This window comes from Corynebacterium sp. (assembly GCF_022712195.1).
Lineage (GTDB): Bacteria > Actinomycetota > Actinomycetes > Mycobacteriales > Mycobacteriaceae > Corynebacterium.
The window spans coordinates 1-88,080 of record NZ_JALAGY010000037.1; the positions used below are offsets into that span (position 1 = coordinate 1).

The window sequence follows — 88,080 nt, forward strand, 5'->3', positions numbered from 1 at the left end:
ATCACCAGCAGGCCGACGGCACCGGACCGGGCCGCGTTCAGCAGGGGGCGCCGGTGGTCGGACATGTCCCCGTCCGACTCGTTGATGTCGGGGAGCTCGTTCGTCTGCTTGCTGTTCTGCTCAGTCACGGGCTACAGCCTAGCTGTCCCCCTCGCCCACGACCTACCCGGTCGCCGCAGTGGCCCCGCGACTCCCGCGCCCGTCCCGCCCGCGCCACAACGGGACCGCGGTGAACGCCGTAGCCAGGAGGATGACCGTGCCGAACACTATGGCCGCCACGGGCAGCGGGAGCACCGTGGACCCCACTGCCCCGGTCGCCACCACCCCGACCCAGCTGTAGAGCACGAGGACCACCTGCTTCTGCGAGTGCCCCAGGCGGAGCAGCCGGTGGTGCAGGTGCTGCTTGTCGGGGGCGAAGGGGCTCTTGCCCGCCCTCAGCCGGCGCACCACTGCCATGAGCAGGTCCAGCATGGGGATGAACAGTGCCGCGACCACGACGAGCACCGGTGTCATCAGCGCCAGGAAGTCTGCGGGCCCGTACAGCGCCATGTTGATCCGCCCGGAGGCCGAGACACTGGCCGCGGCCAGGAGCAGACCTATCAGCATGGAGCCGGAGTCGCCCATGAATATCCGGGCGGGGGAGAAATTGTGCGGCAGGAACCCCAGGCACACCCCGAGCAGCCCGGCCGAGATCATCGCCGGCGGATAGGCGCTGACGGTGCCGCCCTGGTCGTGCAGGATCGTCAGGGAGTAGACCAGCAGAGTGGTGGCCGCGATCGCCCCGAGGCCGGCGGCCAGGCCGTCGAGGCCGTCCACGAAGTTCATCGCGTTGATGATCGCCACAGTCAACAGCGAGGTCAAGACCGTGGACTGGACCTGGTCCAGAACCAGCGTGGTCCCGCCGCCGAAGGGCGAGTAGATCAGATACCACGACAGCCCCGCCAGACTCATCACCACGGCCCCCGCCACCTGACCACCGAGCTTGAGCACCCACGAGATGTCGAAGAGGTCGTCGACCACACCCACGATCACGATGACGAAGGCGGCCGCGACGATGGCGACCATGTCGGGCGTCACCGGCGGGAACCCCCGGTTCAACGCGGGCAGCTGGTTCGCCACCAGGACGGCGACGACGAAGCCCGTGAACATCGCCACCCCGCCCAGACGCGGGGTCGGGACGGTGTGGACGTCCCGTGAACGCGGCGCCGCCAGTCGACCGAACCTGAGCATCAGCATCCGGATGATGCCGGTGGTCAGGTAGGTGGTGACCAGGCCGACGAGGAGGATCAGCGCCAGTTCACGGAACGGCACCCCCACCCCGGACCAGGTCGCCGCGGACAGACTCATCCTCAGCGCCCCCGCGCCGAGTCGACGTCGAGCAGTGTTTCGGCGGACATGCCGAGCACCTCACCGACCCGTTCGGCACCCACCGCGCCGTCGCGCAGGATGCACGGACGGTACCCCGACAGGTCGACGATCGTCGAGGCGGTCCCGATGGACGCCTCACCTGCGTCGAGGTACACCGACACGGAGTCGCCGAGCTGGTCCCGGGCCTCCTGGGCGGTGAGCGCGGCGGGTCGACCGGAGATGTTTGCGCTGGACACCGCCATCGGCCCGGTCTGCTGCAGCAGCTCGATCGCCAGCGGATGCAGTGGCATGCGCAGGGCGACCGTCCCCCGGGTGTCCCCGAGGTTCCACGGAAGGCTGGGGGCCTGGTGGGTGACGACGGTCAGGCCACCGGGCCAGAAGGCCTCGGTGAGCAACCTCAGTGGTTCGCTGTGGTCACGGACCAGACCGGCCACCGTGTCCCAGGACCCGATGAGCACCGGCACAGGCATGTCGGGGCCGCGGTGCTTGGCCCGGAGCAGTGCCGCCACGGCGTCGTTGTCGAATGCGTCGGCGCCGATGCCGTAGACGGTGTCCGTCGGCGTGACGACCAGACGTCCCGCCTTCACCGCGGCGAGCGCCGCCGCGACGCCGCTCTCCCGCCCCTCGTCCTCAGAACAGTCGTAGGTCTGTGCCATCGTCTGCGCCGTCCGTCCCTTCGTGTGGTCGTCTCAATCTACCCTGACTCGTACACTCTAGTCCCGCACCGGACGATGTCCGGGATCGCGGTGCACCTGTCCGGTGACGAACCTGTCCCGTCCCGCCATGTCCCGGTGCTGCACCAGGCCGGTGACGCCGACGTCGGCCAGCAGGCGGTGCACCGCCTGTCCTGTCGAGTCGTCGTGCTCCACTGCGATCCCCGCGCTCGTGGACGCGACCAGGTCGATCACGCCCGCCAGAGGCCGCATCAGCGCCAGCCCGTCGTCCCCGGAGAACACCGCGGCCCGGGGATCCCGGGCGACCTCCGGTGACACCTCGGTGGACTCCGGGACATACGGGGGGTTGGAGGCGACGATGTCGGCGGAGTTCACCAGCCCGAGGGCGATCACGTCCTCCCTGCCGGAGACGTCGGCGCTGTGGAACTCCACACCGATCCGTGGATCGACGTGCCCCTGCTCAACCCACGAGCGGGCGTTGGCGCGGGCCAGCTCCACCCCCTCACCGGTGATCTCGAGTCCGACCACACGCACCGACACCTTGTCCGGGACCCCTCTGAGCGTGAGCTCGTGGGCGACACCGAGGGCGATCGTGCCCGGCCCGCTGCACAGGTCGACCACGGTGAGTGACGGTTCCAGCAGCCGGGAGAACAACCCGTGCTCCCGCCGCGCCACCCGTCGCTCCGCCTCCCCCGCGACCCAGTCGATGAGCAGGTCCGTCTCCGGGCGGGGGATGAACACCCCCGGTGCCACGGCGAGGTCGACGCCGGTGACAGGGGCACGGCCGAGGATCCACTGCAGCGGTTCACGGTCGATCCGGCGCTCCAGCAGACCGGCGAACGCCGCCGGAGCGGCGTCAGCGCCATGCATGACCAGGTCCAGGGGAGTCACCGTGGAGCCCCTCTCGGCTTCCAGGGCCGCGGCCATGAGGACCCGGGCGTCGTGCGCCGCGGATTCCACCCCCGCCCGCACCAGGGCGGGAACCGCTTCGCGGAGCGCCGCGGACACCGTGACGCGGCGGTGACCGCCGTCCCCGCCACCGGGCGCGGGAGTCGCGGGAGAAGACACTGCGGGGCCTACTCCCCTGCTTCCAGCCTGGACTGGCGTTCGGCGTCGCTGAGCGCACCGAACAGCGCGTCCAGGTCGCCGTCGAGCACGGCGTCGAGGTTGTTGGCCTTGTAGCCGATGCGGTGGTCCGAGACCCGGGACTCCGGGAAATTGTACGTCCGGATGCGCTCGGAGCGGTCCATCGTGCGGATCTGCGCCGCGCGACCCTCAGCCGCGGCGGCGTCCGCCTCCTCCTCCTTCATCTGCTGTAGTCGGGCTGCGAGCACCTGCATGGCACGTGCGCGGTTCTGGATCTGCGAGCGTTCCTTCTGGCAGGTGACCACGATACCGGTGGGCAGGTGGGTGATACGCACGGCCGAGTCGGTCGTGTTCACACCCTGTCCACCCTTACCGGAGGAACGGTAGACGTCGACACGGATGTCCTTGTCGTCGATCTCGACGTCCTCGACCTCGTCGGGCTCCGGGTAGACCAGCACGCCGGCTGCCGAGGTCTGGATACGCCCCTGTGACTCCGTCACGGGGATGCGCTGGACGCGGTGGACACCGCCCTCGTACTTGAAGACGCTCCACGCGCCGTCCCTGCTCGGCTGCTTCGAGCGCACGGACATGGTCATGTCCTTCACCCCGCCGAGGTCGGTCTCGTTGACGTCGAGGATCTCGAAGGTGAACCCGTGGCGCTCACCGTAGCGCTGGTACATGCGGGCGAGTTCCCCGGCGAACAGGGCCGCCTCCTCACCACCGGCACCCGACTTGATCTCCATGACCACGTCGTCCGCGTCGTGCGGGTCACGGGGCGCCAGCAGGTCGGTGAGCTTCTCCTCGAGGCCCGGCAGTTCCGCGGCGAGACGGTCGGCCTCCTCGGCGAACTCCGCGTCCTCGGACGCCATCTCCCTGGCCGCCTCGTAGTCCTCGCGGGTCTCGACGAGCCTGTTGTAGGTCTGGATGACCGGCTGGAGCTCGCTGAACCGCTTGGCGACCCGACGGGCCGCCGCCGCGTCGTTGTGCAGTTCGGGGTCGGCGAGCTGCATCTCGAGACCCTGGTACTCGGAGAGGATGTCGTCGACCTTCGAAGGTGATCCTGCGAAGTCACTCATCCTCGTCATCTCCCGCCAACGGTGCGGACGAGGCGATCTGCAGCATGAAGTCGCGGTTCGTCTTGGACTTGCGCAGCTGCTTGATCAGCAGGTCGATCGCCGCCTGGGGGTCCAGGGCGGAGAGGATGCGGCGCAGCTTGTGCAGCAGACGCGCCTCCTCCGGGCCGAGGAGGAGCTCGTCCTTGCGCGTACCGGACGGGTTGACGTCCACCGCGGGGAACATCCGACGCTCGGCGATCTTGCGGTCAAGCTTCAGCTCCGCGTTGCCGGTGCCCTTGAACTCCTCGAAGATCACGGTGTCTCCGGCCGAACCGGTCTCCACCATGGCGGTGGCGATGATCGTCAGGGAGCCGCCGTCCTCGATGTTGCGCGCCGCGCCCAGGAAGCGCTTCGGCGGGTACAGGGCGTTGGAGTCGACACCGCCGGAGAGGATGCGTCCGGACGCCGGAGAGGAGTTGTTGTACGCGCGGCCCAGGCGGGTGATCGAGTCGAGCAGCACCACGACGTCCTTGCCCTGCTCCACCAGTCGCTTGGCCCGTTCGATGGCCAGTTCAGCGACCGCGGTGTGCTCGTTCGGCGGGCGGTCGAAGGTCGAGGAGATGACCTCGCCCCGCACCGAACGCTGCATGTCGGTGACCTCCTCCGGACGCTCGTCGACGAGGACGACCATGAGGTAGCACTCGGGGTTGTTGACGGTGATGGCGTTGGCGATGTCCTGGAGGATCGTCGTCTTACCGGCCTTGGGCGGGGAGACGATCAGCGCGCGCTGACCCTTGCCGATCGGCATGATCAGGTCGATGATGCGGGTGGTCAGGATCTTCGGTTCGGTCTCCAGGCGAAGACGCTGGTTCGGGTACAGCGGGGTGAGGTTGTTGAACTTCGGTCGCTGGGCAGCCTGTTCCGGAGCCAGTCCGTTGACGGTCTCCACGGCATGCAGCGGGGTGTACTTCTGCCGGTTGCGGCCACGTCCGCCGCCACCGGCCTGCTGTGCCTTGGCACCGGGACGGATGGTGCCGGTGACCGCGTCACCCTGGCGCATCCCGTACCTGCGCACCATCTGGATCGGCACGTACACGTCGGTGGGGCCGGCGTGGTAGCCCGTGGTGCGGATGAAGGCGGTGTTGGCGTCGGCGAAGTCGAGGATGCCGGCGACAGGGGTCGGCGGCTCGTTGTTCTGACCCCCCTGATTGCCGCCCTGGTTTCCACCCTGGTCCCCCTTGTTGTTTCCCTGGTTACCGCCACGGTCGCCACGGTTGTTCCGGTTGCCACGGTCGTTGCGGTCGTTGCGGTTACGGCCGCCGCGGTCGTCGGGGTTCTGCTGGTTGCCCCCCTGGTTACCCTGGTTGCCGCCCTGGTCCCCCTTGCCACGGTTCCGGCGGTTACGACGGTTGCGCCGCCCCCGGCGACCGCCCTCCTCGTCCCCGTTGTCCTGACGGTCGTTCCGGTCGTTCCGGTCGCGGCGCTCCTGACGGTCACCGCGCCCCTGGTCCTCTGCCCTGTCCCCTGACTGCCCCGCCTGGTCTGCCTGGCCGGTGGACTCATCCTGGGCGGGCCGGGAGCCCTGCTCCCGAGGTTCCGGTGCAGCGTCGGCGGGAGCGGGCTTCTGGCCGCCCTGTGGCCGGCCGCCGCCGATCCCCGCGCTCGCGATGGCGGAGACGAGCTCCCCCTTTCTCATTCCGGAGATCCCCCGCAGGCCCTGCGATGTGGCAATCTGCTTGAGTTCCGCCAGTTTCAGGGAGGCAAGCCCGTCGTTCTGTGCCCGGGAGACGATGTCCGGCAAAGTCACAGGTGTCCTTTCGGTTCACCTCCCCCTGACTGTCGACCGACGGTCGTGACCGACGGGCGATCCCCGTCTGCTCGGGCGCCGACGCCTGACAGGCGCCCACGGTCCCTCACTGCGGCGGAACAACGGAAGGTGACGTGCTCTCGTGAGTCGTCGATGTGTGGAACGGATGACACGGTGTGCGCAGGGAGCGGGACCGACGCCCTGTGTGGCGACGACCGTCGTGGAGCCCCGGTACCGGTACAGACGTTCACGTCCGGTGGATGATGCTGTCGGGGCGTTCCTCCCGCGTGGATTCCCGTGAATCCGGATGACCGTCCACCGTCTCGGACCGGTACTCGGCCCTGACAGTTCAGGGACGACGGGATGGCGGTGGTCGGTTCTCGTCGACGATGTTATCACCCCGTCGGCCGCGAAGCCCTAATTCGTCCCCTATCCTTGGTGTCATGGACGGCACCCACCACACAGGGCACGGTCACACCACCGCCCCTGCCCCCAGCACCGCACCCCTGACCTCGTCGACGATGGGGGAATACCCGTTGACGATGTCCTCGGTCCTCGAGTACGGGCGGGTCGTCCACGGATCAACGACCGTACGCACCTACTACGGCGACACCCCCGAGGACACGACGTTCAGCGAGGTCGGGGCCCGCAGCGCCGCGCTGGCGCACGCGCTCTCCGAGATCGCAGGGGTCTCCCCCGGAGACCGGGTCGCCACCTTCATGCCGAACATCACCGAGCACCTGGAGTCACTGTTCGCCGTCACCGCGATGGGGGCGGTGGTCCAGCCGCTGAACTCGAACCTCGTCGCCGACCAGCTGGTGCACATCATCAACCACGCGGGCGACCGGGTGATCATCGGCTCGCCGCGCCTGTCACGCCGCCTGGCGCCGGTGATGCCCGACTGCCCGGAGGTCCACACGGTCATCGTCACCGGCACCGGCGGCGCAGAGGCACGCGACGACCTCCACGCACTGCTCACCGAGGCAGGACGCGGAGACATCCGCGTGCTCAGCTACGAGGAGATCCTCGACGGCAGGCCCACGTCGTACCCGTGGCCGGAACTGCCCGAGACCGCACCGTCGGCCCTGCTCTACTCGACCGGCACCTCCGGCGCCCCCAAGGGCGTGGTCTACTCGCACCGTTCACTGTGGCTGCACGCGATGAACCTGCGCACCCCCGACTCCTTCGGGATCCGCAACGGCCACAGCTTCCTGTGCGCCGTCCCGATCTTCCACGTGCTCAGCTGGGGTGTGCCCGTCGCCGCGTTCATGGCGGGCACCCCGCTGGTGTTCCCCGGCGGAGTCGCCGGCCCCGACCATCTGGCACACGTCATCGCCGACTCCATGCCTCGCATGGCGCACGGCGCCCCCAGTGTCTGGATGCAGCTGGTCGTCCACTACCAGCACACCCCGCCGGAGAAGATGAGCCTGCAGGAGATCATCTCCGGCGGCGCCCCGGTACCACCGGCCCTGATCGACGCCTGGGAGGAACGCTACGGCGTCGACATGGTCCACGCGTGGGGTATGACGGAAACGGGACCGGTGGGCACGGTGGCCCGGACGCCGGTGGGTGTCGGCGGTGCCGCTCGCCGGCGCTACCGCGACAGCCAGGGGCGATTCCCGGTCGGAATGGAGTTCCGCGTCGTCGCCGACGACGGCACCCCGCTGCAGCCCAACGACCGCTCCAGTGGTGAGATCCAGGTGCGGGGAAACTGGGTGACCACCGACTACCACCACTCCCCGGCGGCTGCGGAAGGGGGTCCGGCACGCACCTTCCGCGGTTCGGACGTCGACGACTCAGACGACGCTGCCGAGCGCTTCACACCGGACGGATGGCTGCGCACCGGGGACATCGGCACGATCACCCGCGACGGCTTCCTCACCGTGCACGACCGCCAGGCCGACACGATCCGCTCCGGGGGCGAGTGGATCTACTCCGCGATCCTGGAGAACATCGTCATGGAGTCCGAGATGGTCGCCGAGGCCGCTGTCATCGGGGTACCGGACGAACGATGGGGTCAGCGTCCTCTCGCGGTGGTGGTGACGATCGCCGGCGTCGAACGCGACCGGGAGACGGCGGAGAAGCTCTCCGCGGCGGTCGCCGCGAAGGTCCCCCGCTGGATGGCGCCGGAGTACTGGGCGTTCGTCGACAGGATCGACAAGACCTCGGTGGGCAAGTTCGACAAGAAGGACCTGCGCGCGCACCTCGCCGCCGGGGAGTTCGACGTGATCAAGCTCCGTAGTCCCGGTGAGCCCAGAGACGGGGACGTCCCCGACGGCACGCCGTGACGGCGGTGCCACCGGGGACGTCCTCGGGGAGGGTCAGTGGACCTCGACGGTGGCCCGCCTGCCCACCCCGGTCTCCAGGACGGCGATGTCTCGGCCCCGGGCCTCGTTCAGCAGGGCGGCGTCCACGCTGGAGGTCGACAGCACCATCACCGTGGGTCCGGCGCCCGACAGGAACGCCGGGAAGCCCAGGTTACGCAGCCGGTTGACCCACTCGGTGGTCACCGGCAGAACCTCGGCACGGTAGGGCTGGTGCAGGCGGTCCCGTGTCGCCTCCCACAGCAGTTCCGGGTAGGAGCTCAACGCCAACGGCAGCAGCGCCGCCCGGGAGACGTTGAACCGGGCGTCCTGGTGGGAGACGTCACTGGGGAGCACCCTGCGCACGGCCTCGGTGGAGGCGTGGAAGTCAGGGATCAGTGCCGTCGCGGAGATGTCCGGGTGCACCGGCACCGCGACGGCGTGGTACTCCGGGGCACTGCGGCCGTCGACCGGGATGTTCGTCCAGGAGACCACTCCCCCGCCCAGGACGCACGCCGCGGCGTTGTCCGGGTGCCCCTCGAAAGCGGAGGACAACTGGATCAGCGTGTCGTCGTCGAGGGCGCCGGTGGGGTGCTCACCGCCGGCCAGTCCGCTGGCCGCCGCCACCCCGGCGACCGCCGCCGCGGCAGAGGAACCCAGACCACGGGAGTGCGGGATGCTGTTGTGGCACACGACCCGCAGACCACCGACGCTGACACCGGCCTCATGGAGTCCCGCCCGCAGGGCCCTGACGACCAGGTGCCTCTCGTCGAGCGGCACCTCCCCCTCGCCTTCCCCGTGCACGGAGATGTCCAGACCGGCGTCGGTCGACTCGACCTCGACGGTGTCGTACAGGCCGACGGCCAGTCCGAGGGTGTCGAATCCCGGTCCCAGGTTCGCCGTGGACGCGGGCACCGTGACAGTGACCCGGCGGCCGGGGGCGATCGTCCGGGCCACGGCCGCCTGTCCGTCGGTGCCCGCTGTCGAACCGGACATCATGCGAGGTCCAGTGCCTCGGCGACCGCGTTGGTGTCCACGTCGATCGGGGTCGGCTCCGGCATCTCGCTCAGCGCGGTGGTCGGGTCCTTCAGCCCGTGACCGGTGACGGTGCAGACAACGCGCTGCCCCGGGGCCACGGAACCCTCGGCGTGGGCGGCGAGCAGACCCGCCACCGACGAGGCCGACGCCGGCTCGACGAAGACGCCCTCACGGGCGGCGATGAGGCGGTAGGCCTCGAGGATCTTCTCGTCCGTGGCTGCGCGGAAGGAACCGCCGGACTCGTCCCTGGCCGCGACCGCCTGGTGCCAGGAGGCCGGGTTGCCGATCCTGATGGCCGTGGCGACGGTCTCGGGCTCGAGCACCGGTTCCCCGCTGACCAGCGGTGCGGCGCCGGCCGCCTGGACACCGAGCATCACCGGACGCTTCGTGGAGATCCCGGCCTCGGCGTACTCCGAGTAGCCCTTCCAGTAGGCGGTGATGTTGCCGGCGTTGCCGACCGGCAGGGCGTGGATGTCGGGGGCGTCACCGAGCGCGTCGACGATCTCGAAGGCAGCCGTCTTCTGCCCCTCGATACGCATCGGGTTGACCGAGTTGACCAGGGCGATCTCCGGGAAGTCCGTGGTGGTCTTGCGCACCAGCTCCAGGCAGTCGTCGAAGTTCCCGCGCACCTGGATGATCCGCGCACCGTGCATCACGGCCTGCGACAGCTTGCCCTGGGCGATCTTGCCCTCCGGGATCAGCACCGCGGAGGCGATTCCGGCCCGTGCTGCGTAGGCGGCCGCGGAGGCGGAGGTGTTGCCGGTGGAGGCGCACATCAGCACCTTCTTCCCGGCGTGGACGGCGTCGGTCACGGCCACGGTCATCCCGCGGTCCTTGAACGACCCGGTGGGGTTGGCGCCCTCGACCTTCAGCCAGACGTCACACCCGGTGAGCTCGGAGATGTGGTTCGCCCGGATCAGCGGGGTCCCGCCCTCGTTGAGGGTCACCGGCTCCCAGTCCGCGGCGAACGGCATCCACGCACGGTACTCGTTGATCAGGCCGGTCCAGTGGTGGAGCACCGGGGTGCGCTTGTCGGTCATCAGTTGCCTTCCATTCGGATCACGCTGTTGACGGCCTTCACGGCGTCAATGTTCTTGAGGTTGTCCACCGTGGACTCCAGGTCGCTCTCCGCGGCGTGGTGGGTGATGACGACGAGGCGCGCCCCGGCGTCGCCGGCGTCCTCCTGGCGGACGGTCTTGAGGGACACCCCGTGCCCGGAGAACGTCGACGCGACCTCCGCCAGCACGCCAGGCCGGTCATCGACGACCATGTCGACGTGGTAGCGGGTACGTACGGAACCGAAGTCGCCGACGGGCAGGTTGGCGTAGGTGGACATCCCGGGCGCCCGGCCGCCGTGGACGATGTTGCGGGCGGCGGCGACGACGTCACCGAGCACCGCGGAGGCCGTCGGGTTGCCGCCGGCACCGTTGCCGTAGAACATGAGACGGCCGGCGTACTCCGCCACGACGAAGATCGCGTTGAACGACTCGCTGACGCTGGACAGCGGGTGGTCCAGGGGGATCAGGGCCGGGTAGACGCGTGCCGAGACGGACTCCGCACCCTCGTCGTCCACGAGCCGCTCACAGATCGCCAGCAGCTTGATAGTGCAACCCGCGGCCTTCGCTGCCTCGATGTCGGCCTTGCTGATCGACCGGATGCCCTCGACGTGGACGTCCGAACTGCCGACCTGGGAGTGGAAGGCCAGGGACGCCAGGATGGCGGCCTTGGAGGCGGCGTCGTACCCGTCGACGTCCGCCGAGGGGTCCGCCTCTGCGTAGCCCAGGGCCGTGGCCTCGGCGAGCATCTCGTCGTAGGACGCGCCGCGCTTGTACATCGCGTCGAGGATGAAGTTCGTGGTGCCGTTGACGATGCCCATGACCTGGTTGACACGGTCACCGGCCAGCGAGCGGCGCAGGGGCCCGACCACCGGGATGGCCGCGGCGACCGCCGCCTCGAAGAAGAGGTCGGCCCCCGAGGAGTCGGCGGCCTCGGACAGCTCCTCGGCGTGCGCCGCGACCAGGGCCTTGTTGGCGGTGACCACCGACTTGCCGGCCCGCAGCGCGGACAGCACCACGGTACGCGGGTAGTCGATTCCACCGATCACCTCGATGACCAGGTCGATGTCGTCGCGGTTGACCAGACCCACGGCGTCGTCGGTGAGCAGGTCCGCCGGCACACCCGGGCGGGGCTTGGTCAGGTCGGACACGGCGATACCGCGGACCTCGATGGGGCCGCCGGTACGGGCGGTGAAGTCCCGTGCGTCCTCCTGGAGGATCCGCAGGACCTCGGTGCCCACGGTCCCCATACCCAGCAGCGCTACGCCTACGGTGGGCGCGCCAGCGTTGTTGTCAGCCTGATCAGCCATTACTCTCCCGAAGTTGTCTCGTGTGGGGTGTCTCGTGTGAAAGTTCGTTTTCCCGATGATAAACCATCAGAAGTTCTCCAGCGCCAGCACGTCCTCGACCGTCTCCCGACGGATCATCACCCTGGAGGTGCCGTCCTGCACGACGACCACCGGCGGACGCGTCATCATGTTGTACCTGGAGGACATCATGTAGCAGTACGCGCCGGTCGCCGGGATGACGAGCAGGTCGCCGGGGGCGATGTCGTCAGGCATCAACGCGTCGTTGACGAGGATGTCCCCCGACTCGCAGTGGCTGCCCACCACACGGGTGGAGACCAGGGCACCGGTGGCCAGCCGGTTCGCCAGCCGGCAGTCGTACTCCGCCTGGTACAGCGCCGGACGGATGTTGTCGCTCATCCCGCCGTCCACGGAGATGTAGCGGCGTACGGTGTCGTCGGAGGTGTGGACGTCCTTGACCGTGCCGACCCGGTAGACCGTCACCGCGGACGGCCCCACGACGGCACGGCCCGGTTCGACGTTGACCACCGGGGCTGCGACCCCGTAGGACGCCGCCTTCGCCGCCACGCGGGACAGCAGGTCACCGGCGACCTCCTCGACGTCGAGCGCCTCCTGGTCCGGGGTGTAGGCGATTCCGTAGCCGCCGCCGAGGTCCAGGATGTCCAGCGCAGCCAGGTCGGCAGCTCCGGTGTCGCCGGTGTCTCCGCTGACCAGACGGGCCCACAGCCCCAGCAGACGGTCCGCGGCCAGGGCGAAGCCGTCGGCCTCGAAGACCTGTGAGCCGACGTGGCAGTGCAGGCCACGCAATCGGAGGCCCACGGTGGACAGGCAGGTCAGGCAGGCGTTCTCAGCCGATCCGGAGGCCAGGGAGAACCCGAACTTCTGGTCCTCGTGGCTGGTGGCGATGAACTCGTGGGTGTCGGCGTGGACGCCCGGCTTCACCCGCACCAGGACGTCCTGGACGCGCCCCAGCTCCCGGGCGACCCCGGCCACCCGGTCGATCTCGTCGAGCGAGTCTATGACGATCAGCTCCACACCGGCCTGCACGGCGGCGGTGATGAACCCGTGGTTCTTGTTGTTCCCGTGCACGGTGATGCGCTCCGGGGGGAACCCCGCGGCCAGTGCCACGGCGAGCTCACCGTGGCTGGCCACGTCGAGGGCCAGCCCCTCCTCCTCGACCCACCGGCACACGGTGCGCGACAGGAAGGCCTTGGAGGCGTAGTGGACCCGCTCCCCTCCGCCGAAGGCCTCGGCCAGGCGGCGGCACCGGGCACGGAAGTCGGCCTCGTCCATCACGAACAGAGCCGTGCCGTACCTGTCCGCCAGGTCGGTCACGCGGTTGCCGGCGATCACCAGCTCACCGTCTTCGGTGCGTCCGGAGGACGCGGGGAAGACATGCGCCGGGATCTTGTTGAAGTCCTCCAGGGTCTCGGTGCGCTTGCGCAGCGGAACCTGGGGCAGGTGGACGTTGGGGTCCATGGTGGCGGTCACATCCTCTCTGGTGCGGAGACGCCGAGCAGCCCGAGGGCGTTGGCGAGCACGCGGCGGGTGGCGTCGGCCAGCGCCAGGCGGGCCAGGAACACCGGGGCGGTCTCCCCGCCGGCGGGTTCACCGGACTTGGGCAGCACCTGGCAGGAGTCGTAGAAACGGTGGAAGGTCCCCGCCAGCTGCTCCGCGTACCGGGCGATGCGATGCGGCTCGCGCAGTTCCGCGGCGGTGGCGACGACGCCGGGGAACTCACCGAGGGTGCGGATGAGGTCACCCTCACGGTCATGGTCGAGGAGCGAGAAGTCCAGGGTGGACAGGTCCTCGGGGATGCTGACCCCGATGTCGGCGGCCTTGCGCTGCAGCGAGCACAGGCGGGCGTGGCCGTACTGGACGTAGTAGACCGGGTTGTCGCTGGTCTCGCTTGCCCACAGTCCCATGTCGATGTCCAGGGAGGAGTCGACGGAGGTCCGGATGAGTGCATAGCGGGCGGCGTCGACGCCGATCGCCTCGACGAGGTCGTCGAGGGTGATCACCGTGCCGGCACGCTTGGACATGCGCACGGCCTTGCCGTCACGCACCAGGTTGACCATCTGGCCGATGAGGACCTCGACCTGGTCGGCGTCGTAGCCGAGCGCGGAGGCGGCCGCCTTCAGCCGGGCGATGTAGCCGTGGTGGTCGGCACCGAGCATGTAGATGCACAGGTTGTGGCCGCGGTCGATCTTGTCGGCGATGTAGGCGATGTCGCCGGCGATGTAGGCGGCGTTGCCGTCGGACTTGATGACGACCCTGTCCTTGTCGTCGCCGAACTCCGAGGACCTCAGCCACCAGGCGCCGTCCGCCTCGTAGAGGTTGCCGTTGTCCTTCAGGGTGGCGATTGCCCGGTCCACGGCACCCGAGTCGAACAGCGCGTTCTCGTGGAAGTAGACGTCGAACTCCGTGCCGAACTCCGCGAGCGTGCGCTTGATGTGCGCGAACATCAGCTCCACGCCCTGGGAGCGGAAGATCTCCTGGATCGTGGCGTCGTCGTTGTCCGCCCAGTCCGGGGTCGCCTCGATGACCTGGTCGGCGATGTCGGAGATGTACTCGCCGCCGTAGCCGTCCTCCGGTGCGGGCTCGTTCTTCGCCGAGGCGACCAGGGAACGGGCGAAACGGTCGATCTGGGTGCCGTGGTCGTTGAAGTAGTACTCACGGGTCACAGCGGCGCCGCGGGCGGTGAGGATCCGGCCGAGGGAGTCACCGACGGCCGCCCACCGGGTGCCTCCGAGGTGGATGGGTCCCGTGGGGTTGGCGGAGACGAACTCGAGGTTGATGCGCTGGTCGGAGTAGTCGTCCCCGGTACCGTAGGAGTCGCCGGCCTCGATGATCTCGGCGACGAGCCGGCCCTGCGCGTCGGCGGCCAGGCGGATGTTGATGAAGCCGGGTCCGGCGACGGAGGCCTCGTCGATCCCCTCCACGCGGCCCAGTTCCCCGGCCAGCCAGGTGGCGAGGTCGCGGGGGTTCGTCCCGGCCTTCTTCGCGGTCTGCAGCGCGATGTTCGTGGCGTAGTCGCCGTGTTCCGGGTTGCGGGGCCGTTCCACGGTGGCCAGGTCGGGCGCGACGGCGGGGTCGAGATCATGCGCGGTCAGGACGCGACGGGTGGTCTCGGTGATGATGGAGGCGAGTTCAGCTGGAGTCACAACCCACGAGAGTAACAAGGAGGGGTGAACACTCCACGAATCGCGTCCCGTGCGGGGGTTTTGCGGTGCCGCGGACCCTCGGTGCTATAGTAACCGCATTGCCTCCGTAGCTCAGGGGATAGAGCACTGGTTTCCGGTACCAGCGGTCGGACGTTCGAATCGTCTCGGGGGCACCCCTGCGCGGCCCGACCACCATCATCGATGGTGGTCGGGCCGCTTTTCGTCGTCCCGGTCTCAGCTCTGCAGTTCAGCCATCGACCTCACCGTCGCCCCGGGGACGCTGTCGAACCGGGCGGGGTCACAGGTGAGCACGATGACCTGGTTCGTCTTCGCCAACTGGGACAGCACCACGTTCATCCGGTGGATCCGTGAGGTGTCCGAGAAACCGAGGGCGTCGTCGATGACGACGGGCACCCCCTCCCCTCGCCCGACGATGTCGGCCACGGCGAGGCGGGACAGTATCGCCAGTTGTTCCCTGGCACCACCCGACAGCTGCGCAGCGTCCAGTGCGGTGGCGTCGAGGACACGGCGGGAGATCCTGAGGTCCTCGTCGAACTCGATGCTGACAGCACGCCCGTAGAGGGTTCTGGCCAGGCTCTCCACGGAGTCCCGGTACGGGGCTTCGTAGCGGCGGCGCGCATCGTCCCGGGCCGCCTGTACCGCACGGTACAGGGTGTCCACCGCCCGGGCCTGACGGGTGACCCGTTCCTCCACCCGTCTGGCCCGCTGCAGGCGTGAGGTGGCGGTCTCGAGCCGCTCGGCGACCCCGCTGTGCTCCCCCAGTGCCCCGTTGGCCCGGGAGATCTCGTGACCGATCCGGTCGGCCCGGTCGCGCAGCCGGTGCACCCGGGACTCGGCACCGGCGAGCAGCCCTTCCAAGGTGTCGAGGTCGCCGGTACCAGGGTCGATCTCGGCGGTGGTTCTCTCGAGTTCACCGGCCGCCTCCTCGACCTCACGTCGTGCCTCGGCGACCCGGGTGTTCAGTTCGTCGTCGCCGGTCTCCTCCCGCATGGCCTCCACGGCAGCGGAGAGTTCCGTCACCCGGTCGGCCGCCCGCTTCTGTTCCTCGACCCTGCTGCCCAGGACCGCCGCCGCGCCCGTGCGGGCCAACGTGTCGAGTTCCTCCCGGATCTTCTCCGCCCGGGCCTCGTGCTCCTCGATCCGGCGGAGAAGAGCGTCGCGGTCCGGTGCTTCCTCCGGGTCAGCTTCCGGAAGGTCGACCTCCCTCTCCGGATCCTCCGTCGCGAGCTGGTCCGCGGCGTTGGTCAGCGCCGACTCCGCCCTCCGGAGTTCACGGCCGCACTCGTCGAGCGACTGGTCGAACTCCTCCATGCCGAGTCCGCCGGTGGCCTGGCTGACCGTGATCCGCAGCTCGGCGAGCTCCTCCCCGAGACGGCGTCGCTGTTCGGCCTTCCGGGTCACCTCACCGACACTCCCGGAACCGGCGTCGGCGAGTGCGGACTCCAGACCTGCCCGGGCACGGTCGACGGCCTCGGAGAGGTCGTCCCCGTGTGCACCCGACTCCGTGCCCTGGGCCGGGGTGACGGTGAGCGTGAAGTCGCCGAGCTGCAGGGTCCTCCGCGACGTGACGCGGAGGTGCTGTGGCGCGTCGTCGAGCTCCTGTTCCTCACCGTCGACGGTGAACCGCCCTCCCGGGAGCCCACTGAGTTCGATGAGGGTCGCCGAGGCGTCCCGGACACCCACGGCCCTGGTGAGTTCGGCGTCGGCACCTTGGACCGCCGCGGCGACCTCCGCGGTGACCGGGTTGTCGTCGATGCGCTCCCGGACGGCCGTGATCTCCTCGGCGATGCGTGCTGCCTCGGCCCGCTGCTCCTGCAGGGTACGCAGCCTCTGTGCCAGGGTGTCCCGGTGCCGGACGGCGTCGAGGTAGCGGACGTAGGCCGCGGTCGTCCGGGCGCGGCGACGGCTACGCGCCAGCTCCGTGCGCAGCCGGGCCTCCTCCTGTCTGGCACCCTCGGCGGCCTCGGCGGCCGCCGTGGCCTCGGCGGTGGCCCGTTCACCGGCCTCCACTGCGGCGGAGAGTTCGGCGATACGGTCCTGCCTGACCTGCTGACGCTGTTCGGCCAGTTCGAGCTTCTGGCGGGCACCGGTCAGCGCCGCGGCCCGCTCGTCCAGGAGGCGTTGACGCTCCCGTCCCTTCTCCACCTCGACGGCGGCGGCCTTCGCCTCCTCGCGGGCCAGGGGTTCCTGCTTGGCGACGGTCTCCTTCTCCGCACGCAGGCGTTCCAGGTCGATGATCAACGACTGCGCCTGGTCGTAGGCCTTCTCCGCCCCGGCGTGCTCCTCCGATGCGGCGGTGTACTCGTCGAGTGCGGCCTTCAGTTCCTTGGTCGGTTTGCCGCCCGGGGTGAAGTACCGGGCGCGTTCCGCGGTGATCCGTTCCACCAGCGCTGCAGCGCCACCGGCACCACCGGCGTCCCGGTGGTCGGCGACGGTACCCGGTGCACCGCCTTCGGCGGCGGTACCGTCGCCGCCGTCACCCGGTTGCCCGTTGAGTGCCCGCTCCAGTGGCCCGAGGCCTGCGACGGCGAGCTGGTCGAGACTCGCCCCCTGCTCCACGGTCAGGGCGTCCAGCAGGTCGGTGTCGACTTCCGCGCGCATGATCTCGGCGAACCGGTCCGACGCCTCCCTGCCGGTCAGACTCTCGGCGCGGGGTGCGGTGACCCGGAGTTCACACCGGCCGGTCCCCTTGTTGTAGGCCTTCATCAGCTGCAGTTCAACGTCCCCCACCACCAGTTCGGCCGAGATCGTCGTCGGCTCGTCGACGCTGACGTCCTTGAGCGCCTTGACCTCACGTTTCCGCGAACCGGTGGGGGTGTCGTCGAGGAGCAGACGGATCGCACGCAGCAGCGTCGACTTCCCGACCTCGTTGGGCCCGTGCACCACAAGTACCCCGCTCTCGGGAAACTCCAGATGGGCGTGGGTGACCCCTGCCACGTGGGACAGAGTGAGCGACCTGAAGTTCAGCATGTTCGTCCTATTTCCCCTTCTGTGCGCTGAGGCGGTACAGCAACCGGAGAGCATCGCGCGCCTCGGCGTCCTCGTGGGCCGCCCGGTCCGCCAACTCCCGCGCGGCGACCCCCACGACCCCCGGCCAGTCGGCGTCCGCAAGTTCCTCGACCCCGGGCACGACGTGCAGGTCCATCAACCGTTGACGGGGGTACAGTGCCGCGAAGGCCGGTGTGATGCGCTCAAGTTCCTCGTCGAGGACGGCGGCGGTGGCCAGGTCCACTGACCCGGTCAACGCGTACTTCACCACGGTGGTGCGTTTGTCGGGGATCTCCTCGAGCCTGCTGATCCACTCCCCGACGTCCTCCGGCCCGTTGACGTGGCCGGACAACGCCAGAAAGCTCCACCGTCCGGTCCGGACCTCCTCGACGGAGACCTGTGCTGCACCGCCACCCCCCGCGGCGGCCGGGGTGACGTCGACGACCAGGGCGTAGCCCGAGCGCGCCTCTCCGCCGCCGTCCTCCTCCCGGAAGTCGGTCACCTCCGGGCTACCGGAGTACCAGACCGTTCCGTCGGGGTGCAGCGGGGTGACCGAGTGGGTGTCACCCAGGGCTACCATGTCGACGACCCCGTCCCGGCAGGCCCTGGCGGCGGCGTCGACGTCGATGACCGCCGGGTCGTCCCCGGACGTCCGTGATTCAGTGGCGCCGTGCCCTACGAGGACACGGACGGGCCGGCCCCCGGTGGTCCCGGTGACCCCGGCGAGGGCTGCGGCGACCGGGTCGGTGCTCATGTACTTCGACAGCAGCGGAGCTCCGATGATCTCGGCCGGCGGAACGCCCTCCGCCGTCCCGGGCACGGACCTGGGACGGCTGTCGTTGAGCACCACCACCCCCGGCGCGAGGTCGTCGAACTCCCTGGACCGGTAGACACTGGCGGCGTCGTAGGGGTCGTGGTTGCCGGGCAGGAGGAACACCGGCACCGGACTGCGCCTGAGGATGTCAACGGTGCGACGCCAGGTGACCGGGTCCACCAGGTTGTCGTCGAAGACGTCGCCGGCGACGACGACGGCAGCGCAACGCCGGTCCCGGGCCACCTCCAGCAACCGTTCCACCGCCGCCAGGCGTGCCTCGCGGTACCGGGGTCCCGCCTCCTCGCCGAGGAACCAGCGGTCCATCCCCAGTTGCCAGTCCGAGGTGTGGAGGAACCGGAACACACCGGCGCCGGGCGTGGTCGGGAGTTGCAGCGGGGAGTCATTCATGGTGCCCACTTCTATCATCCGGACCGGACAGCCACGGTTCGCGTTCGAACACCGGCCGGTCGCCTGCATCGGGTGCGCTGTCGTCGTCGAGGACGGTGAGTGCCTCGAAACACCGGGTGAGGGTGTCCGTCACACGCAGCTGGTCGGCGTTGTTCCAGCTGAACTTCCGGACAGCGGCGTCGCGGGCGACGATGTCGCCGAGGTTGATCCCGTACTCGACCTCCAGGGGTCCCCACGTTGGCAGAGCCTCCGGGTCCCCCCAGAAGGCGGCCGGGCTGTACGTCTCAGGGTCGTCCCCCGACCCTTCTCCGGGGCCGTCCACCGGCAGCTCCACGAGGTCCCCCGACGCGGGCGCCCCGGGCCCCGTCCTCTCCAGGAGCTGGTCGATGTCGATACCCCGCCAGGCCAGGAAGGCTGCGGGGTCGCCCGTGAACTCCGCGGCGAGTGCGTAGGCGACGCACACCCGGTGTTTGCAGAACGACGCGGGATCCGGGCAGGAGCAGGATGAGTCCATGTAGTGCTCGACGCCGAACAGCACCGAGGCGATCGAGGACTGCGGGCGGCGACCCGCCAGGAGGTTGCGGACGCTGTCCGGGTGGTCCCCGCATTCGCCGACCACGAAGTCGATCTGGCGTCGCGTGAGGGGCCGCCACCGGATCTGCACGTCGAAGGGTTCGAGTTGGGTACCGCTGACCAGGCCGTTCACAGTTCCCAGTTCATGCTCGACACGTAGCACGTTGCCACCGCGGAAGTAGGTGCGTCCGCGCGAGAGCCGTCCCGCGTCCGCCAGCGCGGTGGCGGTACGCATCACCTGACCGGCGGCCCAGCTCTCCGAGGTCGAGACCCGTTCCTCGCGTTCCGGCGCAGGCGGCTGCGCCCTGCCCTTGCCCTGGCCTTTTCCCTGTCCCTCGCCTTGACCGGCGCTCAGGCCGCTTCCGGGGGACAGACGTGGTCCATCGGCTGTCCCGGCCCGGTCTCGTCCGCGCGTGAAGTCCGCCGAGACCACGTTGTCGCCCCACGCCGGCTGCGGGATACCCACCCGCTTCCGGCCGGTGCCCCTGCCCCGACTCCTGTCATCGACCATCATCGTCACCCTTCTGCTCTCCGGTGTGCGCCACGGGGTCGGCCCTGTCCCGGCCGGCGGACTCCCTGGCGACCGAGGACCGGTTGAGCTGCCACAGTTCGGACAGGTCCTCGTTGTTGAGGCTGGCGATCCACCCTTCGCCGCTCGTGACGATGCCACCGGCCAGTTCCCGCTTCGAACTGAGGATGTCGTTGATCCGCTCGTCCAGCGTACCGGTGGTGACGAGCTTGTGGACGGTCACGTCCCGCCCCTGTCCGATACGGTACGCGCGGTCGGTGGCCTGGTCCTCGACGGCGGGGTTCCACCACCGGTCGACGTGCACCACCACGCTGGCGCGGGTGAGCGTGATCCCGGTTCCTCCCGCCCTGGTGGACAGGATCATGACCTTGGGGCCGTCGTCGGACTGGAAGTCGTCGACCATGGCCGAGCGCGCCGTCCTGCTGAGCCCTCCGTGCAGCACGGGGACCCCGTCGGCCAGCTCCCCGAACTGACGTCGCAGTTCCGGGACGAGCATCTCCCCGAAGGAGGGGAACTGCGTGAACACCAGGACCCTGCGGTCGGTCTCCAGCGCCTCGGCGATGATCGCGAACAGCCGCTCGACCTTCTTCGAGCGGTGACGACCGTTCTTCAGCAGTCCTGACCCGTCGCCTGAGAAGTGTGCCGGATGGTTGCAGATCTGCTTGATGCGGACCAGTGCCCCGAGGATGATTCCGCTTCGGCCACGGCCCTCCGCCTCGGCGATGCGTTCCTCCAGGCTCCTCGTGTACGCCTCGTAGAGGGCCGCCTGTTCCTCGGTCAGGGGCACACTGTCGATCACCTCCCGCTTCTCCGGGAGGCCCAGGCCCATCGATTCGTCGTGCTTGAGGCGACGGAGGATGAAGGGTTCCACCAGCCGACGGAGCCGGTCCGTGGCGTCAGGGTCCTCGTAGCGCTCGACGGGGATGGCCAGCCGGTTCTGGAAGGCCTGTGCACTGCCGAGGATCCCGGGGTTGCAGAAGTCGAGGATCGAGTGCAGTTCGGCGAGACGGTTCTCCACCGGTGTCCCCGTCAACGCCAGGTGGTGTCCGGCCCTGACGGCGCGCACGGCCCTGCTCTGGGCGGTGCCGGGGTTCTTGATGTTCTGCGCCTCGTCGGCGACGACCCGACCCCAGTACAGGGACGTGTAGCGCTCCGGGTTCCGGCCCACCGTCCCGTAGGTCGTCAGCACGATGTCGGCGTCCTTCACCTTCTCCCCGAACTGACCTTCCGCCACCTTCCTGGCGCCGTGGTCCACGAGCACCCTCAGGGACGGGACGTGGCGTGCCACCTCGTTGCTCCAGGTGTCCAGCACAGAGGTCGGGGCGACGACCAGAGTCGGTCCGTCGCAGTCGTCGGCCTCCCGTTCCCAGGCGAGCAGGCTGAGGACCTGGAGGGTCTTGCCCAAGCCCATGTCGTCGGCGAGGACGGCACCGATCCGGTGGCGGTACATCCACACCAGCCAGTTCAGTCCCCTGCGCTGGTGGTGGCGGAGAGGGGTCTCGACGGCGGCGGGCACCTCGATGATCTCAGGCGGGGCGATCGTGGGACGCTGGTCCTCCTCCCCCGGCGCGGGGAAGAACGACCGGACCATCCGCTCCAGCCAGCCGTCGGCCTCGAGGGTGATGTCGCCCGGCCCGGCCTTCGGGGACCCGTCCGCGACGGAGGCCAACTCAGCTTCCACGAGGTCGGCGACGGTGAGCTGCGGGGAGCCGTAATGCTCTCCCTCCGCGGTGTCCCCGGAGCCGGCGTCACGGAGTTTCGCGAAGTAGCTGCGGGCCACGCTGAGGGAATGCGGGTCGAGCCGGACGTAGCGGCCCTGGATCTCGACCACCGACGACGCGGAGGTCATCAGCGCCGACATCGCCGCACCGCTGAGCGGTTCCCCGTCCACGGAGACCGACCAGTCGAAGGACAGGACCTGCTCCAGGCCCATCTTCCCGGATCCCGGGCCCTGGCCCACCGGGGTGACCTTCACCTTCACCTCGGGTCGCACGACAGACCAGGCCCGGGGCACCAGCACCTCGGTGCCGCCTGCCGCCAGGGCCCGGACCCCGTCGTCCAGCAGCCTCTCGACCTGGTCGGTGGTCAAGGCCAGGTAGACCACACGGTCCTTGTCCGGACGCCCTGTCAGGCTGCTCGCCGGCGGGAACCACACATTCGTGCGGAGCCAGGCCTCCACGGCCGACGAATAGGACCTGAGCTGCGGCCAGGCGTGGTAGGCCCGGTCCAGTCCCTCCCGGAGGGACCGTTTCCGTGACTGTGTGGCCTCGGCGGCGGAGATCGGCTCGGCGGCCCCGTCATCGGCGGACATCCTGATCTCCAGCCGCCACCGGGGATCGTCACCGCCGGCGTCGGCGGCACGGGGCTGTCCGGAGACCGTCCCCGCCAGGGAGTCCGGTTCCTCCAGGGACAGCACCATGCGCGTGGACGCCTCGCGTGCCGAGGCCCGCCAGGTGTTGAGGAGCTCGGCGGTCAGGGGGTTGGCCCGCGAGTCGGCGTCGCCGGTGAACAGCGACGAGACGAAGTGGTTCTCCGGGACACCGCCGACCAGCTGGACCCTGTCCTGGAGCAACCGGATGCACATCCAGTGCACGAGCTCGTCCGCAGCCCGGTAGAGGACGTCCGGACCTCCGTTGAGGGTGAGCACCGCAGGGGCCGTCGCCTGCAGTTCGCGGACGACCCGGTTGTGGGTCCCGCTGCTGGACAGGCACCAGCTCGGGTACCACTGGCCGTCGGTGAACTGCATCTTCATCATCACCCGGCCCGCGTGGACGGCGTCGAGCAGGAGATCGTAGAGCCGGATGAGCCAGAGCGCCTCAGGCCCCAGGCCCGGAACTCCCCCGGCCGGGGTGTCCGGGTGCTGACCCGACCTGAGAAAGTGTGACATTGTGCCGAGTACCGACAGTGCCTGGTCAGGCGTGTACGCCTGGGTGGGGAGGTCCAGGGACAGCAGCCGCCCTCGGGGGGTGGCGACGCGGATGCCCTCCCGTCGGCGCAGCGGCCGTGACATCATGACGGTACGCAGGGGTTCCGGAAGTCCCCCTTCCGGGATGTCCGAGGCGTCGAGGACGGCCGTGTGCCCTTCAGTCCGTTCGGCCCAGACGTGGAGCCCGCTGCCGGTCAGCCACAGCAGATGTACCTGGTGATCAGTCACTCCCCTTGTGTACCACGCGGCACGGACGTGGAACGACACCGGCGACTTCATCACAAGCTTACTGTTTCAGTAGAGATGATTAACAGTACCTACAGTTGGTAGGTACTGCGCATTTTCTGGTCTATGCTCATACGTCCGCATACTGAAGGATGTGAAACGATGAGCGAGACGACGGCGGCAGACGCCCGCCTCACTGAAGACGACATCCACGTCGTGGACCAGGACGAAATGAAGAAGGCCCTGCGGGCGACACTTCTCGGCAACTTCATGGAATGGTTCGACATCGGCGTGTTCGCCTATGTGATGACCTACATCACCGTCAACTTCTTTCCACTCCCTGATCCTTGGGGTGGCCTGGCGAGTTTCGCGACCCTCGCGGTCACTTTCCTCGTGCGCCCGCTGGGAGGACTCATACTCGGCCCGCTGGGCGACCGGATCGGACGACGGAAGATCCTGGCCTTCACCATCGTGATGATGTCACTGGGGACCGCACTCATCGGCGTCCTGCCGACCTACGCCCAGATCGGAATCGCCGCCCCGGTACTCCTTGTTCTGCTGAAGTTCATCCAGGGCTTCTCCACGGGCGGTGAGTACGCCGGTGCGGCCACCTTCATCGCCGAGTACTCCTCGGACCGTCGACGCGGATTCTGGGGCTCCTTCCTCGACCTGGGGTCCTACCTCGGATTCGCCGCCGCGGCCCTGCTCGTGACCGTCATCGAGATCATCACCGACGACGCGCAGATGGAGAGCTGGGGCTGGCGGATCCCGTTCCTGCTCGCGCTGCCCCTGGGCCTGGTCGGTGTCTACATGCGCTCCCGCATCAAGGAGTCCCACACCTTCGAGGCGTCCCAGGACGCCTCCCAGCAGCAGGCGGAGGCCGCCATCGCCGCCGGTGTCCCCGCACCGAGCCAGGGCATGATCGCCCAGATCCGGTACCTCCTGCGTCGCTTCTGGCCCCAGATGCTCATCGGCTCGGCGATGGTGATGTGCGCCCAGGTCGTGGGCTACGCCCTGACCACCTACATGCCGACCTACCTCACCGAGTCCCTGGGTTACGACACCCTGCACGGCAACGCCCTGCTGGTACCGGTCCTGCTGATCGTCTCACTGTGCCTGCCGTTGTTCGGGATGATCTCTGACCGCATCGGTCGCCGTCCCGTCATGCTCGCGGGATGCGTGCTCGGCGTCGTCACGGCGATCCCCGCGTTCCTCCTGATGATGATGGGCCACGTGTGGTCCACACTCGCCGGGCTGATGATCGTGGGTGTCATCATGATGTTCCAGGTCTCCATCCAGGCGTCCGCACTGCCGTCGCTGTTCCCCACCGAGAGCCGTTACACGGCGATGGGTCTGATGTTCAACATCGCCGTCGCGCTCTTCGGCGGAACGACGGGCTTCGTCATCAGCGCCCTCCAGTCGGCGATCGGATCCGACCTCGCCGGCGCCTACTACATCATGTTCGCCTGCCTGGTCGGCGGGATCGGCGTCTACTGCATGAAGGAGTCAGCCGGACGCAATCTGCTGGGCTCCATGCCCACGGTGGACCACGAGGACGAGGTCCACGACGTTCTCAGGACAATGGACGGCAACGACAAATACGATCTCAGCACCATGCCGGTGCAGAATCCCTCCCGCTGACAGGCCTCCCCGCGGTCGGGAGTCACACCGGAATAATTGGAGAAACCTGGCAGGAATGTGGGTGTAGTTCGCCATTCGGCTGGTAATCAGGCCGAGGACATGGAAACCTTGCAGTGTCGCCGTCTCTTTACCGGAGACGGCCCTAACTGATTGTTGACCAAGCGACCACGACAACCCCACAAGGAGGCCCACGGTGAGTGAACAGACTTGGTTCATTATCGCCATGGTGATCTATCTGGCTGTGATGCTCGGCATCGGCATCTGGAGTTTCACCAAGACCGACAAGTACGAGGACTACATGGTCGGAGGCCGCGGTCTCCACCCGTTCGTCGCCGCCCTCTCCGCCGGCGCGTCCGACATGTCCGGCTGGCTGCTCATGGGTCTGCCCGGTGCACTGTTCATGTCCGGATTCTCGGAGATCTGGATGGCGGTTGGCCTGCTGGTCGGCTGCTGGCTGAACTGGAAACTGGTGGCACCGCGCCTGCGCAGCTACACGGAGGTCTCGAACAACTCCATCACGGTCCCCTCGTTCTTCGAGAACCGCCTGCGCGACCACAGCCACACGCTGCGCGTCGTCGCCGGCATCATCATCCTGGTGTTCTTCACCTTCTACGTCTCCTCCGGCATGGTCGCCGGCGGCCGCTACTTCGAGTCCAGCTTCAACGGTGACTACGTCACCGGCCTGCTGATCATCGGTGCGGTCACGGTGGTCTACACCTTCGTCGGCGGTTTCCTCGCCGTGTCCTACACCGACGTCGTGCAGGGCTCCATGATGTTCCTGGCCCTGATCCTGGTGCCCGTCTTCGCGATCACCTCACTGGACAACCCGGGCGACATCTTCACCTTCCAGCTGGACAACGACTACGGCTCGATGGCCGACAACGCGGCGAACGCCGTCGGCGCGAACTCGAACTTCTACAACCTGTTCCAGTTCAACGACACCACCGCCCTGGCGGCGTTTGTCATCATCATCTCCAACCTCGCCTGGGGCCTCGGCTACTTCGGCCAGCCGCACATCATCGTGCGCTTCATGGCCATGCGTAAGCCGGCCGACGCCGTCGCCGGCCGTCGCTACGGCGTCACCTGGATGTTCCTGTGCCTGATCGGCGCAGTCTTCATCGCCATCAGTGCCCCGGCGTTCTTCGCCGAGACCCCCGAAGCGACCTTCTCTGACGTCACCAACTACGAGACCAACTTCCTCGACATGTCGAAGGTGCTCTTCCACCCGCTGGTCGCGGGCCTGATCCTCACCGCCGTGCTGGCGGCGATCATGTCCACCGTCTCCTCCCAGCTCCTCGTGGTCGCCTCCGCACTGGTCGAGGACATCTACGCGGGCATGATCAACCGGAACGCCTCGGACACGCTGCTGAAGAACCTGTCGCGCGTCATGGTCATCCTCGTCGCCGTCATCGCCGCACTCATCGCCCTGGATCCGGACTCCGCGATCCTCGGCCTCGTCGAGTTCGCCTGGGCCGGCTTCGGCGCCGCCTTCGGCCCGGTCGTCCTGGCCGCCCTGTACTGGAAGCGGCTCAACGCACAGGGAGCTGCGGCCGGCATGATCGGTGGCGCTCTCGTCGCCTTCATCTGGGGCGGGCTGCCCCAGTTCGGTGTCATCGACAAGCCCTTCGGCCTCTACGAGATGATCCCGGGTGTCGCGGTCAACGTGCTCCTGATGGTCATCGTCACGCTCGCCACCAAGGCTCCGTCCAAGGAGATCACGGACGAGTTCGACGAAGCCGTCCGCTTCGCCCAGCTCACCGTCGATGACGGAGACGTCGATCTCGACGCCGCCCGTGCCAAGGTCGAGGCCGAGGCCGACCAGGGCAAGATCTGACCCCGGTCACCCGGAACTGAACTTCTGACCGGGAGGGGAACCTCCGCACCGGCCGGGAGAGTCTCTCTCATCATGAGACTCTCCCGGCCGGTGTCATTGTCGGTGGCGCCCTCCTCCGCCGCCCCGTCCACGGCCCTACCGCTCCTGTCGCCCACCACCGTGGCGCTGGCACTGTACGTCCTCTCCCTGCTCCTCCTTCCCCCGGGAGGCGGCCCGGACACTCCGGGGGCCACAGACCGTGACACGGTGTCGACGTCCCTGGAGCGGCTCTCCACGGTCCCCCGACGCACCCACGTCCTCGGCTACTCCCGCGACCACTTCGGCGGGTGGGCGGACCAGTGGTGGGCGGAGGGGACGGGCACCGTGAGCACAGAGAGCGGATCCGGGCCCGCCGGTACCCGGTGCAGTACCCGGCACATCGTCATGCTGCAGACCTTCGAGAGCCGCTCCCCCGGCGACGACGGTTCCTGCCCCTCTCCCCGGGGCCGGATCACCGACGTCTACACCGGTGACATGATCGCCCCGTCCGACGTGGAGATCGACCACGTCGTCCCGCTGTCGGCCGCGTGGGACCACGGCGCGTGGGACTGGCCCCGGGAGTCGCGGGTGCGTTTCGCCAACGACGACGAACTGAACCTCCTCGCCGTGGCGGGGACGGTCAACCGGGACAAGAGTGACGGGAGTCTGGCCGAGTGGCTCCCTCCCACGGCAAAAGCCGGCTCCCTGTCGGAAGCCGGCTGTGCCTATGCCGCACGGTATCTCGCGGTGTGTCTGCGCTACGGGCTCAGCGTCAGCGACGCCGACGCCACGACGGCGCGGCAGGTGTGCGGACTGTGACCGCCCAGCCGCACCGGGGCTCAGTCCCGGCGGGCACCGCGGTTGCCCCGGAAGCTGCCGCGACCACCACGGTCGCCACGGTCCCGGTCACTGCGGTCACGGTCGAAGCGACCGCCACGGTCACCCCGGTCGTTGCGGCCACGGCCGCCACGGTCGTTCCGGTCGCCCCGGTCACCACGGTCGTTACGCGGACGTCCGCCACCACGGTGACCGCCACGGTCACCGTCCTGACGGGTCCGTGCCGGGCGACCCGCCGGTGCCCCGGGATCGGGCTCGATGTTGATCAGCTTGCCGGAGATGCGGGTCTGGTCCAGGGACTCGAAGACCTCCTTCGGCAGGTCCGACGGCAGCTCCACCAGGGAGTGCTCGGAGAAGATGCTGATCCTACCGAAGTCGCGGGAGTTCATGTTCCCCTCGTTGGCCAAGGCGCCGACGATGGCACCCGGACGCACCCGCTGACGGTGGCCCACACCGATGCGGTACACCGACAGGGACTTCCCGTTGCGGTCGGTGACCGTGGGTGCCTGCCTGTTGAAGCGCTCCTTGAAGGGACGGTGCACACCGGACTGGCCGTCAGGGCCGTCCCGGCGGTCACCACGGTCGTTGCGGTCTCGCCGCTCCCGCCGCGGGGGCTCCTGGATCTCCTCCATGTAGAAGGGTTCCTTGCCCTGGAGCTTCGCCGCGAGTGCCGCGGCGATCTCCGTGGGGTCGACACCGTTCTCCTCGGCGTAGGTGGAGATCAGCTCGCGGAAGGTGTCGACCTGCCTGCCCTTGCGGGCCTCGGTGATCGAGGCGTGGAACTTGGCCTTGCGGGCCTCGTTGACCTTGTCGACACCGGGCAGCTCGATCTCGTTGAGCTTCGACTTCGTCGCACGCTCGATGTTCTTGAGCAGACGTCCCTCGCGCGGGGTGACGAAGAGGATCGCCCGTCCGTGGCGTCCGGCACGACCGGTACGGCCGATACGGTGGACGTAGGACTCCGTGTCACGCGGGATGTCGTAGTTGAACACGTGGGTGATGCGTTCCACGTCGAGACCGCGGGCGGCGACGTCGGTGGCGACCAGGATGTCCAGCCGACCGTCCTTGAGCTGGTCCACGGTACGCTCACGCTGGTTCTGCGGGATGTCGCCGTTGATCGCGGCCGCGTCGAACCCACGCTCGCGCAGCTTCTCGGCGATCTCCTCGGTGTCGTTCTTGGTACGGACGAAGAGGATCATCGCCTCGAAGTCGGTGACCTCGAGGATGCGGGTCAGCGCGTTGAGCTTGTTGCGGTAGGTGACGTACAGGTAGTCCTGCTCGATGTTCTCCGCGGTACGCTGCGTGGACTTCACCGTGATCTCGGCGGCGTCGTTGAGGTACTGCTTCGACAGACGTCGGATCGCCGACGGCATGGTGGCCGAGAACAGCGCGACCTGACGGTTGTCAGGGGTGTCGGACAGGATGCGCTCGACATCGTCCTGGAAGCCCATGTTGAGCATCTCGTCAGCCTCGTCGAGGACGAGGAAACGCAGGCCGGACAGGTCCAGGCTGCCCTTCTCCAGGTGGTCGATCACACGGCCGGGGGTACCGACCACGACGTGGGCGCCACGACGCAGGCCGGACAGCTGTGCGCCGTAGGGGGCACCGCCGTAGATCGGCAGCACGCTGATGCCGCCGAGCTTGTTGGCGAAGGACTCGAAGGAGTCAGCGACCTGCAGTGCCAGCTCTCGCGTGGGGGCGAGAACCAGGACCTGCGGAGTGCGCTGGTCAGGATCGAGGCGCGACAGTGCGGGCAGCGCGAAGGCGGCCGTCTTGCCGGTACCGGTCTGCGCCAGACCGACGACGTCCCGTCCCTCCATGAGGGTGGGGATGGTGGAGGCCTGGATCGGCGACGGCGTAGTGAACCCGACGCTCGCGACGGCCTCGAGGATCTTCGGCGGCAGGCCGAGGGAGTCGAAGCCGTCGGTGTCGGCCTTCTCCTCGGACTCCACGGACGCGGTGTCCTCGTCGGTCTTCTTGTTCTCTGTGTGGATGTTCTTCTCGGTGACGTCCCCGTCCACAGTGCTCTCGGGAATCTCTGCGCCCACTACGTCACCGAGGTCCAGCGACCCCGTGACCGGGGAGGCGGCATCCTCGTGCAGATTCTCCTGAGGTACTGACGACTGGGATGTTTCCGGCATTTTCTCGTCGCCGGTCACGTTCTCAGTTTCAGACATTGACTTCACCGTACGTTGCCGGGGCTCTAAAAGCCATTCGACGGCCCTACGCTGTGATATAGGACTCTTCGATGGTTAGTATGTGAGTCCGTGACTGACACAAGCACCCCCGCACGGCAGCCGAGACAGCTCCGCCGCACCCTGACCCACCGGCACATCCACTTCATCGCGCTGGGGTCCGCCATCGGCACGGGCCTGTTCTACGGGTCGTCCGGTGCCATCGGAGCGGCCGGCCCCGGTGTCGTCTTCGTGTACCTTCTCGGCGGCGCCGTTGTCTACTTCATGCTCCGCGCACTCGGCGAGATGGCCGTCGCCGACCCCGCCCCCGGCTCCTTCGCCGAGTTCTGCCGCCGCTACCTCGGCGGCTGGGCCGGTTACATCACCGGGTGGATGTACGCCTTCGAGATGATCATCGTCTGCCTCGCGGACCTCACCGCCATCACGGTGTACATGACGTTCTGGTTCCCGGACACGCCCGGCTGGGTGTGGGTGGCCGTGGCACTCCTGATCGTCGGCGCCGCGAACCTGGCCAGTGCCCGCTGGTACGGCGAGCTGGAGTTCTGGTTCACCTCGATCAAGGTCACCGCGGTGGTCGCCATGATCCTGGGTGGTGCGGCGATCCTGGTGTTCAACGTGGACACCGGCGGCTCCGCCGGGTTCGGCAACCTCTGGAACGACGGCGGCCTGTTCCCCAACGGTGTCGCCGGGGTCTTCAGCGCACTCATCCTCGTACTCTTCGCCTTCGGCGGGACGGAGATCATCGGCGTGACCGCCGGGGAGGCCGCCGACCACGAGAAGACCATCCCCAGGGCCGTCAACACGGTGCCGATGCGCATCCTCCTGTTCTACGTCCTGGCGATCCTGGTGATCGTCGCGGTGATCCCGTGGCGCGAGATCACCGGTGACGAGTCCCCCTTCGTCCAGATCTTCAGTGACCTCGGCATCGGGTGGGCCGCAGCGGCACTGAACATCGTCGTAGTCTCCGCCGCCCTCTCCGCGATCAACTCGGACCTCTACGGCGCCGGCCGTGTGGTCTTCGGTATGGCGCACCAGGGACTGTCACCGCGGATGTTCGCCCGCCTCAACCACCGGGGCGTCCCGGTGACGACGATCGGGGTGATGCTGCTGGTGCTTCTGGTCGGCGTCGGCCTGCAGCTGGCCAGCGACACCGCCGCCGACATGTTCCAGAACATCGCGGCGCTGGCGACCTTCGCCACCGTCTTCGTGTGGCTGATGATCCTGCTGGCCCACCTGGGCAGCCGCCGCCGGACACCCGACGGGGGTGCCGTCCAGGACGGCCCGCGCGCCTTCCCCGTCCCCCTGTGGCCCGTCGGCCAGTACTTCGCCGTCGCCGTCATCCTCGTCACCTTCGGCACCATGGTCTGGATGGACCAGTACCACTCCGCCCTCTGGGCCGGGGTGATCTTCCTGGTGGTGATGTCCGCGCTCTACCCGTTGGCACGCCGACGCGCCGCCGCCATCCGTGCGACTACCTCACACCGGGGGGACGAAACGGCGGCCGAGTAGGTGTCCGACGGCCCGTTAACCTACCTTTGTAGTGTCCTTTTTACCCCCTTACCGGGGATGCACACCCCGTTACAGCCCATCACCCCAAGGAGCTTCCCTGCCCATGAGTGCACCGGCCCACGATTCACAGAGTGACTGGAACTCCCGCATTCTGCTCGCCGAACAGATCCTCCCCCTGCTGTCGCGTCTGCACCGCGAGCACAATGTCGTGACCTCCGTCTTCGGTCGCCTGCTCATCAACGTCACCAGTGTGGACGTGATCAAGTCGCACCGCTACGCCCGCCTGGTCACCGACCGGGAGCTCCCGCTGAGCTCGACCCTGCCGATCCTGCAGGAACTGGTGGACATGAACCTGGGCACCGCCTCGATCGACCTGGGGCGCCTGGCGACCGGGTACGAGGCAGAACGTGAGTCCGCCGGCGGATCCGCGGTAAGTCTCCGCAGCTACCTCGAGCGCGAGCTCGCCGAGGTCGTCGGTGCACACACCGAGCAGAGGCCCACCGACGTGGTGCTCTACGGCTTCGGGCGCATCGGCCGCCTGCTGGCACGCATCCTCATCGCCCGCGAGGCCGCCTACGGAGGTGTGCGACTGCGGGCGATCGTGGTGCGGCGCAACGGCGACGAGGACCTGGAGAAGCGGGCCAGCCTGCTGCGCCGGGACTCCGTCCACGGGGCCTTCGACGGGACGATCACCGTCGACGGCGAAAACGAGGTCATCTGGGCCAACGGGACCCCGATCCAGGTGATCTACTCCAACGACCCCGCCCAGGTCGACTACACCGCCTACGGGATCAACGACGCCGTGCTCGTCGACAACACCGGACGCTGGCGCGACCGCGAGGGGCTGTCCCGGCACCTCGCCGCGACAGGCATCCGCAAGGTGCTGCTCACCGCCCCGGGCAAGGGCGACGTCCGCAACCTGGTGTACGGGATCAACCACGGCGACATCACCGACGACGCGTCCGACGACATCCTCTCGGCCGCGTCCTGCACCACCAACGCGATCACCCCGGTCCTCAAGGTCCTCCACGACCGCTACGGCATCAACCACGGTCACGTCGAGACGGTCCACTCCTTCACCAACGACCAGAACCTCATCGACAACTTCCACAAGGGTGACCGGCGTGGCCGCGCCGCGGGCCTGAACATGGTCCTCACGGAGACCGGCGCCGCCAAGGCCGTCGCCAAGGCACTCCCCGAACTCGAGGGCAGGCTCACCGGCAACGCCATCCGCGTCCCCACGCCGGACGTCTCCATGGCGGTCCTCAACCTCACCCTGGACTCGCCGACCAGCCGCGACGAGGTCAACGACTACCTCCACAAGGTCGCCCTGCACTCGAACCTGCGCCAGCAGATCGACTACATCAAGTCACCCGAGGTGGTCTCGACCGACTTCGTCGGGTCGACGCATGCGGGCATCGTCGACGGTCTCGCCACCATCGCCGACGGCAACAACCTTGTCGTGTACGTCTGGTACGACAACGAGTACGGCTACTCCAACCAGGTGATCCGTATCGTCGAGGAGATCGCCGGAGCCCGGCCGCGGGTCTTCCCGCGCCGCGTGGCCCCTGCGGAACTGTTCTAACACCGGACACCTCCATCGAACGGGTGTTCGATGGAGGTGTCCGGTCCCGTCCCGGTGTCCGTCGCTCCCCGTAGCGTGCTGAGCCATGGACAACCACACCACACCCACCGCACCCACCGGGCCCACAGTGTCCCTGCGCTCCCTGATGCGCCGGCCGCTCAGCGCCCTGAGGCCGTCCCCCTCCGTCGTCCGTGCCGCCGACCGCTGTGCGGGGGTCCTGCGCCATCCCCGGAGCAGGATCCAGGTGACCCCGGGATGGCGGGCACCGTCCCTCCAGGTGCCCCTGCCTTCCGGTCCTGTCGAGGTATTCCTGTCACACCACCGCGTATCGCCGGCGATGTGGCGCAGACTCACCGGCGCCGGCGCCGACGAAGACCCACCTGCCGCCGAGCTTCATCTCGTCACCACCACCGCACTCGCGCCGTCCCACGCCTCCGGCGGCGGGGTGAGGAACATGACGGCAGACGTCCACTCCCTGTTCCGGAGGATCCTCCTCGCCCAGGACAGCTCCCCTTCTTCCCGCCACGACGGTGCCGACGGTGCCGGCGCAGCCCTGGGCGACGGCGTCCCCTGGTATTCACCGGCAGCCTGCGGCAGGCCCACACCGGACGGTGAACGCCTGGAATGGACCTGGCACGCACTGACCGTCGGCCGCCCCGGACGCCCCGCCACCCACGACCGGGCGGAGGGCACCGCAGCCTGACAGCGCAGGTCAGGTCATCTACCCCTGGAACTACCCGGAGACATCCTCCGGGAACCCGTCGTCCTCCGTGTCCGCCGCACCGTCCACGTCGTCCTCCCACAGTGTCTCGAGCGGGACAAGGAGCGACTCCCAGTGGGCCGCCTGCTCCTGCGCCAACGCCAGTACGTCGAAGAGCCGGTCGAAGTCGGTGTACTCCCCGAGGTCGAGGACCTCCTCCGACATGTCGGCCACATTGGCGACCAGGCCGCGGAACATCGCCTGCCGTTCCATCTCCGAGTACTCCTCGGCGAGGGACTCGTCGTCCCACACCTCCGAGATCGCCTGGTCCATCAGCTCCTCGAACCCCTCCCCGAGGGAGATGAACTCGACATGGGCGGTCGGCTCCACGGACTCGCCGTCGAGGGTGACCACCAGCTCCGAACTCTCCCCGATCTCGGCGGAGACCCGGAGAGCGTCGCTGGCGTCCTGCTCGAACTGCAGGTCCACGATCCTCGCGTCGGTACCGTCGATCAGGTCCCGGATCACCCCGACCACCAGGTCGGTGGCCACGTGGCGCGCGACTGTCGCGACGGCGTCCTCGACCGAGAACACCACCCCGACGAGAGCCGCCTCGAAGTCCTCGTCGTCCTCCGCCACATCGGCCATCGCGAGGAAGACATTCGCGGCGGACATGCCGGCGGGCACGCCGTCCTCGATCTCCACGAACTGGATTTCCAGGTCAGTGGAGACCGGGACGAAAAGGGTACCGTCGTTGACCCTGGACTCGATCCCCTCCGAATCCAGGGACTCTGCAACATCCTCATAGAACCCCATGGCGGGTGCCTCCTAGGTACCTAGTCCATACGTTGTGCAGCACGCGCAGGTTTCACGCGGCACGCCTGCCGGAACTCCACCATGCTAGCCCAGTTCCGGCGTCTCGGCGGAGCCGCTGAAGACTCATTTTGCCGACCGAACAGGACCCCGGTCACACTGCAGCGCGAAAGTTACTGAAAACATACCCTCATCTGCCGGTTTCGGCCGCAACCCCGACGAGTTCACCGACCGCGGTGTTGTAGTAGGGTGGAGCGTCGAGATTGACCACATCATGAAATGAGGCGAGGACCTGCTGTGAACAGCACCAATTTCGGCCAAAATGAATGGCTGGTCGACCAGATGTACCAGCAGTTCAAGGAAGACCCCCAGTCCGTCGATCCGGAGTGGCGGGAACTCTTCAACAAGCGGCCGGACACGGTTGACCACACCCCGGGGACATCATCCCCGAGCTCCACGACCTCCGGGAACGGCGGTAACGCCGCCGCAGACAAGGCCGCGACGGCGCCGTCCGCCGCCAAGGTGAACAAGGGCACCGGCGACGCCGGCGGGAAGAAGACCACGACGGCACCGAAGGCTGCACCGGTCGCCCCGAAGAAGTCGCTTTCTGCATCGGTCAACCCGATTCCGGAACGCGTCGCTCCGCCGGCACCGAAGGGACCTGCCGAGGCACCCACCCCCGGTGAGCACCCGCTCAAGGGGGCGCAGAAGTCCATCGCGAAGAACATGGACATCTCGCTGGAGATCCCCACCGCCACCACCGTGCGGGACATGCCGGCCAAGCTGATGTTCGAGAACCGGGCGATGGTCAACGACCACCTGCTCTCGCGCGGTAAGGGCAAGATCAGCTTCACCCACATCATCGGCTGGGCCATGGTCAAGGCCGTCCAGGCCCACCCCTCGATGAACAACAGCTACAAGGTCGTCGACGGCAAGCCCGTCCTCGTGACCCCCGAGCACATCAATCTCGGTCTGGCCATCGACATGGTCAGCAAGAACGGTGCCCGTAACCTCGTCGTCGCCGCCATCCGTGAGTGTGAGACCCTCAGCTTCGACGAGTTCGTCGACGCCTACGAGGACATCGTCAAGCGTGCCCGCGTCGGCAAGCTGACGATGGACGACTTCAGCGGTGTGACCATCCAGCTGACCAACCCCGGCGGCATCGGCACCCGTCACTCCGTGCCCCGCCTCACCCGCGGCCAGGGCACCATCGTCGGTGTCGGTGCCATGGACTACCCGGCGGAGTTCGCCGGTGCCTCCGAGGACCGTCTCGCTGAGATGGGTGTCGGCAAGCTCGTCACCATGACCTCGACCTACGACCACCGCATCATCCAGGGTGCGGAGTCCGGCGAGTTCCTCCGCGACATCAGCCGCCTGCTGATCAACGACGAGTTCTGGGACGACCTGTTCGCCGCGATGTCGGTGCCCTACGCCCCGGTGCGCTGGAGCCAGGACCTGCCGAACATCGGGGTGGACAAGTCCACCCGCGTGATGCAGCTCATCGAGGCCTACCGCAGCCGCGGTCACCTCATCGCCGACATCGACCCGCTGCAGTGGACCCAGCCCGGCCTGCCGGTCCCCGACCACTCCGACCTGGAAATCGAGACCCACGGCCTGACCCTGTGGGACTACGACCGCAGCTTCAACGTCGGTGGCTTCGCCGGCCGCGAGAAGATGACGCTGCGCGAGGTCCTCGCGACCCTGCGCCGTGCCTACACCCTCAAGGTCGGTTCCGAGTACACCCACATCCTCGACCACGACGAACGTCAGTGGCTCGAGGAGCAGATCGAGGCCGGTCAGCCGAAGCTGTCGAACCCCGAGCAGAAGTACCTGCTGCAGACCCTGAACTCCGCCGAGGCGTTCGAGAACTTCCTGCAGACCAAGTACATCGGTCAGAAGCGCTTCTCGCTGGAGGGCGCCGAGTCGCTCATCCCGCTGCTGGACGCCGCCGTGGACTCCGCCGCCGAGCAGGGTCTCGAGGAGGTCGTCATCGGCATGCCCCACCGCGGGCGCCTGAACGTGCTGGCCAACATCGTCGGTAAGCCCTACTCGAAGGTCTTCACCGAGTTCGAGGGCAACATCGAGCCCACCGTCGCCGGCGGTTCCGGTGACGTGAAGTACCACCTGGGCCAGACGGGCCAGTACACCCAGATGTTCGGCGACAACGACATCAACATCACCCTGACGGCCAACCCGTCGCACCTCGAGGCCGTCAACCCGGTCATGGAGGGTATCTCCCGGGCGCACCAGGACATCTCCCCCAACGCCGACGAGTACCCGATCATGCCGATCCTGATGCACGGCGACGCGGCGTTCACCGGTCTGGGCGTGGTCCAGGAGACCATCAACCTCGCGAAGCTCGACGGCTACACCGTGGGCGGCACCGTCCACGTCGTGGTCAACAACCAGATCGGTTTCACCACCACCCCGGACGCCGGCCGTTCCACCCACTACGTCACCGACCTCGCCAAGGGCTTCGACGCCCCGATCTTCCACGTCAACGGCGACGACCCGGAAGCTGTCGTGTGGGTGGCCCGTCTCGCCGTCGAGTACCGCCGCCGTTTCGGCAAGGACGTCTTCATCGACCTCGTCTGCTACCGCCGTCGCGGACACAACGAGTCCGACGACCCGTCGATGACCCAGCCGGAGATGTACGACCGCATCCAGGACCGCGCCACCGTGCGTGCCCTCTACCACGACACCCTCGTGGGCCGTGGTGAGCTGTCCGAGGAGGACGCCCAGCGTGCCGCGGACGACTTCCAGGGTCAGCTGGAGACCGTGTTCAACCAGGTCCGTCAGGCCGAGAAGGACGCCACCCCCGCAGAGCAGACCGGTATCGCCGGTTCCCAGGCGCTGACCCGGGGCCTGGACACCTCCATCTCCCGTGAGGTCCTCGAGGCCGTCGGCGACGCCTTCGCGGACGTCCCGGAGGGCTTCAACGTGCACCAGCGCGTCAAGCCGGTGGTCAAGCGTCGTCAGGAGATGACCCGTAAGGGCGGCATCGACTGGGCCTTCGGCGAGCTCCTGGCCTTCTCCACGCTCGCCCAGGACGGCCGGCTCGTACGACTCGCCGGTGAGGATTCCCTGCGCGGTACCTTCACCCAGCGCCACGCCGTGCTCTTCGACTCCGAGACCACCGAGCCCTACAGCCCGCTGGAGAAGCTCGCCGAGGAGTCCGGCAACGGCGGCTCCTTCCGCGCCTACAACTCCCCGCTGACCGAGTTCGCCGGTCTCGGCTTCGAGTACGGCTACTCCGTGGGCAACATCGACGCCGTGGTGGCCTGGGAGGCGCAGTTCGGTGACTTCGCCAACGGCGCCCAGACCATCATCGACCAGTACGTCGCCTCCGGCGAGGCCAAGTGGGGTCAGCTCTCGAGCGTGATCCTGCTGCTGCCCCACGGTTACGAGGGCCAGGGCCCGGACCACTCCAGCGCCCGCATCGAGCGGTTCCTGCAGATGGCCGCCGAAGGGTCGATGACCATCGCCCAGCCGTCCACCCCTGCGAACCACTTCCACCTGCTGCGTCGCCACGCCATGGGCACGATGCGTCGTCCGCTGGTGGTCTTCACCCCGAAGTCGATGCTGCGCAACAAGGCCGCGACGTCCTCGGTCGAGGACTTCACCGAGGTCACGAGCTTCCGCTCCGTGCTCGACGATCCGCGGCTGCGGGACACCGAGGGTAAGCACGAGGACATCACGACGGTCCTTCTCTGCTCGGGCAAGATCTACTACGACCTCGAGAAGAAGCGCCAGGAGGACGGCCGCGACGACGTCGCCATCGCCCGCGTGGAGATGCTGCACCCGCTGCCGCACAACCGCATCCGGGAGGTCCTCGACCGCTACCCGAACGCGGAGTTCCGCTGGGTGCAGGACGAGCCCGCCAACCAGGGTCCCTGGCCGTTCATCGCCCTGAACCTGCCGGAGCGCATCGAGGGACTGAAGCTCAAGCGGGTGTCCCGCCGGGCCCAGTCCTCCACGGCGACCGGACTGGCGAAGGTCCACAAGCTCGAGCAGGAACAGCTGCTCAACGAGGCTTTCGCGAAGTAGTACCCGCGCAAGGAAGCCCCGGTGGGAAGTGACACGGTTCGTGTCCCTCCCCACCGGGGCTTCTGCTGTCCCCGCCTCCGGAAGTCGGGGAGCCGCACCTAGCCTGCGTTCTCCTCTGCCAGGTCGTCGCTGGAGACCCCGCCGGCCACGTTGTTCAACGCTCGGCGGTCCGAGCGTTCCAGTGCCGTCTTGCGGTACACCGCGACCGTGTTCTGCGGCAGCGAGTCGTCACCGCAGCCCACCGCCTCCCCCGGGTCACTCGCCTGCAGGTCGGTCGGCAGTGCCGAGAACATCGTGGTGTGGGTGATGTCCCGCCACTGGCCGGGGTCCGCGCCCTCGTCGAGTGCGTCCGCGTACAGGCCACGCAGTTCGTCGCCCTTCGCCGGGTCCAGGACGTCCAGCAGTTCGCCGACGCAGCCGAGGACCACGTTGACGTCCCCTGCACGGAGCTGTTCCAGCCGGTCGGCACTGTCGATGTCCCGGAACTCCACCGGTCGTCCCGTCGCGGCGAAGGCGTCCTCGTACTTGCCGGACAGCCGTTGCTGGACGGGGTCGTCGGTGAGTCCCAGGCGGATCGGGCCGGCGGTCTCCTCGTCCATCCGCAGCTGCGCCGGGCCGGTCACCCCCGCCGCCGTGCAGCCGGTCAGCCCGACCGCAGCGGCCGCGCAGAGCGCCGTGGCCGCCCTCCGGAATCCGCTCACACCCATCTCCCGTCCGTCCTGTCTCGTCCGTCACCGTGGCCTGTCCCCACCATCATGTCACCACCACGCCACGGCGTAGACAACCACCAGCGCGAGCCACGGCACCACACCCCACAGCCGCGCTCGGTCCGAGAGCAGGGCTCCGGCCGTCGCCACGACTCCACCCACCGCATGGGGAATCCACAACGGGCTGCCCAGCAACGCCAGAATCACCGCGACCCCGCACAGACCGCCGGCGATCAGTCGTGACATCGTTTCCTCCCGTGGGTGCACCAGTACCTCGCCATCCGCCTAAGGATACCCCCACCTCTCACCCGGGAAGAAGCGCCGGCGGTGCTGGACCGCAGGTTCACAGCGCGCCCACGGGATACTGTGCCGTAATCTCTAGTTCCATGAACACCACACGGGTTTTCGCCGGACGTCTGGCCGGCATGCTCCTGCTCGGCGCGGACGGCGAGTCGCTGGGGCGCGTCAGGGACGTCGTCCTGACGATCCGGTCGACACGTGCCGTCGCACTGGGGCTGGTCGCCGAGGTCGCCGGTAAACGCAGGATCTTCCTGCCCATGGGGCGGGTCACCTCCATCGACCCCAAGGAGGTCACGCTCAACACCAGTTCGGTGAACCTGCGGCCGTTCCGTTCCCGCGCCGGCGAGCTCACGGTGATGGAGGACCTCATCGGGGCGAAGGTGCACACCGACGACCCCGAGTTCAGCCACCTGGCTGGCCGCGCCGTGGAGATCTCCGATGTCGAGCTTGAACGTACCCGCAGCCGCGAGTGGGAGCTGAGCCGGGTCGCGGTGATCACCCGGGGCAGGCTCGGACGTCGCTCCACCCCCGCGGTGATCCCTTTCATGCACGTCCACGGCCTGTCGGCCTCCGGCGCAGGTCCCCGCGACATGGACGCCGAACTCATCGCCGAGTTCACCACCATGCGCAACGCCGACATCGCCCACGCACTGCGGGACATGTCCGCCGAGCGTCGGATCCGCATCGCATCGGAACTGGACGACGAACGTCTCGCCGACGTCATCGCCGAGCTGCCCGACGACGAGCAGACGGAGATCGTCGAGGAACTCAACATCGAACGCGCCGCCACGGTCCTGGAGGAGATGGACCCCGACGACGCCGCCGACCTCCTCGGCGAGCTCCCCGGCGACAAAGCCGACGTCCTGCTGGAGCTGATGGACCCCGAGGAGTCTGAACCGGTGCGTCGCCTGATGAGCTTCACCCCCGACACCGTCGGCGCCCTGATGACCTCGGAAGCCATCATCCTGACCCCACAGGCGACGGTGGCGGAGGCCCTGGCACACGCCCGCAACCCCGAGGTGCCGCTCTCCCTGAGCTCGCTGATCTTCGTGGTGCGCCCTCCCCAGGCCACCCCGACCGGGCGCTACCTGGGATGCGTGCACCTGCAGAAGCTGCTGCGCGAGCCTCCGTCGTCCCTCGTCGGCGGCATCCTGGACCTCGAACTGCCCGCGCTGCACCCCGAGGACACCGAGGAGACCGCCGCCCGGTACTTCGCCACCTACAATCTCGTCTCGGCGCCGGTGCTCGACGAGGACGGCCACCTTCTCGGCGTCGTCGGCGTCGACGACCTCCTCGACCACCTGCTGCCGGAGAACTGGCGCGACGAGGACTGGCGGAGCAACCGGACCACCGTGAACGGACCATCCACCCCGACCACCGGACGAGAGTGAGAGCACCATGCCCGACAACTTCTCCAGGACCGAACTGGACACTCCCTCCACCGGTCCCCGACGCCGGCTCATCGCCTACAACGACGACGCCGTCGGAGTGGGCGCGGAGAAGGTCGCCCGCTTCCTCGGCACCGGGCGCTACCTCATGTGGCAGTCGGTCATCGTGGTGGTCTGGATCTGCCTCAACGTGGGCGGGTTCTGGTGGAACTGGGACCCTTACCCCTTCATCCTGCTCAACCTGGCCTTCTCCACCCAGGCGGCCTACGCCGCCCCGTTGATCCTGCTGGCCCAGAACCGCCAGGACGACCGGGACAGGGTCTCACTCAACGAGGACCGCCGACGTGCCGAGGAGACCAAGGCCGACACCGAGTTCCTCGCCCGCGAACTCGCCGGCCTGCGTATCGCCGTCGGTGAGAACGTGACCCGCGACTACCTCCGCCGCGAACTCGACGACCTCGGCGACATGCTCCGTCGCATCGAGGACAAGCTGGAGGACCAGCGCAACGACGACCGCACCGACGGAGGGGTCCCTGACCGTCCCTGACCGCCCCTGACCGGCCCTTGCCGTGGCCCGCACATTGGCCCTGAACTGGGGTGGGCGTATCATCGGGGGCAATGTCTACTGTCACTGAATCAGCGGTTCGCAGTGCCCTGGCCACTGTCGAGGACCCGGAACTCAACAAGCCCATCACCGAACTGGGCATGGTCAAGTCGATCGACGTCGACGGCGACCACGTCGCGGTGGAGATCTACCTCACCATCGCCGGCTGCCCCATGAAGTCGACCCTGACGACCCGCACCCGTGAGGCCGCCGAAGGCGTGGAGGGCGTCGCGCGTGCCACGGTGACCACCGACGTGATGAGCGACGAACAACGCCGGGAACTGCGCACCAGACTGCGTGGCAGTGCCGCGGAGCCGGTCATCCCCTTCGCCCAGCCGGAGTCGACGACGCGTGTCTTCGCCGTGGCCTCCGGTAAGGGCGGCGTCGGCAAGTCCTCGGTGACGGTCAACCTCGCCACCGCACTGGCCAAACGCGGCCTGCAGGTCGGTGTGGTCGACGCGGACATCTACGGCCATTCGGTGCCGCACATGATGGGTTCGGACCACCGTCCCCACCAGGTGGACGACATGATCATCCCGCCGCAGGCCCACGGTGTGAAGATCATGTCCATCGGCCACTTCCTCGAGGGCAACTCACCGGTCGTGTGGCGTGGACCGATGCTGCACCGGGCGATCCAGCAGTTCCTCGCCGACGTGTTCTGGGGTGATCTGGACATCCTGCTGCTCGACCTTCCCCCGGGAACCGGCGATGTGGCGATCTCGGTCGCCCAGCTGGTCCCGAACGCCGAGCTTCTCATCGTGACCACCCCGCAGGCCGCGGCCGCGGAGGTCGCCGAACGTGCCGGCAGCATCTCCCAGCAGACCCGGCAGCGCATCGGCGGGGTCATCGAGAACATGAGCTGGATGGACATGCCGGACGGCACCCGCATGGAGATCTTCGGTGCCGGTGGCGGTCAGGTCGTGGCCGACCACCTCAGTGAGCTCACCGGTGCCGAGGTGCCCCTGATGGGGCAGATCCCACTGGACCCGAACCTGCGCATCGGCGGGGACCTCGGCAACCCGATCGCCATGTCTGAACCGGACTCCCCGGCCGGCAAGGCACTGGGGGAGATCGCGGAGAAGCTGGCCACCCGGCGTCAGTCGCTGGCAGGTCGCCCGCTGAATCTCGGCGTCGCCGGGCAGTAGACCGCCCCGGCCCCTCTCTACCGCCGCGCCCTACAGGGTGTCGTCGAGGTTGCCGGGGGAGCTCCAGTCCCGCGACTGGCCGACCTCGTCCTGCTGGGGAAGTTCGACCCGCTCCTCCCCCGTGGCATGGCCCTCCGCGCCGGCGGTGGCACCGTCCGATGTCGAGGGCACCTCGCTCGGCCGGGGCGGGTTCTTCGGCGCCGACCCGGAGATCTGTGCGGTGGTCCCACGGACAGCGCCGGTGACGTCCTTCGCCGTGGACTCCAGGTCGGTGAGGAAGCTGTCGTCGTCGTCCAGCAGGGTCTTCGTGATGAATCCGCGGGCGCCCATCTGACGCACGCTGTTGAGCTGCGACAGTGGCTTACGGAACTCCTCGAAGTCCTCGCCGAAGTCCTGGTCCAGTTCCTGGCGGGCGTTGGCGATGGCGTTCCGTGCCGCGAGGAGCAGTGCCTTGAGGTCGGTGATCAACCGGGGCAGCCGTTCAGGTCCGACGACGATAATGCCCACGACAATCAGGACGAGGACCTCGCCCCACCCGACGCTGGAGAACACCAGTCACGCCTTTCTCTCGACACTGCCGACGGGACTGATTCTAACCCTCACGGTCCGGGCGCGACGATTTCGCCTGTGGCTTCGCCACCTTCGTCCCCCTGGTGGTCCGTCGCTGCACCTTGCGCGCCACCGCGGCCATCCGTCCGGTGATGCTGTCGGGGCGACGGCACCCGTCGATCCCCACGGAGTCGTGCTGCGGGTCAGGGCTCTCCCCGGTAGCGCAGGCGTCTGGAATCTGGACCAGTCGGCTCAGCAGACGGCCGGAGGCGTGGACCTGGTCCATCGGGATACTGCCGCGCAGCAGTTCGGACGCCTGGCGCTGTTCCCGGACCTCGTCCCGGCACTCCTCGCAGTGCACCAGGTGGATCCTCGCCCGGTGCTCCGCCCCGCGGGTCAGTTCCCCGTCGACCAGTGCTGCGACGACCTCAGGAGTCAGATGTCCCACATCCGACAGTTTCCCGACTTCCGACATGACTGGACCTCCTTGACGACTCGCACGCCGCGCGTCTCATCTACCGTCGATGATAGCGCTAGGACTGTGGAACGTAGCTGAGCTCACCGGCGGACCGGGCGAGACTGGCCCGGAGCTGCGTGCGTGCGCGGTGGATACGCGAGCGTACCGTACCCATCTTCAGGCCGAGGGTGTCGGCGATCTCCTCGTAGGTCATGTCGAGCCCGTCGCACAGGATCACGGCGACCCGGAACTCCGGGCTGAGGTCGTCGAGGGCGCGCTCCAGGGCCGGGTCGAGGTTGTTCATCTCGAAGGCGCCCTCCGGGCCGACCCGGGTGCCCTCGACCCGGTCGTAGTCCTCCGGCAGCGCCTCCATGCGGATGGTCCCGCGGTGCCGCACCATGTCGAGGAAGAGGTTGGTGGTGATGCGGTGCAACCACCCTGAGAAGGTGCCCGGCCGGTAGGACTTCAGCGACCGGAACGCCCGCATGAACGTGTCCTGGGTGAGGTCCTCGGCGTCCTGCCGGTCACCGCTGAGCCGGTAGGCCAGCCGGTAGACGCTGTCCGCATGCTCCTCGACGAGTTCACTCCAGGACGGCATCGCGCCTTCGCCCCGGTCGAAGGCGCCGGTCACCCCGTCCGTTCCGGGGGCTGCTGCGGTGTTCATGGTTACCATCCTGACGCACGTCCATTACCTTTGTGTGCCCGGGCGCTTCGGGTTCGCTGTGAGTACCCGGCAGCAGAGGCTTTCGTCCTCAAAATATACCCGGCCGGCCCGCCGTGTGTAAAGGTGTCACTCACGCCACATCAAGCACAGTTTTCCCACGTGGGACGGCAAAAGTGCGCTGTCCTCCCGACTCGCCGGGGGCGGTCACCACATCAACTGCTCAGCACACCTACAGTTACACCCGTGAACGCAGAATCCCGCTCCGCCCTCGACGCCGTCCGCGACTACGTCAACAGCACAGCCGCCTCCGACGAGTCCCTCGACGCTGCCCGCGATTCAGCTGCTGAGTACGGGCTGCTCACCCCCGACGCCATGACCGGTGAGTTCCTCACCTTTCTGGCGGCGCAGATCACCACCCCGTCCCCCACGGCGGTGGTGATGTCCCCGGCCTTCGGGGTGATCGGCCTGCACCTCTTCGCCGGGTTCCCCGACAACGGACACGTCACCTGCATCGACCCGGAGGTCCAGCACCAGGCACTGGCGCGCAACGCCTTCTCCCTGGCCGGCATCCGGTCGAACGCCTACCGCTTCCTGCCGTCGGCCCCGCTGGTCGGCGTCTCACGCCTGGCCACCGACGCCTACGACATCATCGTCTCGCAGTCGATGACCGAGCACCTCACCGCCACGATCGACGCCGCCCTGCCCGTCCTCCGCCCCGGCGGCGTTCTGGTCCTGCTGGACTCACTGCTCGACGGCACCCTGGCCGACCCTGACCACACCGACCGGCAGACCCGCGCCGCCGGCGACGCCGAGGAGCACCTGCGTTCCCTCGACGGCGTCACCGTGGCCCGCCTGCCGCTGGGTGCCGGATGCACGGTCATCACCAAGCACGGCGCCTGACGGCCGGGAAATCACCGGAAGTCACCGGAAGTCACTGGAATTCACTGCCGACCGGCGGCGCCGGGGTCCGTGACGGTGGTATACAGGGATGACGTGAACCGCTACAGACCTGAACTACACGTCACCGCGGAAGTCGGCGTCCTCGAGGCACCTGCCGGAGCCCTGGGCCGGGGGGATTCCCTCCATGTCTTCCACCAGTTCCGGCCTCGACCCGATGCAGGGGCCCGCTGGGCCCACCAGGTCGCGTCGAGCATCCCCTACGGGTGGGACGTGTGCGACGACGTCCTCGTCCCACGGGACGACGAGATCGACTGTCTGGCGGGGTCGGCCGTGCCTCTGGGCGACGGAGTCGAACTGTTCTTCGTCACCACCACCCCCGTGGGCGACGTCGACCCCTCTGCCCTGCGGTCCAACGCGCTGCCCCACGGTCACCGTGGCGAGAGGTCCTTCAGCGTCCAGCGTGCGCGCATCGCCGACCTCGGGTCCGCCGTCGCCGAGGTCTCCGACGACCCCAGCGTGGTGTCCCCCTTCGTCGAACGCCTCGGCCCGGTGGACATCGACGACTCCGCCCACCCCGTGCACGACCTGGCCACGCCGTCGGTCGTCCGACGCGGCGAGGAGTGGATCATGGTCGCCCTGGACCTGGTCGACGACGTCGACGCCCGCATCGTGGTGCTGGAGTCAGCCGACCGGCAGTCCTGGACTGTCCGCGGGGCCCTGGAGTTCACCGGTGAATCCGTTCCCCGGGGTCGGCCGTACGCCCCCCGTCTGACCCGGATGACCGACCTGGGCACCGGCGAGGAGCAGGACGTCCTGTTCATCACCTTCCCCGACGACGGCAGCGCCGGCGACAGTCACGCCGGCGACGACGCCACGTCACCCCGGGACCGGGAGACCACCGGCTACATCGTCGGCCAGCTCGAGGGGAGCACGTTCCGGACCTCGACGAGTTTCCAGTTGCTCGACCACGGCCACGACTTCACCCGGCCACGGCTGGTCCACGGCAGCCGCCCGGTCCTCTCCGGGCTCGTCGGCGCCTACCCCCACAGCGACTCCACGGACGAGCCTGCCACCTGGGCCAACTGCCTGTCGGTGCCGAGGTTCCTCAGCCTGAGGGACGGCCACCTGTACCAGGACGTCATCGGTCTTCCCACCGCCGTGCGGTCCTACACCGACCGTGCCGCGGTCTACACCGCCCAGCTCGACGTCGAGACAGGGACCGCCACAGTCGACCTGCTGGACAGGGACGGCGGTGTACTCGTCAGCGTCGCACACTCCGGCGGCGAGGTGTCGGTGACCAGGGACGGTGACACCCGGGTCGCACCGCTCACCGACGGGGACAGTGACACGCTGACCATCTTCGTCGACGGCCCGGTCTGCGAGGTCTTCGCCGACGGCGGCCTGGTGTCGCTGACCACGGCCCTCACCGGCCCACGCGCCTTCGACAGGTTCTCGGTGCGGGCCACCGGCGGGGCCCGGGTCCTGTCGGCGATGGAGTCGCTGGGGCGTCAGCTCCAGCGCCAGCTCGCCCACCTTGACGACCCCGCCGAGCAGGAGAAGCTCATCCGGGAGGCGGTCCTGGCCGACCGGGACCTCGCCGCGGGCATCGACCCCGGCGAGTGACCCCCTGCGGGTGGCCCCGGCCGGTGGCCCCGGCCGGTGGGCCCGGGCCGGTCCTGCCCCCCTCAGCCCAGGCCGGGATCTCGACGCAGGCGGGTGATCGCCGCCCTGGCGGTGACCGTCATCGTCTCCGGCAGCGCGGCGATCCGCTCCGCCAGCACGGTCGGGTGAATGTGACGCGCGGAGGGGCTCATGCCGATCTGGGCGGCGATCGAGGCCTGGTCCAGCGTCATCTCGAACTCCACGCTCTCCGGCTCCCCCACCGGCACCAGGTGGCCCGACGCCTGGGCGATCATCCGCTCCACCTTGCCCTCCTCGACATCGATGATGCCCAGAGGTTCACGGAGTTCCGCCAGGTGGCCCGCGTCCGCGGTGAGCACGACGACCTGTCCCTCCGGGGACAGCACCCGGGCGAACTCGGCGGCGTTACGGGGGGCGAAGATCACCGTCACCGCGTCGACCACCCCGTCGCGCAGCGGAAGACGCGACCATGCGTCGGCGACGACCGCCCCGATGTTGCGGTGGCACGAGGCCAGCCGCTTCGCCGCGGGCACGGACACGTCGATGCCCACGCCACGGGAGTTCTCGATCGAGTCGAGGGTGTGGGAGAGGTAGTAGCCGGTACCGGCCCCGATCTCCACGATCGCCGGGCGTGCGTCGTCCTCCACACCGGCGTCGTCGAGGGCCCTGCCCACGTGGTCGGTGATCGCCTCGACGAAGCGGGCGAAGTGCCCACCGGAGAGGAAGGTCTCCCGCGCCTGGATCATTTCGGCGTCGTCACCGGTGTAGCGCAGGCCTGCACCACCGGCGAGGGTGACGTAGCCCTGACGCGCCACGTCGTAGTTGTGACCGGATTCGGACACCAGGGTCTTCCACGCGTCGTCACCGGCGCGCAACGGGGTGCCGTCCACCGGGTCGGCGAGAAGGTCGATGACATCAGAGAGCACGGGTGCGGGGTCTCCCCTCGGTAGTGGAACGAAGAAGAGCCGGGACGGCTACTTCCGGAACCACTCTACAAGAGTGCGGGCCGCGAAACCCGTGCTGCCCCGGCCCATGTCACCGTGCACGGAGTCCGACCACGACGGCCCCGTCGTGTCCAGGACCGTGCAGGGTACGCCGTCGGCGAAACGGCGAAGGTACATCGCCGCGGTCAGTGCACCGGGCCCCTCCGGGGCGACCGTGAGGTCGGCGTCCCGGGCACTGACGTTCTTCTCCAGGTACGACGGTGCGGGCAGCGGCCACCACCGCTCCCCGACCTTCGCCCCGCGCAACGTCACGCGCCGGACAGCCTGCTCGTCACCGCTGACCGCTCCGGTCAGTTCACCGAGCGCGGTCTTCGAGGCCGTGGACACCGGCCCCACCACCACGACCCGTCGGGGCCGGTGACGCTGGACGCCCCAGGCCACGGCGTCCGCCAGCGCCAGTCGGCGGCAGATCTCCGCCCGTGCGACAGCGCTGCCCACCGCCGGCACCTGGGAGGTGGTCCCGTCGACGTGCTCGACGACCGCCCGGGCCCGCCCCGGCACGGACACGGGTGGACTGTAACCGTGCACCGGCACCAGTCCGACGACCTTGCGGGGCCCCTTCAGCTCCGCCAGGGCCCGGATCACCGCCGGCACCGGCGCCCCGCCGACCAACAGGACGTCCGGCCTGTCGTCGGTGAGGTCACCCTCGGCGGCGGCCGGGTCCCAGAACATCTCGACAAAACCGACCTCGTCCTCGCCGGCGGGGTCGTTGACCCCGGCTCCCGCGGTGGCGGTGGCCAGGATGCCGCCGAAGCCCTTGCGCTGCAGCCATCCCCGGCCGTGGGTCTTGACCCGGGTCCCCGGCACGTCACCGAGGACCGCCTTGGCCTTGCGCCGCCACCACACCGACGTCGCCGTCGGGACGGGGACGGCGTTGATGTCCCTGGCCAGCACGGTGGCAGCCCCCAGGACACGGCCCCGGTGCACGGCGTCGTCCGCGCGCTGGACCACGGCGTCATCGGTCAGGTCACTGAGGTCGAGGTGGACCGAGCGCACGTCGGTGGCGGGGTCCTTCCTGCTGACCACCAGGTGCCGACCACCCAGGACGACGCCCTGGCAGAGGTTGCGCAGGTTGTGCACGGTGGTGCCCTCCGGCACCCGGATCTGCACGGTGTGCCGCTTAGACCGTACCGGGTGGCCGTCGACGAGTGCGCCGAGCCGGCGGACCAGTACCGCCGCGGCCGCCCGCCAACCGTCCTCGGCGAGCCGGGGCTCCTCGGCGAGCTCCGCCAGGTCCGTCAACGGGGACGCCGTGTCCGGGACCCGGACCTCCCACACCCCGTCGTCGGCCAGGTCCGCGCGGGGTTCGGCGGCCGTGTCGCCGGCCGATGCACGGACGACCCTGCAGTCGATGACGTCACTGCCGGTCACGGTGTCTCCCACCGTGATCTCGGGTACCGGACGGGGTAGATTCGGGATCTTCTTCACTGTGCCCTCTCCTGCTGTTCACGGTGCCCACCGGTGACCCCGTCCTGTGGCTCGTCCTGTGGCTCGTCCGACATCTCGCCCTCACCCCGTGCCGCGCCCCGCCGAGCCCCGCGGGTGCGCCCCGGCGCCGGCGGCTCACGGTCGAAGACCGTCAGCACCAGGTAGACCAGGACGAGGCCCACCAGCAGTGACGCGATGACGGTGATGAGCAGATACATGGGTGCCGAGAATACCCGAACTACCGGTTGCCGGCGCCGTCAGCGGGCACGTCAGCGGTGCCGGGGCCGTCACCGCCCGACATCCGTCCCGCCTGCTTCTCCAGGTTCTCCAGCTCCCGGAGGAGCTGGCTGCGCCGCTCCTCGAGCTCCTCGACCTGCCCCTGGTGGGCTGCCACACAGTACGCGACGGCCTCCTCCGGGGAATCGGTGAGCAGGAACAGGTCCGGGTCCCCCTCGGAGACCATCCCCTCCTCGACCAGACGCGTGGTGATCCAGTCGACCAGGCCACGCCAGAAGTCGCAGCCCAGCAGGACGATCGGGAACTGCCGGACCTTGCCGGTCTGCACCATCACCAGGGCCTCGAAGAGCTCGTCGAGCGTGCCGTACCCCCCGGGCAGGCAGATGAAGGCCTGCGCGTACTTCAGGAACATCGTCTTGCGGACGAAGAAGTAGCGGAAGTTCAGGCCGAGGTTCACCCACGAGTTCAGGCCCTGCTCGTGGGGCAGTTCGATGCCCAGCCCCACGGACAGTCCGCCGCTCTCGGCGGCGCCCCGGTTCGGTGCCTCCATCAGCCCGGGGCCGCCCCCGGTGATCACCGCGTACCCGGCCTCCTTGAGCCGCTGGCCGAGCTCCCGACCCATCTCGTAGTAGGGGTGGTCCTCCTTCACCCGGGCGGACCCCCACACGGTGACGGCCTTGGGCAGTTCAGCCAAGGCACCGAACCCCTCGACGAACTCCGACTGGATGCGCATCACCCGCCACGGGTCGGCGTGCAGCCAGTCGGTGTTGGGCTGCTCGTCCAGCAGCCGCTGGTCCGTGGTGGACCGCGGGTAAGGGGTGCCCGGGTACACGCCGTCGATGCCGCGTCTCATCACCGGCCCCTGGTAGGTGAAGGGTCGGGGGTCATTGTCAGCCATTGCACGTCACCGCGCCTTCCGTGTCAGGTAGTCGGTCAACTGGGCACTCACGGTCTCGATCATCTCCACCGGGCAGTTCTCCTGCGGGGTGTGGCACAGACCCGGGTCCCCGGGCCCGAAGTTCACCGCCGGGATCCCCAGGGAGGAGAAACGGGAGACGTCCGTCCAACCGAACTTGGCGCGGACGTTACCCCCGGTGGCCTCCACCAGTGCCGCCGCGGCAGGCTGATGGAGACCCGGCAGTGCTCCGGGGGCGAGGTCGTCGACCTCGACGCTGAAGCCCTCGACCGGGTCGTCGGGTATGCCGACCCCCAGGACCCCGAGGGTGTGGTCGAGGGCCTCCTCGGCCGTGCGGTCCGGGGCGAACCGGAAGTTCACGAACATCCAGGCCTCGTCCGGGACGGTGTTCGTCGCCACCCCCGCCTCCAGGTGGACCACGTTGAGCCCCTCCCGGTAGAGGCAGCCGTCGATGTCGACGTCGCGGGGACGGTAGGCACCCACCCTGGCGATCACCGGGGAGAGCCGGTGGACAGCGTTGTCGCCGAGCCAGGCCCGGGCAGAGTGGGCACGGGTGCCGTGGGCGGTCACCCGCACCCGCAGCGTCCCCTGGCAGCCCGCCTCGATCACGGCACCGGAGGGTTCCCCCAGCAGAGCCACGTCGCCGGTGAGCCAGTCCGGGTGTGACTCCACCAGGTGGCCGAGACCGTTGTACCGGGTCGCCACCTCCTCACCCTCGTAGAGCACCAGGGTGAGGTCGTGGGCGAGTCGGGGGTCGCCGGCCAGGGTCGCGAAGGCGTGGATGTACACGGCGTCCCCGGACTTCATGTCCACCGACCCGAGACCGTGGATGCTGTCGCGGCCCGCCTCGTCCGGCCGCCGCGACGACGGCAGGTTCCCGGCAGGCGGGACGGTGTCGATGTGACCAGCGAGGATCACCCGCGTGGGCAGGCCACGGTGGGTCCGTGCCACCAGGGTGTTGCCGTGACGGTCGACGGTGACGTGCGGGTGGTCCGCGCGCAGTCCCTCGAGCGCGGTGTGGAGAGCGTCGGCGATGGCCTCCTCCTCATGCGACCGGCTCGGGACGTCGACCAGTGTGCGGGTCAGCTCCACCGGGTCCGCCGAGAGGTCGGCGGTGGTCAGTGGCACGGTCGGCGCGGCGGTGGTCTCCGGAGCAGTGCCGGACGACGGGGAGGACGGGGAGGACGGGGTGGAGGACGCGGGATTCATCATCGTGGCACTCACTCTAGTGGGCTATGGACTCGGCCGCCGGACGAGTGTGCGAGAATCCCGGAGTATGAGCACTCAGCACAGCGACACCCCCGCAGGTTCCCGGGGTGCGGCACCGACCGAGGCCGGTAACCGGGATCTCGGACACAGCCTCAAGGTCCGGCACCTGACGATGATGGGGCTGGGTTCCGCCATCGGCGCGGGTCTCTTCCTCGGTACCGGTGTGGGCATCAGGGCCGCGGGGCCGGCGGTCCTGCTGTCCTACGTCGTCGCCGGTGTGATCGTCGTCTTCGTCATGCGCATGCTCGGCGAACTCGCCGCGGCACGACCGGCGTCGGGCACCTTCGCGACCTACGCGAAGATGGCGCTGGGCCCCTGGGCCGGATTCGCCACAGGCTGGCTGTACTGGTTCATGCTGATCATGGTGATGGGTGCGGAGATCACCGGGGCCGGCGCCATCATGGGCAACTGGTTCGGGGTCGAGGGGTGGATCCCGGGCCTGCTCTGCGTGATCCTGTTCACCGTGGTGAACCTGTTCGCGGTCCGCGGCTTCGGCGAGTTCGAGTACTGGTTCTCCTTCGTCAAGGTCGCCGTCATCATCTTCTTCCTCGTCGTGGGTGCGCTGCTGATCTTCGGGCTGCTGCCCGGCCACGAGCCGGTCGGCGCGGACAACTTCTCCCCGTTCGCCCCGAACGGTGTCTCGGGCATTGCCGCGGGACTGCTGGCCGTGGCCTTCGCCTTCGGCGGCATCGAGATCGTCACCATCGCCGCCGCCGAGTCCGAGAAGCCCAGCGAGGCGATCACCGCGGCGGTGCGTGCGGTGGTCTGGCGTATCTCGCTGTTCTACCTCGGCTCGGTGCTGGTGATCACCGCCCTGCTGAACTTCACCACCCTCGACGACGCGCAGGGCGCCGCCGACTCCCCCTTCACCCGGGTGCTGGCGATGGCCGACATCCCCGGCGTGGTCGGGTTCATGGAGGTCATCATCGTCCTGGCGCTGCTCTCTGCGTTCAACGCGCAGATCTACGCGACCTCCCGCCTGACCTTCTCCTTCTCCCACCAGGGCAACGCGCCCCGGATCTTCCGGAGGGTCTCCTCCCAGAAGGTCCCGACCGCCGCGGTGATCTGCTCACTGGTCTTCGCCTTCATCTCGGTGGGTCTGCAGGTGTGGGGCCCGGACAACCTGATCAACATCCTCTTCAACGCCGTCGGCGGCTGCCTGCTGGTGATCTGGTTCATCATCGTGCTCAGCGAGCTGAAGCTCCGTCCGCAGCTCGAGGCCGAGGGCAGCCTCAAGGTGCGCATGTGGGCCTGGCCCACCTTGCCGATCGTCACACTGGTGGCGCTGGTGGGCCTGGCCGTGCTCATGCTGTTCGACGAGACCGCCCGTGACCAGGTGGTCACCGTGGCCGTGGCGTTCACCGCGATGAGCCTGCTGGGGCTGTACGTCACCCGCCACCACGCACGCACGGTGGCGGCGGAGGGCAACGGGAACCACGGCTAGGCCGGACCGCCACGTCCCCCGTGGCACTCCGGTGTGCGGCAGGTAGACTGGCTCACCATGACTGCCGCGTATGGAACCGGAATTGCGACCCTGACCGCCGACGACACCGTCCTCGACGTGTGGTACCCCGAGTTCGGACTCGGGGAGGCCCCGTCCTCCCCCACGGACCTGTCCCACCTCGAGGGTGAGGACGCCGACCGCGGTGTGCGTCTCGCCGTGGTGCACACCGTCATCACCGACCTGGACGACGCCCCCGTCGACACCGCCGACGTCTACCTGCGTCTCCACCTGATCTCCGGTCGCGAGCTCCGCCCCCACGGATGCAACCTGGACGGCATCTTCGGCAAGCTGGCCAATGTCGTCTGGACGAACTTCGGCCCCTGTGCCGTCGAGGGTTTCGAGGCCACGCGCGCCCGGCTGAGCCGACGTGGCCGGGTGACGGTCCTCTCCGTCGACAAGTTCCCCCGGATGGTCGACTACGTCGTCCCCACCGGCGTGCGCATCGGTGACGCTGACCGGGTCCGTCTAGGGGCCCACCTCGCCGAGGGCACCACCGTGATGCACGAGGGCTTCGTGAACTTCAACGCCGGCACTCTGGGGTCCTCGATGGTCGAGGGCCGGATCTCCGGCGGCGTCGTCGTCGGTGACGGTTCCGACGTCGGCGGCGGCGCCTCGATCATGGGTACCCTGTCCGGTGGCGGCAAGGCCGTGATCTCCGTCGGCCGGCGTTGCCTGCTCGGCGCGAACTCCGGGCTGGGCATCTCCCTCGGCGACGACTGCGTCGTCGAGGCCGGCCTGTACGTCACTTTCGGCACCAAGGCCGTGGTCTCCGGCGCCGTCGCCGAGGCGGTCGGCGCCCGCGACGGTGACACGGTGAAGGCCTCCGAACTCTCCGGGGTCTCCAACGTGCTGTTCCGCCGCAACTCGGTCACCGGTGCCGTCGAGGCCGTCGCCCGCACCACGGGCACGGTGGAGCTGAACGAGGACCTCCACAAGAACTGACCGGTCCGCCGGCCTCGGCCTCCCCTCTCCGCTCTCCCTCTCTCCTCTCCTTCTCTCCCCCAGAAAGCTCTCCTCCCATGGGACACCCCGCAGCCTCACCTGCCCACCCCGTCCACACCCCGCCCGCCGCACGATGAGCCGGGCGGCACGGACGCTCCTGCGCCTGAGTCTCCGCGGTCTCCGGGCCCACCGGGCCCGGCTGGTCCTCACGATCCTCGCGGTGGCCCTGTCCACCGCCTTCATCGCCGGGACCGCCCTGCTCTCCTCGGCGCTCAGCGAGTCCGTCGACAGGCTCACCGCTTCCGACTACAGTCACGCCGACGTGGTCGTCCGCCCCGCCGACGGCCACCGCGTGATCCCCGACCGGGTCCGGGACCGGATCGTCGACCATCCACTGGTCGACCGTGTCACCGTCGACGACCGCCGCAGCGTGGTCCTCAGCCGTGGCCCGTCCGCTGACGGACTGACGGTGGACACCGGCGGCATGCCCGTACGTCCGACACCCTTCTACGACGCCGACCACGCCCTGGACCCGGGGACCCGGCTGGTCGCCGGGTCCCCGCCGTCCCCCGGCGAGGTCGTGCTCACCGCCTCCGCCGCCGAGAGCACCGGACTCTCCGTCGGAGACACGGTGACCGTCACCGGACCGGCCGAGGGGCTGACCCTCACCGTCAGCGGCCTGTCCGCCGGCAGCGATGACGGCACCGGGGCGATCGGACTGTCACTGGACACCGGCGACTACCGGGAGACCTTCGCCCCCGACGGCCCACCCGGGCTGGCGCTGCGCACCACACCCGGCACCGCCGCCGAGACAGCGGCGACGGCCCTGGAGGAGGAGCTCTCCGGCACACCCGACCACCCCGCACTGTCGGTGCGCACCGCCGCCGAGGTGGAGGAGGCCGACTCGGCCGTCCTGGACACCGGTGTCGGGTACCTGCGCTACATCCTCGGCGCCTTCGGTGTGATCGCCCTGGTCGTGGCGATGTTCATCATCGCCAACACCTTCGCCATGACCGTGGGTCAGCGCCTCCGCGACTACGCCCTGCTGCGGGCGTTGGGGATGTCCGCCCGTCAGGTCTCGACCTCGGTGCTGTGTGAGGCGCTGGTCACCGGTGGCTTCGGTTCGGCGTTGGGTGTCGCCGCCGGTCTCGGGCTGGTGACCGCAGGTACGCGGCTCGTGCCCGACACCGGTCCCCTCACAGCGGAGGTTCCCGCCGGCGACCCCACCCTGCTGGCCACCGCGGTCCTGCTGCCCTGGATCGTCGGCACGGTGACGACGGTCCTCGCCGCATGGGGACCGGCCGGTCGGGCCGCATCCGTTCCACCGGCCGGGACCGCCCCCGCGGCCGCCACGGGGACAGGGTCCGCACTACGTCGCCGGAGTCTGTCCGGGGCGGTGACCGGCCTCACCGGTGCCGCTGCCGCTACTGCTGCGGCACTGGACCCCGGATGGGGCACCCCTGCCAGGGCCGCCGCCTGCGGCGCCGGGGTCCTCCTGGCACTGACCGGGGTGTACCTCGTCTCCCCCGCCGTCTCCCGGGTCGTGCTGCCGCCGCTGGGACGACTGTTCAGCCTCCCCCTGGGGCGTTCCTTCCGTACCGCCGGGGCGCTGGCGGTACGCACCACACGCCGCGCACCGCGTCGGACGGCCGGCACGGCGTTCGCACTTACCCTAGGGATGTGCCTGGTCACCGTGACCGGCATGGCCGGTGCGTCGACGGTGGCCTCACTGCGTCAGGCCGTCGACACCGAGGTCTCCGCGGACCTGGTCGTCGCCGCCCCCGGCGGCGCCGTCGACGTACCTGTCCCCGGCAGCACCGTCGACGAGGTCCGTGAGGAGCCCGGGGTCGGCGCCACCTTCACCCTCGGCAAGGCCCTCGCCGTCGTCGGCGACGACCCGCAGCAGGGCCTGCCCCTGGTGACCGTCAGCAACGGGGACCCGTCGGACGTCCTGGACGTCGGCGAGAAGCGTGGCGACCTGGACATCGGCACCGACGACGGGATCACCATGTCGTCCTCCTACGCCGCCGCACACGGCTGGGAGATCGGCGATCCGGTCCCTGTCGCAGCACAGGGACAGGGGCGGGCGGTCGAGCTGCCCCTGACCGGTACCTACGGCCACTCCAGGATCCTCGGCGACGTCGTCATCGGCGCCAGCGCCTTCTGGCGGCTGGCCCCTGGGGCCCAGGGCGGCACCGGTCACCGGGTGATGGCGCTGCTCGTCGACGGTGACGGCACCCGGTCACAGGAACAGCTCGCCGAAGGGTTGGACGGTCTGCTCGGCGACAGTGCGGAGGTCACGGTCCAGACTCCTGCGGAGTTCGCCGGGGAGCAGTCGGTGCTCGTGGAGAGGATCGTCCTGGCGCTCTACGCACTGACCGCCCTGGCCGTGCTCGTGGCGGTGATGGGGGTGGTCAACACCCTCGCACTGTCGGTGGTGGAACGCCGCCGCGAGATCGGCATGCTCCGGGCGGTCGGCATGGGCCGGGCCCAGGTGCGCCGCATGGTCGTGGTGGAGTCGCTGCAGACCACGGTCTACGGCGCGGCACTCGGCACTCTCCTGGGACTCGGGGCGGGGTGGGCGCTCCTGGGAGTCCTGTCGGACGTGGGCCTCTCCACCCTGGCCGTGCCATGGGGGCTGGTGGCGGGGGTTCTGGTGGCCTCGGTTCCTCTCGGCGTCCTCGCCGCGCTGGCACCGGCAGTGCGGGCGGCCCGGATCCCCCCGCTCCAGGCGTCCCAGCCGTAGTGCCGGGAACTGTGGGCTGGACCTAGTCCAGCCCGCCGGCGAGCCGTCTGGCGGCGGTGACGATCTGCATGTCCGTGGCCGTCAGCCCGATGCGCACATGCTCGGCGCCGGACGGGCCGTAGAAGTCGCCGGGTGCGACGAGGATGCCCAGTCGCGCGAGCCGGTCGACGGTCTCACGGCAGGACCGTCCCTCCGACGCCCACAGGTAGAGCCCGCCCTCGGAGTCGTCGATGCGCAGGCCGGCGGCCTCCACGGCGGCGGACAGCACTTCACGACGCCTACGGTAGCTCTCCTTCTGCAGGGTCTCCTGGTCGTCGTCGTCGAGGGCGGCCACACTGGCCGCCTGGATCGGGCCCGGCATCATCAGGCCGGCGTTCTTGCGCACGCTGAGCAGCTCGGCGATCAGCGCCGGATCTCCGGCGAGGAAACCGGACCGGTAGGACGCCAGGTTCGAGGTCTTCGACAGGGAGTGCACCGCGACGAGGTTGGTGTGGTCCCCGTCGCAGACCCGGGGGTCCAGGACCGACACCGGGGACTCCCCGTCTGACCATCCCAGGCCGAGGTAGCACTCGTCGGAGACGACCACGACGTCACGGTCCCGCGCATAGGCGACGACCTTGCGGAGGTGGTCGACCCCCAGGACCCTGCCGTGCGGGTTCGCCGGGGAGTTGATGAAGATCAGTGACGGTGTGTCCGGACCCAGCTTCACCAGCGAGTCACTGCGCACGGCCGTCGCCCCGGCGAGACGGGCACCCACCTCGTAGGTCGGGTAGGCCAGCTCCGGGATCACCACGGTCTGCCCCGGCGTCACACCGAGCAGGAACGGCAGCCAGGCGATCGCCTCCTTGGTGCCCACCACCGGCAGGACGGCGTCCTCCGCCACCCCGGTGACGCCGAAGCGTCGACCCAGTGCGGCGACGATCGCCCGACGCAGCTCGGGCGTGCCCGCGGTCTGCGGGTAGCCCGGTGCCGCGGCGTTCTCGGCGAGCGCCAGCTGAACCGACGGGGCGACCTCGTCGACCGGGGTGCCCACCGACAGGTCCACGATCCCCTCCGGGTGCTCCGACGCCACCTTCTTCGCACCGGACAGCGAGTCCCACGGGAAATCGGGGAGTTCAGTGGACAGGGTGCGACGGGTATGGCGGGGCATGGGGTTCATCCTCAACAACGGTAGCGCCGGCACAGGGCCGGGAGTGGGGCCGGACGGGATCTCAGTCCTGGTTCTGCGGCGGGAGGTTCCGGATCCCCTCCACGTCGAAGTCCTGCGGGCCGAGCTTCGCCGCTCCACCCGGGTCGCCGAGCTCGTCGAAGAAGGCGACGTTGTAGTCGAAGTAGTCCTCCCACTCGTCGGGGAGGTCGTCCTCGTAGAAGATCGCCTCGACCGGGCAGACCGGCTCACAGGCGCCGCAGTCCACGCATTCGTCCGGGTGAATGTACAGCGCCCGCTTGCCCTCGTAGATGCAGTCGACGGGGCATTCTTCCACGCACGCCCGGTCCATCACGTCCACACACGGCTGCGCGATCACGTAGGTCATCTGGTTGTCACCTTCTGGAGTTCGTCACTGTCTGGGTTCTCAAGTTGTCCACCGTCCGCCCCGTGGTCACCGGGGCGGCCGGTCACTGTGCAGTCCACCTGCACCGCAGTTGCCGCCGGTCAACGGTCGTCAACGGTCGTCACCGCCCGTCACCTTCCGTCGCCGCTGTGATCTTCTCACTTCAACCGCAGTAATGCCCAACCGCCGCCGGCCGCCCCCAGCGGGAGGAGCAGCAGGGCCCACACCGTCCCGGGGAGGACCGTGTCTCCCCCGAGCCCGGGGAGCACCGGCCAGAACAGCAGCAGCGCGTATCCGGCCAGCCACACCCACAACGGGGCGGCGGCGATCCGCCGGTCGTCGGTCCACAGCAGGGCCGTCTTCACCAGCACGTGGTTGAACCACGGGGCGGCGAGTACCGGCCACGGGAAGGGTACGGAGACATCACCGACGGTGATCCTCGAGCCCAGGTACAGGGCCGACAGCAGAATCGCCACCAGCGCCCCGACGCAGAGCCAGATGATGCCGGCGACGCGCTCCGCACGCGAGGTGTCCCGACGGACCTGCGAACGTTCCGGGTCACCCCAGTGCGGCTCGGCACCGGGATCCACGGCAGTCGTCTCGTCAGATGACATCAGGTCACCTCCCTTCGGCAAACAGACAGTCTAGTCTGTCCGCCGTCTCCGGCGACAACCCGCCCTGCCCGGGGAACTCCCGACCCAGCGTGTAGCTCTCCGAGTCGAGCAGGGGCTGCGCGATGAGGTTGGACAGGCAGAAGGCCACACGCCCGGCCGAGTAGCGGGGCCGGTCATTCACGTCGGATACCGAGCCGTCCGCGACCCACAACTGCGTCGCGTGGGCTGCCATGGCACGGCGCTTGGCGTCGACGTCGCGGTCGTCGCCCTCGACACGGGCGTCCACCACCCCGGCGGGCACCGTCGCCAATTCGCCGGGCTCCGGGAAACGCCATCCCTCCGGCGGCCCGCCGGCGGCGGCGAGCTCCTCCAGCCCGGCCACCACACGCTCGCGTTCCTGTGCGGTCCAGTAGATCCGTGCCGGCGCCCACCGGCCCTCCGCCACCGCCCGCGTGGCGGCACGGTGGGTGATCTCGTGGGCACGGATGTGGTCGGGGTGCCCGTACCCGCCGTCAGGCCCGTAGGTGACCACGACATGGGGTCGCAGCTCGTCGAAGAGTGCGCCGAGCTGGTCCACGGCGGTGTCACCCGAGTTCACGAAGGCCCGGGGATGCTCCGCCGCCGGGGTCCCCGCCATGCCGGAGTCACGCCACCTGCCCGCCCCGCCGAGGAACACCGGGCGCCCGGCACCCAGTTCGGTGAGCGCACGCTGCAGTTCAGCGATACGGTAGCCGCCGAGCATGTCCCTCTCCGCGGCGACCAGGCTGGCGTACTTGTCGCCGATGACCTCGCCCTCCTCACCGAGGGTGCAGGTCACCACGGTCGCCTCGGCGCCGCGGCGGATCCAGTTGGCCAGCGCCAGCCCACCCCAGATCGACTCGTCGTCGGGGTGCGCGTGGACCGCGACGATCCGCAGTCTCGAGAGGTCGCCGTGCCCGTACTTGTCATTCATCGTCGTTCTCCCCGGTCGTGTCGGTCTCGGTACCTCCGTCGGCGTCCCGGTCACCGACGCGGTACCATTCCGCGACGGTGACGAAGGGACCCGACCTCTCCCCCACGGGCCAGGAGGCGATCCGCCCGGAAGGGCCGGCCAGCGCGGCCGAGCGGCCCACCACGACCCGGTCACCGATCAGCGGCAGGGACAGCGCCTGCCCGGAGAGGTAGTCGCTGATCTCACTGTCTGAACCGCCGAGCAGGAGCTCGTCCAGGTCCGGGTCGCAGAAACCGGAGATGTTGGACGCCCGGGCGTTCGGCGCCGCAGGTTCCCCGTCCGTCGCCGTGTCAGACGCCGCGTCCGATTCCGTGCCCGAGGCCGTCGTGTCCGGCTCCGTGTCCGTCGCGGTGTCCGTCTCGGTGTCCGTCTCGATGTCCGGGCCGCTCTCCGCTTCCGTGGACACCTCCGACTCGGTCGGGAGCTGCTGGGACGGGGAGCGCTGCGGACGGTCCGCCTCGTCGCAGGAGAAACCGCTGCGCAGGTCGGTCCGGGTACGCTCCCGGTCCTGCCACGCCACCACCGCGTCGACGTCGCCCCGGGGCAGGAACGCCGAGTACAGGTCGGAGGCCGTCGGTGTGACCACCGTCGCGGGGACCCCAGCGGAGACCAGCTGGTCGACGACTCGACGGGCGGCCTCGACGGCCTCGTCGTCCAGCGTGTCGGCGGCGATCCGCAGGGGATTGGACCGTGTCGCACCGATGATGCCGGAGGCACCGTCGGACTCCCCGCTCCCCCGGAACGCGCCGGCCCCGCCCTCAGGCGCGACGGCGTCCGGGTCCCCGGAGACCAGTCGTGCCACCTTGTCGGCGTCGACGGTGGACAACAGGGCCCTGCGGGCCTCGGCCGACGCCAGGCGTCCGGCGGCGACGTTCGGGACCAGGTCCAGCCGGGTGTCCAGGTCCACCGTGGTGGAACCGACGGCCGGAAGGCTGCCCACGGCCTCGGCGGTGACGGCACCACTGCGTGTCGTGAGCATCTGGAACTGCCCGGCCCGCAGCATCTGGGTCGAGGTGTCCACGTCCCCGGACTCCGAGAAGACCACCCGGTCGGTCCGGGCCGGCGAGGAGCCCCAGTACCTGGTGTTGCGCTCCAGGACGAGGTTCCCCCGCCCCGGGTCGAACTGGCGCACGGTGTAGACACCGCCGGAGGCCGCGGGCAGGGCGCCCAGGGCCGTGGTGAAGTTGCGGCCCTCGGACCCGTAGATGTGACTGGGCAACAGGTGCGCGAAGAGGTCCCGCCAGTCCTGCTGGGGGCGGGAGAACGTGACCGTGACCGTGGTTCCCCCGGCGGACACCGCAAGATCGCCGATGTCGGCGTAACCGGCGTTGTCCGTGGTGCCGGGCATGGTCATCACCTGCTGCCACAGGTAGTGGAAGTCTGAGCCGCTGATCGGTGAGCCGTCCGACCACTGGGCCTCGTGGGCGAGCGTGTAGCGGACCTTGGTGGGCGCGTCTTCCTCACCGGCCAGCACGTCGACGGAGTCCAGCAGGTCGGAGTTCAGCTCGGTCCGGCGTCCGTCCTCGCCGAGGGTGAACGCACTGGGCATGGTCAGGTCGGCCACAGTGGAGGTCAGCATGGACCGCGAGCCCACCAGATGGGGGTTGAGGTCCGCCGGTATCCGGTCGACCCCGACCGAGATCGTGCGCAGTTCCTCGGGAACACCCGCGGAGCCGTTGTCCCCGTGGCCGCCGGAGCTGCCCCGCTGCTCCTCGCCCGCCTCCTCGGCGTCGTCGACGGTGGGGGCGTCGCCCGGATCAGCCTGACACGCCGACAGCACCAGGCCGCAGGCAGTGGCGACCGAGGCGACCGCGATGGCGGACGACGGACACCGCCGGAACCTGTTGAACTGCTTCACCTGGCGACGGCTCCTCATGATCCGGGCTGCTGGAGGGTTCGACCTACTTGTTGCGGGCCTTCATGCGCGACAGCGCACGTGCACGCTCCGTGGCGCTGAGGATCACCTTGCGCACCCGGATGTTCTCCGGGGTGACCTCGACGCACTCGTCCTGGCCACAGAACTCCATGGCCTCGTCGAGCGTCAGGTTACGGGCCTTGGCGAGAGTCACCGTGGCGTCGGCGGTGGCCGAGCGCATGTTGGTGAGCTTCTTCTCCTTGGTGATGTTGATGTCCATGTCCTCGTCGCGGTTGTTCTGGCCGACGACCATGCCCTCGTAGGTCTGGGTGCCGGGCTCGACGAAGAAGTCACCGCGGTCCGCCAACTGGGTCAGCGCGTAGGCGGTGATCTGACCGGTGCGGTCGGAGACCAGCGAACCGTTGGGACGGCCCTTGATCTCGCCGGCCCACTCCTCGTAACCGGCCGAGTAGTGGTTGGCGATACCGGTCCCGCGGGTCTCGGTCATGAAGATGGTGCGGAAGCCGATGAGGCCGCGGGACGGGACCGTGAAGTTCATCCGGATCCAGCCGGTGCCGGTGTTGTCCATGCCCTCCATGCGGCCCTTGCGGGCGGCCATGAGCTGGGTGACGGCACCGAGGTGCTCCTCCGGCACGTCGATGATCATGTGCTCGTAGGGCTCCTGGAGCTTGCCGTCGACGGTACGGGTGACGACCTGCGGCTTACCGACGGTCAGCTCGAAGCCTTCACGGCGCATCGTCTCCACCAGCACGGACAGCGCCATCTCGCCACGGCCCTGGACCTCCCAGGCGTCCGGACGCTCGGTGGGCAGGACGCGGATCGAGACGTTGCCGATCAGCTCCTGGTCCAGGCGCGCCTTGACGACACGGGCGGTGAGCTTGTCGCCGCCGCCACGGCCCGCCATCGGCGAGGTGTTCACACCGATGGTCATCGAGATGGCGGGCTCGTCGACGGTGATACGCGGCAGGGCGACGGGGTGCTCGGGGTCGGCGAGGGTGTCGCCGATCATGATGTCCTCGATACCCGAGACCGCGGCGATGTCACCGGCGATGACCTCGTCGGCCGGGACGCGGGAGACACCGACGGTACGCAGCAGCTCGGCGATCTTGGCGGTCTTGGTGTGCTCGACCCCGTCGGAGTCGTAGTGGATCCAGGAGACCTGCTGGCCCTTGCGGATCGTGCCGGCGAAGACGCGGATCAGACCGATACGGCCCAGGAATGAGCTGGAGTCCAGGTTGGTCACGTGGGCCTGCAGCGGCGCGTCGATGTCGGCGGAGGGCTCGGGCAGCACGTCGTAGAGGACGTCGAACAGCGCCTGGAGGTCCTCGGCGTCCGGCACGTTGCCGTTGCCCGGGTTCTCGGTCGAGGCCTTGCCTGCACGGCCGGAGGCGTAGAGCACGGGCAGGTCCAGCAGTGTCTCGGCGGCGGCCGCGGCCTCCTCGTCGTCGAGGGCCGAGGCGAGCTCGAGCAGCAGGTCCTGTGCCTCGGTGACGACCTCGTCGATACGGGCGTCGGGCCGGTCGGTCTTGTTGACGCAGATCATCACCGGCATCTTGGCCTCGAGGGCCTTACCCAGCACGAAACGGGTCTGGGGCAGCGGCCCCTCGGAGGCGGCGACCAGCAGGACGACTCCGTCGACCATCGACAGGGCACGCTCGACCTCGCCACCGAAGTCCGCGTGACCGGGAGTGTCGATGACGTTGATGACCAGGTCACCGCCGTCCTTGCCCTTGCCCGCACGGCGGATCGCCGTGTTCTTGGCCAGGATGGTGATGCCCTTTTCCTTCTCCAGGTCCCCCGAATCCATGACACGGTCCTCGACCTCGCCGTGGGCATCGAACACCCCGGACTGACGCAGCATGGCGTCGACGAGGGTGGTCTTGCCGTGGTCAACGTGGGCGACGATGGCGACATTACGGAATTCAGTCAGTGACACAGATCCTTCAGCTTCCTAATTGGGAGTCAGTCGTGGTCGGGGACCCGGGGCCTCTCTCAGGCCCCTCGGGGGACGACGACGTTCCAGGTTACTCGACTGATGGCCATTTTTTCTCATCGGCGCAATTCTTGCCGGGTGAACGCCTCTCACTGGTATGGTACCCCAAAGAGAACCTTGGCCCCGTATGTTACTCATGTTACTGTTGGGGCGAATGTGACGTTTGATGCGCTCGTGGCGTTCTGATTGACGACACGATTCACCACCACCGAGAGGCCGACAGTGCTTTCCCAGTTCACCCGAACCACGCGCCCCGCCCGGACCGGACGACCGACCCGCCGCGTCGTCCGGGCCTGCACCGCCGTGCTCACCGCGGTCGCCGTCTCCACCGGCGCGTCCCTGGCAGCGGCGCCCGCCGCCCACTCCGCACCCGTGCTGCCCGGACTGCCGGACCTGCCGATCGACAACCTCGGGCGCCCCTCCCCCGAACTGCTCAGGCAGATCGAGGACTTCGCCAACAACCCGGACGTCCCCGAGAACGTCAGCGGCATCCTCAAGCGCGTCGTCGGCTTCTTCCGCGGGGACGGCGAGCCCGGCGTCGGCATCCCGGAGAACGGTCCCGGATTCACCCAGTTCGGCTGGCCCACGCTCGCGCAGAACTGCATCGGCGGCACCAGCAACGCCGTCGGCATGGCGATGGGCGTCCCCGGTCCCGCCGAACTCCCCCTGCCCGGCGTCCCCCGCGGCCACGTCTCCTTCGTCTTCACCGCCCTGGGCACCGGTCCTGTCGCCGAGCACCAGAAGACCGGCATGCGCGTGCACTGGGTCAACATCAACAACGGCCGGATCGGCCAGACCGAACTCGGCTACGGCGGCATCAACCCCGAGGGGCCCGCCACCGTCAACGGCCTGGCGGACACCGGCCCCGGCCACGTCCTGGCACTGCTGGAAGGCGGCGTGACCACCGACGAAGAGGGCGCCCAGGGCAACTGCACCTTCCTGCCGACCGCCGGGATCTTCAACGTCCGCTGACCCCACTGCCCCATGAGCGGCCTGCACCGACCCAAGACCGAGACCTTCGACGTCCCGGAACGCGTCAACACCGACCCGAAGGGTTTCCGCCGGCGGGTGGAGCGCTGGGAACAGCGTGACGGCATGCTCTACATGGCCCGGCAGGCGGACCACCCGCGGTTCGGCTATCTCGAGAGCTGGCTGATCCCCGACCTCGACCTGCGGGTCAACCGGTTCCATTTCCGGGAGGGCCACGGCGGCCGGTTCCCCGGCCAGGACCTCTACGTCGACATCGCCCTCGTCGAGGACGCCGGACCCCACTGGCGCACCACCGACCTCTACGTGGACCTGGTCACCTACACCGGGGGCCGGTGGGAGGTACTCGACCTCGAGGAGCTCGGCGACGCGCTCACCGCCGGATACCTCGACGTCCCCACGGCCACACGGGCCCTGGGATCCTCCCAACGGCTCATCGACGGCATGCTCGACGCCGGCGGAGTGGAGGACTGGCTGCGGTCCCGGGGGCACCCGCTCACCTGGGCCACAGGTGTCGAGTACGCCGCCCCGGAAGACCCGTGACCCCTGCGTGAGCACTACGTGAACTTCCACTGACGCCGCAGGTCACTGCCAGGGTCCTCCAAGAACCCGGCCGTAGATTGAATGTCAGAGCCACCGCACAGGTGGCCGGCAGGCACGGAAGCGACCGGAAGGACACCTCGTATACGGCAGCTGAGCATTCTCCTCTTGAAACGTCAGCAGTCAACCTCCGACCCACAGGGCCGGGGGTTAACTGTGTGCGCCGACACTGCCGACCCCTCCCAGGAGGACGACACGGCGACGGCACGCGGGCTACTTCAGGATCTGGCGGCCCATCACCATGCGGCAGACCTGGTTGGTGCCCTCGTAGATCTGGGTGATCTTCGCGTCGCGCATCATCCGCTCGACCGGGAAGTCGCGGGTGTAGCCGTAGCCGCCCAGAAGCTGCACCGCGTCGGTGGTGACCTGCATCGCGATGTCCGAGGCGAAGGTCTTGGAGCCGGCGGCCATCAGCCCCAGCTTCTCGCCGCCCTCAGCCTCGCCACGCTCGGCGTTGGACGCCGCGGTGTAGATCATCAGCCGTGCGGCGTCGATCTTCATCTTCATGTCGGCGAGCATGAACTGGGTGCTCTGGAACGCCGCGATGGGCTTGCCGAACTGCTTGCGCTCCTTGACGTACTCCACGGCGGCGTCGAAGGCGCCCTGCGCGATACCCAGGGCCTGTGCACCGATCGTCGGACGGGTGTGGTCCAGGGTGGCCAGCGCCGTCTTGAACCCGGTGCCCTCCTCGCCGATGATCCGGTCGCCCGGGATGCGGCAGTCCTCGAAGTACAGCTCCGCCGTGGGGGATCCCTTGATGCCCAGCTTGTGCTCCAGACCGCCGACCCGGAACCCGGGGTCGTCCTTGTGCACCATGAACGCCGAGATGCCGTTCGCGCCGGCCTCCGGGTCGGTCACCGCCATCACGGTGTACCAGGTGGAACGCCCACCGTTGGTGATGAAGCACTTGGACCCGTTGAGAACCCACTCGTCACCGTCACGGACGGCCTTGGTCTTCATGCCGCCGGCGTCCGAGCCCGCCTCCCGCTCGGTCAGGGCGTAGGACGCCATGGCACCGTTGGCGATGTCCGGCAGCACCTTCTGCTTGAGCTCCTCGGAGCCGGACAGGATCAGCCCCATCGTGCCGAGCTTGTTCACCGCCGGGATCAGCGAGGAGGCACCGCACACGCGGGCGACCTCCTCGATGACGATCACCGCGGCCAACGAGTCGCCACCCTGCCCGCCGTAGGCCTCACCGACGTGGATCGCGTTGAAGCCACTGTCGTTGAGCGCCTTCAGCGCCTCCTCCGGGAAGCGCTCGTCCTCGTCGACGGCGGCGGCGTACGGAGCGATCTCCTGCTCCGACAGGCCGCGGATGCTGTCACGGAGCTCGCGGTACTCGTCCGGCAGCTGGAAGAGGTCAAAATCAGGGTTGAAAGCCATGAACGTTCAGTCTCCTGGGGAAAATCGTTGGAAGTGCTCGCACCGGACGATACCCGTCGACGATGCGCCTGTACCGGGCTACGCCGAACCCGATGATGTGATTCAGCCTACACTGGGGGCCATGGTTACTCAGCAGCCGCAGGGCACCCCGAACAGCACAGATACCGCCACCAGCGCGGTCGGCGGCTCCCGGTTCCGCCGGGCGGGGACGGTGGGCGCCGTCGGCGCGTCCGTCGTCCTCGCCGTGTCCGTCCTGAGCGCATGTTCCGACGGGGACGGAGCCACCGACGCCAACGGTGGAGCCGGCACCCCCGTCCAGGACACCGCCTCCACCGGCGAGTCGGCGGCACCCACCACCGCGGACCGACCCGACCCCGGTCAGCCCACCGCCACCGGCGGCGACGCCTCCCGGTGCGCCACCGACGCCCTCGACATCACGCTCGGCCAGAGCCAGGGCGCGGCGGGCAGTCTCCTGGTGGACGTCGACTTCACCAACTCCTCCTCCGGGGCCTGCACCCTCGCCGGGTTCCCTGGGGTGGCGCTGGTCGACGAGGCCGGCGCCCCGGTCGGCGCCCCCGCCGTCCGCGAGGACAACGCACCGGGAGGTCCTGTCGAACTGGCCCCCGGCGACACGGCGAGCACCGTCGTGAAGATCAGCCGGGCCGAGAACTACGACGAGCAGGCGTGCGGACCAGTCCCCGCGTCCGGGCTCCAGGTCATCGTCCCCGAGGAGACCGACACCACCGTGCTCGACTTCGCCGACGGTGCCGACGGTGCCGACGGTCTCGGCGACGTCACCGCCTGCACCGACGACTCCGTCGAACTGTTGACCGTCCAACCACTCACCACCGGCACGTGAGACGCGCAGCCGCTCCGCTCCTCGTCACGCTCGCCATTCTCGCCCTGCGGGGATGGCAGCTGAGCCAACGGACCTTCTACTGGGACGACCTGGTCATCCCCGCCCGGTTCCGGGACACCGGACTCTGGGTGCCCTACGACGGCCACCTCATGCCGGGATCGGCGGCCCTGCAGATCCTGGCCGACTCGGTCGCACCGTTGCAGTGGTGGCTGCCCGCCGTGGTCACACTGGCGACGACGGCGCTGGCCGCACTGCTGTGGTGGCGCCTGCTCAGCCGACTCACCGACCGGCGGACGGTCCGGGTCACCGCCTTCACCGCGCTGATGTTCTCCCCGTTCCTGGGGACGGCCTCCGGCTGGTGGTCCGCCGGGGTCAACGCACTTGCCTGGCAGGTCACCGCCGCCGGTGTCGGCCTGATCGTCCTCTCCGCCCCGGCGCGGGCGCCACTGGGCACCGTACTGGCCCGTTCTCTCGCGGCCGGCGCCGTCCTGCTGGCCGGTCTGGTCATGACGGAGAAGGTCCTCACGGTGGTGCCGGCGACGGTGGCGGTGGCCCTGGTGCTGCGGGCGGCCGGCCGCGGTGTGCCCGACGGGCGGGTCGCGCCACGTGTCCCGTGGACCGTCGGCGTCGTACCTGTGGCGCTGACGGCGTTCTGGGCCGGTCTCTACCTGTACCTCGTCGAGCGCGGCAGCGGCACGCCGTCGCCGGGGCTCGACGGGATCGCCACTGCCCTGGGGTCCTCGGTGGTGCCCGGTGTCCTCGGCGGCCCCTGGAGCTGGGACCGGTGGGACCCTTCGCCCGCGTTCTCCACCACCGCCGGCCCGGTGCAGGTGGCCGCGGCGGTGGTGGTGGCCGGTCTCGTGGTGGTCTACCTCGTTTCCCTCCGGCGTCGGTTCACCGCCGGCCTCCTCGCCGTAGCGCTGTCCGTCGGTTACCTGGCCGTGGTCCTGCTGCTGCTGCGCCAGGGCCGCACCGGCGAGGGCTCCACGGACCTGCTGGCCCGCGGAATGCACTACTACGCCGACTGGTGGTCGGTCACCGTCCTGCTGCTCGTCGCTGCTGCAACCGGGACGCTCCCCCGGGATTCCCGGGGGACCGCCGGGGCCCCCGCAGCGCGCCGGGTGCTCGCGGGAACGGCCTGCCTGCTGTTCATCGCCAGTTCGACGGCGTCGACGGTGACCTGGGTGGCCGAGTGGTCCGACGACCAGACCGCCGGCTACCTCGCCGGACTGCGGGAGGCGGTGGCGCAGGCCCGGGACTCCGGTGTCCCGTTGCCGGATCAGAACACCCCGTTGGAGGTCCTCACCCCGCTGATGTCACCCTACAACACCGTCGGTTCGGTCGGCGGGAGCCTGCACGGCGGGGACGGCGTCGGCCCGGTCACCACGCAGCCGCGCATCGTGACGCCGGACGGGAGAATCGTCGACGCCGAGGTCCTCGACATCGCCCGCAGCGCCCAGGGTGACTCCCCCGACTGCGGTGTCCGGGTGGAGGCCGGCCGCCCCACGGTCGTCCCCGTGGAACCTGCCCTGCCCTTCGGCGACTGGACCTGGGAGTTCACCGCCACCGCCGACCAGCCCGTCACCGTCAGGCTCTCCACCCCCAACGGCCTCGAGGACGAGGCCCGGTGGCGTGCCCGGACCGTGGGTGTCGACGTGGGCACCGACCTCGTGACCAGGTGGGTCGGGCTGTCCGGCGGCGGGGGCACGTTCCTGGTGGAGGTCGACGGCCCACCCGGTTCCCACGTCTGTGTCGGTGCCGGGGCGGTGGGACCTCTCGTTCCCCGCTAGGCTGGGGCCACACTCAGGACACAACGACCTCGATGAAAGGCATCCACACCATGTACGACATCGTCATCATCGGCGGCCACGGGAAGGTTGCCATGCTGACCGCACCGATGCTCGTCGAGTCGGGAAGTACCGTGACGTCGGTAATCCGTTCCCGCGACCAGTTCAACGACGTCCGCGAAACCGGTGCGACCCCCGTCGTGGCGGACATCGAGACCATGAGCACCGATGCCATCGCAGAGCTCCTCGAGGGGCACGACACGGTGATCTGGGCGGCCGGGGCCGGCGGCGGGGACCCGGAGCGAACCTGGGCGGTGGACCGGGACGCGGCGATCCGCACCATCAACGCCGCAGAAGAGGTCGGGGTCAGCCGGTTCATCATGGTCTCCTGGTCGGGGTCATACCTGGACCACTGCATCCCGGAGGACAGCAGCTTCTACCCGTACGCGGAGTCGAAGGCCGCCGCCGACCAGCACCTGCGCGACTCCGAACTGGACTGGACGATCATCGCACCGAGCCGACTCACCGACGACCGCGACCGCGGCGGCATCGAGATCCTCCCCGAGGGCGACGGCCGCACCGACGCCACCGAGGTGCCCCGTGAGACCGTCGCCCAGACGATCGTCGCCGCCCTGGAGTGCCCCCAGACCTCGGCCCGGACGATCCGGTTCAACGCCGGCAACGAGGACCCCCGCGAGGCGCTGCGGAGAATCGAGTGGTGAGCCCCTCCGGCCCCGCACCGGTCGTGGCGTCCGACGTCGCCCTGATCTTCGAGGGCGGCGGCATGCGCAACAGCTACACCGCCGCCTGTGTGTCCGAGCTGATCGAACAGCAGGTCCGCTTCGGCTGGGTCGGCGGGATCTCCGCAGGAGCCTCACACACGGTGAACTTCCTGTCACACGACGCGGAACGCTCACGGAAGAGCTTCGTGGAGTTCGGCGCCGCCCCCGGCACGGGCGGGATCAGCTCCTTCCTCCGCGGGGACGGCTACTTCAACGCCGAGTACATCTACGAGACCTCCGGTCTGCCCGGCAACGAGTTCCCCTTCGACTGGGAGACCTTCTCCGCCGACGCGACGCCGTTCCGCATCGGCGCCATGCACGCCGGCACCGGTGAGACGGTCTACTGGGGTCGCGACGACCTCACCGACCTGCCGTCACTGATGAAGCGGGTGCGCGCGTCCTCGACGATGCCGGTGCTGATGAAGACCCCCGAGGTCGACGGTGAGCCCTATGTCGACGGGGCGCTGGGCTCCTCCGGCGGGATCCTCCTGGAAGCCGCGGAGAACGACGGTTTCGGGAGGTTCCTGGTGATCTGCACCCGCCCGCGCGACTACGTCAAGCCCGAGGTGAAGTACCCCGGCGCGGTGCGCCGCGTCCTGCGTGACACCCCTGCCGTGGCCGAGGCCGTGATCACCCGCCCCGCCCGTTACAACGCCACCAAGCGCCGCCTTCTCGAGCTGGAGGAGCAGGGCCGGGCGCTCCTGTTCTTCCCGGAGCACATGCGGATCTCCAACACCGAGCGCAAGATCGACAAGCTGCGCGCCTCGTACGAGGCCGGGGCCATCCAGACCGGTGCCGACTGGCCGCGGTGGATGGAGTTCCTCGCCGGGTGAGAGTGGTCGGGCCGGCCGTGGGTTCTCCCTGCCCGGTGAGGAAGCGGGACACCATGTACAGTTCGATCCATGTACGCCAGGTCCCGTGGAGAAGGCCCACTGCGCCCGTCCGGGCTCCCCGAGGTCACCGCACGCCGACGTGCACTCCTCCGCCGGGCCGCCGACAGGACCGCTGACAGGGCGGCTGACAGGGCCGCCCTGAGGGCGAACACCGAGGATCTCCGGCGCATCGACATGATGATCGCGGTCAACGAGGACAAGGCCCAGTCGCCCCGGTCCGCCGTGGCCTGGACTGTCGCTGTCCTCGCCGTGGCAGGTCTGCTGACCGCCGCAGGCTACCTGCTCAGCACGGTCCCCGTGTCCGGGTTCCTGCACCTGATGCTGCAGGTGGTCGCCGCGTTGCTGCTGACCGGGACCGTCGTCAGCGCGTCGGTGTCACTGCTGTACCTGTGGGCCGGAGTCGTCCTGCACCGCCGGTGTGTCCTGGAGGACCGCCTGTTCCGCTCCGAAGTGGGAGGGATGGTCTCCGGGTACTCCCCTGACTCCCCCACCGCCGGCCTCAGCCGTGCTTGCCTGGTCGACCAGCTCGAGGCGCTCACCGCGCTCACCACCCTGAACCCGGACCTGCGCACAGACCTGCACACAGACATGCGCACCGACCGCGACCGCACCACACCAGGCCCCACCTCCGAGGAGTAACGGCGGCCCCGCATCACCGATTGTTTCTGTGAGTGAACGATAACCGGACTCCCGCAGACCCTGGAAGTGATGCACCATGTCCTCCCCACGCACTCTCACCCGGCGGATCCTCGCCGGCGCCGCCGCACTGGCCGCATCCACGGCCCTGACCGTCGGCCTGGCCGGCCCCGCCCACGCCCAGGACAGCCGCCCTCTGGCTGTCTACCAGATCCCTGCGCTGGGCCTCCACGTCAGTGGCCTCGTCGTCCCCGGGCCGTACTTCGCCTCCGTCGTCGCCCGCTCCACCGGCAACTCCGGGGAGGTGGACTTCTCCGCACCCGCTTCCCCCGACATCTGCTCCGGAAGCGCGGCCAGTTCCCACGTCACCGTCAACTACCTCAACCTCACCTCCGGCAAGGGCGGTGAGGTCACGGTGAAGCCGTGCCCGACCTATCTGGACCCCACGCCGATGAACGTCGTGGCGAAGACGGGCAGTGGACAGGTCGCGATGGGCATCCGGGTGACGAACTCCGCGATGTTCCCGGACGCCGGCCAGCCCTCCCTCCCCGGGGCGGGGACCTTCCACCCCCCCCTGAGGCCACGACATCGACCGTGTGCTGCCGGACGGCCGGGGTTCTGCCCCGGGATGCTCTAGGATGGGAAAATCTCTGACCCCCGTCCCCTGACCACAGTACGGAGCACCCCATGGCCGGTGGCCTGATCGCACTGCTCGACGACGTCGCCCTCATCGCACGCAAGGCTGCCGCGAGCAGCCGCGACGTCGCCCAGGCCGCCGCGTCGACAAGCACGAAGGCCGCCGCGGTCGTCGTCGACGACGCTGCGGTGACACCGGGTTTCGTCCAGGGTGTGAGCCCCGCACGCGAACTGCCGATCATCTGGCGGATCACCAAGGGTTCGCTGGTCAACAAGATCATCGTGATCCTGCCGGTGATCCTCCTGCTCAGCTGGCTGGCACCGTGGGCGCTGACCCCGGTCCTCATGGTCGGTGGAACCTACCTGGCCTTCGAGGGGGCCGAGAAGATCTGGCACGCCCTCGCCGCACGCCGCGGTGGACACGCCGGTGACGGTCACCACGGCAACGCCGGGGCCGTCGGGGCGGACGGGGAGGCCTCCTCCCCCGACGACGAGGACTCACTGGTCAAGGGCGCGGTGCGCACGGACTTCATCCTGTCCGCCGAGATCATGGTGCTCTCCCTCAACGAGCTGACCGGACGGGGGCTGCCTGAGCGCGCGGCGATCCTGGTCGGCGTCGCCCTGCTGATCACCTTCGTGGTGTACGGGGTCGTGGGGCTCCTGGTGAAGATGGACGACGTCGGACTCGCCCTCGCCGACCCCGCCCGCGACCGGGCGCAGGCCGTCCGGCGGCTCGGACGGGGGCTGGTGGCCCTGATGCCCCGCATCCTGACCGTCCTGTCGGTGGTGGGCACCGCGGCGATGCTGTGGGTCGGTGGTCACATCCTCCTCGTCGGCGTCGACGAACTCGGATGGCACGCACCCTACGGTGCCGTCCACCACCTGGTGGAGCAGCTCTCGGGTGCCGGCGCCGTGGTTCGGTGGCTGGTGGAGACCCTGTGCTCCGCGGTCACCGGTCTCCTCGTCGGATCCGTCGTCGTCGGCGCGGTCACGGCCGTGCGTCGGACGACGCGTCGCCCCCGGTGACCCGTCTGGCGCACGGATCCGGCCGCACCTACCGGGCCATGTGGAGCACCGGGTAGGGGCGTCCTGCCTCGTCGAGCTCGTCCCGTGAGGTGACCGCGAATCCGCGGCGCAGGTAGAAGTCCACCGCCTGGCGGTTCTGCTCGTTGACGTCGACGCGGCTCACGCCCTGTTTCTCGACGGCATCGTGCAACAGCAGCGTACCGACGCCCTTCCCCCGCGCCTCGGCGTGGACGAACAGCATCTCGAGATTGCCGTCCGCCGTCCCCGCGAATCCGACCGGACGTCCGTCGACGTCGGCGACGGTCAACCGGACCTGCGGGAAGTAGTCCCCCGGCAGGGCCTCCTCGATGCTGTCGCGGTCCGCCTCCGCCAGGAAGTCGTGGGTGGCGTCGACGGCGGACCGCCAGATCTCCACCAGTCGCGAGTACTCCCCCGGTCCGCGGCATTCGCGCAGTTCCGCTCGGCCGGTTCCGGTCGCTCCTGTCACGTCCGTCATGCCCGTCACCCTACATCCAGTCACTGCGGCGGAAGAAGATGTACAGCAGCAGCGCGACGCCGAACATCATGCCCAGCGCCATCGGGTAGCCGAAGGCCCAGTGCAGTTCGGGCATGTCGTCGAAGTTCATCCCGTAGATCGCGCCGACGAGCGTCGGGGCAAAGAGGATGGCCGCCCACCCGGAGATCTTCTTCATGTCCTCGTTCTGGCGCTGCGCGACGAGAGTGGCGTTGACGTTGAGGATCTGCGCCAGGGCGTCGCGCTGGTCGGCGGCGAGAGTCCCGGCACGGGTGAGGTGGTCGGCGACGTCGTCCAGGTAGGAGCGCAGATCCTCGGGGATGTCGTACTTCACGAAGCCTGCGCGGAGCGCGTCGAGCACCTCGGTCATCGAGGCGATGGTCTGCTGGACGTCGATGACCTCCTGGCTCAGCCGGTAGATGCGTTCGGCGACCGCGGCGTCGCCGCTGAAGACCTGACGCTCGATCTGCTCCTTGTCGATGGCGATGCCCCGGAGCACCGGCGGGTAGCCGTCGACGATCGCGTCGAGGATCCTGTAGACCACGGCCTCCGGACCGAGCTTCAGGACGTCCGGGTCTGCGAGCAGGGTCCGGCGCCCGGGACCGGCACCGTCCGCTGCGGACACCCCGGCGCTGTCTGTGCCGTCGACCCACCGGCCGTCCTGGCACAACACGGCGACGCATCCGTGGCGGACGAGAATGTGGAACTCGGAGAACGCGACGTCCTCCGCCGCGTCGTTGTACCGGGCTGAGCGGGCGACGATGAACAGTACATCATCGTAGCGCTCCAGCTTGGGACGCTGCCGGGCGTTCACCAGGTCCTCCACGAGCAGCGGGTGCAGGTCCCAGGCCTCGGCCAGCTCGCCGATTCCCTCCCTGCCCGGGGTGGGGTACTGCAGCACCACCATGCGGTCGGGCCGGTCCGCCGCCGAGGCTGTCGCCTCAGCCACCGTGGTGCCCTCCGGCACGCGGCTGACGGCCCCGTCGTCGACGTAGGTCACCACCGGCGGTGCACCGGGAGGGGCGGGGGTCAGCCCCGCGGCGCGCTGCTTGCTGCGGGCGCGCCTGCTGATCCTGCCGTCGTTCGTCCTGTGGTTGCCCATGTGTCTGCCCTCTCGACCCGTGGTTGTCCGGTGTCCGGGGGATACCCTATCCCCGGCACCCGTCGTGGGCGTAAGCCGCCGGTGGTTCAGGCGGTGAGCGCGGGACTCAACCCGGGACGCAGCTCAGGCCTCAGCGCAGCTCCGGACTGCCGGGTACGGCCCATGCTGGCCTGCACAATGATCGGCAGGTGGTCGGAGCGCCCCTGCGGCAGAACATCGACCCGCGAGCGGCCGAAACCACGCGACACGGCGAAGTCGTAGTTCCCCTTCAGCACGCCGTAGCGCGAGTACGTCGCCCCGTCGCTCCGTGCCATGTCGAAACCGTGGGAGTCGACGTGCCGGCGCAGCCCGCTCTGGAACAACGGGTAGTTGAAGTCGCCGACCATGACCGACGGCACACCCGCCCCGATCTCGCCGAGCGCGTCGAAGGACGTGCGGATCTGCTGGCGTCGCAGCGCGTTCGTGGCCGTCAGCGGGGCTGCGTGGAAGGAGGCGATGACCACGTCGTGGCCGTGCTTGCCGTCATGTGCACGCACTGTGACGAGTCGTTCGGAGGCCGGCTTCATGACCCGGTCGTGGAAGGACTTCTCCAGGGCGGTGACCTGGAGGTCCCTGACGTCGAACCGGTCGGCGCGCAGGTAGACCGCCAGGCCGAGACGGTTCTGCGTGGTGGCGTGGACGAGTTCCAGGGACCCGAGGCGGGCCGGCAACCGTCCGGTGTCGGCCTCCTGGACGCAGATGGCGTCCGGGACGTGCGCTCCCGCCAGGGGGAGGAGCTCAGTGACCGCGTTGTGCTTATGCAGGTTATAGCTAATCAGCTTCATTGGTCATCGAGCCTAGTACATCCGACGGCCGGAATTATGAGCATTTCCGGTGAGATCAGCACACACTTCCACAGGAAAGCGGTGGGGCGCGCGGTCAGCGCACCTCTCCGTCGAGGTAGAACCAGCGTCCGTCCTCACGGACGAACCGCGACCGCTCCTCCATCACCTCCGCCACACCGGTCCCCGAAGTTGACCCCGGACCTGCCCCCTGGTCCGCCGGAAGATAGGTCGCCCGGAACTCCACGACCCCGGTGGAGTCCTCCGGCCCGCCGGCGACGGTGTCGACGACCTGGAGACCGCGCCAGCGGGGGTTGTCGGAGAGGTCGAGCTCCTCGGGCCGGGTGGAGGGGTGCCACGTGCGCAGCAGCCAGGTGGCGTCCCCACGCCGGAAGGCGTCGAACCTGGAACGCATCAGCGCCTCGGCGGTCTCAGGCTCCCCGGCCTCCGGCGACCTGTCCCCCATCAGCTACAGCTCCTCGCCTTCCCATGCCTCGCTGTAGAACTCCTGGGACCGCGATTCCAGCAGCTGCGCGTAAATGTCCGGCTCCAGGTTCTGCGCGGAACTCTCCGGGATGGTCGGCGAGAACGCCGAGACCCCCAGGCCCGCCTGCCGGTCCTTCAGCTCGATCCCGGCCGCCTCGAGGATCGTCGGCATCATGTTCAGCTGGTCGACACCGGACCGCATCGACGAGGTCGACTTCTCGTCGCCCGGGATCCAGAACCGGTTGAAGATCGTCCGGTTCGGGTGGTCGCCGAGCTCCTCGCCGAAGGCGTTGTTGGAGCCCATGTGCTTGAGGTGGTCACCCATGACGACCACGGCCGTGTCCTCCAGGTAGCCCTGCTGCTCCATGTAGCCGACGAAGTCGGCGACCTGGGTCAGCGAGCAGGAGAACATGGAGGTGACCTCGCTCTCGGTGTCCACGTCGCAGTAGTCGTAGATGTGGACCGGCTCATGGGTGTCGACGGTCAGCATGGACAGGTTGAACGGGGTGCCCGTCCTCGCGGACTCCTCATGCAGGGAATCCACCTTCTCCTTCGCGTTGGCCATCAGCCGCTTATCGCTGAGACCCCAGTCGCCGCGGAACTGGTCGTCCGGCTCCCCCTTGGCCCGCCAGTCGTCCAGGTCGTACTGCTCGTCGTAGCCGTGGGTGGTGAGGTACTGGTCCTTGGCGGCGAAGGACCCGTTGGCCCCGCCCATGAACACGTTACGGTAGCCCTGCTCCTTGAGGACGTCGCCGACACAGGTCAGCCCGCCCAGGTAGCTCGCGACGTCTCCGCCGAGGGAGTTCAACCCGGACTTCCCGGTGACCAGGCCGTTCCCCTTCAACGGGACACCGCACTGGGTGCCGGAGATGCCGGCCATGGTCCAGCCGCCCCCCTCGTACTGCTGGAAGTTCCCCACGTTCTGCCAGCCGTCCTCCTGGCGGGTGACGTCCTTGAGCGGGACGAAGGGGTCCTTCTCGAACAGGGTGGTGTCCGACAGTGTCGCCTCGCCGGACTCGAGGTAGATCATCACCACGTTGCGGGAGTTCTCGGCTGAGGTCACCTGCGGCGGCTTGTAGTACTGGTCGATGGTGTAGTCGGAGTTGGCGGCCTTGATGTACGCACCGACGTGGACCGAGGACCCGAACATGGCGGTACCGCTGACCACGACGCCCGCGACCAGCACCACGGACACGGTGCGTTTGACCCAGCCACGGCCCGCGGGGACATGGTCGTCCTTCTCGCCGCCGCGTCGACGCAGGAAACGGTAGTGCCCGTAGGCGATCGCCAGGGTCAGGACGACCGGCAGCACGCCGAAGGCGAGGATGCCGAGCCAGACGAGGTCACCACCGCCGCCGTCGGCCTGCATGGACACCAGGTTCATCATCATCTGGTCGACGGTGATGGCACCCCAGAACATGTGGATGCCGATGCCGACGATGAACAGAGTGAGGGCCAGCCAGATCAGCAGGTAGACAGCCACGCGCCCCACGACTGAGCCAACCCGTTTGGCCTTGGACTTAACAGCTCCAGACAATGGGACATCTCACCTTTCCGACGCAGAGCACATGTCGTGCGGGTCGCTCACACTGCGGCCACGCGTGGGGCCGGCAGAAGATTCATCCTTTGAACTTCAGGAATTCAACCATAGTTCACCCGGATTGCGCGAGAAAGTGACTTATGACATTGCCGAGGCCACGGCGGCTTCCCCCGGGCACTGCAGGCCACTACGCCGCACAGTCGCCCCTGCTACGGCGCATCGCACGGCCGACTCCGAGGTCACGGTCAGACGGTGGACGTGAACACCACTTCCCCTTGGATTCCGCAGATCAGCGCCGGATCAGGCGCGGGCGTACTCTGCGAAGATCACGCCCGACTCGAAGGACTGAGTCCGGGTTCGCCTCCATGCCCTCGGTGAGTAGGCGGCAGAACCGAACACCGGGATCCCCTCTCCCAGCACGACGGGGTTGATCTTCAGCGCCAGTCGGTCGATGTCCTCGATGAGCGATGCGGCGAGTGTCCCACCACCACACAGCCAGATGCCCCGCCCGTCCTCCTGCTTGAGCTCACGCACCACCGCCGTCGGATCCTCCGCGGTGAACTCGACATCGTCGCTTCCCTCCGGCCGCTGCGACGGCGCGCTGGTGAAGACGATCTGACGCAGGTGCCGGTAAGGGTTCGTCAGGTGCGGCAGCCCGACCGCGTATGTGTTCCTACCCATGAGAACCGTGTCGAACGGCCCGTCATCGACCGAAAGCCCGGCCGCCTCGGCCAGTTCCGTGGGAGCCGTGCCGCGGTAGCGGGACCAGATCGGCTCCATGTGATCGCCGGTAGCGAGGAAGGCGTCGAACTCACCGCCGGGACCGGCGATGTATCCGTCCAGGCTGACTGCGACGTAGTAGGTCAGTTCCCGCATCATGTTCCCCTCACCGCGACAGTGGTTTTCCTCAGAATACATCGCCAGCAGTGATGGCGCCGGGCCCGTCTCCCCTCCCCACGACGGACCCCTCCTACGCGCTAGACGTTGAACTTGAACTCCACCAGGCACACGTCGACCACCTCCTTGCCCCTGCTCTGGACGGGGTTTCGCACATTTCGCTAATCTTCTGGTCATGCCTCCACGCAAGAAATCCACTCCGATCCTCGGCGGCCGGGCCCGACTCTACGCGCCGTCGACGCCCGGTGGCCGGTGGCAGGTGGTCTGGCGCGACCCCGTCACCGGCAAGCCGAAGAACCGGACCGGCGCTACCAAGGACATCGTCGTCCAGAAAGCCGCTGAGGCCCTCGGCGATTGGGGTGACGACCCCGCCAGCGTCGCGCCTCCCACCGTCGGCGAAGCCGTCGAGACGTGGATCACCGACAATCAGCATCGCTGGGTCAGTCGCACCACCACTGCGTACCGGTACCGCGCCAAGGCACTCAGCAGCCTCTGGGACCTGCCGGTCACCGCCGTGCGCCCCGAGGATCTCCGCAGGCTCGCTGACGGCCTCAGCCGTGACCAGGCCAAGCGGGTCCGGACCATCGTCCGGGCCACGTTCGACTTGGTAGAGCGCTGGACCGGCCGTCCAGGCGACCGCTACTCCGAGGCCATCCGACTCCCCGGCAGCGCCTCAGAGGACGCGCCACGGGAGGTCGAGCGCACCCAAATCCCGACATCAGAGTGGGTCTCCGGCGTCATCGACACGTGCTACTCGACATGCCAGCTGCACCCCGCGCTCTCCCGCCCCGGTGAGCACGTCGACCCGGTGACCGGAGAGCACACCGGCAATGCTCTTACGGACGACCCCGGATCACTCTGGTTCGTCCGCGAAAAGCTCCAGCTCGGCGCACCGCTCTCCCTCATCAGCAGCATGCGACGCGGCATCCCGGACCACTACAAGAACCCGATCGGCCGGCGCACCGTGGAGACGGCGGAGCTCGCGTCCCGATTCCGCCAAATCGCCCTACTGACTGCCCTCGGCGCTGCGGGCGGCCTGCGTATCGGGGAAGCCCTGGCGCTGCGCACGCGGCACCTATTCGGCCTCCACCTGGACCAAAACACCGCACGCAACCTGGAGGAGGCCATGCACGGGGTGCTCCTGCGAGAGGTCAATGACGGATACACGCCCACACCTCTCGAAGGCATGAATCCCCTGCTGATGCGCGGATACCGCGGCGCTGTCGATGTCGTCGAACAGGTCTCCCCGGACGGCGGGCGCATGGCCGTCACTGCCCCGAAGATGGGTAAAACACGACGGGTTTATCTTTCCCCCCTCCTCTACCCCGCGTGGGATCGAGATGCTCAACGCCCGCTGCGGGATCTCCTCGCAGATCCGCATAATGGCATCCTCCACTCGGCTGAATTCGATGTCTTCGACGCTACAGCTCGCGACGGCAGCCTCTGGGACATGACCGAGGTCGACGCGCTTCTCCTTTGGAAGTCGGGATTCACCCCAATCGCCTACCTACTGCACGACCGCCTGCGCGAAATGTGGATCGAATCCGGCCGCGACGTGCGAGTTTTCTGGGACGCGCTGCTATTCCCGACGCGCAACCCGGCCCGTAACCGCGGCCCCGGAGTTGCTTTCCCAGCCCGCTGGCCATACGCGACCCAGATCCCCCACGGCACATACCAGTCCCCAACCAACCTCACAGGTAGGTACGTTTCGCCGCTCTACGACTACGTTTCGGACGTCCTACACGTGTGGCCCGGGTACAAAGGCACCACCCGCCGCGGCTGGTCCCACCATCACCTGAGGCACTACGCGGTCTCCCAGTGGCTCTCCCGCGGCGTACCGGTACCTCTCGTTACCCAGCAGGCCGGCCACGCCAACGAGGCGTTCACCCTCAGCCGATACGGCTGGGCAGCCACAGATTCATTGCCCGACAAGGGTTTTGAACCGTAGCCACGAATAGGATTGAAGAAGAAGTTAAGAAACTCGGACTACGAGCGGAGAAAGACGATGACGACCTGCGCAGCTGATGGCTGTGAAAGAACCGGGGCATTTAGGACACGCACTCGCCCGACTTGGTGTGACGAGCACCTGCGTGACCTTTACGAGGAAGTCGGGCTCACTCTTCTCGACAATTTTACCAAACCCGGAGAATACCTCCTCACACGCTGCAATCACTGTAGTTTCGAGGGCCACTACCGGTTCGAGTACGTGCTCGAGCGCCGCAAACACTCGGAACAGGCCTGTCGTGCCTGTTACTGGACCAAGTGGGCGAAGGGTGCCCGTAAGCACTCAGGGAATCGTCCAGTCGATCTCCACCACATTCAGCAGATGGCAGAGGCCAATGGTTTCACGTACCTTGGTCCACTGACGGAACCCAGCCTCGACGAAGATCCGCATGGTACACGCTGCAACCGGTGCGGACGCGTCGAGGCCCAGCGGCCAGGGGACCTCGGTTGGGGCTGCACCTGCAGCCGGAACACAAAAACGGCAACCGCCGGGACTAAGAAGACAGCCGGAGCGAACCTCCTAAAGAACTCCGACAGTCGGTACGCAGACTGGTGGGACCACGACCGCAACCCGCCAGAGTTGTGGGAAACCGCGAAGCTCAAAGGACGAAAAGAAGCCTGGTGGCGCTGCCCCGCAGATCACTCCTTCCAACGGCGAATCTCGGACGTAACTGGCAGCCATTCCTCACCATGTCCCACGTGCCGGGAGGACGCGGCGGAGGAATGGAAGGCGAAGCGGGCTGCCTACGAGGGGTTAACCATCGCCGACGTCCCAGAACTGCTGGACGCCTGGGATGAAGACATCTCTCCTGAGACAGTCCAGGTCGATGCCTTTACGGGCGGGTCCGGTTACCGTTTCCGATGCCCCAGTGGGCATCGCAACACCCGCCAGCCGTTGAGCTGGCTTTTCGGGGGGTTGCTCAGCATGCAAGGCAGCGGAAACGCGAAAGCGGCGTGCTAAGGAAGCTGCGGAAGACCCTTTGTCCACGCGTCTGACACCAGAGATCGCCAGCCAGTGGCACCCAACCAAGAATGAAAAGCTTAAATTGTCGACCATCTCGCCCAATTCACGTCGAGTTGTGTGGTGGCGCGACCCTGTGTGCGGCCATGAGTTTCAAGCAACGCCCCGGGAGCGAGATAAGTACGAGCGACTACGGTGTCCCGAGTGCAGGACAATTCTCGACTCGCTGGCTTTCCACTACCCCGAAATCGCGGATGAGTGGTCCTCCGAGAACGCGCTTTCACCATGGCATGTTCGACCTAATACCAGCCAGCTGGTAGAGCCTCCCCTGTGGGTTTGCCGACGAAACCCCGCGCACACGTGGTCGGCGATGCCGGCAGTTCGCGTCAACGGCTCCCAGTGTCCCGAATGCCGGACAGCAGGCAAGTCGATGATTGAGCTGCAGTACGTCGAGGCCGCTCGTGCGTACTGGGGCGAAGCTCAGTCGGGGCCGCGGATTCACTCACCTGCGTTCACCAACCACTCCTCGTGGTCGGTAGACATCCGTGTTTCGCTGGCCGACGGGAGATCCCTGGTGATCGAATACGACGGCGCATACTGGCACAAGGACAAAGGCCCCGTCGACCGCATCAAGAGCATTGACCTGCTCCGAGATGGTCACATTGTGGTCAGACTTCGAGAAGCACCTCTACACTCTCTTGAAATTGATGACCCTGACTACCACGAGCTAACTGTGTACTCAGGTGCCCAAGACCCATCCCGCGATGTCCAAACGATCGCCCAGCTGACGCAAGGGTGACCTCCCGTTGCGAACGGAGGGTCATTTTCCGGGGCGTAGCAAGAGTGCTACGCCCCCTGTGTCGGCCTCAGACGCCTTCAGTCAGCGAGATGCAGCTGAACCGGGGCCACGCGACAAGTTGGTCGCGTGGCTGGCCGCGGCTCGTGGAGTGCGTCTGAGAGCGCCGGGGACGGGTACGGTCGGGGCATGCCCGATACCCCGACCACGTCCACCGGCCGCGCCCTGATCGACGCCCTCGTCGAGATCAGCGGCCCCGAGGAGCTGACGGCCGCTCAGCTGGCCCGATTCGCTGCCGCCTACCACGCGCACCCGGGCGCCCCACGCCGGACCGCGTACCCGGCCCGCCGCCCACGGGGCGGGAGTGGCTTTCCTCGCTGACGCGAGCAGGCACGGTAGTGGGTAACCACTCTCCACCTGATGAAAGCCTTTTCCATGGAGATTACTGCCATTACAGCCGACGGCCGACGCCACGCCATCACTGACCCAGACGAGCTCCCCGAGTGGGATCCTCGCGGCGGTCATCGCGGGACCATCTTCGTCGAGGAGCGCAGCACCGGAGGGCTCGTGGCAATCGTGAGCTCCATGGATACCATCCACGCCGTCAGCGCGCTGCTGGCCAGCCGCTTCCTCATCACAGAGCCTCTCGACCTGGGGGATGGCCCTGGAGATGCGACGGATGGGCGGATTCACATGACCGCCCTGACCCCCGGTAGCCGACCCACCGAAAGTGCCGTGCGGGCCCATCTGGCCGCGTACGGAGTCGCGTGACGACGAACAGCAGAAGGGGGCCCCCCCGGACGGGGGGGGCGGGGTAGTTGGGGTCGCGGGCCCACCCAGCCCCAGGGGCGGGGGGGGCGGGGGGGGGGGGGGCCGGGGGGGGGTGGGGGGGGCGCGGCGACGGACACGGCGCCCGGGGGGCCGCCTAACCGCTTTGGGGCCCCCGCGTTCGGGGGGGCCCCCTTCTCTTGGGCTACGCGGCCACTCCGCGCCCCTGGCGCTGCTGGGCCTGCTGGCGGCGGACCTGCTGCTCGCGCTGCTGCCGGATCATCCTCACGGCCTCGGCGGACGACGCCTGCGCGACGCGCAGCTCAGCGCGCTGCTGCTCGCGCTTGGCGGCCTCCGCTGCCTGCACGTACGAAGCCCGCTCGACGATCGTCTCCGGGGTCACCGCTCGACCGTGCGCCCGCAGCCACTTCTCAGCCTCGGCCTGCTGGGCCGGCGTGGGGTGCGTCCGCGCGACCTGCAGTGCAGAGGCGTCGGCTCCGGTTGTGAGCATCGAGCGCGCGAGGTCGGCTTCAGCCCTCTCCGGGCTCTCAGAGATCCAGTGGAGGTCGGTCCCACTCTTGGCCCGCGTCATGGCTGGGTAGAGCCACTCGCGGTCGGCTGCGCCGTCCGCGACGACCCAAGCCCGCTCGACCGTGCGCCCCTGGGCCCCGTGGCCGGTCGACGCGCAGCCAAGTGCTGCGTGTCCGGACGCCAGGTGCGAGGGCCGGATGACCTCTGTCTTCATGGCACCGCCGACACCCGTCGGGAGCGACACCTTGACCGAGCCGTCCGGATTTACGGCACGCACCGTCCCCACCTGGCCATTGCGGATCTGGGTCCCCCGAATGTTTTTCGTGATGCGAATCGTCTCGCCGGCCCTGATTTGCTGCTCGAAGCCTCTCTTCTGGTCCCGGAGAGTTGCTGCAGGCGTCGTCGGGTCGATGACGCCGCGGCGGATCTGCTCCCGCTGGATCGCCTCAGCCAGCCGGTTGACCTGCGCGTTGGTACGCGCCAGCGCCAAGCGGGTTTGGTCGGGGTGCGCCAGCTCATGATCGACGTACGCCGCCGCGATCTCCTCGATGGCCGCCTCCGCGTACGGGTCTCGGGCGTCCGGCCGCGCCACCGCCGCCGCCTCCAGTGCCTCGGACGTGGGGAGGTGAAGCCGTCCACGGTCGCGCCAGTAGTCGATCATGGCGTCGGCTGCGGTGGCCTTCTCGGCGTCCGCTCCCTCGACCAGGGACTCCGCATCGTGCCATGCGACCTGCAGCTCCCTCTCCTGCGCGTCCCGAGCGCGGTAGGTCTCGCTTATGTCCATCCGGCCGGCGGCATCCGCGACCAGACTGAATGCAGTCGACCTTCCGATGCCCTGGAGCTGCCGGCTGTCACCGGTCATCACCACCGACCACCCCCGCTGACCCGCCAGCCTCAGCACTTTCTCCATCTGCTCGTTGTTCGTCATCGCCGCCTCATCGACCATCAGGACCACCTTGTCAGCCTCCTCCCACGACTTCGGGGTCCGCGCCTGAAGCTCCTCGGACCGCTTCGAGAGAGCCTCGAACGCCCTCTGTCGCTCGCCTGCGTCTGCCGGCGGGGACGTCTTGAACGCAGCCCAGTCACGCTGCAACCGCGCGGCCTCGCCCTGCCTCCTTCGGGGCTCGTCCGCGGCACGCTGCTCCCACGCAGCGAGCGCGGCCTCCGCCGCCTGCCGCTGCTCTGGCGTCTCAGCCTGGCGGACCGCCGTCCGCGCGGCCTCACCCTCCAGGGCCATGGCGCTGCTCATGCCTGCCTGCCAGGCCCCCGCTTCCGCCCACATCTCAAGCCGCGCCAGCGAGGCGTGTCGGTTCACGCCCGCCTCGCCCAGCGCCGCCGCCGTGTCCGCCTTGGTCGACACCCCGACGACCTCATACCCCGCCTCCTGGTACGCCGCGACAAGCGGGCTGAGCATGTGCGTCTTGCCGGCGCCGGCCGGCGCTTCAGCCACCGTGAGCTTCGTCCCCCGCCCGGCGGCAGCGAGAAAAGCCTCCTGCTCCGGGGTCAGGGTGTACCGCTCGGCCCAGTCCGCGAGGCGCCGCGGGTCCAGGCGCGGGCCGCCAGCCGAGTGGGCCAGCGCGGCGGCCATCGCCTCGATGCGCTGCTCCTGGGCGACAGCGGTGCGGGTGGTGTACTCGGTCCCGATCCCCTTCGTCCATGCGCCAGCCTGGAGCTCCACACGGTCCGTGAGCTGGAGCAGCTCCTCGCTGGCCATAAGCGCGGCCTCCACCTCTGCGACGCGATCCATCCCCCATCCGGTGGGCCACACGTCGTGGAGAGCAGCCCTCAAGTCCTTCAGCTTGATGACCGAGGCGTCCCGCGTCGCGTGTGCGAGGGCGGCGGCGACGACGGAGTCCACCGTGGGTTGCTGGCGGGCAGCCTTCCCCTGCTGCTGTGCGTGGGCGAGAAGCTGGGTCACGTCGGGGCGGTCCGGGGCTGTGGCCCACTCGCGGAGCTGATCGACCTCCGGCAGCTCCGGCTTACCGTCGCGCGACTCCAGCACGGCACGCTGGTGGGCGTGGGAGGCCGTTTTCCCGCTGGCCCACTGCCGCAGGATCGACTGGTACGTCGCGTAGTCTGCGGCCATCTTGGCCTGATCGGCGTCGAGGTCGACGCCTGCCGATCGCCTCGCCGCCATCTCCTCGTAGGCCGAGAGGTCCGCCTCCACGCGCGCCACCAGGAGCTTGTCGGCGCGCTGGAGCTCCTCCAGCTTCTCGGCGACCTGCGCGGATCGCTTCGAGTACTGATCGAGGACGCCGGCGTCCATGCCGACGACCTCGCGTACGCCCGACTCCTCGGACATGGCGACGGTGATGCCCAGGTGCTCCTGCAGTCGGGTCGCGAGCTCGGCCTCGTAGCGCGCGCGGAGGACCCGGCTGGCATGGAAGACCGACTGACCATCGAGGAGGGTGATGCGGCCGTCTGCCCCACGGGCCGCCGCTGAGACCAGCAGGTGCGAGTGGAGCTGAGGGTCGCCGGCGCGACTCGCGAGCTCTGTCTTCCGCATCGCCCCGAGTGGGGTCGCCGCGATTGACTCAGCGCGCGCATGCCCGCGAGCCACAGCGAAAACCCCGGCTTCCTCGGCGTAGCTCAGGCTGGCGTCCACGGCCTCCTCGTGGAGGCTGATGATCAGCTCACGCAGCTCCGCATCGCCGAAGCCCATCAAAACCGATACCCCCTTGGGGGCCGAGAAGGTCAGGTCATACGTCGTGACCGCGTCTCGCTTGCCCCGCGACGGCTGATCGGTGGGTGCCCAGTAGCGGTCGATCAGCTGGCGCACTTCACCGGTCAGCTCCTCGCCGGTCTCCGGGTGCCGGCCCGCGCGGACTGCATCGAGCGTGTCCCCGCCCATTAGCGCCCCCTCGGGCAGCCCGAGGAGACGCGCGATCTTGTCCAGACGCTGAGGGGGCGGGTCCACGAGGGTCCTCTCGCCATCGGGGGTCCGTCCCTGGAGGTGCGCAAGCAGCTCCTCGTCGGTGACCCGGCTGCCGTGAGCATGGGAGCCCCGGACCCATACGAGGCGGGGCTTGGAGGCGTCGGCCTTGTAGTACGCGCCGGCGCCCTTGGTGGCCGCGAGCCCGTCCTTCATGCGGCGCTCGTGCTGCGCGAGGAGCCGGGCCTCAGCGTCTGGGATGCCGCGCTCCGCGGCGATTTCATCGGCCCGCTCCGCGACTTCTCGCTCGGCGGCCTCTTCGAGGGTCAGCTCGCCGGAGCGAACTTTTTCTGCGTAGTAGTCGCTCATCGCGGCGGCCTGGCCGGCCTTGATGGTGCTGATCGAAAGCAAAAGGGGGGTGCTCCTTAGGGTCGGTGGATGCGTGGTCACCGTGCCGGTTTTTTGTCCACGCACCACCTACCTGTCGGGGCGGCCGTGGCGACCCCAAGGCGAGGCGACGCCGGGCCTGCACCCCCAGGTGCAAGTGCCTGTAATGAATTAGTGGTGTGTGTATGTAAGGGGTTTTGGTAGAGGGTTTTGAGGAGTAGAGGATGAGAAAAGGATGGAAGTAGAAGTAAGAGGAAGAGGGGTGTGAAGGGATAAAGGAGGAAGGGTTAGTAGTGCTCGTGTAGGTGCTTGAGGTGCTGAGAGGTTTGTGCTGCTGTCGGAGTTGAGCACGTGACTGTGGCTCGCCGTGGATGAGGGTCGACTACCGAGGCATGACCTCGTGCGCGTCCATCCGGCTGGCAACCCCGCGCCCGGCACGGTGTGTGTGCCGAGCCAGCGCGCCGACGGTCATCGGTGTCCGAGACCCGCCACCCCACTGAGATGGAGCCGTGATGATCCCCAGCACCCCCGCGCCGCGATGGAGCGCCCGCGTCGACCGCAGCGACTGGGAGACGCTCACCGCGTCAGCCGCCGCCCGCGGAGTCCGCGTCGAGACCCTGATCGCTGACACGGTCGGCGAACTGACCCCCGCCGACCTGTCTACCTCTGCCCCGCGGGAGGTGGTGTTCGTGCGCGCGGCACTGCCTGAGCACGCACGCGTGGAGATCCGAGAGCGGGCCTACCTCGCGCGTGTGCGTGTCGCCGACGTCATCCACGCCCTGGCCGAGCGAGTGCGGTCGGCGGGGTGCGTACCCGCCTGACCTGCCCGCCCCTGATGCCCGCGAGTAGCGGACGCCCAACCCC

71 protein-coding genes, 1 tRNA gene and 1 pseudogene are annotated in these 88,080 nt (G+C 68.7%); 33 read left to right on the forward strand and 40 right to left on the reverse strand.

Annotation, left to right across the window (positions count from 1 at the left end):
• Nucleotides 1-162: 162 nt before the first annotated feature.
• Genes Q0A34_RS04560 through rho form a run of 5 tightly spaced genes read right to left on the reverse strand, consistent with a single transcriptional unit; the run spans nucleotide 163 to nucleotide 5,990 of the window.
• Complete coding sequence (locus Q0A34_RS04560) at nucleotides 163-1,347, reverse strand: MraY family glycosyltransferase (RefSeq protein WP_291478827.1); 1,185 nt, start codon at nucleotides 1,345-1,347, stop codon at nucleotides 163-165.
• 2 nt (nucleotides 1,348-1,349) lie between these two features.
• The gene (locus Q0A34_RS04565) at nucleotides 1,350-2,024 is read right to left on the reverse strand and encodes an L-threonylcarbamoyladenylate synthase (RefSeq protein ID WP_291478828.1); all 675 of its coding nucleotides are present in this window, start codon (nucleotides 2,022-2,024) and stop codon (nucleotides 1,350-1,352) included.
• A 57-nt stretch (nucleotides 2,025-2,081) separates the two neighbouring features.
• Entirely contained in the window at nucleotides 2,082-3,110 is a 1,029-nt protein-coding gene (locus tag Q0A34_RS04570; protein ID WP_291478829.1) for a HemK/PrmC family methyltransferase, read from the reverse strand.
• A gap of 8 nt (nucleotides 3,111-3,118) precedes the next feature.
• Complete coding sequence (prfA, locus tag Q0A34_RS04575) at nucleotides 3,119-4,204, reverse strand: peptide chain release factor 1 (protein ID WP_291478830.1); 1,086 nt, start codon at nucleotides 4,202-4,204, stop codon at nucleotides 3,119-3,121.
• Nucleotides 4,197-5,990, reverse strand: coding sequence for a transcription termination factor Rho (gene rho / locus Q0A34_RS04580; protein WP_291478831.1), 1,794 nt, complete (start codon nucleotides 5,988-5,990; stop codon nucleotides 4,197-4,199). The genes prfA and rho overlap by 8 nt, the downstream gene beginning before the upstream one ends.
• A gap of 521 nt (nucleotides 5,991-6,511) precedes the next feature.
• Between rho and Q0A34_RS04585 the strand changes: the two genes are divergently transcribed.
• Nucleotides 6,512-8,278, forward strand: coding sequence for a long-chain fatty-acid--CoA ligase (locus Q0A34_RS04585; protein WP_291478892.1), 1,767 nt, complete (start codon nucleotides 6,512-6,514; stop codon nucleotides 8,276-8,278).
• 33 nt (nucleotides 8,279-8,311) lie between these two features.
• Here Q0A34_RS04585 and thrB read toward each other — a convergent pair whose 3' ends face one another.
• The 5 genes from thrB to argS all read right to left on the reverse strand — a co-directional run bounded on the left by thrB (nucleotide 8,312) and on the right by argS (nucleotide 14,857).
• A complete protein-coding gene (thrB, locus tag Q0A34_RS04590) occupies nucleotides 8,312-9,289 on the reverse strand; it encodes a homoserine kinase (protein ID WP_291478832.1) in 978 nt (325 codons plus the stop codon).
• Entirely contained in the window at nucleotides 9,289-10,371 is a 1,083-nt protein-coding gene (gene thrC, locus Q0A34_RS04595) for a threonine synthase (protein WP_291478833.1), read from the reverse strand. The genes thrB and thrC overlap by 1 nt, the downstream gene beginning before the upstream one ends.
• A complete protein-coding gene (locus Q0A34_RS04600) occupies nucleotides 10,371-11,696 on the reverse strand; it encodes a homoserine dehydrogenase (protein WP_291478834.1) in 1,326 nt (441 codons plus the stop codon). Before Q0A34_RS04600 ends, thrC begins: the two co-directional genes overlap by 1 nt.
• Nucleotides 11,697-11,762: 66 nt before the next feature.
• Nucleotides 11,763-13,172 carry a diaminopimelate decarboxylase gene (lysA, locus tag Q0A34_RS04605; RefSeq protein WP_291478835.1) on the reverse strand — a complete coding sequence of 470 codons (1,410 nt, stop codon included), beginning with the start codon at nucleotides 13,170-13,172 and terminating at the stop codon, nucleotides 11,763-11,765.
• 8 nt (nucleotides 13,173-13,180) lie between these two features.
• A complete protein-coding gene (gene argS / locus Q0A34_RS04610) occupies nucleotides 13,181-14,857 on the reverse strand; it encodes an arginine--tRNA ligase (RefSeq protein ID WP_291478836.1) in 1,677 nt (558 codons plus the stop codon).
• Nucleotides 14,858-14,957: 100 nt separating this feature from the next.
• Here argS and Q0A34_RS04615 point away from each other — a divergent pair.
• Nucleotides 14,958-15,030, forward strand: a tRNA-Arg gene (locus Q0A34_RS04615).
• 61 nt (nucleotides 15,031-15,091) lie between these two features.
• Here the strand turns inward: Q0A34_RS04615 and Q0A34_RS04620 are convergent.
• The 4 genes from Q0A34_RS04620 to Q0A34_RS04635 are packed head-to-tail and all read right to left on the reverse strand — an operon-like array spanning nucleotide 15,092 to nucleotide 23,344.
• The gene (locus tag Q0A34_RS04620; protein ID WP_291478837.1) at nucleotides 15,092-17,848 is read right to left on the reverse strand and encodes an AAA family ATPase; all 2,757 of its coding nucleotides are present in this window, start codon (nucleotides 17,846-17,848) and stop codon (nucleotides 15,092-15,094) included.
• 7 nt (nucleotides 17,849-17,855) lie between these two features.
• Nucleotides 17,856-19,088, reverse strand: a complete 1,233-nt coding sequence (locus tag Q0A34_RS04625) for a metallophosphoesterase (protein ID WP_291478838.1) — start codon at nucleotides 19,086-19,088, stop codon at nucleotides 17,856-17,858.
• Entirely contained in the window at nucleotides 19,081-20,175 is a 1,095-nt protein-coding gene (locus tag Q0A34_RS04630; protein WP_291478839.1) for a hypothetical protein, read from the reverse strand. Before Q0A34_RS04630 ends, Q0A34_RS04625 begins: the two co-directional genes overlap by 8 nt.
• On the reverse strand, nucleotides 20,162-23,344 hold the full coding sequence (locus Q0A34_RS04635; RefSeq protein WP_291478840.1) for a DEAD/DEAH box helicase: 3,183 nt from the start codon (nucleotides 23,342-23,344) through the stop codon (nucleotides 20,162-20,164). The genes Q0A34_RS04630 and Q0A34_RS04635 overlap by 14 nt, the downstream gene beginning before the upstream one ends.
• 159 nt (nucleotides 23,345-23,503) lie before the next feature.
• Here Q0A34_RS04635 and Q0A34_RS04640 point away from each other — a divergent pair, with 159 nt between their 5' ends.
• The 3 genes from Q0A34_RS04640 to Q0A34_RS04650 all read left to right on the forward strand — a co-directional run bounded on the left by Q0A34_RS04640 (nucleotide 23,504) and on the right by Q0A34_RS04650 (nucleotide 27,653).
• Nucleotides 23,504-24,982: an MFS transporter gene (locus Q0A34_RS04640; RefSeq protein ID WP_291478841.1), complete on the forward strand. Its 1,479-nt coding sequence runs from the start codon at nucleotides 23,504-23,506 to the stop codon at nucleotides 24,980-24,982.
• A gap of 193 nt (nucleotides 24,983-25,175) precedes the next feature.
• Nucleotides 25,176-26,816 carry a sodium/proline symporter PutP gene (putP, locus tag Q0A34_RS04645; protein ID WP_291478842.1) on the forward strand — a complete coding sequence of 547 codons (1,641 nt, stop codon included), beginning with the start codon at nucleotides 25,176-25,178 and terminating at the stop codon, nucleotides 26,814-26,816.
• Between the two features lie 72 nt (nucleotides 26,817-26,888).
• The gene (locus Q0A34_RS04650; protein ID WP_291478843.1) at nucleotides 26,889-27,653 is read left to right on the forward strand and encodes an HNH endonuclease family protein; all 765 of its coding nucleotides are present in this window, start codon (nucleotides 26,889-26,891) and stop codon (nucleotides 27,651-27,653) included.
• Nucleotides 27,654-27,673: 20 nt separating this feature from the next.
• Here Q0A34_RS04650 and Q0A34_RS04655 read toward each other — a convergent pair whose 3' ends face one another.
• The gene (locus Q0A34_RS04655) at nucleotides 27,674-29,848 is read right to left on the reverse strand and encodes a DEAD/DEAH box helicase (protein ID WP_291478844.1); all 2,175 of its coding nucleotides are present in this window, start codon (nucleotides 29,846-29,848) and stop codon (nucleotides 27,674-27,676) included.
• Between the two features lie 90 nt (nucleotides 29,849-29,938).
• Between Q0A34_RS04655 and Q0A34_RS04660 the strand changes: the two genes are divergently transcribed.
• From Q0A34_RS04660 to Q0A34_RS04670, 3 genes are all read left to right on the forward strand, one after another.
• Complete coding sequence (locus tag Q0A34_RS04660) at nucleotides 29,939-31,375, forward strand: amino acid permease (RefSeq protein WP_291478845.1); 1,437 nt, start codon at nucleotides 29,939-29,941, stop codon at nucleotides 31,373-31,375.
• A gap of 103 nt (nucleotides 31,376-31,478) precedes the next feature.
• Entirely contained in the window at nucleotides 31,479-32,960 is a 1,482-nt protein-coding gene (locus tag Q0A34_RS04665; protein ID WP_291478846.1) for a glyceraldehyde-3-phosphate dehydrogenase, read from the forward strand.
• Nucleotides 32,961-33,045: 85 nt separating this feature from the next.
• On the forward strand, nucleotides 33,046-33,663 hold the full coding sequence (locus Q0A34_RS04670) for a hypothetical protein (protein WP_291478847.1): 618 nt from the start codon (nucleotides 33,046-33,048) through the stop codon (nucleotides 33,661-33,663).
• A 30-nt stretch (nucleotides 33,664-33,693) separates the two neighbouring features.
• Here Q0A34_RS04670 and Q0A34_RS04675 read toward each other — a convergent pair whose 3' ends face one another.
• Complete coding sequence (locus Q0A34_RS04675) at nucleotides 33,694-34,476, reverse strand: hypothetical protein (RefSeq protein WP_291478848.1); 783 nt, start codon at nucleotides 34,474-34,476, stop codon at nucleotides 33,694-33,696.
• Nucleotides 34,477-34,770: 294 nt separating this feature from the next.
• Between Q0A34_RS04675 and Q0A34_RS04680 the strand changes: the two genes are divergently transcribed.
• Nucleotides 34,771-38,520, forward strand: coding sequence for a multifunctional oxoglutarate decarboxylase/oxoglutarate dehydrogenase thiamine pyrophosphate-binding subunit/dihydrolipoyllysine-residue succinyltransferase subunit (locus tag Q0A34_RS04680; RefSeq protein ID WP_291478849.1), 3,750 nt, complete (start codon nucleotides 34,771-34,773; stop codon nucleotides 38,518-38,520).
• Between the two features lie 98 nt (nucleotides 38,521-38,618).
• On the opposite strand, the gene Q0A34_RS04685 is transcribed toward Q0A34_RS04680, so the two are convergent.
• Together Q0A34_RS04685 and Q0A34_RS04690 are read right to left on the reverse strand one after the other, a co-directional pair.
• Nucleotides 38,619-39,227: a hypothetical protein gene (locus Q0A34_RS04685; protein WP_291478850.1), complete on the reverse strand. Its 609-nt coding sequence runs from the start codon at nucleotides 39,225-39,227 to the stop codon at nucleotides 38,619-38,621.
• A gap of 51 nt (nucleotides 39,228-39,278) precedes the next feature.
• The gene (locus tag Q0A34_RS04690) at nucleotides 39,279-39,473 is read right to left on the reverse strand and encodes a hypothetical protein (protein ID WP_291478851.1); all 195 of its coding nucleotides are present in this window, start codon (nucleotides 39,471-39,473) and stop codon (nucleotides 39,279-39,281) included.
• 140 nt (nucleotides 39,474-39,613) lie between these two features.
• On the opposite strand from Q0A34_RS04690, the gene Q0A34_RS04695 reads away from it, so the two are divergent.
• From Q0A34_RS04695 to Q0A34_RS04705, 3 genes are all read left to right on the forward strand, one after another.
• Entirely contained in the window at nucleotides 39,614-40,918 is a 1,305-nt protein-coding gene (locus Q0A34_RS04695; RefSeq protein ID WP_291478852.1) for a CBS domain-containing protein, read from the forward strand.
• A 7-nt stretch (nucleotides 40,919-40,925) separates the two neighbouring features.
• Nucleotides 40,926-41,462 carry a DUF1003 domain-containing protein gene (locus Q0A34_RS04700; RefSeq protein ID WP_291478853.1) on the forward strand — a complete coding sequence of 179 codons (537 nt, stop codon included), beginning with the start codon at nucleotides 40,926-40,928 and terminating at the stop codon, nucleotides 41,460-41,462.
• A 71-nt stretch (nucleotides 41,463-41,533) separates the two neighbouring features.
• Nucleotides 41,534-42,664 carry an Mrp/NBP35 family ATP-binding protein gene (locus tag Q0A34_RS04705; RefSeq protein WP_291478854.1) on the forward strand — a complete coding sequence of 377 codons (1,131 nt, stop codon included), beginning with the start codon at nucleotides 41,534-41,536 and terminating at the stop codon, nucleotides 42,662-42,664.
• A gap of 30 nt (nucleotides 42,665-42,694) precedes the next feature.
• Here Q0A34_RS04705 and tatB read toward each other — a convergent pair whose 3' ends face one another.
• The 3 genes from tatB to sigE form a co-directional block, all read right to left on the reverse strand.
• The gene (tatB, locus tag Q0A34_RS04710) at nucleotides 42,695-43,216 is read right to left on the reverse strand and encodes a Sec-independent protein translocase protein TatB (protein WP_291478855.1); all 522 of its coding nucleotides are present in this window, start codon (nucleotides 43,214-43,216) and stop codon (nucleotides 42,695-42,697) included.
• Nucleotides 43,217-43,256: 40 nt separating this feature from the next.
• The gene (locus Q0A34_RS04715; RefSeq protein ID WP_291478856.1) at nucleotides 43,257-43,661 is read right to left on the reverse strand and encodes an anti-sigma factor; all 405 of its coding nucleotides are present in this window, start codon (nucleotides 43,659-43,661) and stop codon (nucleotides 43,257-43,259) included.
• A gap of 85 nt (nucleotides 43,662-43,746) precedes the next feature.
• The gene (gene sigE / locus Q0A34_RS04720) at nucleotides 43,747-44,343 is read right to left on the reverse strand and encodes an RNA polymerase sigma factor SigE (RefSeq protein ID WP_291478857.1); all 597 of its coding nucleotides are present in this window, start codon (nucleotides 44,341-44,343) and stop codon (nucleotides 43,747-43,749) included.
• A gap of 234 nt (nucleotides 44,344-44,577) precedes the next feature.
• Here sigE and Q0A34_RS04725 point away from each other — a divergent pair, with 234 nt between their 5' ends.
• Together Q0A34_RS04725 and Q0A34_RS04730 are read left to right on the forward strand one after the other, a co-directional pair.
• Complete coding sequence (locus Q0A34_RS04725) at nucleotides 44,578-45,234, forward strand: O-methyltransferase (RefSeq protein ID WP_291478858.1); 657 nt, start codon at nucleotides 44,578-44,580, stop codon at nucleotides 45,232-45,234.
• 93 nt (nucleotides 45,235-45,327) lie between these two features.
• Entirely contained in the window at nucleotides 45,328-46,857 is a 1,530-nt protein-coding gene (locus Q0A34_RS04730) for a GH32 C-terminal domain-containing protein (protein ID WP_291478859.1), read from the forward strand.
• Nucleotides 46,858-46,919: 62 nt separating this feature from the next.
• On the opposite strand, the gene Q0A34_RS04735 is transcribed toward Q0A34_RS04730, so the two are convergent.
• From Q0A34_RS04735 to dapE, 5 genes are read right to left on the reverse strand one after another with little or no spacing between them, the layout of a single operon-like run.
• Nucleotides 46,920-47,801 carry a methyltransferase domain-containing protein gene (locus Q0A34_RS04735; RefSeq protein ID WP_291478860.1) on the reverse strand — a complete coding sequence of 294 codons (882 nt, stop codon included), beginning with the start codon at nucleotides 47,799-47,801 and terminating at the stop codon, nucleotides 46,920-46,922.
• 48 nt (nucleotides 47,802-47,849) lie between these two features.
• Nucleotides 47,850-49,307 carry an aminopeptidase gene (locus Q0A34_RS04740; RefSeq protein WP_291478861.1) on the reverse strand — a complete coding sequence of 486 codons (1,458 nt, stop codon included), beginning with the start codon at nucleotides 49,305-49,307 and terminating at the stop codon, nucleotides 47,850-47,852.
• The gene (locus tag Q0A34_RS04745) at nucleotides 49,304-49,525 is read right to left on the reverse strand and encodes a hypothetical protein (RefSeq protein WP_291478862.1); all 222 of its coding nucleotides are present in this window, start codon (nucleotides 49,523-49,525) and stop codon (nucleotides 49,304-49,306) included. The genes Q0A34_RS04740 and Q0A34_RS04745 overlap by 4 nt, the downstream gene beginning before the upstream one ends.
• A gap of 20 nt (nucleotides 49,526-49,545) precedes the next feature.
• Entirely contained in the window at nucleotides 49,546-50,397 is an 852-nt protein-coding gene (locus tag Q0A34_RS04750) for a TIGR00730 family Rossman fold protein (protein WP_291478893.1), read from the reverse strand.
• Between the two features lie 51 nt (nucleotides 50,398-50,448).
• On the reverse strand, nucleotides 50,449-51,669 hold the full coding sequence (gene dapE / locus Q0A34_RS04755; protein WP_291478863.1) for a succinyl-diaminopimelate desuccinylase: 1,221 nt from the start codon (nucleotides 51,667-51,669) through the stop codon (nucleotides 50,449-50,451).
• A gap of 67 nt (nucleotides 51,670-51,736) precedes the next feature.
• Here dapE and Q0A34_RS04760 point away from each other — a divergent pair, with 67 nt between their 5' ends.
• The 3 genes from Q0A34_RS04760 (at nucleotide 51,737) to Q0A34_RS04770 (ending at nucleotide 56,921) form a co-directional block, all read left to right on the forward strand.
• Nucleotides 51,737-53,173 (forward strand): amino acid permease, encoded by a 1,437-nt coding sequence (locus Q0A34_RS04760; protein ID WP_291478864.1) that lies wholly within the window; start codon nucleotides 51,737-51,739, stop codon nucleotides 53,171-53,173.
• Nucleotides 53,174-53,230: 57 nt separating this feature from the next.
• Entirely contained in the window at nucleotides 53,231-54,175 is a 945-nt protein-coding gene (gene dapD, locus Q0A34_RS04765; protein ID WP_291478865.1) for a 2,3,4,5-tetrahydropyridine-2,6-dicarboxylate N-succinyltransferase, read from the forward strand.
• A gap of 133 nt (nucleotides 54,176-54,308) precedes the next feature.
• The gene (locus Q0A34_RS04770; RefSeq protein ID WP_291478866.1) at nucleotides 54,309-56,921 is read left to right on the forward strand and encodes an ABC transporter permease; all 2,613 of its coding nucleotides are present in this window, start codon (nucleotides 54,309-54,311) and stop codon (nucleotides 56,919-56,921) included.
• Between the two features lie 22 nt (nucleotides 56,922-56,943).
• On the opposite strand, the gene dapC is transcribed toward Q0A34_RS04770, so the two are convergent.
• From dapC to typA, 6 genes are all read right to left on the reverse strand, one after another.
• On the reverse strand, nucleotides 56,944-58,071 hold the full coding sequence (gene dapC / locus Q0A34_RS04775; protein ID WP_291478867.1) for a succinyldiaminopimelate transaminase: 1,128 nt from the start codon (nucleotides 58,069-58,071) through the stop codon (nucleotides 56,944-56,946).
• A gap of 61 nt (nucleotides 58,072-58,132) precedes the next feature.
• Nucleotides 58,133-58,456, reverse strand: coding sequence for a ferredoxin (fdxA, locus tag Q0A34_RS04780; RefSeq protein WP_291478868.1), 324 nt, complete (start codon nucleotides 58,454-58,456; stop codon nucleotides 58,133-58,135).
• Nucleotides 58,457-58,632: 176 nt separating this feature from the next.
• Entirely contained in the window at nucleotides 58,633-59,088 is a 456-nt protein-coding gene (locus Q0A34_RS04785; RefSeq protein ID WP_291478869.1) for a hypothetical protein, read from the reverse strand.
• A 4-nt stretch (nucleotides 59,089-59,092) separates the two neighbouring features.
• A complete protein-coding gene (gene mshB, locus Q0A34_RS04790) occupies nucleotides 59,093-60,040 on the reverse strand; it encodes an N-acetyl-1-D-myo-inositol-2-amino-2-deoxy-alpha-D-glucopyranoside deacetylase (protein ID WP_291478870.1) in 948 nt (315 codons plus the stop codon).
• On the reverse strand, nucleotides 60,033-61,937 hold the full coding sequence (locus Q0A34_RS04795; RefSeq protein WP_291478871.1) for an ABC transporter substrate-binding protein: 1,905 nt from the start codon (nucleotides 61,935-61,937) through the stop codon (nucleotides 60,033-60,035). The genes mshB and Q0A34_RS04795 overlap by 8 nt, the downstream gene beginning before the upstream one ends.
• Nucleotides 61,938-61,980: 43 nt before the next feature.
• Entirely contained in the window at nucleotides 61,981-63,891 is a 1,911-nt protein-coding gene (gene typA, locus Q0A34_RS04800; protein ID WP_291478872.1) for a translational GTPase TypA, read from the reverse strand.
• 243 nt (nucleotides 63,892-64,134) lie between these two features.
• On the opposite strand from typA, the gene Q0A34_RS04805 reads away from it, so the two are divergent.
• Entirely contained in the window at nucleotides 64,135-64,920 is a 786-nt protein-coding gene (locus Q0A34_RS04805) for a hypothetical protein (protein WP_363316429.1), read from the forward strand.
• Nucleotides 64,921-64,932: 12 nt separating this feature from the next.
• Nucleotides 64,933-65,478: a DUF402 domain-containing protein gene (locus Q0A34_RS04810; RefSeq protein ID WP_291478873.1), complete on the forward strand. Its 546-nt coding sequence runs from the start codon at nucleotides 64,933-64,935 to the stop codon at nucleotides 65,476-65,478.
• A 270-nt stretch (nucleotides 65,479-65,748) separates the two neighbouring features.
• Here Q0A34_RS04810 and Q0A34_RS04815 read toward each other — a convergent pair whose 3' ends face one another.
• Nucleotides 65,749-66,918 (reverse strand): acyl-CoA dehydrogenase family protein, encoded by a 1,170-nt coding sequence (locus Q0A34_RS04815; RefSeq protein WP_291478874.1) that lies wholly within the window; start codon nucleotides 66,916-66,918, stop codon nucleotides 65,749-65,751.
• A gap of 121 nt (nucleotides 66,919-67,039) precedes the next feature.
• Between Q0A34_RS04815 and Q0A34_RS04820 the strand changes: the two genes are divergently transcribed.
• From Q0A34_RS04820 to Q0A34_RS04850, 7 genes are all read left to right on the forward strand, one after another.
• On the forward strand, nucleotides 67,040-67,777 hold the full coding sequence (locus tag Q0A34_RS04820; RefSeq protein WP_291478875.1) for a DUF4232 domain-containing protein: 738 nt from the start codon (nucleotides 67,040-67,042) through the stop codon (nucleotides 67,775-67,777).
• On the forward strand, nucleotides 67,774-69,567 hold the full coding sequence (locus Q0A34_RS04825; RefSeq protein ID WP_291478876.1) for a hypothetical protein: 1,794 nt from the start codon (nucleotides 67,774-67,776) through the stop codon (nucleotides 69,565-69,567). Before Q0A34_RS04820 ends, Q0A34_RS04825 begins: the two co-directional genes overlap by 4 nt.
• A 50-nt stretch (nucleotides 69,568-69,617) precedes the next feature.
• Nucleotides 69,618-70,286: an SDR family oxidoreductase gene (locus Q0A34_RS04830; RefSeq protein ID WP_291478895.1), complete on the forward strand. Its 669-nt coding sequence runs from the start codon at nucleotides 69,618-69,620 to the stop codon at nucleotides 70,284-70,286.
• Nucleotides 70,283-71,179: a DUF6363 domain-containing protein gene (locus tag Q0A34_RS04835; protein WP_291478877.1), complete on the forward strand. Its 897-nt coding sequence runs from the start codon at nucleotides 70,283-70,285 to the stop codon at nucleotides 71,177-71,179. Before Q0A34_RS04830 ends, Q0A34_RS04835 begins: the two co-directional genes overlap by 4 nt.
• Nucleotides 71,180-71,248: 69 nt before the next feature.
• Nucleotides 71,249-71,878, forward strand: coding sequence for a hypothetical protein (locus Q0A34_RS04840; protein ID WP_291478878.1), 630 nt, complete (start codon nucleotides 71,249-71,251; stop codon nucleotides 71,876-71,878).
• Between the two features lie 76 nt (nucleotides 71,879-71,954).
• The gene (locus tag Q0A34_RS04845; RefSeq protein WP_291478879.1) at nucleotides 71,955-72,512 is read left to right on the forward strand and encodes a hypothetical protein; all 558 of its coding nucleotides are present in this window, start codon (nucleotides 71,955-71,957) and stop codon (nucleotides 72,510-72,512) included.
• A gap of 50 nt (nucleotides 72,513-72,562) precedes the next feature.
• Complete coding sequence (locus Q0A34_RS04850; RefSeq protein ID WP_291478880.1) at nucleotides 72,563-73,537, forward strand: DUF808 domain-containing protein; 975 nt, start codon at nucleotides 72,563-72,565, stop codon at nucleotides 73,535-73,537.
• A 28-nt stretch (nucleotides 73,538-73,565) separates the two neighbouring features.
• Here the strand turns inward: Q0A34_RS04850 and Q0A34_RS04855 are convergent, their stop codons facing one another.
• The 6 genes from Q0A34_RS04855 to Q0A34_RS04880 form a co-directional block, all read right to left on the reverse strand.
• Entirely contained in the window at nucleotides 73,566-74,033 is a 468-nt protein-coding gene (locus tag Q0A34_RS04855; protein ID WP_291478881.1) for an acetyltransferase, read from the reverse strand.
• Nucleotides 74,034-74,043: 10 nt separating this feature from the next.
• On the reverse strand, nucleotides 74,044-75,153 hold the full coding sequence (locus tag Q0A34_RS04860) for a magnesium and cobalt transport protein CorA (protein WP_291478882.1): 1,110 nt from the start codon (nucleotides 75,151-75,153) through the stop codon (nucleotides 74,044-74,046).
• Between the two features lie 86 nt (nucleotides 75,154-75,239).
• A complete protein-coding gene (locus tag Q0A34_RS04865) occupies nucleotides 75,240-75,977 on the reverse strand; it encodes an endonuclease/exonuclease/phosphatase family protein (protein ID WP_291478883.1) in 738 nt (245 codons plus the stop codon).
• A 94-nt stretch (nucleotides 75,978-76,071) separates the two neighbouring features.
• Complete coding sequence (locus Q0A34_RS04870; RefSeq protein ID WP_291478884.1) at nucleotides 76,072-76,440, reverse strand: YchJ family metal-binding protein; 369 nt, start codon at nucleotides 76,438-76,440, stop codon at nucleotides 76,072-76,074.
• A gap of 3 nt (nucleotides 76,441-76,443) precedes the next feature.
• Nucleotides 76,444-77,943 (reverse strand): LTA synthase family protein, encoded by a 1,500-nt coding sequence (locus Q0A34_RS04875; protein ID WP_291478885.1) that lies wholly within the window; start codon nucleotides 77,941-77,943, stop codon nucleotides 76,444-76,446.
• A gap of 357 nt (nucleotides 77,944-78,300) precedes the next feature.
• A complete protein-coding gene (locus Q0A34_RS04880) occupies nucleotides 78,301-78,876 on the reverse strand; it encodes a dihydrofolate reductase family protein (protein WP_291478896.1) in 576 nt (191 codons plus the stop codon).
• A gap of 196 nt (nucleotides 78,877-79,072) precedes the next feature.
• Between Q0A34_RS04880 and Q0A34_RS04885 the strand changes: the two genes are divergently transcribed.
• The 6 genes and pseudogenes from Q0A34_RS04885 (at nucleotide 79,073) to Q0A34_RS04900 (ending at nucleotide 83,429) form a co-directional block, all read left to right on the forward strand.
• Nucleotides 79,073-80,845, forward strand: a complete 1,773-nt coding sequence (locus Q0A34_RS04885; protein ID WP_291478886.1) for a hypothetical protein — start codon at nucleotides 79,073-79,075, stop codon at nucleotides 80,843-80,845.
• Between the two features lie 378 nt (nucleotides 80,846-81,223).
• Entirely contained in the window at nucleotides 81,224-81,862 is a 639-nt protein-coding gene (locus Q0A34_RS13705) for a zinc-ribbon domain-containing protein (RefSeq protein WP_363316430.1), read from the forward strand.
• A gap of 19 nt (nucleotides 81,863-81,881) precedes the next feature.
• Nucleotides 81,882-82,262, forward strand: a pseudogene (locus Q0A34_RS13710) (zinc-ribbon domain-containing protein); the annotation flags it as partial.
• A gap of 30 nt (nucleotides 82,263-82,292) precedes the next feature.
• Nucleotides 82,293-82,661: a hypothetical protein gene (locus tag Q0A34_RS04890; RefSeq protein WP_291478887.1), complete on the forward strand. Its 369-nt coding sequence runs from the start codon at nucleotides 82,293-82,295 to the stop codon at nucleotides 82,659-82,661.
• Between the two features lie 186 nt (nucleotides 82,662-82,847).
• Complete coding sequence (locus tag Q0A34_RS04895) at nucleotides 82,848-83,039, forward strand: hypothetical protein (protein WP_291478888.1); 192 nt, start codon at nucleotides 82,848-82,850, stop codon at nucleotides 83,037-83,039.
• A 39-nt stretch (nucleotides 83,040-83,078) separates the two neighbouring features.
• A complete protein-coding gene (locus tag Q0A34_RS04900) occupies nucleotides 83,079-83,429 on the forward strand; it encodes a hypothetical protein (protein ID WP_291478889.1) in 351 nt (116 codons plus the stop codon).
• Between the two features lie 202 nt (nucleotides 83,430-83,631).
• Here Q0A34_RS04900 and mobF read toward each other — a convergent pair whose 3' ends face one another.
• The gene (gene mobF / locus Q0A34_RS04905) at nucleotides 83,632-87,240 is read right to left on the reverse strand and encodes a MobF family relaxase (protein ID WP_291478890.1); all 3,609 of its coding nucleotides are present in this window, start codon (nucleotides 87,238-87,240) and stop codon (nucleotides 83,632-83,634) included.
• A gap of 488 nt (nucleotides 87,241-87,728) precedes the next feature.
• Here mobF and Q0A34_RS04910 point away from each other — a divergent pair, with 488 nt between their 5' ends.
• A complete protein-coding gene (locus Q0A34_RS04910) occupies nucleotides 87,729-88,037 on the forward strand; it encodes a hypothetical protein (RefSeq protein WP_291478891.1) in 309 nt (102 codons plus the stop codon).
• Nucleotides 88,038-88,080: the final 43 nt, after the last annotated feature.

Bases quoted from the DNA above. Each gene is read 5' to 3' on its own strand.
- Q0A34_RS04675 (WP_291478848.1), bottom strand. From the start codon at position 34,476: ATGGGGTTCTATGAGGATGTTGCAGAGTCCCTGGATTCGGAGGGGATC.
- Q0A34_RS04565 (WP_291478828.1), bottom strand. From the start codon at position 2,024: ATGGCACAGACCTACGACTGTTCTGAGGACGAGGGGCGGGAGAGCGGC.
- Q0A34_RS04810 (WP_291478873.1), top strand. From the start codon at position 64,933: ATGAGCGGCCTGCACCGACCCAAGACCGAGACCTTCGACGTCCCGGAA.
- Q0A34_RS04880 (WP_291478896.1), bottom strand. From the start codon at position 78,876: ATGCGGGAACTGACCTACTACGTCGCAGTCAGCCTGGACGGATACATC.
- dapD (WP_291478865.1), top strand. From the start codon at position 53,231: ATGACTGCCGCGTATGGAACCGGAATTGCGACCCTGACCGCCGACGAC.
- Q0A34_RS04770 (WP_291478866.1), top strand. From the start codon at position 54,309: ATGAGCCGGGCGGCACGGACGCTCCTGCGCCTGAGTCTCCGCGGTCTC.
- Q0A34_RS04890 (WP_291478887.1), top strand. From the start codon at position 82,293: ATGATTGAGCTGCAGTACGTCGAGGCCGCTCGTGCGTACTGGGGCGAA.
- Q0A34_RS04785 (WP_291478869.1), bottom strand. From the start codon at position 59,088: ATGTCATCTGACGAGACGACTGCCGTGGATCCCGGTGCCGAGCCGCAC.
- Q0A34_RS04585 (WP_291478892.1), top strand. From the start codon at position 6,512: ATGGGGGAATACCCGTTGACGATGTCCTCGGTCCTCGAGTACGGGCGG.
- Q0A34_RS04870 (WP_291478884.1), bottom strand. From the start codon at position 76,440: ATGGGGGACAGGTCGCCGGAGGCCGGGGAGCCTGAGACCGCCGAGGCG.
- Q0A34_RS04690 (WP_291478851.1), bottom strand. From the start codon at position 39,473: ATGTCACGACTGATCGCCGGCGGTCTGTGCGGGGTCGCGGTGATTCTG.
- Q0A34_RS04900 (WP_291478889.1), top strand. From the start codon at position 83,079: ATGAAAGCCTTTTCCATGGAGATTACTGCCATTACAGCCGACGGCCGA.
- Q0A34_RS04910 (WP_291478891.1), top strand. From the start codon at position 87,729: ATGATCCCCAGCACCCCCGCGCCGCGATGGAGCGCCCGCGTCGACCGC.
- sigE (WP_291478857.1), bottom strand. From the start codon at position 44,343: ATGGTAACCATGAACACCGCAGCAGCCCCCGGAACGGACGGGGTGACC.
- mshB (WP_291478870.1), bottom strand. From the start codon at position 60,040: ATGAATGACAAGTACGGGCACGGCGACCTCTCGAGACTGCGGATCGTC.
- Q0A34_RS04840 (WP_291478878.1), top strand. From the start codon at position 71,249: ATGTACGCCAGGTCCCGTGGAGAAGGCCCACTGCGCCCGTCCGGGCTC.
- Q0A34_RS04705 (WP_291478854.1), top strand. From the start codon at position 41,534: ATGTCTACTGTCACTGAATCAGCGGTTCGCAGTGCCCTGGCCACTGTC.
- Q0A34_RS04855 (WP_291478881.1), bottom strand. From the start codon at position 74,033: ATGACGGACGTGACAGGAGCGACCGGAACCGGCCGAGCGGAACTGCGC.
- dapE (WP_291478863.1), bottom strand. From the start codon at position 51,669: ATGAATCCCGCGTCCTCCACCCCGTCCTCCCCGTCCTCCCCGTCGTCC.
- Q0A34_RS04750 (WP_291478893.1), bottom strand. From the start codon at position 50,397: ATGAGACGCGGCATCGACGGCGTGTACCCGGGCACCCCTTACCCGCGG.
- thrC (WP_291478833.1), bottom strand. From the start codon at position 10,371: ATGACCGACAAGCGCACCCCGGTGCTCCACCACTGGACCGGCCTGATC.
- Q0A34_RS04600 (WP_291478834.1), bottom strand. From the start codon at position 11,696: ATGGCTGATCAGGCTGACAACAACGCTGGCGCGCCCACCGTAGGCGTA.
- Q0A34_RS04685 (WP_291478850.1), bottom strand. From the start codon at position 39,227: ATGGGTGTGAGCGGATTCCGGAGGGCGGCCACGGCGCTCTGCGCGGCC.
- Q0A34_RS04695 (WP_291478852.1), top strand. From the start codon at position 39,614: ATGAACACCACACGGGTTTTCGCCGGACGTCTGGCCGGCATGCTCCTG.
- Q0A34_RS04625 (WP_291478838.1), bottom strand. From the start codon at position 19,088: ATGAATGACTCCCCGCTGCAACTCCCGACCACGCCCGGCGCCGGTGTG.
- Q0A34_RS04650 (WP_291478843.1), top strand. From the start codon at position 26,889: ATGAGACTCTCCCGGCCGGTGTCATTGTCGGTGGCGCCCTCCTCCGCC.
- thrB (WP_291478832.1), bottom strand. From the start codon at position 9,289: ATGTCCGGTTCGACAGCGGGCACCGACGGACAGGCGGCCGTGGCCCGG.
- Q0A34_RS04820 (WP_291478875.1), top strand. From the start codon at position 67,040: ATGGTTACTCAGCAGCCGCAGGGCACCCCGAACAGCACAGATACCGCC.
- Q0A34_RS04700 (WP_291478853.1), top strand. From the start codon at position 40,926: ATGCCCGACAACTTCTCCAGGACCGAACTGGACACTCCCTCCACCGGT.
- Q0A34_RS04620 (WP_291478837.1), bottom strand. From the start codon at position 17,848: ATGCTGAACTTCAGGTCGCTCACTCTGTCCCACGTGGCAGGGGTCACC.
- lysA (WP_291478835.1), bottom strand. From the start codon at position 13,172: ATGGACCCCAACGTCCACCTGCCCCAGGTTCCGCTGCGCAAGCGCACC.
- Q0A34_RS04665 (WP_291478846.1), top strand. From the start codon at position 31,479: ATGAGTGCACCGGCCCACGATTCACAGAGTGACTGGAACTCCCGCATT.
- Q0A34_RS04850 (WP_291478880.1), top strand. From the start codon at position 72,563: ATGGCCGGTGGCCTGATCGCACTGCTCGACGACGTCGCCCTCATCGCA.
- Q0A34_RS04745 (WP_291478862.1), bottom strand. From the start codon at position 49,525: ATGTATCTGCTCATCACCGTCATCGCGTCACTGCTGGTGGGCCTCGTC.
- Q0A34_RS04860 (WP_291478882.1), bottom strand. From the start codon at position 75,153: ATGGGCAACCACAGGACGAACGACGGCAGGATCAGCAGGCGCGCCCGC.
- Q0A34_RS04655 (WP_291478844.1), bottom strand. From the start codon at position 29,848: ATGTCTGAAACTGAGAACGTGACCGGCGACGAGAAAATGCCGGAAACA.
- Q0A34_RS13705 (WP_363316430.1), top strand. From the start codon at position 81,224: ATGGCAGAGGCCAATGGTTTCACGTACCTTGGTCCACTGACGGAACCC.
- Q0A34_RS04630 (WP_291478839.1), bottom strand. From the start codon at position 20,175: ATGATGGTCGATGACAGGAGTCGGGGCAGGGGCACCGGCCGGAAGCGG.
- dapC (WP_291478867.1), bottom strand. From the start codon at position 58,071: ATGCCCCGCCATACCCGTCGCACCCTGTCCACTGAACTCCCCGATTTC.
- Q0A34_RS04760 (WP_291478864.1), top strand. From the start codon at position 51,737: ATGAGCACTCAGCACAGCGACACCCCCGCAGGTTCCCGGGGTGCGGCA.
- Q0A34_RS04895 (WP_291478888.1), top strand. From the start codon at position 82,848: ATGCCCGATACCCCGACCACGTCCACCGGCCGCGCCCTGATCGACGCC.
- Q0A34_RS04640 (WP_291478841.1), top strand. From the start codon at position 23,504: ATGAGCGAGACGACGGCGGCAGACGCCCGCCTCACTGAAGACGACATC.
- Q0A34_RS04845 (WP_291478879.1), top strand. From the start codon at position 71,955: ATGTCCTCCCCACGCACTCTCACCCGGCGGATCCTCGCCGGCGCCGCC.
- fdxA (WP_291478868.1), bottom strand. From the start codon at position 58,456: ATGACCTACGTGATCGCGCAGCCGTGTGTGGACGTGATGGACCGGGCG.
- prfA (WP_291478830.1), bottom strand. From the start codon at position 4,204: ATGAGTGACTTCGCAGGATCACCTTCGAAGGTCGACGACATCCTCTCC.
- Q0A34_RS04830 (WP_291478895.1), top strand. From the start codon at position 69,618: ATGTACGACATCGTCATCATCGGCGGCCACGGGAAGGTTGCCATGCTG.
- Q0A34_RS04865 (WP_291478883.1), bottom strand. From the start codon at position 75,977: ATGAAGCTGATTAGCTATAACCTGCATAAGCACAACGCGGTCACTGAG.
- Q0A34_RS04560 (WP_291478827.1), bottom strand. From the start codon at position 1,347: ATGAGTCTGTCCGCGGCGACCTGGTCCGGGGTGGGGGTGCCGTTCCGT.
- Q0A34_RS04885 (WP_291478886.1), top strand. From the start codon at position 79,073: ATGCCTCCACGCAAGAAATCCACTCCGATCCTCGGCGGCCGGGCCCGA.
- Q0A34_RS04815 (WP_291478874.1), bottom strand. From the start codon at position 66,918: ATGGCTTTCAACCCTGATTTTGACCTCTTCCAGCTGCCGGACGAGTAC.
- Q0A34_RS04670 (WP_291478847.1), top strand. From the start codon at position 33,046: ATGGACAACCACACCACACCCACCGCACCCACCGGGCCCACAGTGTCC.